At 48.0% G+C, this 115,343-nt stretch carries 97 protein-coding genes, 1 tRNA gene and 8 pseudogenes (1 of these 106 cut by a window edge); 43 read left to right on the top strand and 63 right to left on the bottom strand.

What is annotated here, in order from left to right:
* The 4 genes from OK023_RS01800 to OK023_RS01785 form a co-directional block, all read left to right on the top strand.
* On the top strand, window positions 1-236 hold the final stretch of the coding sequence (locus OK023_RS01800) for a hypothetical protein (RefSeq protein ID WP_317694493.1). Its footprint begins 370 nt before the window's first position; the window shows 236 of its 606 coding nt (coding positions 371-606); the start codon falls outside the window, past its left edge; its stop codon occupies window positions 234-236.
* Window positions 237-1,880 carry an OmpA family protein gene (locus OK023_RS01795; RefSeq protein WP_317694492.1) on the top strand — a complete coding sequence of 548 codons (1,644 nt, stop codon included), beginning with the start codon at window positions 237-239 and terminating at the stop codon, window positions 1,878-1,880.
* Window positions 1,877-2,356, top strand: coding sequence for a DcrB-related protein (locus OK023_RS01790; protein ID WP_317694491.1), 480 nt, complete (start codon window positions 1,877-1,879; stop codon window positions 2,354-2,356). The genes OK023_RS01795 and OK023_RS01790 overlap by 4 nt, the downstream gene beginning before the upstream one ends.
* A 455-nt stretch (window positions 2,357-2,811) precedes the next feature.
* Window positions 2,812-3,408: a helix-turn-helix transcriptional regulator gene (locus tag OK023_RS01785; RefSeq protein ID WP_317694490.1), complete on the top strand. Its 597-nt coding sequence runs from the start codon at window positions 2,812-2,814 to the stop codon at window positions 3,406-3,408.
* Window positions 3,409-4,946: 1,538 nt separating this feature from the next.
* Here the strand turns inward: OK023_RS01785 and OK023_RS01780 are convergent.
* From OK023_RS01780 to OK023_RS01695, 18 genes are all read right to left on the bottom strand, one after another.
* The gene (locus tag OK023_RS01780; RefSeq protein WP_317694489.1) at window positions 4,947-5,300 is read right to left on the bottom strand and encodes a DUF6277 family protein; all 354 of its coding nucleotides are present in this window, start codon (window positions 5,298-5,300) and stop codon (window positions 4,947-4,949) included.
* A 22-nt stretch (window positions 5,301-5,322) separates the two neighbouring features.
* Complete coding sequence (tssM, locus tag OK023_RS01775; protein WP_317694488.1) at window positions 5,323-8,784, bottom strand: type VI secretion system membrane subunit TssM; 3,462 nt, start codon at window positions 8,782-8,784, stop codon at window positions 5,323-5,325.
* An 8-nt stretch (window positions 8,785-8,792) separates the two neighbouring features.
* A complete protein-coding gene (icmH, locus tag OK023_RS01770) occupies window positions 8,793-10,298 on the bottom strand; it encodes a type IVB secretion system protein IcmH/DotU (protein WP_317694487.1) in 1,506 nt (501 codons plus the stop codon).
* Complete coding sequence (gene tssK, locus OK023_RS01765; RefSeq protein WP_317694486.1) at window positions 10,295-11,650, bottom strand: type VI secretion system baseplate subunit TssK; 1,356 nt, start codon at window positions 11,648-11,650, stop codon at window positions 10,295-10,297. Before tssK ends, icmH begins: the two co-directional genes overlap by 4 nt.
* 1 nt (window position 11,651) lies before the next feature.
* Window positions 11,652-12,164 carry a type VI secretion lipoprotein TssJ gene (locus OK023_RS01760; RefSeq protein ID WP_317694484.1) on the bottom strand — a complete coding sequence of 171 codons (513 nt, stop codon included), beginning with the start codon at window positions 12,162-12,164 and terminating at the stop codon, window positions 11,652-11,654.
* Window positions 12,157-12,522, bottom strand: coding sequence for a PAAR-like domain-containing protein (locus OK023_RS01755; RefSeq protein ID WP_317694483.1), 366 nt, complete (start codon window positions 12,520-12,522; stop codon window positions 12,157-12,159). Before OK023_RS01755 ends, OK023_RS01760 begins: the two co-directional genes overlap by 8 nt.
* Window positions 12,523-12,526: 4 nt before the next feature.
* On the bottom strand, window positions 12,527-13,144 hold the full coding sequence (locus tag OK023_RS01750) for a DUF3540 domain-containing protein (protein ID WP_317694482.1): 618 nt from the start codon (window positions 13,142-13,144) through the stop codon (window positions 12,527-12,529).
* Window positions 13,137-14,240 (bottom strand): pentapeptide repeat-containing protein, encoded by a 1,104-nt coding sequence (locus tag OK023_RS01745; protein WP_317694481.1) that lies wholly within the window; start codon window positions 14,238-14,240, stop codon window positions 13,137-13,139. Before OK023_RS01745 ends, OK023_RS01750 begins: the two co-directional genes overlap by 8 nt.
* Before the next feature lie 11 nt (window positions 14,241-14,251).
* Window positions 14,252-16,477, bottom strand: coding sequence for a DUF2169 domain-containing protein (locus OK023_RS01740; protein ID WP_317694479.1), 2,226 nt, complete (start codon window positions 16,475-16,477; stop codon window positions 14,252-14,254).
* Window positions 16,478-16,490: 13 nt separating this feature from the next.
* Window positions 16,491-18,860: a type VI secretion system tip protein VgrG gene (gene vgrG, locus OK023_RS01735; protein WP_317694477.1), complete on the bottom strand. Its 2,370-nt coding sequence runs from the start codon at window positions 18,858-18,860 to the stop codon at window positions 16,491-16,493.
* Between the two features lie 110 nt (window positions 18,861-18,970).
* The gene (tssH, locus tag OK023_RS01730; protein ID WP_317694476.1) at window positions 18,971-21,559 is read right to left on the bottom strand and encodes a type VI secretion system ATPase TssH; all 2,589 of its coding nucleotides are present in this window, start codon (window positions 21,557-21,559) and stop codon (window positions 18,971-18,973) included.
* Between the two features lie 17 nt (window positions 21,560-21,576).
* Entirely contained in the window at window positions 21,577-22,548 is a 972-nt protein-coding gene (tssG, locus tag OK023_RS01725; RefSeq protein WP_317694475.1) for a type VI secretion system baseplate subunit TssG, read from the bottom strand.
* Entirely contained in the window at window positions 22,541-24,385 is a 1,845-nt protein-coding gene (gene tssF, locus OK023_RS01720; protein ID WP_317694474.1) for a type VI secretion system baseplate subunit TssF, read from the bottom strand. Before tssF ends, tssG begins: the two co-directional genes overlap by 8 nt.
* A gap of 32 nt (window positions 24,386-24,417) precedes the next feature.
* Entirely contained in the window at window positions 24,418-24,861 is a 444-nt protein-coding gene (tssE, locus tag OK023_RS01715) for a type VI secretion system baseplate subunit TssE (RefSeq protein WP_317694473.1), read from the bottom strand.
* A gap of 64 nt (window positions 24,862-24,925) precedes the next feature.
* Window positions 24,926-25,444, bottom strand: a complete 519-nt coding sequence (locus tag OK023_RS01710; protein ID WP_317694472.1) for an Hcp family type VI secretion system effector — start codon at window positions 25,442-25,444, stop codon at window positions 24,926-24,928.
* Window positions 25,445-25,726: 282 nt separating this feature from the next.
* On the bottom strand, window positions 25,727-27,232 hold the full coding sequence (gene tssC / locus OK023_RS01705) for a type VI secretion system contractile sheath large subunit (RefSeq protein WP_317694471.1): 1,506 nt from the start codon (window positions 27,230-27,232) through the stop codon (window positions 25,727-25,729).
* A 9-nt stretch (window positions 27,233-27,241) separates the two neighbouring features.
* On the bottom strand, window positions 27,242-27,796 hold the full coding sequence (gene tssB, locus OK023_RS01700; RefSeq protein ID WP_317694470.1) for a type VI secretion system contractile sheath small subunit: 555 nt from the start codon (window positions 27,794-27,796) through the stop codon (window positions 27,242-27,244).
* A 30-nt stretch (window positions 27,797-27,826) separates the two neighbouring features.
* Window positions 27,827-28,795 carry an ImpA family type VI secretion system protein gene (locus OK023_RS01695; RefSeq protein ID WP_317694469.1) on the bottom strand — a complete coding sequence of 323 codons (969 nt, stop codon included), beginning with the start codon at window positions 28,793-28,795 and terminating at the stop codon, window positions 27,827-27,829.
* A gap of 394 nt (window positions 28,796-29,189) precedes the next feature.
* On the opposite strand from OK023_RS01695, the gene OK023_RS01690 reads away from it, so the two are divergent.
* The 3 genes from OK023_RS01690 (at window position 29,190) to OK023_RS01680 (ending at window position 35,060) form a co-directional block, all read left to right on the top strand.
* The gene (locus OK023_RS01690) at window positions 29,190-29,921 is read left to right on the top strand and encodes a DNA -binding domain-containing protein (protein ID WP_317694468.1); all 732 of its coding nucleotides are present in this window, start codon (window positions 29,190-29,192) and stop codon (window positions 29,919-29,921) included.
* A gap of 919 nt (window positions 29,922-30,840) precedes the next feature.
* Entirely contained in the window at window positions 30,841-31,977 is a 1,137-nt protein-coding gene (locus OK023_RS01685) for an efflux RND transporter periplasmic adaptor subunit (RefSeq protein WP_317694467.1), read from the top strand.
* Entirely contained in the window at window positions 31,974-35,060 is a 3,087-nt protein-coding gene (locus OK023_RS01680; RefSeq protein ID WP_317694465.1) for an efflux RND transporter permease subunit, read from the top strand. Before OK023_RS01685 ends, OK023_RS01680 begins: the two co-directional genes overlap by 4 nt.
* A 33-nt stretch (window positions 35,061-35,093) precedes the next feature.
* Here the strand turns inward: OK023_RS01680 and OK023_RS01675 are convergent.
* Window positions 35,094-35,255, bottom strand: a pseudogene (locus OK023_RS01675) (DUF945 domain-containing protein); the annotation flags it as partial.
* A gap of 262 nt (window positions 35,256-35,517) precedes the next feature.
* Window positions 35,518-37,704 carry a catalase/peroxidase HPI gene (gene katG / locus OK023_RS01670; RefSeq protein WP_317694464.1) on the bottom strand — a complete coding sequence of 729 codons (2,187 nt, stop codon included), beginning with the start codon at window positions 37,702-37,704 and terminating at the stop codon, window positions 35,518-35,520.
* 869 nt (window positions 37,705-38,573) lie between these two features.
* On the opposite strand from katG, the pseudogene OK023_RS01665 reads away from it, so the two are divergent.
* Window positions 38,574-38,708: pseudogene (locus OK023_RS01665) on the top strand (transposase); the annotation flags it as partial.
* 501 nt (window positions 38,709-39,209) lie between these two features.
* Here the strand turns inward: OK023_RS01665 and OK023_RS19110 are convergent.
* The 5 genes from OK023_RS19110 to pnuC form a co-directional block, all read right to left on the bottom strand.
* On the bottom strand, window positions 39,210-39,299 hold the full coding sequence (locus OK023_RS19110; RefSeq protein WP_411569379.1) for a hypothetical protein: 90 nt from the start codon (window positions 39,297-39,299) through the stop codon (window positions 39,210-39,212).
* Window positions 39,300-39,318: 19 nt separating this feature from the next.
* Window positions 39,319-39,483, bottom strand: coding sequence for a type II toxin-antitoxin system RelE/ParE family toxin (locus OK023_RS19105; RefSeq protein WP_411569378.1), 165 nt, complete (start codon window positions 39,481-39,483; stop codon window positions 39,319-39,321).
* On the bottom strand, window positions 39,483-39,752 hold the full coding sequence (locus OK023_RS01655; RefSeq protein ID WP_317694462.1) for a ribbon-helix-helix domain-containing protein: 270 nt from the start codon (window positions 39,750-39,752) through the stop codon (window positions 39,483-39,485). Before OK023_RS01655 ends, OK023_RS19105 begins: the two co-directional genes overlap by 1 nt.
* 97 nt (window positions 39,753-39,849) lie before the next feature.
* Complete coding sequence (locus tag OK023_RS01650) at window positions 39,850-40,950, bottom strand: AAA family ATPase (protein ID WP_317697445.1); 1,101 nt, start codon at window positions 40,948-40,950, stop codon at window positions 39,850-39,852.
* Window positions 40,947-41,504, bottom strand: a complete 558-nt coding sequence (gene pnuC / locus OK023_RS01645; RefSeq protein WP_317694461.1) for a nicotinamide riboside transporter PnuC — start codon at window positions 41,502-41,504, stop codon at window positions 40,947-40,949. Before pnuC ends, OK023_RS01650 begins: the two co-directional genes overlap by 4 nt.
* A 301-nt stretch (window positions 41,505-41,805) precedes the next feature.
* Between pnuC and OK023_RS01640 the strand changes: the two genes are divergently transcribed.
* Window positions 41,806-42,201: a hypothetical protein gene (locus tag OK023_RS01640; RefSeq protein ID WP_317694460.1), complete on the top strand. Its 396-nt coding sequence runs from the start codon at window positions 41,806-41,808 to the stop codon at window positions 42,199-42,201.
* Window positions 42,202-42,475: 274 nt separating this feature from the next.
* Here OK023_RS01640 and OK023_RS01635 read toward each other — a convergent pair whose 3' ends face one another.
* Window positions 42,476-43,342, bottom strand: a complete 867-nt coding sequence (locus tag OK023_RS01635; RefSeq protein WP_411569377.1) for a LysR family transcriptional regulator — start codon at window positions 43,340-43,342, stop codon at window positions 42,476-42,478.
* Window positions 43,343-43,694: 352 nt separating this feature from the next.
* Between OK023_RS01635 and OK023_RS01630 the strand changes: the two genes are divergently transcribed.
* The 7 genes and pseudogenes from OK023_RS01630 to OK023_RS01605 all read left to right on the top strand — a co-directional run.
* Entirely contained in the window at window positions 43,695-44,294 is a 600-nt protein-coding gene (locus OK023_RS01630) for a cysteine hydrolase (RefSeq protein ID WP_317694458.1), read from the top strand.
* 2 nt (window positions 44,295-44,296) lie between these two features.
* Window positions 44,297-45,358 (top strand): hydrogenase expression/formation protein HypE, encoded by a 1,062-nt coding sequence (hypE, locus tag OK023_RS01625; protein ID WP_317697443.1) that lies wholly within the window; start codon window positions 44,297-44,299, stop codon window positions 45,356-45,358.
* The gene (gene hypF, locus OK023_RS01620; RefSeq protein WP_317694457.1) at window positions 45,330-47,690 is read left to right on the top strand and encodes a carbamoyltransferase HypF; all 2,361 of its coding nucleotides are present in this window, start codon (window positions 45,330-45,332) and stop codon (window positions 47,688-47,690) included. Before hypE ends, hypF begins: the two co-directional genes overlap by 29 nt.
* Window positions 47,691-47,694: 4 nt before the next feature.
* Complete coding sequence (locus OK023_RS01615; protein WP_317694456.1) at window positions 47,695-48,414, top strand: HAD family phosphatase; 720 nt, start codon at window positions 47,695-47,697, stop codon at window positions 48,412-48,414.
* Window positions 48,414-49,562 carry an MFS transporter gene (locus tag OK023_RS01610; protein WP_317694455.1) on the top strand — a complete coding sequence of 383 codons (1,149 nt, stop codon included), beginning with the start codon at window positions 48,414-48,416 and terminating at the stop codon, window positions 49,560-49,562. Before OK023_RS01615 ends, OK023_RS01610 begins: the two co-directional genes overlap by 1 nt.
* Before the next feature lie 55 nt (window positions 49,563-49,617).
* Window positions 49,618-50,037 carry a PTS N-acetylgalactosamine transporter subunit IIA gene (locus tag OK023_RS19100; RefSeq protein ID WP_411569376.1) on the top strand — a complete coding sequence of 140 codons (420 nt, stop codon included), beginning with the start codon at window positions 49,618-49,620 and terminating at the stop codon, window positions 50,035-50,037.
* A pseudogene (locus OK023_RS01605) lies at window positions 49,994-50,182 on the top strand (recombinase XerD); the annotation flags it as partial. The gene OK023_RS19100 and the pseudogene OK023_RS01605, both read left to right, overlap by 44 nt.
* Window positions 50,183-50,203: 21 nt before the next feature.
* Here OK023_RS01605 and OK023_RS01600 read toward each other — a convergent pair.
* Both OK023_RS01600 and OK023_RS01595 read right to left on the bottom strand, forming a co-directional pair.
* Window positions 50,204-50,456 (bottom strand): annotated as a pseudogene (locus OK023_RS01600) (transposase); the annotation flags it as partial.
* Between the two features lie 149 nt (window positions 50,457-50,605).
* Window positions 50,606-51,601 (bottom strand): restriction endonuclease, encoded by a 996-nt coding sequence (locus OK023_RS01595; protein ID WP_317694454.1) that lies wholly within the window; start codon window positions 51,599-51,601, stop codon window positions 50,606-50,608.
* A 161-nt stretch (window positions 51,602-51,762) separates the two neighbouring features.
* On the opposite strand from OK023_RS01595, the gene OK023_RS01590 reads away from it, so the two are divergent.
* From OK023_RS01590 to OK023_RS01575, 4 genes are all read left to right on the top strand, one after another.
* A complete protein-coding gene (locus tag OK023_RS01590; protein ID WP_317694453.1) occupies window positions 51,763-52,635 on the top strand; it encodes a phosphorothioated DNA-binding restriction endonuclease in 873 nt (290 codons plus the stop codon).
* A 352-nt stretch (window positions 52,636-52,987) separates the two neighbouring features.
* The gene (locus OK023_RS01585; RefSeq protein WP_317694452.1) at window positions 52,988-55,579 is read left to right on the top strand and encodes a type I restriction-modification system subunit M; all 2,592 of its coding nucleotides are present in this window, start codon (window positions 52,988-52,990) and stop codon (window positions 55,577-55,579) included.
* Window position 55,580: 1 nt separating this feature from the next.
* A complete protein-coding gene (locus OK023_RS01580; RefSeq protein WP_317694451.1) occupies window positions 55,581-56,801 on the top strand; it encodes a restriction endonuclease subunit S in 1,221 nt (406 codons plus the stop codon).
* A gap of 9 nt (window positions 56,802-56,810) precedes the next feature.
* Window positions 56,811-60,041: a type I restriction endonuclease subunit R, EcoR124 family gene (locus OK023_RS01575; protein WP_317694450.1), complete on the top strand. Its 3,231-nt coding sequence runs from the start codon at window positions 56,811-56,813 to the stop codon at window positions 60,039-60,041.
* Between the two features lie 196 nt (window positions 60,042-60,237).
* Here the strand turns inward: OK023_RS01575 and OK023_RS01570 are convergent.
* From OK023_RS01570 to OK023_RS01540, 7 genes and pseudogenes are all read right to left on the bottom strand, one after another.
* Window positions 60,238-60,630 (bottom strand): annotated as a pseudogene (locus OK023_RS01570) (Arm DNA-binding domain-containing protein); the annotation flags it as partial.
* Between the two features lie 566 nt (window positions 60,631-61,196).
* Entirely contained in the window at window positions 61,197-63,530 is a 2,334-nt protein-coding gene (locus OK023_RS01565) for a primase-helicase zinc-binding domain-containing protein (RefSeq protein WP_317694449.1), read from the bottom strand.
* Between the two features lie 13 nt (window positions 63,531-63,543).
* Window positions 63,544-63,864: a DUF5375 family protein gene (locus OK023_RS01560; protein ID WP_317694448.1), complete on the bottom strand. Its 321-nt coding sequence runs from the start codon at window positions 63,862-63,864 to the stop codon at window positions 63,544-63,546.
* Complete coding sequence (locus OK023_RS01555; RefSeq protein ID WP_317694447.1) at window positions 63,861-64,088, bottom strand: hypothetical protein; 228 nt, start codon at window positions 64,086-64,088, stop codon at window positions 63,861-63,863. Before OK023_RS01555 ends, OK023_RS01560 begins: the two co-directional genes overlap by 4 nt.
* Complete coding sequence (locus OK023_RS01550; protein ID WP_317694446.1) at window positions 64,085-64,636, bottom strand: host cell division inhibitor Icd-like protein; 552 nt, start codon at window positions 64,634-64,636, stop codon at window positions 64,085-64,087. Before OK023_RS01550 ends, OK023_RS01555 begins: the two co-directional genes overlap by 4 nt.
* Window positions 64,633-64,899 (bottom strand): AlpA family transcriptional regulator, encoded by a 267-nt coding sequence (locus tag OK023_RS01545; RefSeq protein WP_317694445.1) that lies wholly within the window; start codon window positions 64,897-64,899, stop codon window positions 64,633-64,635. Before OK023_RS01545 ends, OK023_RS01550 begins: the two co-directional genes overlap by 4 nt.
* A 516-nt stretch (window positions 64,900-65,415) precedes the next feature.
* Window positions 65,416-65,631 (bottom strand): hypothetical protein, encoded by a 216-nt coding sequence (locus OK023_RS01540; protein ID WP_317694444.1) that lies wholly within the window; start codon window positions 65,629-65,631, stop codon window positions 65,416-65,418.
* A gap of 173 nt (window positions 65,632-65,804) precedes the next feature.
* Between OK023_RS01540 and OK023_RS01535 the strand changes: the two genes are divergently transcribed.
* From OK023_RS01535 to OK023_RS01520, 6 genes are all read left to right on the top strand, one after another.
* On the top strand, window positions 65,805-66,260 hold the full coding sequence (locus tag OK023_RS01535) for a hypothetical protein (protein WP_317694443.1): 456 nt from the start codon (window positions 65,805-65,807) through the stop codon (window positions 66,258-66,260).
* Window positions 66,261-66,394: 134 nt separating this feature from the next.
* The gene (locus OK023_RS01530) at window positions 66,395-66,682 is read left to right on the top strand and encodes a hypothetical protein (protein WP_317694442.1); all 288 of its coding nucleotides are present in this window, start codon (window positions 66,395-66,397) and stop codon (window positions 66,680-66,682) included.
* Window positions 66,679-66,858, top strand: coding sequence for an ogr/Delta-like zinc finger family protein (locus OK023_RS01525; RefSeq protein ID WP_317694441.1), 180 nt, complete (start codon window positions 66,679-66,681; stop codon window positions 66,856-66,858). Before OK023_RS01530 ends, OK023_RS01525 begins: the two co-directional genes overlap by 4 nt.
* A gap of 55 nt (window positions 66,859-66,913) precedes the next feature.
* Window positions 66,914-67,087: an ogr/Delta-like zinc finger family protein gene (locus OK023_RS19095; RefSeq protein ID WP_411569375.1), complete on the top strand. Its 174-nt coding sequence runs from the start codon at window positions 66,914-66,916 to the stop codon at window positions 67,085-67,087.
* The gene (locus OK023_RS19090) at window positions 67,084-67,344 is read left to right on the top strand and encodes an ogr/Delta-like zinc finger family protein (protein ID WP_411569374.1); all 261 of its coding nucleotides are present in this window, start codon (window positions 67,084-67,086) and stop codon (window positions 67,342-67,344) included. Before OK023_RS19095 ends, OK023_RS19090 begins: the two co-directional genes overlap by 4 nt.
* Before the next feature lie 24 nt (window positions 67,345-67,368).
* Window positions 67,369-67,956 (top strand): phage polarity suppression protein, encoded by a 588-nt coding sequence (locus tag OK023_RS01520; protein ID WP_317694440.1) that lies wholly within the window; start codon window positions 67,369-67,371, stop codon window positions 67,954-67,956.
* A gap of 198 nt (window positions 67,957-68,154) precedes the next feature.
* Here OK023_RS01520 and OK023_RS01515 read toward each other — a convergent pair whose 3' ends face one another.
* The 17 genes from OK023_RS01515 to OK023_RS01430 all read right to left on the bottom strand — a co-directional run bounded on the left by OK023_RS01515 (window position 68,155) and on the right by OK023_RS01430 (window position 81,738).
* Complete coding sequence (locus OK023_RS01515; RefSeq protein ID WP_317694439.1) at window positions 68,155-70,866, bottom strand: hypothetical protein; 2,712 nt, start codon at window positions 70,864-70,866, stop codon at window positions 68,155-68,157.
* Window positions 70,867-70,955: 89 nt separating this feature from the next.
* Entirely contained in the window at window positions 70,956-72,218 is a 1,263-nt protein-coding gene (locus tag OK023_RS01510) for a tyrosine-type recombinase/integrase (protein WP_317694438.1), read from the bottom strand.
* An 818-nt stretch (window positions 72,219-73,036) separates the two neighbouring features.
* Window positions 73,037-73,318: a ribbon-helix-helix domain-containing protein gene (locus OK023_RS01500; RefSeq protein ID WP_317694435.1), complete on the bottom strand. Its 282-nt coding sequence runs from the start codon at window positions 73,316-73,318 to the stop codon at window positions 73,037-73,039.
* Window positions 73,319-73,487: 169 nt separating this feature from the next.
* Window positions 73,488-73,790 carry a HigA family addiction module antitoxin gene (locus OK023_RS01495; protein ID WP_317694434.1) on the bottom strand — a complete coding sequence of 101 codons (303 nt, stop codon included), beginning with the start codon at window positions 73,788-73,790 and terminating at the stop codon, window positions 73,488-73,490.
* Complete coding sequence (locus tag OK023_RS01490) at window positions 73,790-74,068, bottom strand: type II toxin-antitoxin system RelE/ParE family toxin (protein WP_317694433.1); 279 nt, start codon at window positions 74,066-74,068, stop codon at window positions 73,790-73,792. The genes OK023_RS01495 and OK023_RS01490 overlap by 1 nt, the downstream gene beginning before the upstream one ends.
* 113 nt (window positions 74,069-74,181) lie before the next feature.
* Window positions 74,182-75,039, bottom strand: a complete 858-nt coding sequence (locus OK023_RS01485) for a DUF4942 domain-containing protein (protein WP_317694432.1) — start codon at window positions 75,037-75,039, stop codon at window positions 74,182-74,184.
* A gap of 76 nt (window positions 75,040-75,115) precedes the next feature.
* The gene (locus tag OK023_RS01480; protein ID WP_317694431.1) at window positions 75,116-75,484 is read right to left on the bottom strand and encodes a type IV toxin-antitoxin system YeeU family antitoxin; all 369 of its coding nucleotides are present in this window, start codon (window positions 75,482-75,484) and stop codon (window positions 75,116-75,118) included.
* Window positions 75,485-75,569: 85 nt separating this feature from the next.
* Window positions 75,570-75,905 carry a TA system toxin CbtA family protein gene (locus OK023_RS01475; protein WP_317694430.1) on the bottom strand — a complete coding sequence of 112 codons (336 nt, stop codon included), beginning with the start codon at window positions 75,903-75,905 and terminating at the stop codon, window positions 75,570-75,572.
* A 12-nt stretch (window positions 75,906-75,917) separates the two neighbouring features.
* The gene (locus tag OK023_RS01470; protein ID WP_317694429.1) at window positions 75,918-76,400 is read right to left on the bottom strand and encodes a hypothetical protein; all 483 of its coding nucleotides are present in this window, start codon (window positions 76,398-76,400) and stop codon (window positions 75,918-75,920) included.
* A gap of 59 nt (window positions 76,401-76,459) precedes the next feature.
* Window positions 76,460-76,780: a DUF5983 family protein gene (locus OK023_RS01465; protein ID WP_317694428.1), complete on the bottom strand. Its 321-nt coding sequence runs from the start codon at window positions 76,778-76,780 to the stop codon at window positions 76,460-76,462.
* Window positions 76,777-77,157, bottom strand: a complete 381-nt coding sequence (locus OK023_RS01460; RefSeq protein WP_317694427.1) for a hypothetical protein — start codon at window positions 77,155-77,157, stop codon at window positions 76,777-76,779. The genes OK023_RS01465 and OK023_RS01460 overlap by 4 nt, the downstream gene beginning before the upstream one ends.
* Window positions 77,158-77,205: 48 nt before the next feature.
* Entirely contained in the window at window positions 77,206-77,691 is a 486-nt protein-coding gene (gene radC / locus OK023_RS01455) for a RadC family protein (protein WP_317694426.1), read from the bottom strand.
* Between the two features lie 10 nt (window positions 77,692-77,701).
* Complete coding sequence (locus OK023_RS01450) at window positions 77,702-78,148, bottom strand: antirestriction protein (RefSeq protein ID WP_317694425.1); 447 nt, start codon at window positions 78,146-78,148, stop codon at window positions 77,702-77,704.
* Between the two features lie 109 nt (window positions 78,149-78,257).
* Window positions 78,258-78,521, bottom strand: coding sequence for a hypothetical protein (locus OK023_RS01445; protein ID WP_317694424.1), 264 nt, complete (start codon window positions 78,519-78,521; stop codon window positions 78,258-78,260).
* Window positions 78,521-79,342 (bottom strand): DUF932 domain-containing protein, encoded by an 822-nt coding sequence (locus OK023_RS01440; protein ID WP_317694423.1) that lies wholly within the window; start codon window positions 79,340-79,342, stop codon window positions 78,521-78,523. The genes OK023_RS01445 and OK023_RS01440 overlap by 1 nt, the downstream gene beginning before the upstream one ends.
* A 156-nt stretch (window positions 79,343-79,498) precedes the next feature.
* Window positions 79,499-80,746 (bottom strand): hypothetical protein, encoded by a 1,248-nt coding sequence (locus tag OK023_RS01435; RefSeq protein WP_317694422.1) that lies wholly within the window; start codon window positions 80,744-80,746, stop codon window positions 79,499-79,501.
* Window positions 80,747-80,844: 98 nt separating this feature from the next.
* Window positions 80,845-81,738 carry a GTPase family protein gene (locus OK023_RS01430; RefSeq protein ID WP_317694421.1) on the bottom strand — a complete coding sequence of 298 codons (894 nt, stop codon included), beginning with the start codon at window positions 81,736-81,738 and terminating at the stop codon, window positions 80,845-80,847.
* A gap of 405 nt (window positions 81,739-82,143) precedes the next feature.
* Here OK023_RS01430 and OK023_RS01425 point away from each other — a divergent pair, with 405 nt between their 5' ends.
* The 4 genes from OK023_RS01425 to OK023_RS19085 all read left to right on the top strand — a co-directional run bounded on the left by OK023_RS01425 (window position 82,144) and on the right by OK023_RS19085 (window position 86,489).
* Window positions 82,144-82,590 (top strand): hypothetical protein, encoded by a 447-nt coding sequence (locus OK023_RS01425; RefSeq protein ID WP_317694420.1) that lies wholly within the window; start codon window positions 82,144-82,146, stop codon window positions 82,588-82,590.
* Window positions 82,591-82,698: 108 nt separating this feature from the next.
* Complete coding sequence (locus OK023_RS01420; RefSeq protein WP_317694419.1) at window positions 82,699-83,127, top strand: IrmA family protein; 429 nt, start codon at window positions 82,699-82,701, stop codon at window positions 83,125-83,127.
* A 409-nt stretch (window positions 83,128-83,536) separates the two neighbouring features.
* Window positions 83,537-86,056: a hypothetical protein gene (locus tag OK023_RS01415; RefSeq protein WP_317694418.1), complete on the top strand. Its 2,520-nt coding sequence runs from the start codon at window positions 83,537-83,539 to the stop codon at window positions 86,054-86,056.
* A gap of 82 nt (window positions 86,057-86,138) precedes the next feature.
* Window positions 86,139-86,489 (top strand): outer membrane protein, encoded by a 351-nt coding sequence (locus OK023_RS19085; RefSeq protein ID WP_411569373.1) that lies wholly within the window; start codon window positions 86,139-86,141, stop codon window positions 86,487-86,489.
* On the opposite strand, the gene OK023_RS01410 is transcribed toward OK023_RS19085, so the two are convergent.
* Window positions 86,384-87,232, bottom strand: coding sequence for a hypothetical protein (locus tag OK023_RS01410; protein WP_317694417.1), 849 nt, complete (start codon window positions 87,230-87,232; stop codon window positions 86,384-86,386). The genes OK023_RS19085 and OK023_RS01410 overlap by 106 nt on opposite strands.
* Window positions 87,233-88,311: 1,079 nt before the next feature.
* Between OK023_RS01410 and OK023_RS01405 the strand changes: the two genes are divergently transcribed.
* On the top strand, window positions 88,312-88,896 hold the full coding sequence (locus tag OK023_RS01405) for an inovirus-type Gp2 protein (protein WP_317694415.1): 585 nt from the start codon (window positions 88,312-88,314) through the stop codon (window positions 88,894-88,896).
* A 121-nt stretch (window positions 88,897-89,017) separates the two neighbouring features.
* Window positions 89,018-89,224 (top strand): AlpA family transcriptional regulator, encoded by a 207-nt coding sequence (locus OK023_RS01400; RefSeq protein WP_317694414.1) that lies wholly within the window; start codon window positions 89,018-89,020, stop codon window positions 89,222-89,224.
* A gap of 181 nt (window positions 89,225-89,405) precedes the next feature.
* On the opposite strand, the pseudogene OK023_RS01395 reads toward OK023_RS01400, so the two are convergent.
* Window positions 89,406-90,571, bottom strand: a pseudogene (locus tag OK023_RS01395) (IS3 family transposase).
* Window positions 90,572-90,650: 79 nt separating this feature from the next.
* On the opposite strand from OK023_RS01395, the gene OK023_RS01390 reads away from it, so the two are divergent.
* The 6 genes and pseudogenes from OK023_RS01390 (at window position 90,651) to OK023_RS01365 (ending at window position 94,994) form a co-directional block, all read left to right on the top strand.
* Window positions 90,651-91,256, top strand: coding sequence for a hypothetical protein (locus OK023_RS01390; RefSeq protein ID WP_317697441.1), 606 nt, complete (start codon window positions 90,651-90,653; stop codon window positions 91,254-91,256).
* 221 nt (window positions 91,257-91,477) lie between these two features.
* Window positions 91,478-91,885, top strand: a complete 408-nt coding sequence (locus OK023_RS01385; protein ID WP_317694413.1) for a putative zinc ribbon protein — start codon at window positions 91,478-91,480, stop codon at window positions 91,883-91,885.
* A 199-nt stretch (window positions 91,886-92,084) separates the two neighbouring features.
* Window positions 92,085-92,525: pseudogene (locus OK023_RS01380) on the top strand (DNA-binding protein); the annotation flags it as partial.
* A 422-nt stretch (window positions 92,526-92,947) separates the two neighbouring features.
* A pseudogene (locus OK023_RS01375) lies at window positions 92,948-93,046 on the top strand (transposase domain-containing protein); the annotation flags it as partial.
* Window positions 93,047-93,269: 223 nt separating this feature from the next.
* Entirely contained in the window at window positions 93,270-93,686 is a 417-nt protein-coding gene (locus OK023_RS01370; RefSeq protein ID WP_317694411.1) for a hypothetical protein, read from the top strand.
* Complete coding sequence (locus OK023_RS01365) at window positions 93,687-94,994, top strand: DUF6575 domain-containing protein (RefSeq protein WP_317694410.1); 1,308 nt, start codon at window positions 93,687-93,689, stop codon at window positions 94,992-94,994. It begins immediately after the preceding gene.
* Window positions 94,995-95,034: 40 nt separating this feature from the next.
* On the opposite strand, the gene OK023_RS01360 is transcribed toward OK023_RS01365, so the two are convergent.
* The 9 genes from OK023_RS01360 to OK023_RS01320 all read right to left on the bottom strand — a co-directional run bounded on the left by OK023_RS01360 (window position 95,035) and on the right by OK023_RS01320 (window position 109,060).
* On the bottom strand, window positions 95,035-95,556 hold the full coding sequence (locus tag OK023_RS01360) for a hypothetical protein (RefSeq protein WP_317694408.1): 522 nt from the start codon (window positions 95,554-95,556) through the stop codon (window positions 95,035-95,037).
* A gap of 488 nt (window positions 95,557-96,044) precedes the next feature.
* The gene (locus OK023_RS01355) at window positions 96,045-96,914 is read right to left on the bottom strand and encodes a restriction endonuclease (protein WP_317694407.1); all 870 of its coding nucleotides are present in this window, start codon (window positions 96,912-96,914) and stop codon (window positions 96,045-96,047) included.
* Window positions 96,911-99,661: a phospholipase D-like domain-containing anti-phage protein gene (locus OK023_RS01350; RefSeq protein WP_317694406.1), complete on the bottom strand. Its 2,751-nt coding sequence runs from the start codon at window positions 99,659-99,661 to the stop codon at window positions 96,911-96,913. The genes OK023_RS01355 and OK023_RS01350 overlap by 4 nt, the downstream gene beginning before the upstream one ends.
* A 74-nt stretch (window positions 99,662-99,735) precedes the next feature.
* Window positions 99,736-102,750: an anti-phage-associated DUF1156 domain-containing protein gene (locus OK023_RS01345; RefSeq protein WP_317694405.1), complete on the bottom strand. Its 3,015-nt coding sequence runs from the start codon at window positions 102,748-102,750 to the stop codon at window positions 99,736-99,738.
* A gap of 114 nt (window positions 102,751-102,864) precedes the next feature.
* Complete coding sequence (locus OK023_RS01340; protein ID WP_317694404.1) at window positions 102,865-103,950, bottom strand: anti-phage-associated DUF3780 domain-containing protein; 1,086 nt, start codon at window positions 103,948-103,950, stop codon at window positions 102,865-102,867.
* Window positions 103,951-103,973: 23 nt separating this feature from the next.
* Window positions 103,974-107,099: an anti-phage-associated DUF499 domain-containing protein gene (locus OK023_RS01335; RefSeq protein ID WP_317694403.1), complete on the bottom strand. Its 3,126-nt coding sequence runs from the start codon at window positions 107,097-107,099 to the stop codon at window positions 103,974-103,976.
* Window positions 107,100-107,101: 2 nt separating this feature from the next.
* Window positions 107,102-107,293, bottom strand: coding sequence for a ribbon-helix-helix protein, CopG family (locus OK023_RS01330; RefSeq protein WP_317694402.1), 192 nt, complete (start codon window positions 107,291-107,293; stop codon window positions 107,102-107,104).
* 236 nt (window positions 107,294-107,529) lie between these two features.
* A complete protein-coding gene (locus OK023_RS01325; protein ID WP_317694401.1) occupies window positions 107,530-108,789 on the bottom strand; it encodes a tyrosine-type recombinase/integrase in 1,260 nt (419 codons plus the stop codon).
* Between the two features lie 186 nt (window positions 108,790-108,975).
* Window positions 108,976-109,060 (bottom strand) — tRNA-Leu (locus OK023_RS01320).
* A gap of 591 nt (window positions 109,061-109,651) precedes the next feature.
* On the opposite strand from OK023_RS01320, the gene OK023_RS01315 reads away from it, so the two are divergent.
* The 5 genes from OK023_RS01315 to OK023_RS01295 all read left to right on the top strand — a co-directional run bounded on the left by OK023_RS01315 (window position 109,652) and on the right by OK023_RS01295 (window position 114,742).
* On the top strand, window positions 109,652-110,449 hold the full coding sequence (locus OK023_RS01315; protein ID WP_317694400.1) for a DeoR/GlpR family DNA-binding transcription regulator: 798 nt from the start codon (window positions 109,652-109,654) through the stop codon (window positions 110,447-110,449).
* A gap of 5 nt (window positions 110,450-110,454) precedes the next feature.
* Window positions 110,455-111,417: a D-erythronate dehydrogenase gene (denD, locus tag OK023_RS01310; RefSeq protein ID WP_317694399.1), complete on the top strand. Its 963-nt coding sequence runs from the start codon at window positions 110,455-110,457 to the stop codon at window positions 111,415-111,417.
* Window positions 111,417-112,805, top strand: coding sequence for a gluconate:H+ symporter (locus tag OK023_RS01305; protein ID WP_317697439.1), 1,389 nt, complete (start codon window positions 111,417-111,419; stop codon window positions 112,803-112,805). Before denD ends, OK023_RS01305 begins: the two co-directional genes overlap by 1 nt.
* 617 nt (window positions 112,806-113,422) lie before the next feature.
* Entirely contained in the window at window positions 113,423-114,217 is a 795-nt protein-coding gene (locus OK023_RS01300; protein ID WP_317694398.1) for a transcriptional regulator, read from the top strand.
* Window positions 114,218-114,220: 3 nt separating this feature from the next.
* Window positions 114,221-114,742: a FidL-like protein gene (locus OK023_RS01295; protein WP_317694397.1), complete on the top strand. Its 522-nt coding sequence runs from the start codon at window positions 114,221-114,223 to the stop codon at window positions 114,740-114,742.
* Window positions 114,743-115,343 lie beyond the last annotated feature (601 nt).

Below are 115,343 nucleotides of genomic sequence, written 5' to 3'. Positions count from 1 at the left end.
TTTCCCCAGTACCACTTCCTGGTTCACAATTACGTCAGTCATTGGCTTTCCAGCTCCCTAACGTAAAACCGGTACCCACAATTGTACCTCCTAAGTTGGAGCCGATAGTAACGCCTGAAACAAGGCCAGCCCGACGAGATTTCTGGCCGTCGTTGCTTACCCAGTTGTTTGTGGTTGCGATACTACTGACTGTTTTGTGGTCTGTATGTCGGTATTTTCTTTTGGATGGGATGTAAATGAGTAAGTTTACCGTACGCCATGCGCTAATAGCGGCCACCACAGGCGTGCTGCTCGCCTTTATTGCCACTTTCATCCCAAAACTTGGGAATTCTGGTATCCCTTTGGTGATCATGCTAGTGCTAATAGTGCTGATGATCGTCTTACAGTGTCGCTATGAGTTGCGTGAACTTCCAGACTCTCCTCCCCCGAAACCGATACCGCCTAGTGCGCCTGAAAGGCCAGCGGTTCTGATCCTTGGTCCCTACGCGGCAAAATGGTTTAGTCAGTCAAACACGATTGAAAATGCGCGTTATGCCAGCAACGCTGCCTGGTTGCTGGTTTCAGAACCACAAGAGTTGAGCAGACGTTTGGAGTATATCCACCAACACTCTCCTAACGCGCAGGTGATGGCATTTTTTCCTATATTACCCGACGGGCACGAAACCAGCGAACTGATGGTTAGAAGCCTTATCAACTGGCAAAATCTTTTTTCAGGGTTGGCCGGTTCTTTCACCCTACCCTGCGTCATCGGACTTTATGCACGCCTGAGCAGTGAGCGTCGAAATAACAGCCCGCAAAATGCGACTTGGATCGGTGATGTGGATTTCAACCAGCAGAGTTCAACTGATTTTGTTACTTTGTTGGAAGGCCTTAAGCGCAATTTAATAACCGACTCACCGTTGGCTGAAAACCTGGTGCAACGGGCTGCAGTAGGGCAACATCTTATGGATTGGCTGCAAGAAAGCGGCGTTGCACAAGCAATGGAGAAGCTTTTCACTTACAGTCCGTTGCAGCCGACCAGCATGATACTGTGTGATCATGGTAATGGATTTACCCGCCACGGTGCTTGGTCTAATTGGCTGGAACAACGTTACGCAGTTTTACCGGCTCTGTCTTCAAGCGTCTCGAATCCGCCATTTCCAAAAGTGATCGCTCCGCCGCCGCCGCCGCCAGAACCACCGCTGCCGCCACCGCCACCGCCGCCAATGCCGAGAGTCTACTGGAGCATCGTGCTGGCATTATTGCTACTGGGCGCGCACATCATTAACAGTACATGGCTGACACGACAGCAGCTACAGCAATTTAACCAACAAATGCTGCCTATTGAGACATTAGAAGATCTGTCTATAAAAAGAATTCAGCAAGATATCATCGACCTGAAACAGTACCAGCAACACTGGACTGAATGTATACCTGCATTCTCACTAGCTCGCTGGGGGCTTTCGCCTTGCCGAATGCTGACCAAGCAGATCGATCAGGAGATCACCCAGTTGAAGGTGATGCCAGTAATAAGCAGCACAGGTGTTAACTCTATATTTAACTCCAACAGTGCAAAGTTACAGCCAGAAGCCAAAACTCAGCTGCAGAACATGTTGGCAATAGCTAACGCGAATCCGCAAAATAATCTGCTGTTAGTCGGGCATTCTGATAATACAGGCAATGAAGCCTATAACCTGCATCTGTCTGAGCAGAGAGCCTTTGCAATACGCAATTGGCTTATACAACATGATATTGCCCCTGAGCGGATAACCATTCGCGCTGTTGGTGCAGCAGAACCTATCGACAGTAACGATACAGATATTGGACGCCAGCGAAATCGCCGTGTCGAGATGCTGGTTTTACCATTAAAGGTCACAAATAAGGAGTTTACGGATAAATGAGTATGCAAAATATCAGCTATAATCTGTATGAAGGCACGTTTCTAACCCCCAAGCCGGCGCTAGATCGTAGTATCAATCTGCTGATGTTTCGCGATCCAGATGAAAATGAGTATCAGATCATTGTCAATCGCGCAACTCTTGCCGAAGATCAGGATCTGCAGGCGTGGTGTGAGATGGAAATGGATAACTTGCGTAACAAGTTACCTGGATTCCAGGTTGAAGGGAAAATGCTCAAACACGAGATTGGCCCTGCAAAACTGCCCGTAGTACAAGTTGCCAACCGTTACCTTCATGACGGAAATACGATTCACCAGGTTCAGTCAGTGGTCAAGCTACCCAAACACTCTGTCTACAACCGTCAAGGGCTAGATATCATGGTCTTTACCCTGAATGCATCGGCTGAGTTTAGCGATTTTCAGCGTAAGCATTACGTACAAGTGATTAATAGCTTCTCTCCGGAAATTGAGACAATCTAAAGTAGTCAGAGTTTCGATAGCCTGAACTATCTGAGTCGCGTGAAGGCGAAAAAAGCATGCACCCCAGTTGCTTGGTAAACAAGCAGCTGGGGTGCATAACAAATATGCTAAGGCGAAAGGTAAATCACAAGGATATGATTTATAATAGCTTTGAAAGCCGCTTACAACGGCATCAACGTTGCGGCACTACAGTCAACATCACGCAACTTGAAGTAATTTTGTACCCAATGGACACGGGCAACAGCAGTATATGTTACTGTCTCGCATGATTACCGTTCATACAATATTGTATTCAATGCATGGATAAATTTTACTTTTGTGTAAAATGTATGACAGCAATTAGTCTTGTCCATGGCCCACTTAATAAAAAAAAGCTTTTAAAAGCTTGGAAGTAGTAGCCGTCGCAATCACGCAACTAGCCAGTGATTTCATGGAACGAAAAGGAGTGCAACGTGATGTTGAGTATTACTGTTAGATCATATAACGAGTTTTATAAACTCGGCCTGTTGAGTATTTTAGAAAAAAACTTGCAAACTGAAGATATTGAACTCTATAAAATCGTTGAGAATCCAAACTCGGATATAACTGAGCATTCAAATATTATATTTACCGAGCAAACGGCGATTATCAATATCTTTGACCATGAAAAAATGGAAGACAAGGACAAAGTTGCTACACCTATCACAACAATTCATATAATATTAAATACTAGCTGGCTCTTCGCAGAAGAAGCATCTGCAGTTGTTACAAAGATCATCACTTTAGCAAAGTTAAATTATAAACAACTGCTCCAGAATGAATTCTATAGAAAAATGTTAGCACGAAATAGCTCACAGCTGTCAACCACAGAAAGCCGTGTTGTCATGCTGATAAGCCAAGGGTATGATATTCCTAAAATATCACAAACTCTTAATTGCTCAGCCAAAACCATTTATACGCATCGCCGTAATGCGATAAAAAAACTTGGTATGGTCAATCGCTTGGAGTTTTATAAATATATCATGCTAATCAAAGATTTTTACTGCAGGGAAAACATTTTCCTCAGCCTTTGAATGGTGGACATAACGCAGTATCCAATATGTCCCTTATTGTCTCTCCCCCAGCCTTTGCATGTTGATGGCCGATGCTGGTATCAGCTATCTCTTTTTATGCAAACAACGCACGTCATATGTCACTCTTTTTGAGCACAGTGTCTTTGCTTGGCAATGACGCGACAGCCATTTTTCTGATCCCTTAGATTCCTTAAGGCTGCGTCCCTTAATGGCAAGTAAAACGCCGCTAACGGTTATTTGGAGCAAAGGGTAAAGCATGAACTGCGTGATAAGGTGGGCAAAATAATCAGTAACAATAGGGAGCAGGTCAAAAGTAATAAATGAAGAGCTTCTTAACAGTGTTAACAAATTTTCAACAAGTAATTAGTGTGACAATAAAAAAAACCCTCATAGAGAGGGCCTAAAATACTTCAATACCCAATGGAACTCTTTCTTTTAGATACACAAATTAAGCACTTCAAAAAATCAACGTAATATACCAGGCTGTGCCCCTCAATTGCCCGTGATTCCCTCGCGGCACCTTCGAGCTGGGGCCATTTGCGTATATTGCTGCGTTATTCACCGCTTATTGGATCCAACAAACCTCGCGGCGCTCGCGTGCAATTGAAGGACACAGCCTAGTTCTAGTTGCCTTTCAAGTTGCAGTATAGTGATGGCTACAATTACTTTCCCTAGTTACATTGTGCTCTACGTTCTTGAGAAGCCTACTTGCTTGCTACCTGCAACTTGAATGCGCTTGGTTATATATGATAAGCAATGCTAGATTATATTCCTTAGCTTTTTGTGGTGCGTAACAGACCAGAATGGACTTTAGAGTACATCTAGAGGTCAGGTGCTATTTTGAGCATCTGGCTACGGTGGTGATATTCTATTTTATTGCCGCTATTTGTTTGAAGGGATAAAAATAAATGCCTGTATAAACTCCATTGATGAACTAAAAACTGTGCACAACAGAATAAATGCTTTGTATCTCAAGCTAAAAAACACGTTGTCATTAAGCTTGTCCCCTTAACTGCAAGCAAGCACCGCTGTCAGTGATCTGATCGTAGAGCAAGGCGTGAGCCGTGAGGTTTGTTGGATCAAATAAGCGGTGAATAACGCAGCAATACGCTCAAATAGCCCAAGCTCCACAGGACGCATCCCAAAACTCCGTCCGAGTCAAAGTCGGGGTTGAACAGAGACCTACTCCGCCCTTTCCCCTTAGCTTCGATGACGGACTTTCAGGTTTGCGACACCACTGCGCGTAATGAAGGAACATAGCATAGCAGCAGACTATCCCAGTCCAATGACCGGGATAGTTTTTTGCCTCATTGCAACATCAAATATTTTGGCTATCTAGCTATCTCTTTTTATGATGATACATCTGTCTATACTCCCCGTTCATTCACATTGCAGCTAGACAGCAACTGAATCACGGACCGATTTTAAGGGGGCAGGCTCATAAAATGAACTCATCAAGAATTATAATCCTCAATGCCAACCAATACCGCTACGGCTTGAATAACGACGGATATAAAAAGGAAGCTCGTTAAGCCATGCTAAATTTTAGGAAACTTGTCAAACATGCTCCTCATCTCTTCTGGAAATCCATTGGATAATGTCGTTCGCAAGTCATTCATAGCCTGTTCAAAATCCTTTGGTCGTTCTTCACCTTGCATTTTCTGGTGAGCATCCACGTTATCCTGTAAACCGCTCAATACCTTGTTCATGTCGTTCATCATGTTCTGACAAGACTGATTAACCGAATTCATGATATTGCGTGCAGCATCTGCCCCAGACATCTCCGTGTTTTGCATGCCTTCAACAAAAGGTTTCTGCAAATCACTTTGAGCTTGTTGGCCAAGTTTGCTACTCGACTGCATAACGTCCTTCATATTTTTCGGATCAAGCATTTGATATTTCCTTCTTTCATGGTTAGAGACTTTGTGGGCACGAAAATTGGCTAAGCGCCTGTGACCACAACGGGTAATCCCTCATGGTGGAACTCAGTTCTACTTTGAAAAACCCACTGATTGAACTCATGGCGATCGTCAACTCCCGGCTGTTACTGCTAAGTCTCACCGGATTAGTAGCGTCATACATATGGAAGATTGCCCAGGGGCCGTCGAAGCTGACCGTTTCAAGATTTCCAGACTGGGTTTTAAACGTCAGCCGGATATAAACCCCGCCTTTTGGACCTGGCCAATCGACACGCATGGGTTGGCTGTAACCGTGGCTATAAGTCAGGATCTGACCATCCACATCCAGTACGGCCTCCAGAATATTGGGCGATAGCGAAATAGGGCGAATAATCATAGACATAGCAAGATTACCCGAAGCATCAAAGAAAGTGTCGCGGATCAGTGAAGCATTCTCGAATGCTTGGAGCGTTTTTGCTGTCACTACGCCAGAACTCTCAGGTTTGACCTGCCAACGGCTGCCGTGAGTATCCACATAAGGCGCCAAGTTTTGCTCGAAGAAGGTTTGCATAGCACCGCCTTGGCTAAACATCCGGCTGAAGTCACCAATGCCGACTTCCTCTTTAGCTGAGCGGGTAAATGGATAACGCCCGCTGATGGTCTTATGGCATAGATCAGACGCAATAGAAGAAACGCCTTTACTGAGATTTTCCTTACTTTGTTGCAGGCTCTGTATCTGGGCTGTAGCCAATAGATCAACCATCACACTGCGTACCGGTTCAGGTTGCCTAGCCATATCAATTTGCAACCGATTAAACTCATTATTTTTAGGCAATACTTGTCCTGCGCGCAGAGAAGTTGACAATGTAATCAACTGGTTATAAATCTGTTCGAAAGCATTAGCGAGAGGATCGCTATTACTGGTTGTGGCCTTTTGCAACGAGAAACCCAGGCGCCTTAACAACTCGAAACGATCTTCCACCGTTTTCTCCGGCGTAAGCCGGAAACGGGAACGCTCTCCGGACATCTCATCAATCACAGTACGCCGCGCCTGTTGCAACTTATTGCGCTGAGTATTGAACCAACCGGTAACGTTACCTTGGTTATCAGCACTGAGTGTGGTTTCACGCGTTGCGAAGCGTACCAGGTTGGCCAGTGGGGAAGAGGGATCGGAAAACTGGCGTGCTAGCAGAGCAGCATCATCTAACCCGTTGATTGGACGCACACGAATATCGTTAAGGAAGTTCTCCCACTGGTTGGCATATTCCAAAAGATAATATTTACGCGCTTCATCAGACAATTTTTGCGCTGCGGCCAACAGATTCACTTGGCTTACCGAATCTTTACCGTCACTCAATACCCAGGTTTGCTCGTTGATCATTGCCTGAGAAGCCTCTTGGAGCTGAGCAAGGAAAACATCATGATAGCTAGCACGGGTATAAAAACCGGGGATCGCCACATCTGTCACCGTACTTGGGCTTTTCCGCCTCATCATCAGGGCAACACTGGGGCCAGCCATATCTGCCAGAGTGATGTTTTCAATACGGGCGGGCAGCGGTTTATCTTGAATACGCTGCACGACTCGGATATGAATCGGAAGCCTCATTGCCTTAATCCGTGCGGTACGGATCAAGTCTTCATCCAGTTTGGCCTGCAGTGCAGTGGCAGAGGCATCACTGAACAGTTCCCTCAGGTGATAGCTGAATAAGTTACGTTCATTGAGGGTATAACCTTGCGGCGCAAAGTCGTTCCAGCGTCCCATGAACCAGTTAACCAATTCGTCCGGCGAACGATGTTCTGGATGCCCAAGCATCAAATAAACTTTCAGTGTTTCATAACCATCGTCATTACCTGACAGGCTATTTTCCCGCAGCTCATGGGTGATGTAGTTCTCTACGGCAGGCCAGAATATTTTATTGAGGTGGCGATGGTAGGTTTGTAGCATTGCCCGGTTCAGCAACCGGTGCTCAAAATACGGTGTCAACAGAGGTGGAGAGCTTTCAAGGAACTGTGTGTTGACATACCCGAGCTGTTCAAATGCAGCCACCAGATCGTCATTGATTTGGTTGGTGAGAGGAATGTCTCGCACAATGCGTTTAGTTTCCTCAAAACGTGCCGAGGCATAGGCGATATAATCATATTCCCAGAAATAACGGGTACTAAGCATTAACAGGAGCAGGCTCAATACCAACGTCACCAGTACATAACGGCCAATCATCATGAGACGATTGCGCAAAGGTAACGGGCCAGAAGCGTGTAAAACCCCACGTTCGGTGATCGCATTACTGAGCGCGGGGTAGTAAACCGCACCCATCTGACGGCTTTCGAACATATCGTCCCAGCAAGAAAGCGTCAGAGTACTGCCCAACCAAAATTGTCGCAGAGAACCTGAATAACCGATCGGCGTAGCGGGAAATACCTGTTCGAACAGATTAAACAGCGGTTTTTGCAAAGCTCCCAGGCTTTCTGTGAATAACAGCAGTTGCTGGCGGACTTCCGTACTTGGCGCATCATGCAGAATTTCCAACACATAGCGGCTGACTTTGGCTTGGAACTCTTGGTAGCGTGCTTCGTCATCTGCGAAATTATTGTGGCCTTGCTGATTACAGGTCAGGCTAATGCCAAGTCCTTCGCTAAGAATGTCTTCACCTATCAGTGAAAGAAATGCCTCACCGCCAGGTAATTTATCAATACCGTTCAGCAGCAGATAGACAGCAATATCCGTATGGAAGCTGGCAGCGACTTCCTGGATCCGCACGCGTAGCGTATCAGCGAGCGATTTACGCTCAATCAAGGGGGCATTCAGCAGCATTTCTGCATCCAAACAAAGAATAACCGCATCAATCCCTGGATAACGTCGATGTTTGCGAATCATCGAGAACAGTTTTTGCTTGGCGATACCGGCCTCTTCACTCTGGCCGTGCAACAGTATCCACTCTCCTGCAGTGTCAATATAAACAGCACGCTCCGTTAGCCACAAATTACAATCTTGTGTCGGGCCCATATCGCTGGTTTGCGCCAAACCATACTGTTCTGACAGCAAAAAGTGTTCACCACTTTCATAAATCAGCGAGGTTTTCCCACATCCTGGTGGGCCTATCACTAAAAACCAGGGTTTCTCATCAATATATTGGCGTTTGCGGCTCTCGCGCCAACGTTGCCAACGGCTTTTCTTGCCTGCCAGGCTGACGTGTTGCAGGGTACGAAGAGCATCAAAAAATCGTGCAGAGACGCGATCCAACTGCACTGTTTTTTTCTTACGCTGTGGCAGCGGCGCGCGAGCATATCGGAAAACCCACCCCAGACAAACCGCCACAAAAGGCCACAATGCCCAACACAGGATCAGCGTGATAATGACTTTACGTACCCAAATATCACCCAGTGGAAAATAGGAACCGATAGCGATCAGCGGGCCTACCCACCAAACGGTATAGCAGAGCAGCAGTGCAATGATTAGAATAAAAAATCGACGTATCATGACGATCCCTATTGTTGTTTATTGGTATCCAAAAGTTCCGGGATATTGCTATCTACGAATGGTTTCATCGCCTGATCTGCATCGCGCTTGCCAATTTTCCAGAGAATGTCTACGCGCCGGTTACGGCGCCGCCCTTCTTCCGTATTGTTGTCTGAAAGCGGCTCGCTTTCACCACGTCCGATTGCCGTGATTTCACGCTGATGCGTTTGGTTGATGTTGGTAGACTCCCGCAGCTTGTCGGCAACCACCATGGCTCTGGCTTCTGAAAGTTTGAGATTAGAATTCCCAGAACTATTACGGAAAGGCTGGTTATCCGTATGGCCAATGACCTCAAGATCTCCGGGCCACGGCGCCAGCGCCTCGCCCAAACGTTCGATATTCCGCTTGTTGAGGAACTCTTCAGAAAGCTGTGCTTGCCCCGTGCGGAATGCACCATCTGAAGTAAATATCAGTAGCCAGCCACGCGGATCTTTACGTACTTCTAGCCACCCTTCATTCAAGATTTGTGACAATGGATTAGGCAGGGTTTCCATAATATTAATCTTGCGCGGTTCAGGGGGAACCCAAGCGAGAATATCGCTGCGGATCTTGCTCGACTGTTCATGCAGATACCAGATACTGACAACGTAAGCGCACAGGCATATCAGCAAGCCGTATAAAAATATCTTCAACGCCTTAACATCGGTTCGCCGTGGTCCACCTCTTGTCGTCTGGGCAATCGCCAATAACTCGGTTGCATTCTGTGCGTAGAGCAAGGTATGCAGGCGGTTACGCAGGTCCATCAACAAAACGGAACCATGTTCAAGCATCTGGAATTTGCCCTCAAATCCCAGAGAGAGGATCAGATCGTAAAATTCCAGAATGTGGCGGTTCTGTTTCGGTGACTGCAAATATTCCTGTAGATGCTCAAAACAGTCTTCACCGCCCCAGGCATCACGATGGAACTCCACCAGCAAGCTCTGACTAAATGAACCTGACGTTTGTAAGTTGGTAAAAATACCGTCGATATAGGTACAACACAGATAGGAAAGATGGCTGACTTCCTCTACTGGGCAGTTTTTTCGCTGCAGACCCTGCGTGAAATACTGTATTTCATGCACGATGGACGGCCTTATCTCAGCAATGTTGATTTCCGAACAACCGCGAAAGCGCTCCACCAGCAGCAATAATGGCATTGCGGCAGCAATATAAGGGTTATCCCAGGTGCCGAACAGAACACCAGGGCGCTCTTTTATCCGGCTGCTTTTTACCCTGGCTACCCTGTTTGCCGAAGGGTAAACGTTACTAGTAAGTGCTTGCTCGCTTGGCTGATTGCCAGGCTCAGTGCTGTGACCCTGTTCCTCGTCGATATGCGGTGAAATGGGCGAACCATTACTGCCGGGTAAAATCCCCCCTAATGACGCCATACTGCTTTTCGCTTGCCATATTGGCGTCGTCAGCGATTGCTCCGCATGCCGCGCCCCATTACGTGCTGCCGCTATCGCCTCGCGGATCTGGCGCTCAAAGTCATTCATCCGACCCTCCCTTTCCTTAGCCCCCAGGCTTCAAAACGCAATTCAGGGAAATCACCGACAATACTCAGTGCAATCGCGGAACCAGATATCATTTCCTGATACATCGGATCGGCGTGATCCACCTCGAAGTAGACACTGTTGGGATAATAAGGAATATGCCTGGGCGGGGAGCCCATCGGTATCATTCTCGCCCCAGGGAGTTGCAGATCAATCAACTGAACAATTTTTTCCACTGGCCCTAGCTTGGTCTGTGCAGGGAAGTAGGTACGGATGGTTTCGGCAGGCAGTTTGGCGCTGACGGTAAAGATCAGTTTCTCCAACCGCAGTTGGCTATCGTTCTGGCATAGATAGATGTTATCGCCACGCTCGACAAACGGCAGGGCAACCGCAGGGGCTTCAATCACCAGTGATAAGGCACGGCGCAAAGCAGCAAACAGCGAGAAAAAACCATTGTGAGGTTCGTTATGCGCATAGCACAAATCCTGCCGAGCCCAGGGTTTCTCCCCCCCTGGGATCGTGCTCAGCCGGCCTAGCAGCCCCAACAATAACTGGAACAGTGCTTCTGGGTGTACCTGACGTTGCGTCAGTAAATGCGAGATTTTTAAATTATATTCGCTGAGCGTTTGCAACAATAACAGCTCTAGCAACTCCGACAAACCACCAATGGATAGCAGTACATCAGGGCGGTAGACAGCCTCCAACCTTTGTACGATCAGACCCAGCAGTTCGGTAGTGGCATTTTCTAACCAACCGAATGCGCGAAAATCGAGCATCGGTGGCAAAAACTTATCATCGATGATCAGCCGACCATCCTGAGTGCGTTCTTTAATAAAAGCGATAGGCAAAAGAGATTCAGCATCACTGATCGCACTGCGCAGATTCAGCCGAGTTTGCAGTTGACCAAGCTGTAGCGTGGTGATCTGTGGTGTCCCTTCGGCGGCAATGCCATGGTTACGATCCTGAACTTCCGCATCCAGCGCACTAAAACGACTGCCCTGTTTGCCTCCAGTCAGGTCGATATAGGTATTACCGGCGATATCCATCAATACGGAAAGACAGATCACATTGCCTTGGCAATTCTCTCCAGGATCAAAAGGTAAAGGCAGCGGTTCGCTGTCTCCAACATGGAAAGGAGTACCGTCAGGGAACACACCACTGGCTTTGTTCAACGCGAACTTACCCTGATCCAGTAATCCTTGATTAATACTCAGCGTTTGGAACCCCCAGGCTAACGCGCCATGGCTGCGTGTGCGCATATCAATCAGGTGCTCCAAATAGCGCTCCTGCTGTTGGAAGTGCTGAGGTTCCATCATCATGCCTTCTACCCAGGCAACACGTTGTTTGGGAAACATATTATTCTTCCTTTGAAACATCCGAGGTCGTACTTATCAGCAGCGTCAGGGTACTGCCTTCCACACGTACCACAGGGTTGAAATCAGTACGTGCGCTGGATTTCAGCTGTATGAGATTTTGGCCTTGACCCATGTTTTGAAATTCAGCCGCAATAACTAGCCAGCGGTCCTGATCGAAAGGGACCTCGCGCGCGTATTGCAGAGTCTCCGAAGGTGCCAGCATGTATTGGCTCACGCTGAGTACCTTATCGCTGGTATGGATATCACTGCAGGGTGTTCCTCGGTACAAACCAGGTGGAGACCAGCCATCAAGATCGGTTTCAATGACGCAAATTTTCACCGGTTGTCCTTGGGAATTTCCCCCAGGGTTAATATGCTGTGAGGCAATCAGTCGCAGATCGATTTTTCGCACCAACGGCGGGGTTTCCGGTGTCGAGGAAAACCAGCTACAACCACTAAACAATGCCCATCCAACCAGGATGGGCAGACGGGAGACCCGCAACAAATTACGCATTGATAAAGTACTTGGTTTGGCTCGGCGTTATTTGAGACGACGAGGCGTTATAGTTATTGGTCATACTCATATCTCCCAAGCGAGTTGCCGGACTCCCGTGGATAAAATATTTACTTGACCCCTGCATAGGATCCATTTTGCCCGAGTGCGTACCTGAAGCTGCGCCGAGGGTCCACCCACTATCGGAGGTGGTAGATCTGATGGTATTCATGTTCTGTTCGTTGCCACCGCAGCAGAAATAGTTGCTGACGTTAGGAATACCATTAGAGTTTTGAGCGGTATTAGAACCTGGTATTGGGATCATCGGCGCACACCCGGTAAAACTCATGCCACCTGCTCGTGTATTAGCTGCTGTCATTTGGTTACCCCATATGAACCTGACCACCGTCAATTTTCAGGACGGCGGAGGCGTTTAAAGAGCCGATTCGGCTGTTAATGATTAAGCTTTGTTCTGCCTGTTGACTGATATGGCGTGCCTGCACTTCATCGGTATTTTCTACCTGCCGGTGAGCGTGTTTGGCACGGACAAATAAAGCATCGGCAACCTGATGCAAGGTTCTGGAAATCCACAATGAGGTCTTGGCCCGTAAAGAGAATCTGCTGGTGTGAATTTCTACCCGTTCAGAGCTATGGATCTCTAAAGCAGGAGTGCTGAGATGCATTGGTACTGTTCCACTACTCAGTACCAATGCGGCATCGCTATGTTGGCGTTGCAAAATAGCCGTGACAAAGATCTGGTGCTGATGCAACACGGCACAGACCAGATCACCGTTCTGCGGTTTCACAAGACAACTGGTTGCTATCATTAGCGGCAACGTCGCATGTGAGCTCAGGTAGTGACGCCCGTTATCATCTTCTGCAATATGGCCTGTTATCTGGGGTGACCGTTGGCGACTTTTTCGCACTGACGAACGAGCCTCGTGGCGTTTAGGTGGCCAAGATGCGTTGCGAGTGGCGAACACAGGGGTAAAATCAGACATAGCGGCTAGCTCCTGAAGGTTGTGCGGATAACGATGACTTATTTTGTGGACCGGGCTGATGCCGGCTGTACCAACTGTCGATCTGGCCAAGCAGCGGGTCTGGCAGCGAGAAATGGGTATCAAGCGGCTGTAACTTGGCACCATGCATGCGGGTTTTATGGATTTTGCTGGCCTGAAGTGATGAGGTGCGCAAATCGCAGCAGCGCAAATCTGCCTGACTGAGGTTTGCCTGCGTCAAATCACACTGACTCAAGTGAGCACGCAACAGGGATGCCTGTTGCAGATTGGCAGCATCGAAATGACAACCGACCAGTTTGGCATCGGTAAACTGTGCACCTTGCAGTTGCGCCTGAGTGAAATCGCAATGTTCCAGAGCGGCTTCACTGAACAGCGCGACACTGAGATCGCTCTTGTCCAAGCGACAATGCTTTAATTGAGCTTGATGAAAACTGGCATTAACCAATGGCAATTGGCGCAGATCGGTCTGCTCAAGCAGACACTGGCTCCATACCAGCGTATTACCTGTGATCGCCTGGTAACGGCAGTTATTCAGCACACAGTGCCCCATCACCTGACGCGTGATGGCCACGTTCTTCCAATTGGCTTGTTGTAGTGTGCAGGCGTGCCAATTGGCATCTTGCAAACTCCCACCTAACATCGTCAACGCCGTGATAGGGGTGTTTTCAGCCGTCCAGTAGGCGAGTTGAACATCTTGCCAATCAGCGTGTTGCATCTGGCAATTGATCAACAACCAACGTTCTAGCTGGCACTCTTTCAATGTGTTGCGTAACCATTCACTTTCTATGCAACAGGCATGATGCACAAACCAACCGCGAGCGGTAATGTCATGTAGAATGCCATAACGGATGGTACAATTTTCCAATTGCCCATCCTGCACAGTGATGTTGCTAAAACGACAGTGTTCAAATTGGCAATCACGAATAGTGCCGTTATTAATAACAATGTCTGAAAAACTGCAGTCGATAAAATGGATTTTCGACAGCAAAGTGCCATTGAGCTGATGCTGTTTAAAGTGCCTACCTCTGATCCTGCGCGGTTGCTCAGGTGGCATAACGGAATTGTCTATTGCGGTCATCTCTTTCTCCGTCAGTGATGGATAGGCATTGGGGCGATATAGCGCCGTGGAAGCCAGTGGGTCTTTTCAAGCAAACAGTTTTCAAAGCGTGTTGCCAGGTTTTGACTGACCATTGCCAAATTAGCCCCAGCCAGATTGCAACGAAGGAAATGGGTATCACGCAGATCGGCGTTGTAGAGCATGCTTTGTTGCAGACTGGTGCTTTGCCAATAACTGTGAGTCAGGTTGGCATCTTTGAAACGCAATGCGGCCATATCACAGGAGGTGATAGTGGCCTGTTGTAGATTGGCTTTATCGCAGCACCCTTCGAGGAGCGAACAATAGCTAAAAGTGCTGGCTTGCAGGTTGGCCTTACTGAACCCCACTTTGTTCATAGTGCACTGTTCAAAGTGACTTTCAGACAGATCGATTCCCAGGCCCGTAGTCACGCTGTTTATCTCACAGCGGTTGAAGTGTGCACCTTGCCAGTTACCGGCAATAAACGAATCTTTTGCCAAATTACAATCAGTAAACACGGCATTAACGCCGTTACACTTATCGAAAACACATGAAACTAGTTGGCTATCCTCATACCGTGTCTGATTGAGTAACGCATTGGAAAAGAAACTGCTGTTCAGCGTACATTGGACAAACTGGCTGTCGCTAAAATCACCTTGCATGACAATACAGTTATCCCACAGGCTATCGACAAAATGGCACTGGTTCAGCCGCGTGGACTCCAGCGTCACCTTCTCGTATTTACAGTGGGTGAATGTCACCTTATGCAGCTGACTCTTCTTGAGCATGCAACTGACCAAAGAGACGTTGTTCCAACAACCTTGAGTGAACTGACAATCAATAAATTGGCAGAATTCAAAGTGGCAATCGGCCAGCGCATTGTTCTGGAATTGACAGTGATTAAAGGTGCAATAGCGAAAGCGTTTGTTTTGCAGACCAAAAACAGAGAAATCTATACTCGCAAAAGTGATGTTCTCGGCGCTTTCTTCATTACGCTGTAGCCAACCTAATGCGACTGCACTACTTTCCGCTAGCGGCATAGACACATCAGGGGCGGGTTCCGGCTGCTTAAGCTGCTCCTGGCGCTCAATGGCGATACGCACACTCTGATAGAAACGCTCGCTCTCTTCTTCGGTCAACGGCGCAGCACGATAACGCAGTGAGTCTGGGTGATCGGCCAGATCGCGAATAACATTCAGGGATATCCCCTTTGGCATCAATTCAGGATCGTTGAGGAATTCAAAGGTTGGCGCACTTGGCTGACTGCGGCGCGCATAAACTTGCTGATAATGCGCTTCCTCCCGCCGTGCATACGCATCATCCAATGCCACCATCAACGTCTCTACCGGCTCGTCGAATAAATGTGTCAAAGGCACGCTACCGGTGAACACCAGCAGACCAAGATCATGATCGGGTAATAGCCACACCGTTTTGCGTTGTAGCGTGATCTCTTGCTGTTCAGATCCACCACGTTGATGAATAAACGCCCGTGCCTTTACAGGTAAAAAACTTCCGGTGATCACCTCACCATGAGGGCGAAAACCGCTCAGCTCGTAGGCTATTGTCTCCGGCCATTCCGCACTTTTCAGCCATTGCGAAGGAGGAGCCATTTGAAAATAACGATAATCAATCTGAGGGGGCAGCCCAGGGTAATAATTTTCCAGATAGTGCTTGTCGGTCATCGCTGACGCCACATTATCCAGATGTATTTTACGCACCTGAAAATCATGGGGGATCGGAGTGGGTGCAGCCAATGGAGAACGGGAAATAGCCGCGCCGTCAAAACCGATTGACATCAGGGTAGGATGGTTCCCATTACTGTAACCTTGGCCTAGAGGATTATCTTTGCATCCCTGCCCTCCCCAACTTTGCGGATGATCCATCGGTATACGGGTAAAAGGTTCCCCCTGCGTCGTTGCTTGATTACCGTCTCTTTCAATACGCCAACGTCTGACCAATGAACCTACGCGAGCCTGAACGTCCAGTGAATCACTTTCATTCCCCATCACGGCATGTCCGGCCAATAAATATTCGGCAAAGGGTTTGGGTTCCGCACTATCCAACATGTGAAACGACAGCGGAGCCGAACGCCAGGCCTGCCAGATTTGTGATTCGGTCACAAAGTGTTCCGGTTTTGACAGATAACAGCCGGCAATCACACTGATCCCCATATGGCTTTCCCGGCCTATCTGATAGCTGCCTTTCAATACCACCAGCTGCTGTGGGCGAATAATACGCATAGCGCCTCCTGATTCAGTTTTTGCTCTGCATGCCGACAGTTTTCAGATCGACACCTTTTTCCGAGTAAACAGCGCCGGTGTAACTGAGCGACAAGCCTGTCGTGCTGATGTCTATTCCTTTACTCCCTATGCTGCAGCCAGTGGCGCTGATGCTGCTGCCTGTGCTGCTAACGCTGCTCCCCGTACTACTGACGCTACTGCCCGTACTGCTGATGCTGCTGCCGACACAACTCACGCTGCTCCCGGTGCTGCTAACGCTGCTGCCGGTGGTACTGATGCTGCTACCGACTGTCGAGACACTGCTACCGGTGACGCTGGTGCTGGCCCCCGTAGTGCTGATGCTAATGCCCGTTTGACTGGTGCTTGAACCGACAGAACTGAAACTGGCACCGGTAAACGAGATGCTCTCACCCACCATGCCAAGACTTTTACCCGTTCTACTGCAACTGGCTCCTGTCATACTGCTGCTAAAACCCGTCAAACTGTGGCTGCTGTGGACCATAGAATTACTGGTACCGGTAAAGGAAGAGCTGCAACCGGTCATTGACGTACTCACGCCGGTTAAACTGGTGGTAAGACCGGTGAATGAGGTACCCACTCCGGTAAATGAGGTACTGAGACCGGTAAATGAAGTCCCGACACCGGTAAATGAGGTGTTGATTAGAGTCAGGCCGGTGTTTATTCCGGTTACGGAAGCATTGGCCCCCGTGGCGGAAACTGACAAGCCTTTAGCAGATACATCCATACCTGTGACAGAGAAACTCATGTCTTTATAAGATATATGGTTAGCCACCCAATCCGTTTTGGTACGCTCCACCGTTTCATACTTATCTTGGCCGATAGCGGTGGCCGAGTTGCGTTCAATGGTTTGTTGTAAATCACGCTCGGCGTGTAGCATCACTCGCTCATTGCCGCGTTTATCATCGAACGTTAGTTGGCTGGCATGTTGCGGTTGTCCCTGGTGGAGGGACCGGGAAACAAAACCCGAATAGTTGATATGATCCGGCAAGCGATAAGGCGGTGGGTTTTCTCCGTTGTAGACAATCCCGGTGACCATCGGACGATCCAGATCACCATCAACATAGTTGACCAACACTTCCTGGCCAACGCGCGGCATCGCCAGAACCCCCCAACCTTTACCCGCCCATGCCTGGACGACACGGATCCAGCATGAACTGTCCTCTTCGGTGGTTTTATAGCGATCCCAGTGAAAGTGAACTCGGATACGAGCAAACTTGTCGGTATGGACTTCAGATTCACGCGCACCGACTACGGTAGCACTCTGAACGCCTGGCACCTGTGGGCGCGGAGTGATACGCACCGGCCGGTAAATCACATCGTCATTCAGAGCCTGAAAACGGCAGACAACATTCCGCCCACGGCTGCCACTGTCAGGCCCATCCTGCAAAAAGCTGTAGCTACAGGCAATCAGCTTGAAAGCACGGTTGCGATTATTGTCTGGGTGCTGCAACAGCGAGAATGATTTACCCGCCACCAGGCCGACAGCATTACTTTCACCGGAGAGCAATTGGCCGTTGCTCTGCATCGCTTCTAACCGAAGGCGAGCAATATTTTCACCATGTTGGGTATTGGTATAACCTGCGGCATAGTCATACCACTCCAGCGGCACACCCTGCAGATGTTGTCGTGAACTTTCGATATGGGTTTGCAATGTGTTGCGTGGCTTAAGGAAGTCAAAATCACGTAACACAACTTCACTGGCATGGATCCGCTGTGAGCGCTGGATACGTTGCACGCCTTCACGTATGGCACGCATTTCCTCGCTATCCGGCAGAAAACTCAATTCGGCGTAGTGACCATCCTGGGTAGCAAACTGCTGTTGATCGGTGATAACCAGCGTGTGTTTTTCATCGCTATGTTCGAAGTAATACCACACGCCCTCATCTTCCATCAGCCGGTTGATGAAATCGAAGTCGGTTTCAGCAAACTGTACGCAATATTCACGCGCCTGATAACTTCCTGTAATATCAATACGATAGTCAGCAAAGTTGTAGCGAGTAAATACCTGCTCAATAATGCTGATAATGTTCATGTCCTGAAATATCCGGCAATTGCGGTTTTGCATCAGGAACCACAACCAAGTACTCAACTCCAGCCGGTAAATAAACTGATTCTGTCTCTGGCCTTCATCATTGCCCGCCACGACATAAGTGAAGAACGTCCGATAACCCGCAGAATCAGGCAGTTCTATCCTGACCTTGATCACTTCACCCAGCAGGCTGACCAAATCGATATCGGCTTCAGCGGCTTGAAACTCCATGCTGTAGACCGGGTTCCTTGAAAGCCGTTCTTCCGTCGTAAAGCTGAGAGGAAAAGCCTCAAAACCCGACAACAATTTATTCTCTATTTCGATTAAAGGCATAACGACCTCATCTTAAAATAATGTTTATCCCCGCCGCCTCTTGCATTGCAAAGATGTTGACGACGTTGGTTAACTCGTGTGTGGGTAGACTTGACAGCGACTGGCTGCGATCAGGCGAATTCCATACTCATGTTGGCATCTTCGACCATCAGCAAGATTTCTTTGAGTGGTGTTGCATCGTGCTGTCTTCGCAAGATTTCATTGCCTATCGCAGGCAACATCGTTTGCCGCAACAACTCTTCGACTGCGCGCCCTCGATTTGGGTGACTCAAAACACGTTCGGCGATCCATAAAGGAATATCGCCTTCGGTCAACAAAGTAATACCGAGATCGTCTGCCAATTGCAGTTGCAGACGAGAGAGATAATGTGCAGAGATTTGTGCCAAGGCATTTTGCTGCAACGGCAGATAAGGAATGATATTGACCCTGGCCAGCAACGCCGGTGCAAAACGCGGCAGCAGGGCATCGTAGACAATCGGTTTCAGGGTAGAAAGTTTGATGCTGCTGTCAGCCTGATAGGCTTGTTCAATCTCGTCGGCCCCCTGATTACAGGTCAGCAAAATGAAACACTGGCGAAAACTGACGATGCGACCTTCTGCATCTTCCATCCAACCTTTATCAAACACCTGATAGAAAGCGTCGTGAATATCTGGATGAGCTTTATCAAATTCATCCAGCAGGATCACCGAGTAAGGCTTACGTCTTACCGCTTCGGTCAGTTTGCCGCCTTTGCCATAGCCAACGTAGCCCGGAGGAGCACCTTTCAGTGTGGATAGGGTATGAGCTTCCTGAAATTCACTCATGTTGAAGGTAATGAGGTTATGCACCCCGCCATACAAGGTGTTTGCCAGCACGTGAGCAGTCTCTGTTTTACCCGTGCCTGTCGGCCCAGCCAGCAAGAAAATCCCTAGCGGCCGTTCCTGAGATTGAATTCCTGCCCGTGCAATGCGTACCGCTTGTGCGATCTCTTTGATCGCATTCTCTTGCCCGAAAATGCGATTACCTAAATGATGCTCAAGATCCAGCACACACTCGATATCGTCCTGCAACATCTTACCGCTGGGGATACCTGTCCAGTCAGACAGCACTTCGGCAATCGTCTGCTCATCCACCCACGGATAAACCAGAGGATCATTTTGCTGTAATTCGACCAATTCAGGCCAACGGCTATGTTCGGTCATCGCACTTATGGCATCGTCCTTTGGCAACAATGCCTGCACTAACTCCTGTTCGCTTTGGGTGCGTTCGCGTAAGGTGGTCAACTCCCCCTGAAGATGTGGGATCACAGCTTCAACCTTTGCCAGTCGTTCGTTAACCGCAGCCCCCAGCTGATGTTCCCTTTGCAGGTACTGGTATTCCGTATTCAATACCCCAAGCTGAGCCGATAGTTCAGCGATAATCTGGGGCTCAGCATGCTGACTGAGGGCAACCCTGGCACAGGCCGTATCTAACAGACTGATGGCTTTATCCGGCAACTGTCGTGAAGGAAGGTTACGCAATGACAAACGCACGGCAGCAAGGATCGCACTATCACGGATCATCACCCCGTGGTGCTTGGCAAAATGTGGGGCGATAGCACGCAGCATATCGACCGCAGTCGGCTCATTGGGTTCACTGATCAACACGCGTTGAAAACGACGGGTAAGGGCCGAGTCCGGTTCAATGAATTGTTTGTACTCAGACCACGTGGTGGCTGCGATCATGCGCAACGCCCCCCTGGCCAGCATCGGTTTCAATAGATTAACGGCATCACCGGTACCTGTTTGCCCTCCGGCCCCGACCAGCGTGTGTGCTTCGTCGCAAAACAGGATTACCTGCCGATCACACCGGCTGATACCGTCGATCAATGCCTTTAAGCGTGACTCAAACTCGCCACGCATACTTGCACCAGCCTGCATGCGTCCGAGATCAAGCGAAAGCAGACGAGCACCGCTCAACAACGGAGGGACATCACCGCTGGCGAGTTTCCTGGCCAGAGCCTCGACCACAGCGGTTTTACCCACACCCGCCTCGCCGACCAAAATAGGATTGTTCTGGCGACGGCGTGACAGGATATCGATCACCTGACGTAATTCAGCTTCACGACCAATGACCGGATCGATCTCACCGGCGATGGCTTGGGCAGTGAGATCAACACACCATTTATCCAGAACCGCATCACCTTCTGTCATCTGCTTGCTGGTGGATGAATTGGCCTGGATAGGCTCCTCTTGCTGTGCATCTTCATGCTCTATCGAATTGCGCAGTAGGCTCTCATACTCTTGTGCTATTTGTGGGATCGGCAATTTTTTGAATTCATCGCACAAACGATAAAGCCAGCGTTGATGTTGCATATCCTGTAACAGCCCTAGCAGAATATGCGCAGTACGGATCGAGCGCTGCACACCTATCACCTGGCTCATCAGTAAACCTAACTCCACCGCAGCTTCCAGGCGCGCGGAGAGATCCTGCCCGGCCCTGTGCGTGTTAGGCATATGCTGAATGATATTATCCAGCCGCGCGGAAATGACCGACTGGTTCAGTCCATAATGTGCCAACAACGCCGGGACATCTCCTTGCTGTTGATCCACCAATACTTTCAACCAATGCTCAAGCTCAACGTACTCGTGTCGGTAGCTACGGCAGAGCCGGGTTGCTTCAACGAAGGTTTTATAGGCGAAGGCGCCGAGCTGGTTAAAAAGACGTTCACGTTGGTACATCTTCATCGCTCCTGAAGTTAATTCACTGTTCTGTAAAGGTGGCGAACATGCAAAGCAGAACCGGGTTTCAACCAGCTCTGACGGCTAAGACTTCCTTTGCCAAGACGGCAAGCCATCTCGGGTGAGGTCTGAATAATCAAATTCACATCCAGCACCATCCGGTGTCGCACAAAGTCGTGACAGATGTGAATCAGTGTTTGTAAGCGTTCACTACCCCTTTGGTAATCATGGTAGTCAGGTTCAGATACCGGACCGATATTGACGACAAGGCAGTGTTGAACATCGAAAAAGCGCTTCCCCAGCCTTGTGGTGCCCAGCTTCCCCATCCGCTGGTTTTGTCCGTGTTTAGGATCATCAATCCACAGCCCTTTATGAGGTTCCAAGCGAATGGCGATAGAGAAATAATGTGTCAGGATCTCCTGTAGTTTCCGCAGAGAACCTCGCCCCGGAAGATAAGCACCAGGAAAGAGAGAACGAATGCGCGCAATGTGTGGGTTCAACTGCTGCTGGGGGTGGACACCCGCGATTTGGCATATATGACGTAAAAAAGGATTATCGGTGATCCGATCGTGGCCTACCGCGACGTTGAGCTGTGCCCATGAGCGGTAATGCAAAATTGCCATGCGTTGGCTGAGGATACTCGCAAAATCCTGAAAGGCCTGATTACGCTTAGCCAGTGACTCATTACGCGCGTGTTCTGTTATATGAATTGGCAGCGGCCCATAAGGGGCAAACAGCCCGAAGTGACGGCAATAAATCACCACCTGCGAACCCGTACCTTGGTCATTCAACCGCTGCCTGACATCGGCAACTTCACGCGGGGCAAAGGCCATATCCGCAGGCTGAATGATCTTCAATCGACGCTGACGTCCCACACCCGAACTCCCCAGACGGGGTTCATGGGGTGTTGCACGTTCAATACGGCGCAACAATTCGAAGAAATCCTGGCTGGCAGAGAGGCCAACGATCAAAGCCGGCATACTAGACATGGCTGATTGGCTCCCATTGTGCAAAGGTTTCACCATCAACCTTGAGATGCATACGCAGGTTTTGCCCCAGTTCACAATATTCTGATAGTGCGTGGTGCATCACCCTAGCAAACAGGAAAGCGCCCTTATCACTGTGATGGTGGCTACTTAAATCGATGGTCACTTCAACTCCGCGTCCCCAGGCAATAGGGCCCGGCACGGTATAACGTTCAAAAGTGTGGTTGATGCTGGCGTGGCTTAGGCTAGTGATCCGTTTATGCTGGCTGATTTCACCAGATTGGCAAAACAGCGATAGCCAGTCTTTCAGTAGCGCAGAGCAATCAGCCACTTCTGGTCGGGCGTAGCGAAGCGGGTTGTTGGCAAGCAGTTGCAACGCCTGCCAGGCTTGAGCGATATCGGGCACGCCTTGGGGCCTGGAAGGGGAACGCAACATCTCAATCGGGCCGATTGGCAGGGCAACATCCAGTTGAAATTGCAGTTGTTGCAACTGGCTCGGTATCAGATAGCGGTCACAAACCATCGCCTCGACCGACAAGGATTTGACACGATCAATATCAAGACCGGTGTTACCGGGGGATAGCGATATAAACAAGCTGTCATGTGGCATCGGTGATACTTTTTGACTGTTATTTTCTCTAAGCTCACGCCGCCGCCGGATGCTATATCCCCCCAGATTATCGTCATCACCAAAACGTCCATGCCCATGCAGAGCAGAAAAAGGGGCATTACTACCATCAGTGAGTAGCCCATTCACCTTCAGTATGTGATGAATTTCGTACAGCCGAGGGTTCACGTTATCAACAATGACCGGATATTCGATGTGTTGGTTATTAATCAGCACAGGGCTGCAACGACGCTTGTAAAGATTGATTATCGGGGTAGCAAACAGCCGGAAATCCTGTGAGGTGACTCGATCAATTAAATGCAGGGGCCGCAGATCCAACACGAACAGGATTTCGAAAGCATGTATCCGATCGCCCTGCTGTAAAAAATCGTTCAACCCATGTAATTCAAGGCTGAAGAAACGTGAGGGTGCTGCAAAATATTCGCGTAACAGGCGGCTACCCGGCAATTCGCTAATATGTGTTGGCAACAAGGCTTCATCGTCGTTTAAACCGCCTTGGCGCAGTTGCTCTTTATCAAGCACTTTTATCAACGGGCGATCGTCCGTTTTGGCCCAGACGACAATACGCAGGGTATTATTAAGTAATGTGGTCATCACCTGATTCGAATGCACAATATCCCCCGCCAGTGTCAGATTCAGTGGGGCAAGATCCAATTCAGATAACGAGGCAACGCCCTGAGTACCGAGGCGTAGCGCGAGATGTGCATGACCATCACGCAATTGATGGGCCACGGCATGAGGTAAATTTGCCGGTGGGGTATTGGTACACTCGACATGCTCAATAAGCACTGGCTGAATTTTTAGATCACGGCCCGTAGAGAAAATAGCTCGCTGGTTATTCAGAGAATGATCGCTCAAGGTGACACGGCTGCCCTTCGGCAAAGTGACGTGCGAATGCCACTGAGGAGAGGTCAAGTCTGGCACCATGGCAATAGTGGCAATCGAAGGTAACGGGGTGTACCACAAAGGTGCCAAACGGCCCAACATCTGTAGAGCAAACTCTGGGTGTTCATTATTCAGCCGTTCCTGAATACGGGAACTGAGGAACGCAGTGCCTTCGAGTAGACGTTCCACAAAAGGATCGAGCACGCCATCAACATGCAATCCCAGGTGCTGAGCAACCTGTGGATGCATTTGTGCGAATCGCTGCCCATCTTCACGTAGATAGCGCAATTCTTCGTTGTATAAAGCGAGAAAACGTTCGCTGAGCATGACTGCTGTTTCCTGTTATCTATCTGTGTTGTTCAGAGAACACGTACCATTCCATAGGAATAATCGAGCGCAATGCGCAGGTTCATCGGCTGTTCTTCACCGGGTAAATTACACTTGGCATGGATATCAAACAGGATGGCCAATACCCAGGTATGGTCCTTATCGATCAAAGGGACGACTTTGATCGAACGTGGATCAAGACGTGATTCAAACGTGGCAATAATGCGTTGTATATGGCGTGCCAGTTCCATCAGGTCGGTAGTAATCGGCACCTGCTGGCTCAGAGAAGGCAGGCCATAATTGATCACCGATGCTTCACAATAGGGGTGGCGACTCAATTTCAAGGCAGCACTGTGCGCCGAATCATTTAGCAAGCTTTCGATATCCCGTAACAGCACTTCACGCCAGTGCGGTAAGCGGGCATGTTCATGGCGCAGACTCAATTTGTCGAAAAGTATCGGGGCGGAAATGGTCATGGTTTACCTTTTCAAGTAGCGCTAAAAGACTGCCCCTGACTTCGGAGCAGCCCGATGAACAATGTTAAATTCGTGCGTTCAGTTTCAGGTCGTAACCCGATTTGATTACTGCGCCCATAGAGCCATCGTTCTTTTGCTCTTTGTATTCAATTTCAATACGCGCAAAGTTAAGGCTGATCAGATCGGTTGGCAGAACCGTATCACCCTCAATTCTTTCTCCGGCACCTAATGGCATATTGCCAACGGTTTTGAACGCCGAAACCAGACAGTTACTGAAAGTAACGATCATAAAATCCTGCTGGCCACTGCCAGATTTGCGGCAGACCAGTTTGGCTTGGGGTACGTGTTCGCCAGTCGCACACATCAGGAACAATTTCGGTGATGCTTTATTACTGACCATGCGGAATTCAAAATCTTTCATTTCGACTTTGCCAGAGCCACCACCGCTACCAAATCCCCAGCGGCCTGCGTTCTCTTCTGACCATTGCCAGGCTTGCAGTTGGATCCAGCCGGCATAATTCTGATCCGGTGATTCGCCTTCTACCCCTTCAATCTTTAGAAAATAATCCACTAACGCTGCCATTCTTTCACTCCTGAATTAATGTCATTAAAGTTGGGTTGTAAACTGTCCTTCATTTACTTATCGCGTTATTTAAAATGGTTTTATCTGTATTGTTACCCCCTTAATAGGTAAATATCCCCATGTAGATATCCCGCCAAATAATGACGGCTATATCCTCGTTATTTATTAAAGTAACCCGCGACCTAGGTGTAATTTAGATTAATACACAAAATAACTCGCGTTATTTGTAGGCAACAATCCGTGTATATAATAATTCCCTATAAGCTCGCGATAATTAAGTCACTACTTTTCTTTACTTTCTTTGCTAGATGGAAGTTTGGACACCAACCGTAGAGATACTGTCATACCTTCCAATTGATAATGAGGGCGCAGGTAGAAATGAGCCCGATAAAAACCCGGATCGTCTTCCACGTCTTCAACATGAACCTCAGCAGCGGCAAGTGGCCTTTTAGCTTTAGTGGCCTCAGTGGAAATAGAAGGATCACCATCAACGTAGTTCATCAACCAATCGTTCAGCCAGACCTGCATATCATCACGAGAACGGAACGAGCCAATCTTGTCGCGGACGATACATTTGAGGTAATGAGCGAAACGGCAGGTAGCGAAAATATAGGGCAAACGCGCAGAAAGTTTGGCGTTAGCGGTCGCATCTGGATCGTCGTAAGAAGTGGGCGAATGCAGAGTACATGAGCCAATAAATGCCGCAAAATCCGAATGCTTTCTGTATACCAAGGGTAAAAAACCCGCATTTGACAATTCGTTTTCACGACGGTCTGAGATCGCCAGTTCGGTTGGACAGGTAAGCTCGTAGCCTCCCTCATCCGACGGGAAAGAGTAAGCGGGTAATTCTTCAACCGAACCGCCAGACTCAATACCACGGATCCTCGAACACCAGCCATATTCATTGAACGCGCGATTGATATTGACGCCCATGGCATAGGCAGCATTAGCCCAGGTAAAATCCTCAGTTGCGTAAGGGCTGACCACTTCTTCAAAGGCAAAATCGTCAATCGGCAAACTTTTGGCACCATAAGGCAAACGTGCAAGAAAACGCGGCAAGGTTAATACCAGATAGCGGGAGTCATTGCTTTCACGCAACCGCCGCCAGGGTGCATATTCTGGTGTGGTGAAAATTTTACCGATATCGCGCGGGTTACCTAACTCCTGCCAACTATTCATCTGCATGATAGTAGGAGAGGCTGAAGCAATAAAAGGACAGTGCGCCGCAGCCGATATTTTTGCCAACTCGGTCAACAGAGCAACGCTTTGTGGACTGTGGTCAAACTCGTAGTCGCCGATCATGCAACCAAATGGCTCTCCCCCAAACTGACCATATTCATGCTCATAAATTTGTTTGAAGATAGGACTTTGATCCCAGGCAGAACCACGATAGCGGCGCAACGTTTTCGCCAACTCATCTTTGCTGATATTGAGCACGCGGATCTTAAGCGTGTCGTTGGATTCCGTATTATTCACCAGATAGCTTAAGCCACGCCAAGCCGACTCAAGTTTTTGAAACTCTTTCTGGTGCAGGATATGGTTCATCTGTTCCGAGAGTTTTTCGTCAATCTCGGCAACCAAAGATTCAATCGTCAGAACCACATCACGGCTCACCTTGACTTTGCCTTTGTTGGCATAAGCCGCAAGCGTACTGATTGCTCTGCGTACAGCAGATGATGCTTCGTCGGTGCGCGGACGGAAAGAACGCTTAAGAATTTCATCTAACTCGTTATCAGCAAAAGCGACATCAACATCGACTGCATTGCTGGTCTGAACTTGTTGTTGCATGTTCTCCACTTATTTGTCTCCCTCGATGTTTTCGTCATCCAGTGGCTGGTCGAAACCTGCAACGGTACTTTGGGCATCCACAGCCAGGTGCTGTAAGAAGTCAGGTTGTTCCAAAAGCTGTTTCACCACCTCTTCTGCACTCGCCTTACCATCCATGTAGGTGATCAGTTCTGCCAAATGTGTTCGGGCTTCAAGCAGCTTTGCCATTTGCGGTATACGGCGAGCCACAGCACCGGGAGAAAAGTCATCCATGGATTCGAATTCAAGTTCGATATCCAACAGCTCTTCCTCATCACTTAGGATGTTATCAACATAGAATTTGAGCCGTGGTTTAATGGCACGCATACGAGCATCAAAGTTATCCTGCCCAAAAGTCAGAAACTTTCGCTCTTCAACAGCGGCGAGTGGTTTATCTCGGTGACCAGAAAGATCGGCCATGACACCGGTCACAAAGGGAAGCTCCACTTTTTTATTGGCACCATAGATCTCAACGTCATACTCTATTTGCACTCGTGGCGCATTGTTCCTGCCAATGAATTTTTGTGAACTTGAATCTTTTGCCATCTCTATATCCTCATCAAATCGTTTGGGAAATTATTTCCCCGTAAACTGTTGTAACGCACCTAAAGAGTCTGGAAGTAGGTCTTCTACGATAGAAATAAAGTCCATACCTATCATCTGCTTTGTTCGGCGTATAAATATTGGTGCAGGATGGCTAGGTTCGTGGTGTTGGTAGTATTCTAAAATCCGATCAAGCATAAGGATGACTTCTTGACGTGAGTGGATACTTACATCATGACTACCGATTATTCTTTTTGAGGAAACCGAAGAATATGCCGTATCAGTATTTAAGGATAAATCTTCACTATGAATATTAGAGCTTGACTTTGAAATTAGGTCGATACATTTTTTCAGAAAGATATGCAATTGTTCACAATTCAGTTGATAACCTTCTGAATATTGATTGGCATAATCTTCAAATTTCTTTATGACATTATTTATAACAGTAAATTGCTCCAACAAATCAGGGAGCCCATTTTGTTGAAAATAGGTATTTACGGTTAACAACTGAGCTAATGGAATAGTCTGCGACTGGTCAGTTAAATTTGTGCCTGAATCCACATAAATTAACTCACTTACCGTATATGTGTGTTCTGTGGTTAACATTGCTGACTTCAATTCAGCAATACATTGTGCCGTTGATAGCCAGCCGAGTGCCGCTGCATGCCCACTGTTTATTGGCTCATCTTCGGATATTGGATACAGCTTAATTCGGTTTTCTGAAACCTGTTGCTCCAGTTCAACCAGTCCACGAAACAATGCAGAAATTCCTACGCGATGCATATTAGCCCTGATTAGCCATAACGCCACACGTAAGTCATAACACTGCTCAAGTAGTTTACCTGATTGTTCTGCAATTAATCGCCAGTTTATCTTTGGCGGTTCGTCAGGCAGAGAAAGTGGATCGGCAGATTCATCCTGCTGCGCAAGAGTCGCCTCTATTTCAGTGTATAATGGATCGAATTCAACGCCGAATAAATTTTGGGAAAAAACATCGTCCATGTTGCCACCCACTCCTTTTTATCAGCCTTAGTTTTTCTTGCAGTATCAGAATAATCTTTAAAAAGGTTATTTTGATGAATTTAGATAGGTACAATTAATAGAACATATTAACATCATTGCACAGGGATAAATATATTAGCTCCTATTTTCACCCTTTTAATGATTGCTTATCACTTCATTAATAGGATGCTCTTGATGTAGATATTGTGGTGTCAGATGATTCTACAGAATGAAGATATGAGTGAACAACAAACACTAAAAAATTGATGATGTTACAAACAATAAATTGTAGCAAAGTGATCATAAACACCTATAAAACGAGTGTTTATTATTCAATTTTTGAACATGCTTTGTTTAAAAAATGTTCTTTATCTTTCTATCTAAGGATATTATCATGAGTAGGAAAGTGTATACAGATTTTGCTTGGGAGTGTTTGAGAAGGAATCCGCTATACATCAGTGATTGGAAAATAGCGAAAGAGAAAGAAGCCGACTCTAAAAATGAAATATCTGATGAAACCTTAATAACGCAAAACATTTTAGACCTGAATGCTGAGAGAAAATGGGGGTTGATGAAGTATGTTGAACCTGATATTTCAGATCCGATTGATGTTTTTTGGTCTCCTAGACTGAGCAAACGATCTATCCGGTTAGCATTAAGCACTTCAGGTAATTTCACTTGGGGTAATATCGCGAACAAACCGGGAGTACACCAAAATAAGCTAAGGCTGATGGATCACACATTATGTGTTAAAATTTTCAATAAAAATAACTATTTTCAGTTCTTTTCCGACAGTAATTTAATACTTAATGACAACATGAGTCTATTCCTATATATTCCATTTACTCTGCAAGCCGATAGCATCAATAAGAGCATAGACATTATAAACAGCATCATTAGTAACCAATATGAAACTGATGAAAAAGAAAAGCGTCACTTTGACTTGCTTAAAATAATTGACAACAGAAAACAAGGCCTTACTCATAGAGATATTGCCTCTGAACTCTTTGGTGAAGAACGCGTAAAAAGTGAATGGTCATCTGATAGTTGGCTACGCGCTAATATTCGCTACAGACTAAAAAAAGCGAATAATTTAATTAATAATGGCTACCTTGACTACATCTAACATAAACATATATTTAAATACAAAATACCTATTACCCCCCTACTAATAAACAGAGTCACGATGAAATTATGCCAAATTTTAAATATCGTCATTTGCCTAAAAATTTATTTGATGGTGGTGAGGTAGAAGCTTGCCGAACCATCAGGCTATTACAGTGATAGAGAGCAACTGAAAGAGCGTGGCGCTGATGTAACCCACTAAAATTCTAATAGTTCATTATGCGCCACGCTTTGAATAATCTTGCAGAAAAAGAGTAATACACCAGTAACTTTTTCATGCAATTCAACAGAGCGTGTGAAACCGATGGTTTTAGTTTTAAGAGCCAAATACTTGTACTTCAATAACGCCTATCCATACACATCGGCAACCACAACAGCGGAAACGAGCCTAAATAGGTGTTCTTAATACCGCTATACCCTTCATTCTTCAAGTTGCATGGGTGTTGGCTTCGTCAGTTCGCACCCGTAACATAGTGAGCTATGCTCCTGGCACTCTCAGACTTGTCGCCCACATGCAACTCAAATTATTTTGGGTATACACATCAAGCTTCTGGCAGGTAGGTATGATGAGGAACGCCGACACACCGTGACCCACTCCCTAGGGGCTAGTATCGCGCATCCCTCCGCCTTGATAATGGGCTTTTGGGTCTGCGACGGCACCACGGACACAGCCTAATGCAGGTGTTTAATTCTCTCGTCATATAGAATAGTTCCTGAGCATCTACACTGATTAAATGCACTTAGAGTACGATTTTTCCCTATCAGATATTGTTCTATAGTAGGAACGTGTTAAGTCTATCCAAGTGTAATTTTGGGATGTTCCTTAATTGTTGTAGCGATTGATTCCTCAGACTATGTGACATAGCATGCTGATGAATTAAATGGAATTTTTAATCATCTCCTCTGGGTTGAGAATTAAAATGACGTGGTACAAAAATAAAATTTTTCTCGGTGCTGTTGCCCTCATAATCGGTATCAGCATTTATTTTATCTTTACAATAAGTGCAAACAAGCCAGCCCATAGTGATACTCCTGCAGAGAAACAGGCTGCACTTACCGTTAATGTCGAAGTGCCCCAACAACAGAATTTACCACGCCAAATCAACGCCAATGGTAATATTGCCGCCTGGCAGGAAGCGATCGTCAGTAGTGAGGCAGATGGGTTACGCTTAGCTGAAATTTACGTCAATGTGGGCGACCGCGTTGGTAAAGACCAACTTCTTGCACGTTTTGATCCCGAAACCGTCGCCGCTGACCTTGCCCAAGCAGAGGCGGCTTTAGCAGAAGCTCTGGCGAATAAAGACGAAGCCAGCACTAATGCACAACGCGCACGCCAGCTGAAGAATACCGGTGCACTCAGCGAATTGCAGATCGACCAATATCTCGCCGCCGATAAAACAGCCCGTGCCCGCGTCCAACAAGCTAAAGCGCAAGTTCAATACCAGCGGTTGCGCATGGAAAAAACGCGCGTGCTGTCCCCCGACGACGGTATTATCTCATCGCGAAGCGCAACCGTTGGTCACGTCGCCAACCGTGGCAACGAGTTATTCCGGCTGATCCGTCAAGAGCGCCTGGAATGGCGCGCAGAACTGACAGCAGCAGAATTAACCTACCTCAAACCTGGAATGAGTGCCGTATTGCGCACCACAGCAGGAACCGAGCTCACTGGCCGCATCCGCGCCCTTGCCCCTGCACTCGATCTGCAAACACGCAACGCCATCGTCTATGTCGATATCACCCCAACGCAGCAACAACAGCTCGGGGTTAAAGCGGGTATGTTTGCCCAAGGGGCGTTCCACGTCGGTGATATATCGGCGCTCACCGTTTCACAATCCGCTCTCGTCTCACGCGAAGGATTTCACTACCTTTTTGCGGTTAATGAAGCGGGTAATGTTAGCGAAATTAAAGTCGAAATTGGTCAGTTACATCAAGGGCGGTTTGAGATCCTCAGCGGCCTGCGGCCTGATATGCGCATCGTTACCCGCGGTGCCAGTTTCCTCAATCATGGCGAAAGAGTGCGCGTTAACCCCCTCCCTACCGGGGAAGCCGCAAAATGAATCTCTCTACCTGGTCTATACGTAATCCCATTCCCGCAGCTATGTTGTTTGTGCTACTCACCGTCGCTGGGATCATCAGTTTCAGTAGTATGAAGATCCAACAGTTTCCAGATATCGAGTTACCGATGATCACCGTCAGCGCCGCCTTGCCGGGCGCTTCGCCGGAACAGTTGGAAAACGATGTGGCGCGAAAACTGGAGGACTCCGTTGCTTCCCTACAAGGGCTAAAACACATCTATACCAAGATCTCCGAAGGCAGCGTTGTTATGACGCTAGAATTTCAACTGGAGAAACCTGTCCAGGAAGCCGTAGATGATACTCGTTCGGCTGTACAGGGTGTGCGCTCTGATCTACCCAGTGATGTCCGTGATCCTGTTGTACAACGCGTCAATCTGGCCGGAACGCCTGTGCTGGTTTATGCGGTACGCTCAGAACATTTGGATGAAGAAGCACTGTCGTGGTTTGTAGATAACACGCTGGTACGTAGCTTGCAGGCGATACGCGGCGTCGGAGCAGTCAAACGAGTCGGGGGCGTCAATCGTCAGGTCCAGGTCTTACTCGATCCGTTAAAGCTACAAAGCCTGGGTCTGAGCGCGGCACAAGTCTCGCAGCAATTGCGTTTAGTGCAGCAGGATGCCCCCAGTGGACGAGGCGAGTTCGGCAACAGCGAACAGACTATCCGCACCCTAGGAGGGCAGCACTCCGCCCAAGAGATCGCTGCACTACAGATCCCGCTTATCGATGGGCGTTACGTTAGCCTCGATCAACTCGCTACTGTCACAGACACTGTGGCTGAAGTTCGCGCTTCTGCCTTTGTTGATGGTAAGCCAGTTGTTGGATTTGAAATCGTACGTAGCCGCGGGGAAAGCGAGGTAGAAGTTGGCGATGCCGTGGAAAAAACTTTGGAAAAAATTAAGGCAAAATACCCGCATCTGATTTTTACCCAAGCATTTGACTTCGTCAGCCCAGTCAAAGCGGAGTACAACTCATCACTCAATCTGCTGTATGAAGGCGCATTGTTGGCGGTGTTGGTCGTCTGGTTTTTCCTGCGCGAATGGCGGGCTACTTTTATTTCGGCAGTGGCGCTGCCCATGTCAGTGATCCCGGCTTTTTTTGGTATGGCCTTGATGGGGTTTTCTATCAATGTGATCAGTCTGCTGGCACTATCGTTGGTGATTGGGGTTTTGGTTGATGACGCAATTGTCGAGATCGAAAACATCGTGCGCCACTTGCGCAGTGGTAAAACCCCCTATGAAGCAGCGATGGAAGCCGCTGATGAGATTGGCTTAGCGGTGATTGCAACCACTTTTACACTGATCGCCGTTTTCCTTCCTACGGCATTTATGAGCGGTATTGCAGGCAAATTTTTCAAAGAGTTTGGTTGGACAGCGTCGATCGCAGTTTTTGCTTCGCTGGCCGTCGCGCGCATTCTTACGCCAATGATGGCCGCCTATATGCTCAAGCCCATAGTGGCAAGCGATCGCGATCCGGCCTGGCTTACCCGCTATTTACGCATCGTCAACTGGTGTACTCATCATAAGGTCAAAACGCTGCTTTCTGTCGGGCTATTCTTTATTGCATCGCTGATGTTGATCCCCCTGCTACCCTCTGGATTTATGCCGCCGGATGATAACTCGCAAACTCAAGTGTCTGTTGAGCTACCGCCAGGATCGACGTTAACCCAGACTGAAGCGATAGCTGAACAGGCTCGTCAGTTGCTCCGTCAGGTACCTGAAATACGCAGCATCTATACCACTATTGGCGCCGGAAGTGCGGGAAGCGACCCCTTCTCCTCCGCCCTAGTGGAGCCGCGTAATGCCACCTTGACCATCCAACTCATTGCGCGCAATGAGAGGGAGCGTAAACAACATATTGAAGCACGTATCCGTAATCTATTGGCACAGTTGCCCGGAGTGCGTACCAAAGTGGGCCTGGGTGCATCTGGAGAGAAATACGTTCTGGTGCTGAGTGGCGAAGAACCCCTCAGTCTGATGTCTGCCCAACAGGCGGTGCTGCGCGATTTGCGCACGATCCCAGGGTTGGGAAATATCGCTTCTACCGCCAGCCTCGTCCGACCGGAAGTGGTCATTCGTCCTGACTTTGTCCGCGCAGCCGATCTGGGGGTCAGCAGTGCCGCTATCGGAGAAACGCTGCGGGTCGCCACGTTGGGGGACTATGATATGTCGTTGCCAAAGCTGAATTTGCCCCAAAGGCAACTGGACATCGTGGTGAAACTGGATGATGCAGCACGGCAAGATATCGAAACATTAAAACGTCTTATTATCCCCGGAACTAAAGGCCCGGTGATGCTCAGCCAGGTTGCAGACATCGCGATCGCAAGCGGGCCTGCGGTGATCAACCGTTACGATCGCTCACGCAATATCAATCTGGAGATCGAACTTTCCAATGTTCCATTAGGTACCGTGGTAAATGAGGTAAAAAAACTTCCCTCAATACAGAATTTGCCTGCCGGAGTGAGTGTGGTAGAAGTGGGCGATGCTGAAACCATGAGCGAACTCTTTGCCAGCTTTGGGTTGGCCATGCTGATCGGTATCCTCTGTATTTACATCGTATTGGTGCTGCTGTTCAAACATTTCCTACACCCAGTGACCATCCTTGCCGCACTGCCTTTCTCTTTAGGTGGTGCCTTCGTCGGGCTGTTAGTCACTGGGCAAAGCTTGTCAATGCCTTCGCTGATTGGCCTGATTATGTTGATGGGGATTGCCACAAAGAACTCTATTTTACTGGTGGAGTACGCTATTGTGGCGCGGCGTGGTAATGATGGCAGCGACGGGCGGCCAGTCGTGGCGGCCAAGCCACGCCAAGAGGCACTGATGGATGCCTGCCATAAACGTGCACGCCCTATCATCATGACCACTGTTGCCATGGGAGCAGGTATGTTGCCAATTGCAATAGGGCTAGGCAATGCCGACCCCAGCTTCCGTTCACCAATGGCAATTGCCGTGATTGGCGGCTTGTTGACCTCAACCGTGCTAAGCCTGCTGGTGATCCCGGCGATATTTTTATACGTTGATGACTTTAGCCAGTGGTGTTACCGAAAATTCATTAAAAAGCCGTCTTAGCCAAGGATGAAAGCGGGGCGTTAAATGCATGACCAATAAAGAGATGGTGGGAATATAGATGTAGTGAGCACTACGGGAAGCGTGTTTCTCTTCAGAAAATACGCTGGGAACATGGCGGGCCAATTCATCATTGGTTAACGGGGGGTCACGGCGAATAGTCTTCGCCGCACCAAAGCAGGAGACCAAACAGGTCATAATTCATATCCTTCAGTGAGTTATCTGGCAACTACGAGATCCAATCATGTGCGTAACTAAAGCAGCTTACTGTGGTAACTCCGGGTAAAATCCCGAAGATACTTACTATGGGCGAAAGCTTCGTGCTACCTACTCGTCGGCAGCGGCATTATCCAAGAACGGTAAAAAAAGAAGCTGCAACGTTATCCGCTGCAGCCTTGTTAAAAAGCTTAACTGACAAGGATTAAGCTTTATACTGGCGCTTTTTCAAGTGCTGACTTCTCTATTTCAGGTCAAAGCGATCATTGTTCATTACTTTGCACCAAGCTTTAACGAAGTCACGGATAAACTTCTCTTTGCCATCTTGTTGAGCATAGACCTCGGCGTAAGCACGCAACACCGAGTTTGAACCAAACACCAGATCGACACGGGTGGCAGTCCACTTTACAGCTCCACTCTGGCGTTCCACGATCTGGTAAGCATTGCGACCGATCGGTTTCCAGCTGTAATTCATATCGGTCAGGTTGATAAAGAAGTCGTTACTCAGTACCCCAACCTTGTCGGTAAAGACACCGTGGGAGGAGCCACCATGGTTGGCGCCAAGTACCCGGATGCCGCCGACGAGGACGGTCATTTCACGTGCTGTGAGTCCTAACAACTGGGCACGATCGAGCAGCATTTCCTCCGGTTGTACTTTGTAGTGGCCCTTCTGCCAATTGCGAAAACCATCGTGCAGTGGTTCAAGGAAGGCAAACGACTCGGAGTCAGTCTGCTCGGCGCTTGCATCTCCTCGTCCTGGTGAAAAGGGAACGACGATCTCGACACCAGCTAGCCGAGCGGCCTGTTCCACTGCTGCGCTACCACCCAGTACTATCAGGTCAGCCAAGCTGACAGGCTTGGCCAGTGTGGACTGCAAAGCGTTCAAGGCATTGAGCACTTTTTCAAGGCGGGCCGGTTCGTTGCCTTCCCAATTCTTCATCGGTGCGAGACGAATACGCGCACCATTGGCCCCACCGCGAAAATCGGAGGCTCGGAACGTACGGGCGCTGTCCCATGCCGTTGCGATCAGATCAGCAGGAGCGATACCGCAAGCCAGTAGCTTACCTTTGAGCTCCTGGATCTCCTCGGAGGAGAGTTGATAATTTACAGTTGGCACCGGATCCTGCCATACCAGCACTTCACTCGGCACTTCTGGGCCGAGATAACGGCTGCGTGGCCCCATGTCCCTGTGAGTCAGTTTGAACCAGGCACGGGCAAAAGCATCGGAAAAGAGCGCCTGATCTGCGGCGAAACGCTCTGAGATTTCCCGGTATATGGGGTCAAAGCGTAGGGCCATGTCTGCGTCGGTCATGATGGGGTTGCAGCGGATGGAAGGGTCCTCCACATCTACCGGACGATCCTCTTCTTTGATCGTAACCGGTTCCCATTGCCAGGCACCGGCCGGACTCTTCTTGAGCCACCAATCATGGCCCAGTAACATCTTGAAGTAACCATTATCCCAGCGGGTCGGATGGCTGGTCCACGCTCCCTCGATACCGCTAGTCACAGTATCGCGACCGATGCCGCGAGTTTCATTGTTTATCCAGCCAAGCCCTTGCTCGTGTACATCGGCACCCTCGGGGGCTGGCCCCAGACGAGCGGCACTCCCGTTACCATGAGCTTTACCGACAGTGTGACCACCGGCGGTCAGGGCAACGGTCTCTTCATCGTTCATACCCATACGGGCAAAAGTGACACGCATGTCATGCGCAGTTTTGATAGGGTCTGGGGTGCCATCGACGCCTTCAGGGTTTACATAGATGAGACCCATCATCACCGCAGCCAGCGGATTCTCAAGGTCTCTTTCACCGCTGTAACGGCTACCTTCGCTACCGCTTGGTGCCAGCCACTCTTTTTCTGCTCCCCAGTAAATATCCTTCTCAGGATGCCAGATATCCTCACGACCACCGGCAAAGCCGAAGGTTTTAAGCCCCATAGACTCGTAGGCTACGTTACCTGCCAGAATCATCAGGTCAGCCCAGGAGATCTTGTTGCCGTATTTCTGTTTGATGGGCCACAGTAAGCGACGAGCCTTATCCAGGTTAACGTTATCAGGCCAACTATTGAGGGGAGCGAAGCGCTGGTTGCCTGTGTTAGCTCCCCCGCGTCCGTCTGTAGCACGGTAAGTACCCGCGGAGTGCCATGCCATGCGGATCATCAGACCACCATAGTGACCCCAGTCGGCTGGCCACCAAGGTTGGCTGTCGGTCATCAGAGCATGGAGGTCGGCTTTGAGTGCAGCGTAGTCGAGACTGTTGAAGGCTTCGACATAATCGAAAGACTCATCCATTGGATTAGTCTTGGTGTCATGCTGGTGGAGGATGTCAAGATTGAGAGCGTTGGGCCACCAGACTTGATGCTCCTGGCCGGCGGAAGTATTGGCACCGGAAGCAAAGGGACATTGACCGACCCCGCTAGAGTTTTTTTCCATTTTTGATCCTTTTCTTTTATATGACGACATTGAGATGTTTTGCTTCGATAGTATTTTCAGTCAGCTAACGAGCATTATTTATTGCAAACAGCGATATAAAGTTAGGCAAACTCTCCATCGAGATTTCGGCTCATACCTCCCACAAGTTTAGTTCTTCTTATCATGAAGTGCGGCTCTTGGCTTATCACATTGTGCAGAAGCATCAAGTGAGGCACTTAGTGAGATGCTGCTGCATTAAAAGCAATACTTACGTTCAATGTTTGTGGTACGAGTGGCTTAAAGCTATGTCCTTGCATGCTGGGTTGAACTTGTTGGCAAGGCAAATGGTGTTTTGATTTTTAGTCGCACAAAGTGATGAAACAGAACCAGAGAAACCGCTAACAAAGCCACATCCTTTAATAGGAGTTAGCAAGGTATTGCACAAATTGCTGTCCCCGGCACTCTGCTCTATCTCCTAACGTGCTTATAAAAGTCATTGTTATTAGTTAAGTAGCAACAGACGTCAGTTCACCTAGCACTGACAACGTTAGGTAAAAGACACCAAGCTCAGGGCTATGGTGGGCGAAAGTTCGATGATACCTGTCGAGTCGTCTAGCCTTACCCATGTCCACAGTGTCGTATGCGTCGGCAACCTGTTTTTATATTGTAAAAAAGTAAGAGAAAACGACTATTGGCCCTTAATTACTCAGAAACGGACACCGTTCGGTTACAAACGCAAAAGCCACTGTCGGGTTGGGTGATATAGACTATTTGTCTGAAACGAGAACATTCTACGTGGCATTACACTTATTTGTAATCTAACGACTGCTATCGAATTAATAGACAAAACAGATTGCTGAGAGAGCAACAGCAGGCTTGGCAACCGCCACATCAAACAGACCAAACGCCGTTTTTCTCCTGAATTCAAACTGGAAGCTATTGAGCAGGTCGTTAAGTATCAGCGGTCAACCATCGAGGTTGCACGTGCTCTGGAGCTGGGCACCAGCCAATTGCGTAAATGGATACCGAAAGGGCAAAACCGTAAGGTTCTGCTCAAATGCTCCCACAGGCACAGATAGACAAAAAATGAATGTAAACCTAATTATAAAAGTAAAAATTATGACTTAAAAATAATCTCACATCAGCCAATAACGTGTGCTTAGTATCGATTTGCATGCTGTTCTTTGGTCTAGATATCCGTTGCCATTCAAACTGCAGCAGTTTTGGCTTCGCTTGCTATGCTCTTGGCGTTTGTCGTCTATCTGTAATTTGAATGAACTTAGGTATACAACTAATCACAAAAGAAAGAAATTATGAGTTGGAACAGAGAAGTTGCAGTATCACATTTAAGAACCAGAGCTGCCCGGTAAGTGTCAATGAAGTTGTCACGGCAGGCAGTTTTTCAAGAACCTTTTACAACACCCAGGTAATAGTAGCACTGAATAAAATCAATCAGCCATTTATGTAGATCGCTGTGTTCGATTCTTTATTTCTATTTGGCATCGAGTCTAATGCAGGGTGCTATCTTACCGGTTTTCCCGCGTATGCCAAACACGTAAGATGTAGAGCACGTTAACTCTGAGTTCGTAGTGCATTTCATAGTTACCGACGATCATACGACGCACTTCCCGTGGTTCATACCTTGCCAGTGCAGGCCCCATCCGTGAATGCGAGCAGGTTAACGGGGGCAAGCACCAGTGATTGAAGCACCTGTGTTGCTGCTTCTGGATTGACGTTGGCAATAAACTCGCGCAACCGCTCTAAATCCTGCAACGCATGATCTGACCAAACAACCTGCATTACTTTTTCCCTGACTGCGGTACAGGAAGTGGCGTGTCACAGTTCAAGCTATTTACCCATTTTAAGACATCGGCCTGTTCCACCACTCTGCCCGCCAGGCCTTCCAAGATCATTTGATGGCGGTTCTCTTCCTGCTCAATGATCGCGGCCAAAGCCTGTTTGACGATCCAGCCACGAGAACGATCATAGTTAGCAGCCAGTTCGTCGATCTTCTCTGCCATTTCAACAGGAACATGGGCAGTGATAACGCGTGTTGGTGATTGTCCCATGAGTATCTACCTTGCGATTAAAATCAAATCATAGTCAATCAGAGATTCACTGATCGTACAAGTGCCGGTAAATTCCGGCCAACATCCGTTGCATGACTTATCTATCTGTAATACTTAAAGTTATCTGTTTTTTTGCTTTGAGCTGTGTAGTATGAATCATACTGTTATATTTAAGATGCACAGAATCTGTTGGAAGTGGAATCAAGTTTGCCAGTATTGTGTTTAACCGTTGCTCCACACTTCCGGTAACGTATAAAAAGGGAATATTGCGCGCGGTTAACTCATCGATATACCACTTTTGTTGCCGTTGGCGGAAGGAGTCATCCTGACGCGTACCGTCCTGGTGAAAAGGGAAATCGTCAGCACAAAGCACAACGGTGTCATAATGTTGACAGGCTAACTCTTTCAAACTGGGTTCCGCTCTGCCAAACATGGACAGTGAATAAAATAATGTGGTGAGTGGCGAAGTATCACAAACCAAATAGCGATGGGGGCGTGCAGTTGTTTCCCGCAAGAGCTGGGTTTGTGCAATTTCTAGCATGTCATCAAAAATTAAATGTCCTTTCCGCTCTTCCCAACGCTCGCGGCCATATTCACTGATAGATTCTGTGCCCAGCGCAGCGGCCAATGCGACGCTCAGGGTACTCTTACCCGTGGACACCCCACCCAGTATACAGATGCGGTGTACAAAATGAGCGTACACTTCAGGAGCAACGAGATGTCTATATTTATGAATATCAGACCGAATTAAGGTTCCTGATACAGCCTCAGGCCCTGATTCACGCTGCAGCCGCACATGAGAGACTTGCTGATGAAAATGCATACTGAGAACCTGGGCGAATCCATCGCCATAGTCCTCCGCGGTGAATACTGCCTCGGGCATAATGTTCAATTTCTGTAGGCACAATAAGGCAACGAAATGGCGGTGGGAATCGTCGTCATGCTCATTATGGGGCATAGGGCCGATGCCCCATAATGAAGCCTCTTCGGAGGAGAATACAAGAACTTGTGCCTGTGGGAAACGTGCCTGAAGATAGCACCGTCGTTTATCGGGCGAGAAGCCAGGAAGTTCCGGTGACGAATAGCTGACAATCACCAGCTTCTCGCATGCGTCAAGAGCAGCATTAATAAGTATTTCATGACCACAATGCAAAAGGGCAAATTTCCCTACGATCAGCCCAGTAGTAAAACGCTTCATAAGGTTTTCATCTCCCGACGCCATTGATAGAGTCCGTACCAGGCATTACACCAAAAAATGAGATAGAGACCTGCGGTAAGATATAATTCTCGAGAAGCGTAAAGAGGAATGGCTATAGTATTTACCAGCAACCAGACATACCAGTTCTCAAGCCTCCGCCCCATAAGCATAAACTGTGCCATGATGCTAAACGTCATGACTAATGAATCGACCCAAGGGGACCAGGCGTCAGTAAAAGTGTGTAGTAAGTAGGCATAACAAGATGATACGCACAAGGCGGCGAGAGCAAAAGCGGCAATAACCCATATTGGCGTTTTACGGACATGTATAGCCTTACCCTTATTTCCGCTTAACCAATTCACCCAACCTACAATACTGCTGACAATAAAAAATAGTTGAAGTGTCACATCGGCATATAGCTGAACAGAAAAAAATACCCATCCATAGAGCAAACAGCCAATGATACCTATCCACCAGGTATGTACATTGTTACGCGCGGCCATCCATACTGAAGTGGCATAAGTTGAGCTCGCCGCTATTTCAATTAAAGACATTGATGTTCATTCCTTTAAACGTCATGAGTTTTCGCACCATCCAATTTAACATGCCAAGTGGGTTGCTGGATAACATGAAATTCCGCTTTGGAAATGGAAACAGTGACTGCAATGTGTGTAGAGAACAGGTGCCTTTTTGCAGCTATTGTTATACACTGCATTATGATACTATTTTCAAGTTTAATAGCAAAATAAAAAATTGACTACATAATTATATTGAAATTATTGATGAATGATAAGTTATTACCTAATGATTTAAAAAATAACAAATAACGCGACTTATATAGCTACATATTTCATAATGGCTTTATTATTGCTATATCTGCTTGGCATAATCGCTCAAAAAATTATGTTTAAATTAAATCCATATAAAGAATCATTGTTCTCATTTAACCTCCATTGGTATTATGAATTAAAAGGTAAAGTAGAGAAAAGTAAAAATGCTGATTTTATAAAAATGACATTTATGGTCGAAGTTAATGGTAGTGCGTACTTGTATAGCGGAATATTAGAGAATTCCCATCTTAATCCAGATGGCATCCTAGAGAGAATTGTCATTTCTGATGTAACAAGAGTAATGTTACACAAAAATTATCATAAAAGTAGAACAGCACGCATTAATCTTGATAGAATGATAATGCGATATTCAGAAATAAAAAGTATTACTATCGAATACCTTGTTGTAGTCGCTGATTAATTCAACAAGAGTATTGTTGAGCAAATGGAAGTTATTCAGGATTAATTAATGAGATACCAGCCAGTTACCAAATTGACACAAACAACCATAACCACTTGATTGTTATATGGTTGTACAACAAGTGCATAATGCCGATAATTTATCTGCTTCCGTTGTTAGAAAGAACATATCAAAAAGAGGCAATTACGCAATCTCTTTTACAGTATCTTAAATTTAAGCATCACTATTTCACTTGATTTAGGCTACTAGCGTAATTCGTCAAACCTAAGTTACCTCATGTCTCACCTATAACTATCTGTAAAAATTTATCCCGCAGAATATCCTTTATCTCTGGGTTCCAGGCTACCCCAATCTGCCATCCATTATGCTTTCCCTCGGGCTGCGCAAGCGTCACACCAGTAGGCAAAAAATGACTGACACCAGAAGGCAACAATGCCACACCGTTTCCTGCCGCGATTAATGCTAGCAAGGTATGAATATCATCAGCAACCGATGCAAATCTGGCGTTGAGATTATTATTTTTGAGAAAACAGGCTGTTTGGTGGGCTAACCCACGCCCACGGTCTGGATTGATTTGCAATAGTTGATGTATAGCTAATACAGGTTGGATATTCGCGGGATCCACTCGAACACCGGAACGGGCGGCTAGGACCAGTTTCTCTTCAAACAGCACTTCGACATGGAGTGGCTCAGGTACCGGCAGACGGATAAATCCAACCTGAATTTTCCCCTCTAGTAACATTCGACACTGCACGTTGGAAGGAATGTCGTTCAGAGATACTTCAACATCTGGGAACTGTGCACGAAAAGTACTCACCCATGCAGGGGCGACTTGAAATGTCGATATGCCAAACCCAAGAGCTAGTTTACCTACATTCCCTTTTTCTAATTTACGCACATACTCCAGAAATTCATAGTTATGTTTTAGTAATTCGGAGGTCTTGGAATAAAGCAATCCCCCAGTGACTGTTAGTTTCGCACCAAAACGCCCTCGTTTAAAAAGAGTCACTCCGATCAGATGCTCCAGCATCTGGATCTGCTTGGTTAATGCAGATTGCGTCAAGCACAGGATATCCGCAGCAGAGTGATAACTCCCTTCCTCAGCTAATGTAACAAATGCCTTTAACAATTTTATATTCACTATCATTACATCCATTCATGCAATTTAACAAATAAGAATCGTGCCCACATTCATTCCTACTACTTATCAAATTTGGATAAATTGGAATTATACACATTAACTCTTTGTTGGTTTAATTGTCATCAGATTCGAAGTAAATAAGAAATGTTCTGAGAGAGAAATGAAAAAAAGACAGTTACTCCCATGAAGTCCGTCAGCGGGCCATCTGTATAGGCTAAAGCCTCAAGAATAGTACACCTTGCACTGGGCAATATTTGTTTAATTACCTAAATATAGGCTGTACCTAGAAAAATTTCTCGCCTACAGAAATGATAGTAACCAATTGAAATAGTTGATATCAAGGAATATTAACATGCCAAACGTTGCCGTTCTCACCAATGACTTGCAGTATGAATTCACCTACAAGATAACCACCGACCCGCAGGAGTTAGCTCGTAAACTCAATAAATTCAATACGTTCCTAGACGGCATTAGGGCAATCGATCAGGCCGTCATTCACTTGCAACTCATCCATGATCCCGAGGATCCATCTGTTCAACGCCGCTATCGTCATCGTGCGGCGGGCATACCGGCGATCGCTGGCACCCCAGGTAACCAGCTCATCAAAGACATCTACCATCCGTCAGATCTAGTGGTTATAAAAGGACGAGACAGCGGTTTTTACGAGACCACATTGGATGAAACTCTCCAGAAGCTTGGCGTCAAAACAGTTGTAGTCACCGGGCTGCAAACTCATGTTTGTGTGCAGACCACAGCTGCTGATGCATTCTTTCGAGGTTACAATGTTTGGGTCCCCGATGACTGTGTCTTCTCACCAACATCAGAGGATACAGACCGTGCACTAGAGTGGCTAGCTGGCTACTGCGCGACCGTAGCGCCTTCTGCAGAAATCCTGTCGTGGCTGAGCAAGAGTGATGATCTTCCTGAACGTGGCGAAAGGAGGTCAGCGTGAGTATGGCGTACACACAGGCAGGCATCAACGGTTCGTTCACAGAATCACATGACCCTTCGGTTGAAACCGTGGTTCTTGACCATGGTACTGGAGCTAAGTTAAGCCGGGAACTTGTGGAGCGCATATCTGAGACTTTGGGAGACACCTATCTCGGTATCATGGAGGACAGCGCTTTGTTGGAACTTCCCACCAACCGTATCGCATTCACTACAGACTCTTTCGTGGTAACCCCGCTCATTTTTGGCAATGGTGACATCGGCAAAATTGCAGTGTGCGGTACTGTGAATGATTTGGCAGTGAGTGGCGCACGTCCACTCTATATCACGCTCAGTCTCATCATCGAAGAGGGCATGCCGATATCAGAATTGCTGGTGATAATTGAGTCTGTACGTGACACTGCCCGCTCGGCGGGTGTCAAGATCGTTGCCGGTGATACCAAAGTAGTAGGCAAGGGAGAAGCTGACAGGCTCTTCATCAACACCGCTGGCGTCGGTGTCATGGAACGCCCTCCGATCAGCGTCCGCAATGTCCGTCCTGGGCAAAAAATCATCCTCAGTGGCTACATCGGAAATCACTCCATCCATCTACTTTCAATCCGCGAAGGTCTGGGCTTCGAGCGTAACGTATTGAGCGACTGTGCTCCACTCAATCACATGATTGATACGGTACTGAATAATGTGCCGACCGGCAAAGTTGCCTCCATGCGTGATGTTACCCGCGGCGGTCTGTCGGCTGTGCTACACGAGCATGCACGTGCCGCCAATTGCGTGATCCGCTTCGACAAACAAGCGCTACCGGTGCTTCCAGAAGCAGCCATGGCCGCCGATATGCTGGGCGTTAACGTTATCAACCTTGCCAACGAGGGGTGCTTATGCCTATTCGTCGAACCAGATGTAGCGGATCAGGTTCTCGCATTGCTGCGTGAAGCCCCTTGTGGTAAGGAGGCTGTTATTATCGGCGAGGTTGAAGCAATTCCCCTACCCGAGGTACACATGCTGGAATCAGATGGTACCCTAACAATTATCGAGGAACTCTATGGTGCGGAACTCCCTAGACTCTGTTGAGGTGCTCGAAACACGTCGTTTTCGGGTTTGCGGGATCGTACAAGGTGTCGGCTTCCGGCCCTTTGTCCATCGCCTGGCACGCAACCATAAGGCAAACGGATGGGTGCTCAACGACTCGGAAGGTGTTTTGCTTGAGCTGCAGGCGTCGGTGAAGGCTATCGAAAACTTCATCGACGAGTTGGTGTCTAGCCCACCGCCTCTTGCCAAAATCATTGATGTTCGCGAAGTGTTTCTTGACGAGACTGCACCGCGCTACCAGAGCTTCGATATCCGTAAGAGCCGCGACTTAGCTAGCATGGACACCATCATTCCTCCAGACTCAAACGTTTGCGAAGACTGTCTGCAGGAGATGCGTAATCCAGACAACCGCCGTTACCGGTATGCTTTCATTAACTGCACTAACTGCGGTCCACGCTATTCGATTATCCTTGGCATGCCATACGACCGTTCGCAGAGCACCATGCGTGCATTCACTATGTGTCCACAATGTCATCAAGAGTACCTCGACATTGAAGATCGCCGCTACCACGCCCAACCGAATGCCTGCCAGACTTGCGGACCACGTCTGCAGTTCACCGACCGATGCGGCATCCCGATCGAAACAGATGATGTGGTGCGCTGCGCCATCGCCAGGTTGCGCGAGGGTGCTATCGTCGCTATCAAAAGCCTCGGGGGATTCCACTTGGCGGTCGATGCCAGCAATGAGGGGGCAGTGCGGGAGTTGCGACGACGCAAGCAGCGCGATGCAAAACCCTTCGCTGTGATGGTTGCCGACGCCGAGAACGCCACTCGGTGGGCCTTTACTAACAAGCACGATGAGCTACTTCTCAATAGTGTACAGCGACCCATCGTACTACTGCGTAAGCGTTCGGAGACCCTGCCGGAGGAGGTCGCGCCCCGCAACCCCAACCTAGGTGTCATGCTCCCATCAACACCGCTGCAGCACCTGCTCCTTGAGGATCCAGCCCTCCCTGTACTGGTCATGACCAGCGGTAACCTTTCTGGTCATCCTATCGTGTTCGAAAACCATACGGCAATTGAGCAATTAGGGGAAATCGCGGACTACTTCATTCTGAACGACCGAGACATCCGTACGCGCGTGGACGATTCGGTCGTGCGGGGGATCGTACGCGAGGGTAAGGATGAGCCTCAGATATTCTTCATGCGTCGCTCGCGAGGCTACGCTCCGTACCCTATTCATCTACCCTACTCAGTAGGTTCAGTGGTGGCACTCGGGGCCGAGTTGAAGACCACCGTCAGCATCAGTAAGGGCAAGCAGGTCTTCATCAGCCAGCACATCGGTGACCTAAAGAACGACACCACCTTCAAATCCCACATCGATTGCGCCAGGCATATGCAAGAACTGCTGGCAGTACAGGCCGACACGCTAGCCTGTGACCTGCACCCAGCCTTCCGCTCAACTCGGAACGCCATCGAGCAATCAGAGATACGTGTCGTTCAGGTTCAGCACCACCACGCACACATGGTTTCGTGCATGGCGGAAAATGGACTTTCGGGTAAAACCATCGGAGTGGTTTTTGACGGTACTGGCTACGGTACTGACGGTACCATATGGGGCGGTGAATTCCTTCTCGGTGATTTCGAGGGGTTCGAACGCGTCGGGCATTTGCGCCCAATGCTGCTTCTGGGAGGAGATAAGGCAGTGAAAGAGCCGATCCGCATCGCCATGTCACTGTTGGTCGATACCTTTGGTGAGCGCCTTACCGAGGTCGACGTTCCGGCACTCAGTGACCTACCCGAACAGAGGCGTGAAGTCTTTACCAAAATGGCCATCCAGAAAATCAATGCCCCCTCCACCTCAAGCATGGGGCGTCTTTTCGATGGTATATCGGCGTTGATGGGCATCTGCGCAAAAGTTGAATACGAGGCGCAGGCGGCAATCGAAATGGAAGCGCTATTGCAGCGAGACTTCAGCATGGCCAAGCCATTTGAGTATGACATAAAGGAGCGAGATGGTTGCCTAGAAGTGGACTATCGCCCCTTGGTCGGCGAACTGGTACGACTGCTACGTGAACCGGTTGGCGACGTTGCCGAACTCAGCCGACGCTTCCACTCAACGATTGTTGACATGATCGGCGAGGTTTGCTGTCGCCTTGTTGAGCGTTTTGGGGTTGAGCAGATTGTGTTGAGCGGCGGCGTTTTTTGTAATGAGTTCATTCTGATTAATGCGCTGAATTGCCTTGAGGACCGTGGATTCAAACCGCATTGCCATCAATTGGTGCCAACCAATGATGGCGGTATTTCTCTGGGTCAGGTGGTCGTCGCCGCCGCCCGTATTAAGCGCGAAGCGCTATTGTGTGATGGGGAATAAAGAGATGGTAGAGTCTGTAGAGAGGGTAGCAGCAGTTCTGTTTGACATGGATGGTGTTCTTATTGATTCCAAGGCCGTCATTGAACAAGGGTGGCGAGAGGCAGCTCAGATATATGGGCGCCAGATCACTGATGATGACATTCTTAAACACATACACGGCCAGCCAGGACCGCATACCATTCGTGCCCTATTCCATGATCTACCGCTTTCTGACCAAGAGAAGGTTCAAGCACACATCATACATGTCGAAAATACCGCCGACTGTGAACCTATTCCGGGTGTGGCGCAGCTCATCGCTTCCCTCGATGCTGCTGGGATCACGATCGGCATTGTGACCAGCGGTTGGCGCTACAAGATTGACCGTGTCATAGCGTTGCTCCAGGCGCAATCATGCATCTCGGTGATCGTCGAAAGGGACGACGTGGCTCGCGGCAAACCTTACCCTGACCCCTATCTGCTTGCAGCTGAGCGTCTTGGCATCCCCGCCAGTAAAACTATCGTTTTCGAAGACTCCAAGAGTGGGGTGACTTCCGCTGTTGCTGCTGGAGCGTATTGCGTTGGCATTGGCGAGGAAGACCTGATGCCCTGCGGTGCAAAGCTCATCATCCCTGACTTCCGGGGCGTGGAATTGATGACCTCCGGAGCGGACGGCTCACTCCTCTCGTTCCGACCAGGGCATAAAGTATTCGTGGAACGGTTAACTGCGCTACGAGATCATCCCTGATGAATCAGGCACAAAAGGGGCGGTGGGCTGTTGCTGTGCTGTTTTTCGTCAACGGTTTTGTGACTGGCGGCTGGGCTGTGCAGATTGCGCAGTTCGTCCCGCGTTTCGGGGTGACTGACAGAGTAATCGGTCATCTTATCTTAACGTTTGGGCTAGGCGCGCTCATCATGATGCCGGTATCTGGCATCTTGATGGCAAAATTCGGTTCGCAGTGCATAGTGCGGATTTTTGCTGTCGCAACTTCTGTAGCACTATTACCGCTTGGGCTTGCCCCAAACATTCCGCTTTTGGTTATTGCCTTGTTTGCCCTCGGTGCCATGATCGGTTCGATGAATGTCGCCATGAACTCCAACGCAGTGGCTGTGGAAAAATCCCTGTCCCGAGCAGTGTTATCCTTCTCACATTGCTCTTGGAGCATCGGCCTGTTCGTTGCCGGTTCGATCGGAGGCTACACCGTCAAGCATTTCGGATTTCTCGCGCATATTATCCTTGTGAGCGTGACCGCAGCAGTGTTCATCGCCGTCACCTGTCCGTTCGTTATCAAGGATGATCCTGCGCCGAAAACGAAAATCAAACAGCCAATGCGCCTGCCACGTTCGTCCACAGTTTACCTTATTGGCCTCATAGCACTGTTCGGTATGATTCCGGAGTGCGCCGTTGTCGACTGGTCTTCGCGTTATATGTTAAAGGACCTGGATGCAAAAATTGAGACAGCCAGTCTCGCCTTTGCATTCTTCGCCGGAACAATGGCTGTGCTTAGGTTCATGGGCGACTCCGTGCGTAACCGTTTCGGCGCTGTAAGAACTCTACGCGTTTCAAGCCTGTTAGCAGCGGCAGGTATTCTGATCGCAGCATTAGCGACCGACCCGTGGCAAGCGATTATCGCCTTCGCTTTAGCTGGGATCGGAATCGCTAATATTGTCCCGATCGCTTTTTCAGCCGCAGGTAACCAGCCGGGTATCGCAACCAGCACCGGTATGAGCATCGCCACAACCATAGGTTATTTAGGCACATTGATGGCGCCAGCGCCTATTGGTTTCTTTGCCCAACTCACTGGGTTTTCCAATGTATACATAGTGATGGCGCTAATGCTGGGAGTGATCTTCCTGCTTGCGCCATTGGTTCGCAGCGCTGAAATTCAAGCGTAATGACTAAGTGTACGGGGATTAATTTTAATGCTGCATCTGAAGTAACGGGGGAGATATGAGAGGAGCCACTGTCGTCGCATCTAATGGTTTGATTGCGAAAGAATTGTTACAGGTTGCTGAATACACAGTTGGTACTGTCAGTAACGTGTCATCAATTAGGTTTTCTGAAGGGGATTGTCTCGAAACGTTGTTCGAACGCTATAGAACAACGCTCAACAATCTCAATGTTCAGCATGGTGTTCTTTTCCTCATTGAAAGCAGGAGCAGTGCCCATCAATTAGTTGCAAGCCATTTAGCACTTCAGTATCCCGGAAGTAAAATAGTCACAGGTATAAACCTTCCAATGCTGGTTTCATTATTTACTTCAGAAAATCATGAGACCAGTCCGTATATATTGGCAGACAGAGCACAAGAATATGGAAGATTAGCTAATGGCCTATCGCAGACCCCGCGCCGATGCGCTGCTGACCGTTGATGAAGTCTACCGTAAGCTCGTTGGCCCGGCGCATGACCCGAAAAGCCTGTATGCACTGCTGTTGCGGTTCGTGACATGGCGGCGGGAGCGCAACTGGTCGGAAACGACGCTGAAGACACAAACCCATCATCAATACCGCTTTATCCATCCCGGTAATAAGGGTCTAGTTTTTATTCACCAGTTGCGGTTCAAAAGTGGCTTCGCGATCGCAGGGAGTGCGCAGCTCCAGCGTGCCATCAACAGTGGTTACGGTCTTTGTCGAGTAGCCGTTGCGGGTGTTGGAGCCTGATTTTTACGTCGCCCGGATGGTGGGACATTTCGGCATTGAGAGCTGCCTCGACGCTGATTTTCTTCAGCAGGCGAACAAACTGGTTAAGATCCTCAGGGGTTTTGAGATTTTTGGCCAGTTCGTTAGCCAGAGTCTATAACAGTTTTCCGTCCATAACCTGCTTTCGATGTTGGATTGAACATATCAAAATCAGGCAATTACACAAATTTATGTACAGGCTCTTCCTTTACTTTTCGAGGCCATTAGCCAGCTTCTGCTGACTCGTAATCCTTCTCAAACTCAGACGGGTAAATGAACACGCTTCAATGGGACGAGTAGCTTGGTTTCAATATCAACCTGATCATAATTTTCTACCAGGGCACGGACCAGATCGTCCAATGTCCATAATGTTAATGGAATGGTAGAGCGATCGGCTTCATAGCGCGCATCTTTACTGAAACCGCCAGTGCTCACATACAAGCCCCTATCGTCTTTATGGCGTCCACCGATAAAGCTACGAATATGCTGGCTCGTCATCTGCTCCTTTCGGTGCTTCACTTCGACAATAATCCGTGGATTTTCAAAACCAAAACCGTCCGGTGAAGCAATGATGTCTTTGCCACGATCTGCTCCAACGGGAGATACCTGAGTTTTATAGTTCATGCTGCGTAGAACACCAGCAACCAGATTTTGCATTTCATCCCAATCAAGGGAGTTGATTTTGTCTTTGATACGTTCAAATGCCAGAACTTCCATGCCTAATAGGGGATCTTCATCTGCATCTTTGACATCATCAGTTACCGCAACAACAATCGCCTGTTTTTTCTCCTTGAGGAGTTCAGCTACGGCATAATCTGGCAACTGAAATACCGTCAATGTAGAACCCAGCGTGTTTTTGCTGGCAGTACTCAGCGTATCACGATCAACTTCTTGCGTGTTCCACTTGACCCTACGCACCAATCCCATCCCCTCTTCCGACCATTCAGGATGATATTGAAAATCAGACACCACCTTACCAACCAAGTAAGTACGATTCGCCGGGGAATAAGTGATCACCCAGTCGCCCTGTTTTACTTCATTGATAAAACGCCAGACTTGAGAAGCACCAGACCGAGCTGTACCTAACTTGGTTTGTGGCTCCAACTCGAGATAACGTTCGATAAGCTGTGCCCGTGTCAGACCCGGTTTCGCATAGGGTGCCAGTTGCGACCAACCAATAGCGACAACTTCACGCTCGCGGAAATCGTCGTATAATTTCCCACTATCACCACGGATCATCCACATTTTATTCTGCATGCTTCCCTACTTATCATTCAGTTGGCGTTATCGATAAGCTTGAATAATAGCGCTCTTACTGACCACTTACTATTTCAATGGCTTGTGATGCAAGGGAATATTGAATCTCGTCACTTTTGCAAGCATGATCGCAACAATCTATTTCTCACCGGGATAACTGCATGATCACCAGCAAGGCACTGCAAACAGCGATTTCCAACCTGACTGTTTGGCGCAAAGGCGATCAGCGTGCACCACATAAGCCATTGTTACTGTTGTATGTGCTTGCGCAGTATCAAAAGGGCCATGAGAGAATGTTCAATTATGGTGAAGAAATTCATCAGCCACTGCTGGAACTGCTCCATAGTTTTGGCCCACAGCGGCGCGAACATTACCCCACCATGCCGTTCTGGCGCTTACGCAGTGACGGTTTCTGGGAATTACGGAACGCTGAATTTTGCAGCCCACAGAAAGGTAATAAAGAACCACCGAAGCGTGAAATCATCGAACATGGTGTGATGGGTGGTTTCGATGAAGAAAGCTACCAGTTATTACGCAGTAAACCCACGCTGCTAAACAAACTCGCACAGCAAATCCTGAGTGAACACTTCCCCGATAGCCTACAAGAGTTGCTCGCTAACCGTTTAGACTTGCAGCTTAGTGATACACGCAAAATGCGTGATCCGGTGTTCCGCCAAACCATCCTGCGTGCTTACAATTATCAATGCGCTGTTTGTGGTTATAACCTGCGACACGACAGCACGCCAGTTGGTCTTGAAGCTGCACATATCAAGTGGAAGCAATACGGCGGCCCTTGTACCGTAACCAACGGCCTGGCTTTATGCTCATTGCACCATTCGGCCTTCGACATGGGTGTAATTGGGCTTGATGACAGCATGAAACTATTGGTTTCAGAAGGCGTAAACGGCAGTCAAATGGTTGAACGGCTGTTCTGGGATTTCGCAGGACGGGGGATTTTACTGCCAAAAAGTGCAGAACATTATCCACTTGAGCAGTTTGTGGAGTGGCACCGGGGGCAGGTGTTTAAAGCCTGAATCAAATGATACTCACAAAGATATTAATGTAGGAGAAGTCAGATTGATGTCGGTTGACCGAAAAGCGAGAAGAGCCTTACAGTGACTGATTTCCTGACTTGTTGCCAGTAGATTAGTTCACCATAGCAATTCAGTGTCAATACCGCTCGAATTGTTGCCCACCCTGCCAAAGTAAAACTGCCCCCCTGATTGTGGTTACTCAGAAACGTCTGCTTGCGCCTGCTTCTTCAGTTGGCCACTTTTAACTGCATATGGCCGAAGCCTTGCCGCTAGCAAGAAGCTCTTATCAAACGTACAATCAAAACCCTAAAATAGCCCTTTTCGAAAAAGAATTGTTTTAACAGGACTCATAGTGAATAAACAGCAACTTGCGGCAAAAATCTGGGAATCTGCCAACCAGATGCGTTCTAAAATTGAAGCCAACGAATACAAAGATTACATACTCGGCTTTATCTTCTACAAGTACCTCAGCGACCAGCTGGTGCAGTTTGTCACCAAACAGGGTATGACGCCCCAAGACATCAAAGCCCTCAACGAAGAAGACGCTGACATCGTTGAGTACGTGCAAAGCAACTTGGGCTACTTTATTGCCTACGACAATCTGTTTTCTACCTGGATTGATCCAGAATCCGAATTTGATGAATCTAACGTGCGTGATGCGCTCTCAGCCTTTAGCCGTTTGATTTCGCCCACTTACAAAAAACTGTTTGAAGGCATTTTTACCACCTTAGAAACAGGTTTAAGCAAACTGGGTGAAAGTGCTGGCAAACGTACCAAAGCCATCAGCGACTTACTCCACCTGATCAAAAGCATCCCGATGAATAGCAATCAAGGGTATGACGTACTGGGCTACATATACGAATACCTGATTGAAAAATTTGCCGCCAATGCGGGTAAAAAAGCCGGTGAGTTTTACACGCCTCATGAAGTCTCGGTACTGATGTCACACATCATCGCCCATGAGTTAAAACACAAAGATACTATCAAGATTTACGACCCTACCTCCGGCTCCGGTTCGTTGCTGATCAATATCGGTGAGGCGGTTGAGAAATACGCTAAAAACAAAGACAGCATCACCTATTACGCCCAAGAGTTAAAAGCCAACACCTACAACCTCACCCGTATGAACCTCATCATGCGCGGTATCAAAGCCAGTAACATTAAAACCCGTAATGGCGATACCCTGGAAGACGATTGGCCGTATTTTGATGATAGCGATCCTCAAGGCTCATACTACGCCCTGCATGTCGATGCCGTGGTGTCCAACCCGCCTTACTCACAAAACTGGGACCCAAGTTTTAAAGACAGCGACCCACGCTATTCACGTTTTGGCCTAGCACCTAAAACCAAAGCCGATTTTGCTTTTTTGCTGCACGACCTCTATCACCTTAAGCCCGATGGCATTATGGCCATTGTTCTACCCCATGGTGTCTTGTTCCGTGGCGGTGAAGAGGGTCAAATTCGCCAGCAACTCATTGAGCAGAATCATATTGATACTATTATCGGTTTACCGGCCAATATCTTTTTTGGCACCGGCATTCCCACGGTGATTTTGGTACTCAAGCAAAAACGCCAAAACACCGATGTATTGGTGGTCGATGCCTCCAAGCACTTTATGAAAGAAGGCAAAAACAACAAACTGCAAGCCAGTGATATCAAGCGCATTACTGATGCGGTGATTAACCGCGAAAGTATCGACAAGTTCTCGCAGCTGGTGAGCAAACAAACTCTGCGCGACAACGGTTACAACCTCAACATACCGCGCTATGTGGATTCCTCTGCGGCGACACCAAGCTGGGATTTACACGCCACTATGCTCGGTGGCATCCCCAACGGCGAAATTGCCGAGTTAGACAATTTTTGGCAAGCTTTCCCGCAATTGCACGGCACTCTGTTTACGCCTAAATCCTCCGCTTACAGTGAGCTGGCTATTGCCAAACAAGACGTCAACGCCAGTATTAGTGTGCACCCGCAAGTGTTAGCGTTTATCAGCGCCTACAACCAAGCCTTTAATGGCTTTGATGACCAGCTAAATACCCAGTTAATACAAAACTGGCAAAGCGTAAAGCGTAACCAACAAGAGGCGCTATTAAGTACCGAGCTATTTACCCGCTTAGCCCCCATTGCCTTAATAGATAAATACCAAGCTTACCAATTTCTGAACAACCAATGGCAAATCATCAGCGCCGATTTAGAAATGATGCAAACTGAAGGTTTTGCCGCCACCAAACAGGTTGACCCTAACATAGTCACCAAGAAGAAAGACGGCAAAGACACCGAAGTGCAAGAGGGTTGGAAAGGCCACATCCTGCCGTTTGATTTAGTGCAACAAACTTACTTAAGTGATGAGTTACACGCTCTGGCAGCGCAAGAAACTCGCTTGGCAGAAATCGCCAGCACGCTTGAAGAAATTTTAGAATCCCTAAGCGAAGAAGAAAAAGAACAAGATACGGTCAAAGAAAGCAGAGACGGCTTTGCCAATGCCGAAGTAGGCAAGGCCGCCAAGGCCTTGTTGAAAGAACAAAAAGAAAGCAAAGTTAAATTCGCAGAAGAAAGCTATGAAGCTAAAATCATTGCGGCGAGTAAACTTATTGATGAAGAAAAAAACCTGAAAAAAACGGTCAAAGATGCCGCTACAGCCCTGCACTTAACCACCAAAACCACTATCGAAGGGTTAACTGAGAGCCAAGTGAACCACCTGCTGCACCTTAAATGGATTGCGCCATTAAGCAGCGAACTGGCTGCCATGCCAAACGCGGTAATTAGCCAACTCACCACTCAAGTGCAAGCCCTGGCGGATAAATATGCCGTCACCTATTCGCAAGTGGCCAATGAGATAAAAACCACCGAGCAACAACTGGCGCAGATGATGGGCGAACTCACCGGTAATGAGTTTGATTTACGGGGCTTGGCAGAGCTCACCAGCTTATTGAAGGGCGAATAAGATGAGTGTGGATAATAAGGTGCCAGAAATTCGGTTTAAGGGGTTTAGTGGGGAGTGGGTTGAAAATGATCTAGGTGGGCTAATTGATATTAGGTCTGCCGCGCGAGTTCATAAAGAACAATGGACTGAAGCAGGCGTGCCATTTTTTAGAACAAGCGATGTTGTATCTATTTATAAAGGAAAAGAAAACACTAAAGCCTATATCTCTCACGAGGTTTACCAAAGTCTATCTGAGAAAATTGGCACGCTGACAACAGGGGATATACTTATCACGGGTGGTGGCTCGATCGGTATTCCTTACCTAGTGCCGAACGATAACCCTTTATATTTTAAGGATGCTGATTTGCTTTGGCTAAAGAACAATAAAAAGTTCGATGGCTATTTTCTATACGCATTTTTCTTTAGCAAACCTTTCAAAAAACATATTAAAAGTATTTCTCATACAGGAACGATTGCGCATTATACAATTGAACAAGCGAAAGCAACACCGATAAATACGTGCGGCGACGAAGAACAGACCCATATCGGCAACTACTTCCAAAAACTCGACACGCTAATCAACCAGCACCAACAAAAGCATGACAAGCTCATCAACATCAAAAAAGCCATGCTGGAAAAGATGTTCCCCAAACAAGGCGAAACCATACCAGAAATCCGCTTTAAAGGGTTTAGTGGGGATTGGAAAAAATTAACTTTGGGTGATCTTGGTTCTGTCGCCATGAATAAAAGAATTTTTAAGCATCAAACGACCATAGTCGGTGAGATTCCATTCTTTAAAATAGGTACTTTTGGAAAAAAAGCTGATGCTTTTATTAGTAAAGCTTTATTTTATGAATATAAAGAAAAATACCCATACCCAGTTGCGGGAGACCTCCTACTGTCGGCTTCTGGAAGTATTGGTCGCGTTGTTGAATACAAAGGGGAAGAGCAATACTTTCAGGACTCAAATATTATTTGGCTAAAACATGATGGAAAGATAGACAATGCTTTCTTAAAGGTTTTTTATTCTATAGTTAAATGGAGTGGGCTAGAAGGCAGTACTATCAAACGACTTTACAACAAAAACATCTTAGACACCGAAATTAGCACACCTGACAGACAAGAACAAACTGCCATCGGCAACTATTTCCAAAAGCTCGATAGCCTAATCAACCAACACCAACAACAAATCGCCAAACTTAATAACATCAAACTGGCCTGCTTAAGTAAAATGTTTATATAGGGAGTGTTCATGACCACCTTTAAAACCGAAGCGCAATTTGAGCAGGCTTTTATTGAGGTACTCACCAACAAAGGTTGGGAGCCAGAGATACTCAAAAAAAAAACCGAAGCAGATTTACTGCAAAATTGGGCTTCCATTTTGTTTGAAAATAATCGCCAGCGGGATCGCTTAAACGATGTCCCGCTAACCGATACGGAAATGCAGCAAATTATTGAGCAAATCAAAGAGCTTAAAACCCCGCTCAAGCTCAACGGCTTAATTAACGGTAAAACCGTGGCCATTAAGCGTGATAATCCTGCCGATACCTTGCATGTGGGCAAAGAAGTCAGCTTAAAAATATACGATCGCCAAGAAATCGCCGCCGGCCAAAGCCGTTACCAAATTGTGCAACAGCCTAAGTTTGAACGTGGCAGCCCCTTGCGTAACGACAGACGCGGCGATGTGCTATTACTGATCAACGGTATGCCGGTGATCCATGTAGAGCTAAAGCGCAGCGGCATTCCAGTTAGCCAAGCGGTGAACCAAATTGAAAAGTACAGCAAAGAGGGCGTATTTAGCGGCCTGTTTTCGCTCATCCAAGTGTTTGTGGCCATGGAGCCAAACGAGGCCAAATACTTTGCCAACCCTGAGCTAGACGGCAAGTTTAACCGAGACTATCAATTTAACTGGGCCGATTTTAATAATGAACCCATGAACCACTGGAAAGACATCGCCTCTACCCTGCTTTCCATCCCTATGGCACACCAGTTGATTGGTTTTTATACCGTTGCCGACGATACCGACGGCGTGCTTAAGGTCATGCGCAGTTATCAGTATTACGCCGCCAATGCGATATCTGACAAAGTGGCCAAAACCAATTGGCAACAACTGGGTAGCGCTGCCAATAACCCCGATCGCCTCGGTGGCTATGTGTGGCATACCACGGGTTCGGGTAAAACCATGACCAGCTTTAAATCGGCGCAGTTGATCGCACAATCCAAAGATGCCGATAAAGTGATTTTTTTAATGGATCGCATCGAGCTGGGCACCCAGTCGCTCACGGAGTACCGCAATTTTGCTGGCGATGGCGAAGACGTTCAAGCCACCGAAAATACTCATGTACTCATTACCAAATTAAAAAGCAGTGCACCTTCCGATACGTTAATTGTTAGCTCGATTCAAAAAATGAGTAATATTTTTGAAACGGTAGACGATGAAGGCGCGGCCACAAACTCTGCCGATATTGAGAAAATTCGTGCCAAGCGTTTGGTGTTTATTGTCGATGAAGCCCACCGTTCAACCATGAGCAGCGGCAAAGATAACAAGGACGGAATGTTAATTACGGTCAAAAAGACCTTTCCTGCCGCGTTGTTTTTTGGTTTTACCGGTACACCTATCCATGATGAAAACCATGTCAACAATAACACGACCGCCGATGTTTTTGGCAATGAGTTGCATCGCTACAGCATTGCCGATGGTATTCGCGACGGCAATGTTTTGGGCTTTGACCCTTACAAAGTCTGTACCTTTAAAGATAAAGATCTACGCCAGGCCGTCGCCCTTGCACAGGCTAAGGCCGATTCGGTTGCAGATGCAATGTGTACGGCTGCCAAAAAGAAAAAATTTAATTATTTTATGAATGATGTGCCAATGGCTGGCCATAAAGATGCAACAGGTAAGTATATCAAAGGCATAGAGGATTATGTGCCAAAAGAGCAATATCTCACTGAAACCCATCAAGAAAAGGTAGTAGAAGATATTCTGGCTGAGTGGGATGTGCTAAGCCAAGCCAATAAGTTTCACGCTATCTTTGCCACTAGCAGCATTGCCGAGGCTATTGATTATTACCGCCGTTTAAAAGCCGCCAAACCTGAACTTAAAGTATCGGCCCTATTTGACCCGCACATTGATAACGACGGCAGTGGCGACCGAGGCCCCACCTTTAAAGGCGATGGCCTGGACGAAATTATGGCCGACTATAACGCGCGTTATGGCCAGGATTTTGACTTTGCCCGCCACGCGGCCTTTAAAAAAGATTTAGCGGCACGCCTTGCCCATAAAAAACCCTACGAGCGCATTCATACCGAGCCTTCGAAGCAATTAGATTTACTGATTGTAGTGGATCAAATGCTTACTGGCTTTGACTCTAAATGGCTCAATACCTTGTATTTAGACAAGGTGATTAAATACCAAAACATTATTCAAGCGTTCTCGCGCACCAATCGCTTGTTTGGCCCCGACAAACCCCACGGCATTATCCGTTATTACCGCTACCCGCACACCATGGAGCAGCACATTAACGCTGCGGTAAAACTCTATTCCGGCGACAGGCCTATCGGTTTATTTGTTGATAGATTACCCAGCAATATTGCAGCCATGAATGAATTAGTGGCAGACATGACCGAGCTGTTTGTTAGCGCTGGGGTGGATAATTTTGAAAAACTGCCAGACGATATAGAAGCCTGTGCCCAATTCGCCAAATTATTTAACACCTTTAGCCAACACTTGGAAGCGGCTAAAGTGCAAGGTTTGCATTGGGAACAGTCAGTCTATTCCACTACTGAAAATGATGTAGAACATGAAGTAACGCTGGCCATAGACCAACAAACTTACCTGAGCCTGGCCTTGCGCTATAAAGAGTTGGCCGCTAAAGGTGAAGGCGGTGGTGCTGGTGGTGGCGATGTGCCTTTTGATATCAGTGGTTATTTAACTGAAATAGACACCGGCAAAATCGATGCCGACTATATGAACAGCCGCTTTGATAAATATTTAAAAGAGCTGAACAAACACCAAGACTCTGCGAGCATCGAAACCACATTAAATGAGCTGCACAAGTCGTTTGCATCTCTCACCCAAAGCGAGCAAAAGTACGCCAAGCTCTTCTTGCACGACTTGCAGCGCGGCGATGCGCAGTTAGTTGAAGGCCATACTTTTAGAGACTACATCAACACCTACAAAGATAACGCTGAAAATGCGCAATTAAACGCAGTTGTTAATGCTCTTGGTTTAGATAAAGAACTACTCATGGCATTAATGGCCGATAGTGTTAATGATCAAAATATCAACGACTTTGGTCGCTTCGACGCATTAAAAGAAACGGTAGATAAAGCGAAAGCCAAGGCCTATTTTGAAAAGCAAGACGGCGTAACCATACCGCTATTTAAGCTGAATATTCGCATTGATCAGTTTTTAAAGCAGTTTATTTTTGCACAAACGGATGATTTCTTAAGTGACAAAGATGTTGTTGGTGTAGTGATGTAATGGACGTCCCTCAGCGTAAGTCCTGCCGCACTTATGCTGAGTGTTCTTTTTTCAAAGGTACTGCATCATGAACTCGATAAAAAACCAACAGCACCAGCATCACTGCTGACACTGTCGATCTCCTTCAAAAAAACACTCTCAGCTAAGCACGACGCCCAAACTCCCCATGCACCACATTTCCGTCAAACTCTAGGCTAGCGGGGAAGAGATTATCTTCCAGGCTTTTCAGTACGCGCTTGCTGTGCTCTTCCGACCACTTCTTATTGGTAGCGTGCCATTCGATAGCGATCTCTTCAAAAGTACGAGCCTCATTCTGCTCGACCTTATCGGTTTTCTTTTTATCGCTAGGATCGATGCCGTTCGCTATCTGCTTGCGAGCTTCATCACGGCGTGCCCTGGCATCCGCAAGGGAGACATCTGGATAGACACCTAAAGCCAGCATCTTTTGCTTCCCGCCAAAGCGGTACTGCAGACGCCAGTACTTAGAGCCATTCGGGTGAACAAGAAGATGCATGCCATTGCCATCGGTCAGCTTGTACTGCTTCTCCTCAGGCTTGGATGTCCTGACTTTAATATCTGTTAATGCCATGATTATCCCCTCCCCGTTGGTACACGCATTATCGAACCATATCTACCATCATCTGTACCAACATCTGTTGGTAGATGTGGGTTGATGCCGGTTGACACTGAGAGAGCTAATATAGCGGGAAAGGTAGGTAACTACTGGATTTCAGGCATAAAAAAAGACCTCAGTTGAGGTCTATTTACATACTGTTGGTGCGAAGGCCGGACTCAAATCTCAATTTAAAATAATGAAAAATAACAAGTATTAATTAATGTAAATTTATTATGCCCCACTTTATGCCCCCACCATCATTTAATTTGATCTTTTCGCACTCAATTCATTGTTTATAAAGTAAAAAAATAAAATTCGCAGCCTCCGGTTAGGTTCCGTGTATCGGAACCTAACCGGAACATCACTAGCGTCATAAAAAACTTTTTTTACGGAAAACTGTTCATACTGTTCACTGAGTGGTTTTATCTATTTTATTCATGCAGTTACGTCGTGAAGGGTCTGTGAACAGTGAACACTTTACTGTTCATTTTTGATGATTAGCAGATAAAAAAAGACCGGCAAGCGCCGGTCTCGGTAGGTTAGTTCGCGGTGGGGGCATCACATTTTGGCAACCAGTCGGCGTTGCTTTCCTCTTTGAGTGCGAGATTGGTCTGCATCCCCTGATTCGTCCGTCGCTTCTCGTAATTCAGCCCGTACTCTTTCAGCATGGCCGACAGCCCCTTACCGAACATGGTCAGGCTGAGGGTGTTTTTATAGCCGTGGGCCTCCATATAGACCAGATAGGCGTGATACAGGTAGAGCCGTGGCTGACGCGGGATAATGTTGCCGTTCCCCATGTACATCCCATCCGGTTCCGGCAGTGCCTCCAGATAGCCGCAAAAATCAAAGGCCGGGTCAGCATCACGCTTGATGCAAAGCGCCTCATCAGAGTTCTGTTGCGACTGAAGCAGCGTGCGGGCGCTCATCGGGTCGCTGAACCGCTGCATTAACTGGCGCACAATCACGGCCAACTCGCGGGCGATTTTGTCCTTAAGCTGCGGGTCGCGCTCCTCCGGAGCTATCTGCTCGGGGAAATGCAGGATAACCCGGCGACGGGAAACGCCACCACTGCGGTCAGTAAAGCGCATCGGGTTGTTGTTCACCGCCAGAATGACCGCCGGAATGTGTGTGGAATAGGCGTCACGGTATTTTGGGTCAACGGAGACCGCATCCCCGCCAGTGATAGCCTTAAGCCCTGCACCGTCACCGCTCCATTTCTCCTGGTCGGGCAGGCGTATCAGCGAGAAACCAATCAGCGCAGCCCGCTCACGGGGCGACTCCAGCGTTTCAATGCTGGCCGACGTGGCGTTATCTTCCCCAGCCAGCAGGGTCGCAATTTCAGCCAGAATACTTTTCCCGCTGCCGCCGGGGCCGGTCACCTCCAGAAAGAGCTGCCAGTCGTAACGGTTCGCCAGCACCATAAACAGCGCCGCGAGTATCACATCGCGCTTTTCAGCCCGGCCACCGGCGGCACGGTCGAGCCAGCGCCAGAAATTCGGCGCATGGGTTTCTAGCGTTTCGCCTTCCACCGGCGGGGTAAAATCCACATCGCACAGGGTACGCAGCCAGTGCGATTTATGATGTGGGCTGAATATGCCACTGACCGTATCGAGCACACCGTTACGAAAACCAATCAGACGCCGTGCTGGGCTGTCTTGCTGCGGAATAATCAGCTTTAACGTCTCTACCACTGAGGCAATTTTACCGGACGAGAACGGGGCGCGCAGGCGTTGAAAAAGCCCGGCCACATCGCGGGCAAAATCTGAGGGGGGAATAATCTTCCATATTCCCGCCTCATAGCGGGAAAGGAGCTGGCCGTTGGCATCGACGGCCAACGCTTCGCCGTAATGCTCATGCACCCGCATCGCCTTTTCGCTGGCGCTCATGGCGGTGAATTCGGCCTCGCTCATGGTGTCGAACGGGCTGGCGGCGGGTGTCTTGATGGCCTCATGCAACGCCGCGCGGGTAGCCTCCTCACCGTGTTGCATAAAGGCGTCATTCCAGTCACCGAACACTGGCGGCAGCGCGATAATCCCGTTACACGCTTCTGCGGCTGCTATGGCTTTGGTCTGGCCGTTGCCATTGAGGTCACGGTCGGCGGCCAGCACAATCTGACAGCCCGGATACTGACTGCGGGCAAGGCTTGCCAGAGAAAGGAGGTTCACGGAGGAGAGCGCCACCCTTACGGTTTCGCCGGTCAGGTGATGCACGGTGAGCGCCGTGGCATAGCCTTCCGCTATCCACAGACGTTTTCCCGCCTGTTTCTGCCCCTCAATAAGGCGATAGGCGCTTTTGACTTGGCCGCCCTTCAGGGTGCGCTTAAGCCCTTCCGCGTTGATAAGCTGAAGGTTAACCAAAACGTTTTTATCATCATACAACGGTACGACCATATCACCGGCGCAGTAGGTCACGCCGCCGGTTTTGTGTGTGGCCGTCAGCGTCAGGCATTCCCGAGTGGGGAAGCCTTTGCGGGTCAGGTAAGCGTTGCCGGTGGCCGTGCGGGTTTTTGCCATCAGTTTGACCGCCAGTGCGGCGGCGGCTTTCCGGTTGGCCTCGGTTTCTGCCTCGGTCGCGGTCAGCGTTTCCGGTGCGACTGGCGGCAAATGACCGGTGACGGTATTCACCTTGCTGGCGGCCTCTGTCGGGGTCACGCCGAACACCTTCTCAACCAGCTTCAGCCCGTCTCCCGCGCCGCACTGGTTACAGAACCACGTGCCGCGCCCCTCTTTGTCGTCAAAACGAAAACGGTCGGAGCCGCCACACACCGGGCACGCCTGATGACGGTTTTTTACTACCTTGACGCCCAACGCCGGGAGGATCTGCGGCCAATGGCCGCACGCCTGTTTTACGGTTTCTGTTACGTTCATTCTCATTCTGGTTTCTCCCTCAGTGCAGTACCGGCGTTTTAAGGTGGCGGGCGCATAACTCATTCATCACGGCTAGCCCCAGCAACGACAGCGACGGTATGGCCTGAAGGGGGCCAGCTTCGATTAAATCTTCCAGCAAGGCGCAGGCAATCTGGCGGCCTTTCTCCTCGCCATGCTGGCGCAGATAGAAACCTTCCAGTTCACCGGCGATGGCATTTTCCAGCGTGTCGAGGGTGAGTTGTGGGTAGCGGTGCTGGTGAGCGCAGAGGGTCAACCAGGCACAGGCAACGGCGCGGCGATAGAGTGCCACGCGCAGAGCGGCGGGGAGAGACGGTTTCATACGTTGCCCTCCCCGGTGAGCCACTGCTGATTGCAGCGTTCGACCACGCCGTCGAGCTGGGCGGTCATCAGGTAAATCACGGAGGCAAGCTGTAACCGCTGCGCCGGGTTGCGGTGAAGGGTGTTGCTGTCTTGCAACGTCGTCAACTCACTCACAACCTGACCGACATTGCGCAGGTGCTCCAGGCATTCGAGGTCTTTAAGGGTGATGGAGGGCTGTTTCATGGGCGCACCTCCACAACAGGCAAACGCGCGGCAAGGGAGAGGATGTAATCACCGGCAAGGGAGCGGCGTGCATGGCGCTCATTATCAGCCACGGTGCGGAGCATACAGATACGGGGAGTACGTTCGATGCGACGAATGGCCGCAAAGACAAAAATAAACTGCGGGCGAGACAGGGTGAGGGTCGTAGCCATAAGGGCAACCTCCATTGAGTAGCGGTTAATGCCACCACCGGAGTTCCTACGCTCATGGGTGGTGACCCGAACGGGGGTAGGAATACCGGCCTCAATGGATACCGGCCAGCCCGAAGGCTGCCCCGCCCGGGCCACCATTATTTGAACTGGGTTATGGTGAATACACCACAGCCCGAAAAATGGGTGTGCCGGAGCTACGACGTAAAAAAAGACGCATGGCGCGTCTGGTGTCGCCATTGAGTAACACGGGTTCCTACGCCCGGCTGCCGATTTTGCGACAGCGGGAAAACTATAGCCGCAAATCACGAAAGGACGCAAGCCAGAAAAAGGGGCTTTTGGCGAAATGGCGAGTTTCATGCATCGTATCTCCGACCACGTTCAGCGACGCGGTCGGCTATCCATGCCGTGATCTCTGACTGAAGCCATGCCACATTTTTCCCCCCGAGGTTGACCTGAGCCGGGAACGCATCATCTTTGATAAGTTGATAAATCGTGGAGCGTGAAAGTCCACACTGGTGAATGACTTCGGGCAGTCGTAAAAAACGCTCATGGGCAGCGCCAGAAACGGGCATGAGTGGTGCGGCAGGGGCAGAAGGGGAAACAGAAAAATTAGTGTTCATCGGGCTACCTCATCAAGTCCATACAGTACCGGGCGTATCCGTCCGGCTTCGGGTAGCTTTCTATTTTGTGAATATTTTGAGGCAGTGCAACAAGTCATTTTACATCAGCCCACCACCCAACAGGCTATTTTTTGCACAACACACACATTCATTAATCCTCAATAATATTCGACAGTCATTGATAAAGCCGACCAAACTTTTAGTTATATTTTTAATTTTTAATATGAAAAATTAATCTTAAAAAGGCATCAATGAGAAATGAATAATAAATAGACGGTGTGAACAGTAGTGAACAGTAGGTGAATACTTTATTCTCAACTGTTCACTCTTTAACTTACTGTATTACTTATTCTTTTATCTTAAGTGAAGAGTAGTGAATAGTTATCAATAGAAAAACAATCAGAGAAAGGGTTTCCTGAGACCTTTCTCTGGCCAGCCGCTTTTCTAAAAAAGAGAGAATGGGAAAATTGTGGGTAAGAAAGCCTTCCTTGGCCGGATGCGGTCAACAGCACGGTGTTAGCAATTTGTCAGTATGGGATGGCCTGTAGAGAATTGGTTCGCCGCCGGTGTTGCCGAGGCAACGCCAACCGACAATTCCAACTGTCCAAGGCGGAAAACGTCTTTTTCTGCGTCTTGGGGGTTGCGCAGCGCCACCACTATCCCCTCGGCCAACAGGCAGGCGTCACGCTTGCTCAGGGTGATATGTTCGTTATTGAGTTTTAATGTCAGCACGGTATGTCCTCGTTTTGTTTGGAATGGGTCTTAAACAACCCCCTCAGATTACCTGACTGAAAAAGAGATGTTAGGCGCTGCCGTTGTGCCTTATCCCAGACTTCCGCCCCCAATGGTGTTGTTGTTTGACGCGTCACATAATTTATTCACTCCAACACAGCGAGATTGATGAGATGAATAACACCGTGAATACCAATAACGCTTTTCACAGCATTACGCAGTACATGAAAAACACCGCACCCGAGCAGATAGATGCCGAGTCATTGATTGCCTTGGTGGTCAACGCGATGAGCATCGGTACAAAACGAAAACCAGACCCGACGCAGGATAAAACGCTGTCTGACGCTATTCAGGTCTTCTTGGCGGCCAAGGCAAAACACCTGTCGGATAGCGAAGAAATGGAAAGCATTCTTGCGGCCATTGAAAACTGCCAGCAACAGAAGCAGGCTGCACAGGAAGAAGGCCAGAAAGCCGAGGGGGATTGGCGTTCCCGCTTCCGCCAGCTTCGCGGTGCCATCACCGACGACATGAAACAGCAGCATATCCAGCGTATCGCCCAACGTGAGTTGGCCGTAGAGCTTGACGGGCTGCTGCTGAGCTGGCACTTCATAAAGACCGCAAAGAGCTAGAATGTTCCACCTCTGCCAATAAGTTACGCCTTGCGCATAAAGATGCTCTGGTTATTTATGCCCAATGCGAGTTTATCCGCGCACTGCCATCATTACTGGGTTTTGCTCGTGCGTTTAAATTAAAACGTCATGCGTTGGAGCTGGAGCAATATTTCTCTACGCAAAATGGGCTATTCAGTGAATACGAAAGGGACATAGAGAAAGATATTTTTAAAGAGGTGAATGACTACCTTAAGCAATTTGCAGATGCTTATCCCATGAGTGCTGATAACGCCCCTGAACTGGCTGAAATAGGGATTAATACCCCCTCATTAAACTATGTCAATGAACGATTCCTGTCTTCACCCGCCGCACGCAATAATAAATTTAACGAGCTGAAAGCACGAGAAGAGACATTAAAACAGCAAGGGGTTTTGTCATGATTAATTGTCCATTATGTCACAGCACGGCGCAAACCCGCGCCACACGCTACCTGACCGATGGCAGCAAGGAGATGGATATTCAATGCCAGAATATCGAATGCTCCGCGACCTACCGGACAAAAGAGACCGTTTGTCGGGTTATTCGTGAACCGATTCCCCCACAGATGCAGCACTAACGACCCGGAACGGGAGGGCCACCTCCCGCACCTGCACACACCCAAGGGGAGCCCCATGTTTATTTGCCCTTCCTGTAAAAGCAACGTGAATATTAAAACCAGCCGGACGCTGACGGAGAATATCAAAGAGAAATATTATTATTGCCATAATAAATCTTGCTCAATGGGATTTAAAACGTTTGAAGGGCTGGAGACCTTTATTCGTATCCCTGAGAGAAAAGCATCATGAAAATCATGTATCCCTGCCCGGCCTGTCATCATAAAGTGAAAACCCGCTCCTCACGTATTTTGTCAGACTATGTGAAAGAGCGATATTATCGCTGTCATAATACAGCCTGCTTATGCGCATTCAAAACCTATGAATGTTTTGAGCATTTCATTACGAAAACCGTAGACCCGCATATTAAGCCTGTTGCAGATATTCAGGGGCCTGTAAAACCACAATCCACACAGTCAACGCAACGTTATTCGATGCGTCTGGAATAACCCCTATTTAACGGAGCTGAAATAATGTCATCCTCTCAACTACAAAGTGCTTACGATAAATACCGCACCACGGAAACCGCCTGGAAACACAGAAAAGAACAGCGCGAGGAAGCACAGAACCAACTGGCGCAGCAGCTTGAAAACGGCCCACCCTATGACGAGGCACAGCTCCGCTACCTGCGTGAGTTTATCGACGTCAATCAATGGGAGATTACCCTCTCTGCTGGCAGCGTCTTGCGTGCTCATGACAGCGTTCAACGCATCAGTGTAAGGAAACAGCTTAATACGTTTATGCAACAGAATGGGGAGGCGCTGACAAGTGCATTAGCCCCGGTACTGATGAAACTCGGGCACAGTTCTGGCGAAAAGCGTCACGAGGTGATGCGTGACGCATTGGGATATATTCAGGAAGCGTTATTGGTCTATCTGGTGGCGCATCCAGAAATCCACTACGTGGCCGAGGACAGCGACATTCTGACCGCTATCGGGCTGTATCCAGATACCTCCGCGATGAATGATACCCGACGATTTTACACCCCTGCGCAGTCCCATACTTATGCACAAAGAAAAGCGGCTCTGGAACGTGAAAAACCGGCATTAAATCCGCAATAAATTCACCATAATTAACGCAATAAAACCGTGCATGAACGTGCATGATTTTGCCTGTTTATTATGACTATTTTTTCTTCCCGCCGTGTCAGTGCTGGCGCGGCGTTGGTGTCTTCATGCACCTGCATTAAAAGCGGCCTATGAAGCGGGCAGGCGTGGCGGGGATAGCATTGCGCGCCAATAGGTTTAATACGAAATAAATTATTCAGGTGGATAGCGCCAGAAATCATCAAAATAATCATCCTCCTCAACTGTGTAACCTTCAAGTTTCTCTGTTCGTTCATATTGCAATATTAATGAAAGAAGGTTAGAACGAGCCCTAATCGGCCTATGAGACACCATCTCTTTGAAAATCTTCAGTGCAGTGTTTACTTCCCCATAATATCTATAATAATCTTCAACGAGACCGCTAAAGTCACAAGCCTGAGCATACAAACATAATGTACCACTCCACCAATCTTTATTAAGCAGTGGTAATATGTCTCTCCCGCGATTTTCTTTTAGTTCTAATGCAGCGAGATGTTCCTGGAAACGTAAATGACCAAATGAGTAATGTTTAGTTAAAGGATCTAAATGTAGAATATTACACGGATTAATCAACTCCTCTACTAACAATAAACATACATCCTCAGGATATCCGAATGTTGTGTCATATGCCAAATATGTGACCATTGATTCAATACTATCAGAACGTTTATTTCTACTGTGCAAGTGATAAGCTAGTTTCATAGCCGCCTTTTCAAGTTGCATACTGTCCGAGCGACTACGCTTAATGGTTTTGTAATTATCATACTCCCCGCACAGAAGCTTAAGCCTTCTAGTAAATATCTCCATCTCTGTTGAGGGTGTATCAATACCTCTTTTTTTCAATATACAAAGAAGGGTAGCTAACAATGGAGTTTTAACTATTTCCTTCAAATCACCACAATCAATATCAATAATAAGCCCTTGGGCTTCTTCGACATCCTCGGCAAACCATGACCTAATAAAATAATACAATTGCTCAGTAGTGAATGGCAATAATGTCACACCTAAGAAATTTATTTTCGAAATGAAGCTAACGCAGTCTCGACTGGAGACAATCAATTGGATTGAGGGATATTTCCCTTTGAATTCATTTATGGAATCCAAAATGAACGGGACTTTATTATATGCTTCATCCAACCCATCAATAACCAACCTCAAAGAATTTGCATCACGAAGCGCAATTTCAAGATCATTCATACTTTCTTCAGTATCATCGATATTCTTCGAAAGCAAAATTAACGACAAGACCTGTTTGTAACTAAATGCAGATTCTGCTTCAACCGAAAAATAAACACTTTTTTTATTTATTAGCCTGTTTAATGGAAGATATATTACGTTATTTAATCCCTTATTTATTATGTCTTCGACATACATTTGAAGTGTTGTTGTTTTTCCCGCTCCAGCCCCACCATAGACTGCTATGTCATGGCCAGTATCAAAAAGCGTAAAAGGAGAAATTGAAATTCCGTCTTTCATAGCTATTGTTGATGAAGTGAAATTAACAATACTATTAGTTTCAACTGAAAGCTCCTGAAGTATTTCTAGTACAATAAGAACTTTTTGGGTGCTCGCTAAGAAAGCTTTTAAATATTCCTTGTTTTCTTCAAATCTACCATCATTAATTTTACGCACACCTTCAGCATAAAAATCACAGTGAGACCTCAACCAGTTTTCAATACCAACAGTATTAAACTGATACTCATAAAGTGGATACGAAATGTATTGAGACTCTAATTCTTTATAAGAATAGACTTGGGAAGATAGTGATGCAAGTGTTGATAAATAATCCGTGAAGTTTATTTTATACCCAACTGGCAATTTTTTATTACTGGAGTATGATTTCAACACATCGTTATAATCATTATATATATTTAAATAGTCTTGTGTTTTACTCGCATCACCAATTATAGGCCACCAAATATTCATTACATTCCTGATAACTCCGTCATCTTCGAAATTATCACTCTGATTTTTGAAGGTGTTAAATTCTGACCTAATACTTGCAAGAGTATTTTCAAGTAACGATATTTCAAGTCTTGCTGCGATGATCTTCTCGTAATGTTTTTTGTTATTTTCTTCGAGATGACTCTTCAGCTGTGTCTCGAACTGCATTTCGACATACTGAATTTCATTAAGCAATGGAGTAAATCCGAGGTGACGCTCCAAATCAACTAAATATTTTTTCTTAAGAACTTCCCAACCCTCACGATTGAGAGACATTTTAGATGACGATATTTTTATATTTGACTTTAAGAGATGATGACTATCTATACTCCCCATAAAAAAAGCCAAATCATTATAACAATTTATTTTCTCTATTGAATAATCCATGTTTAACGCTTTCATTAATTCAAGATTTTGCAATTGAAAAGTATCCTGAACCAATATTTTTCGTTCCAACCCCATAATTGAGTTTAATAGAGAAGGATTATTATCCTTTATTAACTCTAATAAATATGGGCCATCAAGCAACTTAACTTCATTTTTCATCCCCGTCAAATGAGAATGAATTTCCCCTAATAATCTTGACCCTACTTTATATGGTGTAGCTAAAATTACGCTATCAGGCTTTTTACTTTTCCCATTGTGTAATGGTATTTCTTTGAGGTAACACTGTTGCAATTGAAATATCAAATTCCCGATAATATTTTTATCACCCGTAGCTTTTCCATTACCTATTTTCTTAGTTTGCACAACACTAATATGATCACCTAAAGGGGCTTTTGTATAAGCAATAATATCCTTACCACCTTCATATGCCCCGCCGTGAAAATCAACGCGATAACAGCCCATTGATTCGAATAGAGGTTTGATTACTCGCTGTGATAGATCATCTTCCTTCAAAGATTGCAAAGCATGCAAATAAACATCATTGTTAGTATCCATTACATTGTCCTTGAATATATGGAAAACGCGATTTTTTAGAGTATTAAAGATTAATGAAACACAATAACAGAAAAACAAGCTCTATACATTCAAACCTTATACCTTCTAGCAAATTCGAAAGGTGTTAGATGGCACGTATTATTATAAGATAAATAATCTGCCCACCATTGCACCATTAATCTTCTTTCCTCTAAATGTTCAGAGGTATGGATATACGCTGCCCTGACATTGTTTCTTTCAGAATGACTCAATTGACGCTCTATCGCATCATCGCTCCATAATCCTGACTCACCTAAAGCACCACGCGCCATAGTTCTAAATCCATGCCCGCAGACTTCGGTTTTTGTATCATATCCCATTGTACGTAAAGCACTATTTATCGTGTTTTCACTCATGACCTTAGTGGCGTCGTGATCCCCCGGAAAGAGTAATTCTTTATCACCACTTATCTGCTTTAATTGTTCAAGCAAAGCCACTGCCTGACGGCTGAGCGGGACGATATGCTCTTCTTTCATCTTCATGCCACGGTACGAGTAACGCACGCCTTTTATTTCTTCTCGCTTTGCAGGTATACACCACTGAGACTTATCGAAGTCGAATTCATCCCAGCGTGCAAAACGCAACTCACTAGAACGAACAAAGGTAAGCAATGAAAGTTCAACCGCAATTCGCGTCATCATCCGACCGCGAAAAGCCAAAAGCCGCGCGAGAAATTCAGGGAAACGGCTGGGGGGCAATGCCGGATAGTGTCGCGCTTTGGTTGATGATAACGCTCCCGCCATATCACTGGCTGGATTTGAATCGATGTAATCGTTCTGAACGGCATAACGCATTATAGCCGTCACGCGCTGTTGCAGGCGCTGCGCGACATCATGCTTACCGCTGGCATCAACTTTTTTAATCGGGGCTAAAAGGTGGCTGGTTTTGAGCTGGCGAATATCAGACGAGCCGAGATGAGGAAAGATATAAAGCTCAAGATAACGGAGAACGCGCGATCGATGGTCTTCACTCCATCGCTTGTTGCTGGCATGCCATTCGCGAGCGATGGTTTCGAAAGTATATGATCCAGCATTCTCGGCCTGAGCTTCCTTCTTGTCGACTTTTGGGTCGATACCCTGCACTAACAGCTTTTTGGCTTCATCCCGTTTCGCCCTTGCTTCTGCAAGCGTCACGGTCGGCCAGACACCAAATGCTAGCCGATCCTCTTTTTTATCGGAGGGACGTCTGTATTTCATTCGCCAATATTTAAAGCCTTTTGCAGAAACCTCGAGATACAAACCGCCACCATCGGCCAATTTGTAGGTTTTGTCTTTAGGCTTGGCGGTCTCGACCTGTCTGGCGTTGAGCTTCATTTGGGGGCACATTTCTAATCGAAGTTGAATGCCCCTAATTATGCCCCCAGTGGTAACCGGATTGCAACGGATGTGCTCGGACTCTTTAGGACAAAAAAAGCCTTTCGGCTTTCTTTTTAGTAACCTATGGACTGTTACGGACGTTCTCGAACTACTTAATGGTGCGAAGGCCGGACTCGCACGTATGAAATAAACCTATGATTTATATTAAGTAAAATTTAAAAAAATTACATTATACCAACACCGATACCAACACGCGCAATCATTGGATTTTTGGGACTCGAAGCGGGACAGAGTTGGCGGTTAAGATACCCATAACTGACCATCGCATCCACATCTAGACTTCAAGCGCGTTTAATGCCGTTTGCGGAAACAAGCATAAGCCTCTTCCCTCGAAACGTGGATTTTACTGAACACCACTGGCGTAACGTACTGCCGATAACTCTTCTTATAAACGGGATTACTCACTCAACGATGTAATGATCTTTCTCTACAATTGCGACAAACTCGATCCCAAGCTAGTAAACAACGTCAGGGAATAACTTCACCGATTGTCTAGCGTATGCCAAACACGTAAGATGTAGAGCACGTTCACTCTGAGTTCGTAGTGCATTTCATGATTACCGACGATCAATCGACGCACTTCCCGTAATTAATACCTTGCCAGTGCTGGTCCCATCCGTGAATGCGTCAGCAGGTTAACGGGGCAAGCACCAGTGATTAAAGCACCTGTGCTGCTGCTTCTGGATTGACGTTGGCAATAAATTCGCGCAACCACTCTAAATCCTGCAACGCATGATCTGACCAAACAACCTGCATTACTTTTGCCATGACTGCGGTACAGGAAGCAGCATGCTAATGTTCAGGCTATTCACCCATCTCAATACATCGGCCTGTTCCACCACTCTGCCCGCATCCACATCTGCCAGGCCTTCCAGGATCATTTGGTGACGCTTCTCTTCCTGTTCAATGAACGCAGCCAAGGCTTGTTTGACGATCCAGCCACAGGAGCGCTCATAATTTGCAGCCAGTTCATCGAGCTTTTCTGCCATTTCAACAGGAACATGGACAGTGATAATGCGTGTGGGTGATTGTCCCATGAGCACCTCCTAGTGATTAAAACTAAATCACAATCAATCAGTAAGAGACAATGCTGACATCAGGAAATCTCTGCCAACTTCCCAAACCTTCTTAGTTCATGTTTGGCTACGATCGCATTGAACCAGTCAATCAATGCCGTTTTTCTGAATACGATATGTGGGCATCCGTCTAGATGTGCGATAACTGAACAGGTTTGAATAGTGGTGTCAGTTTGGAAACATCTACATTCTTTTCGGCTTTATCTAGGCTATAGGCCTCTTGCAGCTTGAGCCACAGTCGTGGAGAACTGCCCAGCACTGCCGAAAGTTTGACAGCCATTTCCGGGCTCACTGCTGCCTTACACGAAACTAGCCGTTGTGCCGTAGAGGGGGCAACATTGAGTGCCCGAGCAAGCTCGCGGATACCCAGATTGAGTTCATCCAGAGCATCTGCAATGATCTCACCTGGGTGAGGGGGATTGTGCATCTTCATCAGTGATAGTCCTCATAATTGACAATATACGCGTCACCTTCAATAAATTCGAAGGTAACACGCCAGTTTCCTGACACCGTAATGGCCCATTGTCCTTGCCTATCTCCCGTTAAGGGATGTAACCGGTATCCTGGAAGATTCATTTCACCAATGTCTTCAGCTTCATTAAGAACAGCAAGACGTTGACGAAGTTTGTTAACATGTTGGGTATTGATCCCAGATTGAATGCCTTTTTCAAAAAATTGACGCAATCCCTTGTGCTTGAAACTTTTAATCATGATCTTTTGTTCCTTGTTGCGCCACAAGAAACAGTATAGTGAGGTACTCCCTGTTGCGCAACAGTATTATCTCCCTAAATATCCTCGAGCATCTTCCGACTTCATAACCTTACTTATACCCGTTCCGGCAATACGTCTGGGTAATGCTTGGCGATGATATCGTTCATCTTGTCCATCAACTTAGGCTTTCTAAATGTCAGATGTGCTGACCCCTTCATGAAATACTTGATTGAAAAATACTCATCCTCATAAACCTCCGCCTTAAGCCGATGGGCACTGATATGATCATACAGCCGAGCGGTGAGATCGCTACGGTTATCCGGTATCGCCTTACCCTCCAGCAGGAACAACATCCTTTCCAGATCCGCCAACTGATCCCGCCTATAGTTGTGGTTCAACGTAAATCCCCATTGGTTGTAACTCACCAGACCGTTGACGATCACCTTCTTGCCAAATTTGCAGGGATGGTTGCTTTTGTAATCCCATGAGAGCGACTTGAAGACGTTGATCACCCCTCGCTCGAAAACCTCATTTTTGCTCTGATGCAGTTGCTCAAAGGTACTGAGTATGTTGGCTTCGCTGACAGCAGGAATAGTCTCTCCCTCCAGGTTTCTGTACCACTGGTCACGAGCCTGAGCGTCCATCAAGCTCAGCATACCGGAGCGCTTCATCAGATCCCGCCATATGTCGCGATCAAGATTGCGGGTGATCACCGGCATGGCCGTTTCTGCTTTCTCCATCAGCCAGCAGCCACAGCGAAAGTCTTGCTTCATTGCCCAGTCTCTTGCCACTCCGCCGCCAATACTGCTGGTGATGGCCGAGATATCCTCGAGCTGGTGGATAATGGCTTCAATCTGCGCCAGCACGGCATTACGACCAGTAACGATACGTTCAATGCTGGTGGAACAAATCACTTCGGTGTGATCGGTTAAAACTTCAGGTTCAATGACAGTATTCAATGTGGTTGGCATCGCTGAGTTCCTTAGAAAAAAATGCCCGCGTTATCGCAGGCAGGGTTAAAGGTTGGGGAGTGTGAGTGCTTACGGCTTATGCCGGGTTGGGCGGTGTTGTCTGATAAACAGCGATATAGAGATGGCCAAAGCTACCTAACGTATTGGCATCGCAGGTAAAACCGGCGTGCTGCACGGTGACGCAATGCTGACGGCGTTGATCGAGTTCGCCAGACCGCAGACAGGCCTCCAACTGTTCGATCAACACCGGGAAAGCGGCATCCAGCCTTTTAAGAGCATCAGGGGAGAACGTACCGACAAAACCGGCACGGTCGGCCAGAAAATGCAGGTGATTACCCTGCTGGACCAACCGGGCTCCCAGGCGGGGCGTGATATCTCGTTGCAATCCCCAGACAGGCGACGGAGTGCTGTCGTTGCTGGTAGCATTGGATTGGGTTTCCTTCATCGTCAAAATTCCTTGAACTTGAAAAAGTAAAACGCCAGCAGTGAGGCTGGCGTGTTGTTGGATCACTGAGGTAAGTGAAAGGCTGTCAGGCGAGGCGGCGAATGACGGGACTGCGCAAGCCCAGCGCACTGCGGGCGCGTAACATATCGCCGCTGCTTAAGGTGGGATCTTGTGCCATCAAGCTGAAACCGGGGCGATCAATGCGTACCAGGTCAAATTTCTCCACCAGTTCATTGACGGTTTCCCTTACCGTGATGCCATGGTCAATCTGTTGTGCTATGGCTTGTTCGTCGTGATACGGCGTATCGTTGAGTTCCAAGCCGTAACAGTGAGCCAGCAACCAGGTCAGCAGTTGCTGGTACTCTGCCAAAGCTTGACGGGCGTTGGGCGTGATGCAGGGTATTTTGTCGAGAGTCTTCATGCAGGTAGCTCCTTAACACAGCGGGGAAACTGGGAGTTGGCAATGGTGGGTGAGCCAATGGGCTACCTTGCGCCATTGCTTCAGCGGTACGTCAGATTCCATCGTCCAGGTGTTCGGGCATTGCGTGTTCGCCAAGAGCAGTACAGCCATGACCAGCCGGTAGTACGGATAGCCTCTAGTATCACAGCGGATCAGAGCATAGGGTGTCTGCCGTTGGTAGAGAATGAACGGATCGCCTGCCTGATGGGTAATCCGCTCACCGTTAAAACCGATCATGCCCAATCCCATCAGGTTGTTGTCGAACCGGTATTGGCGGTTGCCGGTGTGTTCACAGATAACCGGTGCGGTGGTGAATCCCAGCTTGTCTGGGTGTTGACACAGTTCCTGGTAAGCGGTGGTGATCGCCTGGCATAAGGCTTTCCAGTCCTGCGATGTCACGTTGCCATGTTGCAGAAAATGAAAGACGCCAGGCATGGGTGATGCGCTCGTGTTCATGAGCCATATCCTTGTAAAATATATTGATAATGCGAAGGTGGAACGTTGGGTGGGGCGTATTACCAATCGAACGTGGTAAAGTCGGGCAAGACCTCACCCAGGGCGTCTATGTGCAGGTAGCTAAGTTGGTGGCGTTTCATCAGAGTGGTGACCAGACGGCGGCAGGTTTTGGACAGCCCCAGCCGTTTGAGTTGCAACACCGGGTGGGTCCACGCATCCAATCTCAGCAGATAGCCGGTGCCCGAGAAAGAGATCCACTCACCGTCGCTGAACTCATCCTGACAGTGGGAGATCCGGTACAGCACCGCATTATCGTCTTCACTGATATATACCGAACTGCATTGCAGACCGAAACGCAAAAGAGGGGTTGTTGCGATCATCTGTAGTTTCCTTCCTTTATTGCGCCCCGTTGCGGGTAGCGGCGTTGGTGATGCGCCAAGACCTTTTCACGCCATGCCGGGCTGATGACCGGGGCCATCGCCAGATAGCGTTTTGGGCAGGAGTAATAACAAGGCTGTACCGACTCATCCATCGCCTTGTAGCCCCAACTGCCGCCGGAACCCTGCATCAGGATGCAATGAATGACTGTTTGGGCGGCTTTGGAGGGATCTTTCGGTGTGCTCTGGACAACTGACCACAGGACATTACCTCGCAGAGCATGCGCCAGCGTAACGTGTTGATAGTATTTGGTGTCTTCAGTTTGGATCAGTGCCGCGATCAGCTCACGGCGAGAGCGGTGTGAAAATAACCAGCCCATTGGGATACTCCTGGAAAAATGAGATTGGGGAAATGAGAGAGATGACTGTCAGCCAGGCAACCAGCCGCGCTCGGTGAAGGAGACGATATCAAGACCACCTACAATCAGATGGTCCAATACCTTCACATCAACCAGTGCCAGTGCGTTGACCAGCCTTTCGGTGATCTGCCGATCAGCCTGGCTGGGCTCAGCCTCCCCGGAGGGGTGATTGTGCGCCAGAATAACGGCGGCTGCGTTGTGACGAAGTACCGCCTTTACGACTTCACGGGGATGGACTTCCGTGCTTCTGATACTGCCGGTGAACAAGGTTTCGCTCGCCAGCAACCGGTGCTGATTGTCGAGATACAATACGATAAACACTTCACGCTCCTGCCCGGCGAGTTGTAACCGTAACCAGTCGCGTGCGGTGCTGGTGGAGGTGAACAATGCTCCTGGTTCACGCAGGTGTTTTTCCAGCAACGACAGGGCGCGTTTGACCGTGCGCTGCGCCGTTAACGGCAGTGCGGTTGACGCCAATGATGTTGAGGAATTCATGTCGGTGTCCTCAGTCAATCAGGGCGAAAATGGCGCGGCTGTCGGGGTGGTGCAGCGCGTATTCCCGCAGGCGGTAGAAATGGTCGGTCATGGCTTCGTTCTCGGTGCGGCAGGCGTGGTGACTATAGGCCATCAGGCAGGCAGTAATACCTGCAGCCTCAGCACTCATGTCGGCACCGTTACCATTCATACCGTTAAACAGTGACCACCGCTCACCGCCTTCTGGAGCCATAAAGGCCCCGCCGTTACTGAGCGTATAAAAATCCCATTGCCCACCGTGGTAATCCGCACACAGGCGATCCAGCCAGCCAAAGACATGAGCCTCCAGAATGAGCCATTGCGGTATGCTGCCGAAGTGCTGCGGCCAGAAACGAGAGCGCTGGTTGCCAGGCACCAAAGTGGCACTCAACGTTGCTGACTGAGAAGGGGGCGCAGACAGTTCAAAATGCGTATTCATGTAAATATCCTTATTGATGAGATAAATAACAAAACAGGCCCCACCGGAAAAACCGGGAGCCTGTCTGGTAGGTGTGGGGTAAAGGTCAGTGAGTGCTTACCGGGGCTGTTCACCTGAGGTCTGGCGAGTGTGGAAAAGTGAAGATCAGGCGCAGTTCGGTGCAGGATTGGGCATAGCCATCAGCGTCAAAACAAGCAGGCCAGTCACCCTCTTCTTCAACGAACTGGCAAAGGCTGACTTCACCTGGTCGATAGTAAAGATGGCGGCACCAGGCGCATAAATCATCATCAGATATCGAACGACAACCAGATTGGTTGTCCAGTGGCAGCGGATACGGGGTTGCCTGCTGTGCGTCAGCGGGAACATGCTGCATCAAGTCACCGCCAGCTTAAGTTGCTCTGCCATCACCCATAACGCCCGGTTGAGCTTGATATCACCATCAATGCCATTGACTGCGCGGGTCTGTGCCCGTTTGCCGGTGGCACTGCGACCCGATAATCCTCCTTTGCTCAGATTTTCTTGCAGCCTTTGAAACGTTGTCCACAGGTCATCTTTTTTATCTTCCCAACGTCGAGGCATCAGGATTTGGCTTTCGGTCACCGGATGGTGTTCTTCGCCGTAACGGTAGGTCAATGCGGCGTGCGCCAGCGCATGCTGATGTTCCGGTGCCAGTGTTAACGCCAGCATGCTTTCACGACTTTCTTCTATCCGGTCAAATATCCCCAGGACTTCGTAGGCTCCCTCAATGACTTGCCCCGCTATATCGCCTTTATGTGGCACGCGAATTTCGCCAAAACTTTGGCCACACACCAGGCCATTACTGCAAATTTGTCGGAACCAGCCAGGGATCATCTGGTAACTGCTGGAGCCGTCGTGACTGTTGAGTAACACGATTTCCTGGACTTCTTTCTGGGTTATCTGCCCTGAGCGGCGCAGTCGTAACATGTGCTTGGTATGTTCACGCTTGCCTGGATCGCGAACACGGGTCTGGCAGGCGAAAAACGGCTCAAAGCCTTCTTCACGCAGGCGGTCTAGCAAGGTGATTGTCGGGATATAGGTATATTTTTCGCTGCGGGAAGCATGTTTGTCATCACCCAGTACGCTGGGCACATACTGGGCCAGTTCATCAACGGTTAACGGGCGGTCACGGCGAACGGAGTTCACCCGACCAAAGCGGGAGGTTAAACGGGTCATACGCATATCCTTCTGTTATTTCTGGCTAAATAATAAAAAGGCTCCACCGGAAAACCGGGGAGCCTGTGCAGGGGGTAGGTAAAACATCTGTAGGTGCTGATTGGGGCAATTGAGTGGCGAGTAAGTGGATAACCGGGGCTGATTATCACCTCGTCGTTATTGGAAGCACTCCCATCCCCCTTCGCGAGTGGTGGTACACACCTGGGTGTAATCATCGATATTCTTGACGCCACGCACGAAGGCGGTGAATATCTTATGGAAACTCAGGTCGCTGGTGTGCGTTTGATCATCAGCATCGGTTTCAATCAGTAACGACTCTTCCATCGAGAAGCGTTGGGTCTGGGGGTTATAAAGCCAGATGATGACTTCTTCCCCTTTCTTCATGTGTGAGTTGGCGTAAGCCTGCCGGGCTTCGATGGCCTCATGCTCTGCGGAGCGCTTCATTTGAGCATCGGTTTCCGGGCTGTTCAACGTGGCGATTTTCTCTTCCGTTTCCCGAATGTTATCCTGACTTTTCGCTATTTTCTCCCCGGCTTCAGCGGTGAGGGTCGACGCCATGTCATTTTTAACCATCTCTAACCAGTTGCGTGCGCTTTGCAGCCCTTTCTGATAGTTGAATTCGCACCCGGCGATATCACTGTCGAGAGCCTGGGCTTGGCGGTTATTTTCACGGTACTCGGCCTGACGGCGGGCACACACGTCAATGTAGCGGGCTTTCTGTTCCATCAGCCTTTTTATCACCGGGTTGGCCGGGTCGCTGGCGTTTTCCGCCGTGCCGACAAACAACTCAGATTGGCGCAAATATTCCAGCGGCCCCCGTGTATCCGCCCGTGAAAACACCCAGGTCATCTCGGGTTCACTGTCAAGCCGCCACGGGAAATCATCAATGAATCGACCGCTGATGATGCCGAGTATCAGTACCTTGTCTACGGCGCGGAAAATCAGGGTTTCAACATCGGGATTACGGTTCACGTTGTCAGCCAGAAAGCGCCAGTCCAGCCGCCCTTCGCCCATAAAATCCTGCAGGTTTTTCAGGCGGGTTTTCTCCGCCAGCACCCTCTGCTGATATTCCTCCAGCTTTCCCTGTCTTTCGGCCTGGTAACTGGCCATCTTTTCGTCATACATGGCGGTATGGCGATTTTTGGCTTCTTGCTCCGAGTAGGCGTACTTCTCTTTACCCGGCTTCAGCACGCAGTGGTAGATGACCCTGATGATGTCTTCATCATCGTCATTCTGGATTTTTTCCCAGGTGGTTTCCTGGCACATCTCGCGGTGATTCAACACCTGACCGTAGGTATATTGGGCGTTTCGCGGAACCCTAGTGTTCTCCAGCTTGTTGACCAGGTTGTCACCGCATCCTGTCAGCAGGAGAGACAGCAACAGGGGAAAACTGATTTTTGGCATGGTAATGACTTCCTTTGAGGTTTTTATGATGTAATAACAATGGGTTGTATTGCACTTCTACTGCGGTGCTCCTGAGAACACCTTGGGGGCAGAGGCTGTCAAAAGAGGAGCCCCCAGACGGCACGGGCGATGGACATCACGGTATTTCTGACGCGGGCAATCAGGGTGTGCACCCCCGTAGGCACGCCAGCGGCATCCGCCAGACGGTCGAACACTTCTCCCACGCTGTCACCAAAATCCTGACGGGCACGGTCTAGCACAGCATCGGTTTTATAACGGTGCGTTAACTGGCGGGCGACCGCGCTGCTGGCTTGCCTGGGCAGATGTTGTACCAGTGCCTCGGCCAAGGCAGCCAGGTTGTACCCTTCCTGGGCCGAGACTGGGATAACCGGATGAACGGGAGACAGACGGCTTGCCACGGCCCGGCATTTTTCCTGCAGGTGGGCCCATTGGGTGGGGGAAGGTTGACAGTGGTGTCGGTCCCATTCCCGGCAAGGGTCGATTTTATCGGCCTGGTTGAGCACAAACAGCAGGCGGGCCGGGTTGAATCCCCCTTGCTGAGTAATGTCCTGATAGACAGTTTCATCGGCGGTATGCGCGCGGTCATCGGCTTTCAGCACCCAGAGAATAAAATCGAGTTCAGGCAGCAGTTGCTGGTAAAGCGCGTGGTACTCTTCGTCCCGTTCGACACTTTCCCCAACACCCGGCAGGTCGACCAGCGTCAGGGCATGCTGACCCAGGCTCAAGGTCAGACGTTGCGGCTCACGCGTACAACCGGAGACCGCGCTGACGGCGGTGACCTTGCCTCGGAACAGTGCATTGCACAGGGACGACTTCCCCACGCCGGTTTTACCCATGATGCCAATCACCGGTGTGTAATCGATAAGGTGGCCAATATGCCGCAGTATCGTGTCAGAGACCGACGAAGGCAGCGTCGTCAGAGACTGGCTGATGGCCTGTATACCGTCTTGTTTATTCATACAACTCCCCAAAACAGAAAATGAAACGACGGCGGTGAACCGGTTGATTCGCCACCGTTGCTGTGGTTGTCAGGGGGATAATATCTGTCTGAAATTATTTTCATTCGTACCGGCGTCCTGCATTCAACCACGTCAATCCGCCTCCCCTCAGCCCCTCAAGAGCGATGAATCGAGAAGGCCCAGGCACCGTCCCTTTCCATCCTGTTTTTCACCTGTCGTTGCTATCCATATTGCCTGGCATAACGGTTCAATGGTAGATTTATGATCGATATAAACGATCGATAATGCAATATCGATCGATTTATTCTATTAAGTAATTTATTGTCCACACCAGGGGAAATAGAGAAATTATCCTTACGTCATAACGTGTTATCGGCATTGTGATGCTCAGGGTAATCCGTTTAACGAGGCATTTTCATGACTCAACAAGAGGGGTGTTTTATGGGATTGGGCGATTTTATCGGTGATGTGTTTGAGGGGGCGCTGGATGTGGCTTTCGGGACAGCGGCAGCGGTCTGTGATGCTGCCGTGGCGGTGAAAGACGCGGTGGTGGAAAACCCCGGCAAAAGTGCACTGATTGCTGTGGCCACCGTCGCCACGGGTGGGGCGGCACTGGCTGCTGCGCCTACCATCGGTGCCGCCGTCAGTGCGGCGGGATTCGGTGTGGCGGGCGGAACCTTATCGGGGGCAGCAGCCAGTTCAGCAGGGCTGGCGGCGTTGGGTGGCGGCAGTCTGGCTGCCGGTGGGGCCGGGATGGCAGGGGGAACGGCGGTGGTTACCGCAGCAGGGGTTGTGGCAGGCGGCACCGCTGCCGGTATCGCGACCTCGGTCACGCCGTCCGAGAAAGAAAAAGACGAGGCCTGAACCTGGGCAAGCTGTTCAGAGCAATAACGACGTGAAAATAATCAGGGGGACGCGCGTTCCCCTTTATCACTGCTGACAGAGATAGAGACAATGATAAGAAAAGCGTTGATGAAAACGGCCCTGCTGGTGGGGTTGTCTGCCCTGTCGCTGCCATCCTGGGCAGTGATTGAACTGTGGCATTCCGATACGGTCTGGGCCAATCAGGGGATGTGCGCAGCAACCTTTACCCTGGATGGGGGCGGGAGTGACGGCAGTGGGCGGGGCATTGGCCGTCTGGAGATTGCCATCGATGTGTTGGATAAATCGGGGAAACGGCTGGACAGCGATACCCTTGAGGTTGAGCCGTTCAGTGACTCGGAAGCCACGCGCTACCAGACCGCGCAGCTTATTGGTGAGGACTACTGTAAAGACAACCTGATTATCAACGTCACCCGCGTGACCGAGGCCGTGAACGGTAAAATGCGGGTACTCCCCCTTAGCGCACTGGGCTCTCGCGACTTCAAGCCCTTTACCGTCAATATCGCTGGAAAGGAATAGGCAACATCCCCAGCGTCGCCGCACCGGTAGCACTTCCCACTGTGGAATGAAAGCCGGTGTGGCGTAGACAAGGGGCGTAATCCCCCCTAATGCATTAGCCATTGCTAAAAAATCTGGACGGTAAAGTTTGTAAGGTTATACAGCCAAGGAGGGAAGGATTTTACTCGTCGGTTGAATGACCTTGAGCCGCAGGCACTTAAGCGTATTTTGTCAGAATTCGCGGTATTGGGCGAACTGACAGCGACGGCCTGCAATGTGGAAAATAACCGACAGTTACTGAGAGAATGCATTACGCTGGCATACGCATACGGAATAGATAACGGCAACATCATCAAAAATGCGGACGTTCTGGACACTCTTATGATGATGCCATATTGGGATGGCACAAACAGGGCAAGGATAAAAAATAATGCTACAGATAATTAGTGCATTGATTCTTCTAGTAATAGGGTTTGTTGTTCTTAAAGCGTTGTTTCGGGCATCACTCAATATTCTGGGCGTGGTATTCGCCCTCGGTGCATTGATCGTGGCAGGCCCACCGTTATTAGCTGGTTATATTGTTGAACGCGTAACCTTTGCGCTTCGTCTGCGTTGGTTGCTGGGTGTTCCACTGGCCATTGCGGGCATGATAATGAGCTTTATGTGGGGGCTTGACGGCAAACACATCGCCTACGAAGCATACTCCTTTGACTCAATTAAGTTTATTTTGACTGCTGCGTTTGCAGGAGGCCTGCTGGCGGTGCCTGTGCAAACCAACGCGATCCTGAGAAATGGACTCACCCCCGCCGATATCGCTGGCAACCTTAAAGCGTATTATTGCTGTTTTTACACGTCTTATTTTCTTATGGCCAGCTCGGCGGCAACGCCGTTTATTGCGTGGCAATACGATATCTCCTCTTCGCTGATGTGGTGGGCTGGGTTGCTTTACTGGATTGCGGCCTTATTGACGCAGTGCTATGCGGCCAGCCAGATCCAGGAACTGAAGAAGCTGACGATTACCATCAACGAAGGGCTGAAGAAACAAAAAGCGATCAATAGCCGAAACTGGCTGGCGGAGCTAAAGAAAGAAAACCACCTCTCTGCAGAATTAGTCGAGCGTGTTTATCTGACGCTGGTATCGCAACATATTCTGCAGGGCGAGACACGTGAGCAAGAACTGGCGGGCGATGACTGGTTATTGAATGATGCTTGGTATGAAGGAAAAATGGTGGAATTCAACGCGCGGTTAAACAGCAAGCTAACGCACTCTTCAGATGAGCTAAAAAACCTCTTCAACAATCGACTGAACCTACCTGCCCCCGCAAATGATGATCTTCTGAATCGCTATCTCGATTGTGGACGTTATTATTCATTTTCAGACGGGCGAAAATTTGTCTCGTTCCACTATGTTGATGAACTCTGTACCTGCGCATCATGCGGTTTGAGTGAGATTAAAGGCGTGAAAGGTGCCGAGATCGGAAACCATGAGTGGTATTGCTCTGATATCTGCCAGGAAACTGAAAAACTTTGTCTGGAAATCCATAAGAGGCCGCAGGCTGAATTTATTTCCAGTGCAGCAACAAATGGTCTGATCCTCATGACTCTCCCAGAGGCCTGGAATACTAACGAAAAAATGTTTGCGGTGGGGGGGCAAGGGCATGGTTTTGCAGCCGAACGGGGAAATCATCTTACTGACAAAGTCCAACTAAAAGATGCGCATATTCTCGGTGACGACAATGCGAAAAATGGTGCAGACAGGCTGGTTAACGGCTCAGAAATTCAGACCAAATACTGTGCAACCGCAGCACGCAGTGTAGGTGCCGGTTTTGACGGGCAAAATGGCCATTATCGTTACTACGACCGTCACGGCGCACCGATGCAACTGGAAGTGCCAAAAGACCAGTACGCAAAAGCGCTTGAGACTATGGAGAACAAAATTCGTGATGGCAAAGTGCCCGGCGTTAACGATCCTGCCGAAGCAACAAAACTGGTGCGGCAAGGTCATCTTACCTACACCCAGGCGCAGAATATCACTAAATTTGGCACCTTCGAATCTCTCACTTACGACCTTGCAGAAGGGGCTATTGTCAGCCTTGCCGCAGGCGGGATCAGTTTCTGTCTGACGGCGTCCATTTTCTATCTTAATACCGGCGATCGTAAGGCTGCGCTGCACACTGCAATGATACAAGCTGGGAAAACCTTTACTCGCACGCTGGCAGTTTATGTCACGGTTCAGCAATTACACCGCATCAGCGCCATTCAGGGGATGCTTAAAAATATTGATTTCGCAGCGGCCAGCCCGACGGTACGTAATGCGCTTCAACGGGGTGTCGGTGCCAATAATCTCAATTCTCTGAATAAGATGATGCGTGGCACACTGGTGACCTCATTCGCGTTGGTTGCAGTCACCACGGGGCCGGATATGATCAAAATGCTACGTGGTCGTATTTCAGGTGCTCAGTTTATCAAAAACCTGGCGGTGGCCTCTTCTGGCGTTGCTGGGGGAGCCATTGGCTCTATCGCTGGTGGTGTGATGCTTAGTCCACTGGGGCCGCTTGGCGCTTTAGCTGGACGTGCAGCAGGTGGTTTATTGGGGGGCATGATTACGGCAACTATTTCCAGAAAAATTGCGGGCGCACTGGTTGAAGACGATCAGCTCAAGGTGTTGACGTTAATTCAGGAACAGGTGACATGGCTTGCGACAAGTTTCCTGCTTACAGAAAATGAGTTGGAAAACCTTAACGCAAATCTGGCTAGTGTACTCACCCCCAAAACGCTGGAGATCATCTTTGCCGCTAATCAACAGGGCCGTGCAGCAGCCAATATGTTGATCAAGCCGCTTGTGGTGAGTGTGGTTAAACAACGGCCTGTTCTGACCTACGGGCAAGCACAGATCAGCGAGATGGTTGATCAAATGGAGGCGGCTTCTCGGGTTTCAGTTGCGGCATAACGAAAGTGACGTTGTGAACTCACACTGACGTAGATAACCCGTTCTGCATGACAGAGTACCGGTTTAGTCTGGGAACGGGGACGTGCTAGGTTCACCTGCTGTTCTTCCGTTTTACCGTAGCGTTTTTTCCAGTAATTTTGCCTGGGCGGTGGGTGTCGGGGTAAACTGGGCGCTGACGGACAATGTGAGTCTGAATCTCAGTTACCGCTATGTGGATGCGGGGAAGGTGGAAGCGGATTACACCACCCGCCGGGGCAGCAGTGAAACGGCGAAGGTGTCGGTGACGTCGAACGATTGCTGCTCACCTACGCATGCGATTGCCCTGACTTACTGTGGCCTGACGATAATAATCTTGTTTTTCTTCATCTCCATAATCTCTTTTTTCTGTCCATTCTTTCTCCTGGCTCCGATGAGGAGCACTTTATTTTGGTAAACATAAATCGGGAGCCAGTAAGCATAAGAAATAGGCAATTTTCCCTGTTCATTTTTTAGCATGTTTTTTATTGGATTTTCATATAAGTCACAAAAATCAACAAGCCTGATGGAATGGTAATCAAAGTAAAGATGTTCTTTATCATTGGTGTTTTTATCAAGGTTAACCAGAGTGACCGCATAACGAAGATTAAAAACAGGAACGTTTCCCGCCCCTTTTTCTTTGAGTTCTTGGCACTTAACCCTGACAGCGAGGATTTTAATATTCTCATTCTTCCTGACATTTCTGAGTACCTTTGAAAGCACACTCCCTCTGTGGTTTTTTTCGTACAGCTCGGAATACATCCTCCAGAGTTCACCTTGAAGACTTTCCATTTCGGTGCGATCCCCATCGTCGAGCCATAACCCGACAAAGTCTATAATCCTCCAGTGGTCACCCAGGTGTAGATACTGTTGGAAATCGTGCATATACAGAGAACTGTGCCATTTGATATACAGACTTTCTGGCGCTAGGGCTACATTACTGCCCTGCTTGAGCTCGTCGTCCTCTTCAGTAGGGGTAAGTTTGTTAAACTCCAGGTGACGGGCAACGATGTCAGAGACAACTTTTGATTTTGATTTTTTTTTGAGCAGTGACTTGTTAAGCGCTGATGTATGATTTTTAATCGCTTCGATCAGATCACTGGCCATACTTATAGAGATGTTTTTGACTTTTCCTGTCTTTGGCTTGGCACTTTTCATCATAAATCTGCTGGTTGTGACGGCATTACACTGATGAATCTACTGCGCGAGAGTTCTGGCATTTCTCTTGTGATTGCAGCCCAGAAAATCTAACGGAAGATCCGAGGTTGAATCCGTCAAGTTAGGTAAATCTCATAATAGGTCGGTTTCTCTCCTCGGGCTTCATCGGCCTCCATTTTTTACACCGTGACTCACGGTACCCTTCAGGTTCTTCTTTCTGGTTTATGCACCTCCCATCTTAGATGATGACTTTTGTTTAGGTACAAAAAACTCGCCGATAACTGCCTTTGGACCACTTGAGCGACGATAATTTATGCCACACGCTCTTGCATACAGACAACAAAAAACGGTGAGTTTTTCTTCAGACATGGCTGCAGTAGTCAGTTCTTTTTATGGTGTTCGTCATCTGTAGCATTCAGCCTCCTGTTAGCATTTTGCCCCTTTTTACTGTGGGTTAAAAATACGCAATAGCGTCGATTTCATACTTTTTACGCACCCACTAGGAACAACGTCATTCCTCCCTTTTGCATGCCCAATCGTGATATTGCCAGGCACCTTATTATCGGTTCTCCCCCCTTCTTTTTAAAGTTAATAACTGTGTAATAAAATACTTATATATCAATTGCTTTGTCCGCGATTGTTAGTTGGGATCGGTCTCCCGCTTCGCCCCCCCGTCACTGTTGTTTACCCCCCCCCCGCTCTTGGCCCTGGCAGTCACGAATAAGACGGTAGCGGAAGATGAAAGTGCGAGTTGATCCACGGCATTTGAACATTTGGGTTTTTAGTATAATTAAGGGGGAACCCATCATGTTCAACTTGCAGTATTCAGCCTGTTCAGTGATTAACTTGCAGTGGAACCAGCAGTGATCTCTCCCCCCGATCTCCAGAAGCAAGACCTGGATCTGCTCCTCTCTCCCCAGGCGTAAGATCACACCTCCCCGCTGAAGAATAAGCCAGAGCGTCTACGCCCTCGAACCTGCATGCTTTCCGATCCGATGCACCTCAACGTCAGTGCCAGCGGTCCGTTAACTAAAAAAAACATGTTGTCCCCTTCCTTTGTACACACAACAGAGGATAACCCAATGCACATTCCCTACCCCTTCAACCCCGGCTACACAATGAACTGGTTCCTGCTCTCCCTGATCAACCACCACCTGGATCAACTCTTGGCACGCTACGCGCGCTTGCAGGTGCTGAGAGTCGATCTGTTCTACAAAACAGGCTCATGGCGTTTTAGCAACCATTCCTGGCACGATACACAGCGAGAAGTCCGTGCCCTGATAGAAAAGGTCATGTTGCTATCAGATACCGTCGGTTACTTCTGGGTACTGGAATCAACGCGTAAGCACGGGTGCCACGCACATATCGTGTTTTACCTGAATGGTCACACCAACCAGGCAACGTACCCCGTTGCTGAACGCGTGTGCGCGGTCTGGCAGGACATCACTGAGCATCAAGGTTATTACAATCGGTGTGAGTACAAACCCTCTTATGTCGCAGCTATCGATATCGGTGAACCCGTTAATTATAACGACGAAGCAGGGGTCAACGGACTGCGTTACATCATCAGCTATCTGGCCAAGGAGGAACAAAAGAGCGGTCAGTACATTTGGGGGTATAACGAAATCCCTCCGCCAAGTGGTCTGGGCAGACCCCGCCGTCAATAGCCGTTCAGCCTGCACTTATTTTTTACAACAACCCCGGTTGGTATAGCGGAGTCAGCAGGGTAAGCACGTAGCCCTACCTGCCCGACGCCGGTTTCCCTTGGACCAACCGGAGAGCACCACCATGACCGTATTACCCGACCTGACCAACGACCATCTGGTGACGATGGCCTTCATCACCGAGCTCACCGGCTTGAGTGACAAATGGTTTTATAAACTCATCAGCGAAGGGGCGTTCCCCAAACCGATCAAACTGGGACGCAGTTCCCGCTGGCTGCACAGCGAGGTGCAAACCTGGCTACAAGCCCGCATAGACGCGTCTCGCCAGTAAGCTCTACTCCCCCCGTTACCCCATTCCAGGCCGTATTTCCACTGTCCGCCCGACGCGGAGGGTTGCGGCTACCTGAAATCTGACAAGGACCCAACATGCAAAACACATCCCCCTTGCTCCACCACTATCAGACCTGGCTTGATGACTTCACCCGCGTCAGCCTTTGTAGTGGATCACAAAATCAGGACACCTTCGTAGCCTTTTTCCACTGCTCTTCGTATTCACAGGGCGGTAATCCACCATTGTGCCGATGGGGGCGTACTGTGTTGTAATAACTTTGTTTCCATTCACCGATATCTCGTACCGCATGATGGATATCCATATAACCCCCTACAGGCAGCCATTCACTTTTCAGGCTTCGGAACACTCTTTCCATTGGTGAGTTATCCAGGCAGTTACCCCTGCGACTCATACTCTGCATCACTCCGTTCCTCCACAGTAACTGCCTGTATTTCTTACTCCTGTACTGCCCTCCCTGATCCGAATGAAACAGCAGCCTCTTTTCCCTTGGTCGCGTCTCCAGTGCATTACGCAGGGCTCGACACACCAGCTCGGCATCCGGGGATGACGATATGGCACTGCCCACTATCCGACGGGAGTAAAGGTCAATCACCAGTGCCAGGTAGCACCAGCCACCATTGACTTTGATATAGCTGATATCTCCACTCCACACACGATTGGGCTCCGACGGCTTAAACTGCCTTTTCAGTAAGTCTGGCGATGCCAGTGACGTCTCCCGTTCACCACGGTAACGAGGCTTGCCGGGTTGGCGACTCGCCAGACCACATTCCTGCATCAGCCTGCGGGCCAGCCAGCGCCCCACGTTATAACCCGATTGACGCATCAGCAGACTCAGTGTTCTGCTGCCGGCTGCTCCCCGGCTCTGTTGATGCAATTTCCGCACCTGAGCACGCAGTTGCAGACGTTTTACATCAACCCGCGAATTCAGCGAGGCATAGTAAACACTGCGCGTTACTTTGAGCAGGCGGCACAATTCGACCACCGACCATTTTGTTTTCAGCCGTGTGATTAACGCAAAGATTTGATGGGGAGCTCGCTCATCAACACGGCTGCCTGCTTTAGTATTTCTTTTTCCATCTCCAGCCGTTTAATCTGCGCTCTGAGCGACTGGATTTCACGTTGCTCTGGTGTCAGTGCAGGATTGTCCGGCGTCACCCCGCTGACTTCTTATTTGTACTGGCGTATCCATTTACGCAATTGGCTGGGGTCCAACACCAGAGCGCGTGCAACCTCGATGGTTGACCGCTGATACTTAACGACCTGCTCAATAGCTTCCAGTTTGAATTCAGGAGAAAAACGGCGTTTGGTCTGTTTAGGTTGAGTCATTATCAATTACCTCAATTGGCTATCATTAAATTAACAGGCTATTGAGGTGTCCGGTATTACTGATCCACTACAGAGCAAAATGAAAAGCCGCCATGACGACCTGCTGGGGTACTACCAGACCTGGCTGACCGATTTCACCAAACTCCTGGTTCGCCAAGGCATGTGCCACCCGCAGATTTACACCTACCACCGACTGGTGGTGTCCAGCCTGCGTTTTCCCGACCGTGCCGAGGTGGCGATTGTCCCCGAATTTCTTTACCAGCTGGTTCTCCCCAGTGAGCTGTTGGTCGACGACCGGACATGCAGTCTGGAGATGGACAGGTATTCGCTGCTGCACCACCCGATGCTGGAAGGAGTCTTGTTAAGTGAATGCCTTCGCCTCAAGCAATATTCACTGGCGAACCGGCTCGGTTCGTTGTTTCGTCACTTTGGCAACAGTGAAATCAAACACAAACTGGTGATGCTGAGTTGGTACGACCTGTTGGTTAGCTACCCGGCGCTCGACGGGATAGAGGAACTGAAATTTAAAGCGTCTTCCGACCTCAACGACTGGATTAACCAGCGGCAGGCAGAAAACACCGCACTGACGCTCATGATGGATGAATACGTCGTGTTAAATTGCCCCAGTTGCCTAAAGTCGTTTCACGGTGGCGTCAGCGCCCCCACACGGCAGCAGACTGAGTGAGCCACTACCCGTATAAACGCCGCCATGCCACCGCGTTATCGTAGTTAACCCGCCCGTTGCCTCACATCGCTTTGCTCATCTCTGGGTCCGAAAAGCCGACGGGCTCTGTGCCCGTTGCCACACCGAATACCACGGAGAACGCGGCCCTACCGGCGAGCACAGTGCCGACGTTCTGGCTGATTAAACACTGTGGCGATCATCTCCCTACCAGGAGCTACACCATGCAATTTAAAAAACTACGCGAAGCTTGCACTCTCAGCGGAGAACGGGTCCACGTTGACACGCTGTTGCCCGACCACACGGTCGACTATTACTGTGGCGATTGCCATAACAGGTTGACGTTACACGTCACGCACACCAAGGGGCGATACTTTGAACATGACCTGGAACAGGTAGATATCAAGACGGCCCAGGATTGCTGCTACCGTCTGACACAACGTGAACCCCACACGTCCCCCAACATTGAGTGGCAGTTTGTGCTCGCGTTGGGTTACCCAGCGTCTCAACCTTACTTTTGTGCGCTGTGCGACAAGGAGTACGAAGGGCTGAAAACCTGCCCTGATTGCAAAAGTCATATCTACACCACTGAAGTCAGCTTGCGAGATTGCAGTGGGGGAGTGCTGAAATGAATACGGTAGTACCGCTGAACAAAAAAGTGACGCTATGGGAGAGTGTCGGCTAGCGGGGTATCCCTGTCATGGTGCCATTACCGACCACGAATTGATGCGGTTAGAATGAACATCGGTCATGACCTTCTTTAGCAGAACCGCTTCCTTTGAGCATAGCCCGTTGATAAAGTCGTCGATGGGTATGCGAAGGAAAACCAGCATGGTCGAACGTATTGATTACCAGATTGAAAAATACAGCTTCGCGGAAATCAACGAAACGCCGCGAATCTCACGTCAATGGGCTGAAATTATCGAAGAGTGTCGTCAGGTTAGGGCTGGAAGCGCCGAGCGTCTGCGTATCGCCTTGCTGAATGTGGATTATGTCACCAGCTTTGAACTGCCTTTTCGCTTGCTGCTGGTGCGTGCCCCGCAACTGATTGCTGGGCTGCGTAACGAACTGCCACTCAGTCAAAAAAATGTCGTGTTTAACGGTAAGCGTTTTGGCTGTGTTTACAGCGTGAAATCTGATTTGAGTCAGGTGCCGGAAGCATTTCACTACCGTCTGACAACCCGTATCCGTCGGAAAGAGGCGTCAAGCGAGACCGCTGCGCCTTATCGAGAGATTGTCAGGGAAGTAAAAATGCCGCGTGAGCGGCTTAAGTGAGCGCTGGCGAACGGATTGTCGGTGACGGCGCTGGATGGTCTGTTCTGGGTGCGACAAGAAGTCGCTTAATATATTGTTTTAACATGATTTATGTATAAAACCCGTTATCCCATCAGCGGTAGCCTACTGAGGCAGGTGATACCGGTAACAGTGTGGTCTGAAGCCCTCAGGACAACGTAACTCTGGGAGATATCCGATCTGAATCCGTGAGGATAGAGGGTTATCTGCAAGCATCGTGCGGATGGAGTGCAAGGCTGAGCGATAAGGTTAGCTTATGTGAACTGCTGATAAACATCGTTAGACCTGACAAGCCAAAGATGCTGACAGGCTTGAACCAAAAGGGACTATCACGTACGCTTCTGGGAGAAACTGAGGGGTGAAATTCCCTTAGGTTGACTCGACTCTTGAGCTTATTGGCGGCAGGTCAACGAGCAGCCAACATCAAAAGCCTGCTGGAAACCGCACGGCTGAAAGGTCTGGAGCCGTATGCCTGGTTAAAATCGGTGTTGATGCAACTCACGATTCATCGTCTGGAATAAAGCCCTATTGAGATCGGCTATAAGTCAAAAAATTTTTAGATTGTGAAAGAATAGAATTTTCTGTTATCTAAAAATCCGTCTACAATGGAGGTTCGTTGAGGCAACGTAGCGCCTCCTAGCATCTATCTGATTTTATGACTTTTTCAGGCTTTACCGAAGTGGAAACTGCATATTTCTGGGACTGAAGAGAGAAAGAAACCAAGTGAAGAAAGACGAATATAAGGATAGTTGGCCGGATTTCTACCCTTCCGATCTGGTACTTCCTCCCAAGGATGCTATAGATGCAAATGCAGATGAAATGTTATACCGACTGGTAAAATCGATTCCGCCAACAGAGATGTGCTTTCTAACCACTCATCAGGAGCAGCCCAACAGGCATAAACAATGCTCTACACTGGAGCAAAAACAGGCTGTTTACGGTACCAGTGTGTGGAATAGTATGGAGTTGCTGGTTGAGGCTATGGCCTCCTTGCCCGAGGCGTTGAAACAACGCAAGCTCGCTTGTGGTAAGTTAAATGCCGGTATGGGTAAGATGCGCAAAACGCTTGTTGCGGGACATTTCACACTGTGGCTTAAAAAGAATAGCCACGTTCACCTGAATTTTAATGAGGTGAAATAAATGAATATATTCGCCAGTTACCCACCATTAGGTCAGCTCAGAATAGTTAATGTCTATCTTGAGTTCGAGGGACCAAAAATTTTCTATGCCGAAAACGAAAGTGGTTCGACTTTCTTCGTTTATTGGGTAGGCGATGATTCAAATTACGAACATTGGTATGTCTTACCGTGTTCTAAAGCCAGACTCATTGCTTATGAGAAAGCAAAAATCAGCCTGCGGGATATGCTTGAATACCAAGAGCAGGAGCATTTCTGCGCTCTCTCTCTTCCATTTTTAGCGGAATTTAAGTTAATCGCAGAGTTCAAACATAAAAATAAAATAGCGGAAATTAAGCTCCCAGCTCCGGGTATTTTTGTGAAGAGAGTCGTAGCCTATGCTCCTAGCTTACTGAATAACAATCTTATTCCCACGCATGAGATTATCGTCTCAAAAACAAGTAAGCAGGCGAAGAAAAACGTTTCTCTTGAACACATGAGCCAAGTATGTGATCGCTTTAGTGAGTTGGTTTTAGGATTCAATAAAGCGCGAGGTGTAAAAGGGGGCATGCAGGCTCTAAATGCACGCTATGGCTCTTTTGCCATTTCACTCCATGCGGAGGAACTCACAAAATTTGAAGCATTCCTAGGCCAAGTCTCAGCTCTCATGGTGAATAAAAAGGATATTCTTCCCGTATTAGAGCAAAATGACATTGATATTAAAGTTTTTCTTAACTTTCTGAAAATAATAGACTTGTCAAAAATAGACTTTGAGTTTCGTTCGTCTGCTTTACCAGAGCAAACTATTAAGATCTACAGACTTGATGCATTATTATATTTATCCAAACTTAAAATACGTGCCTTAACCTATATTTCATCTATAAAAGTACCCCAAGGAAATGATATTGAAAAGGTATTTCAGTATGTGGAACTAAAATGGAAACATGAGCCAGTTACCGCTGAAAATATGAAGGTACAATCTCGCTTAGTGGAGTATTATCGTTATGCTGCACTTATTTTAGGATTCCTAGAATATAATGGTGAATTGACCCCTCAAGGCGAGCGCTTGGCGCTATCTGATGAAGCAACTCGTTATCGGATTACAGCATATGCCTTTGAGGCTAGCGAGTGCGCTTGGGCTTGGATGAATTATTGTGATATCACAAGCCTTGCAGATATTGATGCTAGTACAGCAGTAGACTTTTTAACCCAATGCTGTCCATCTCTTTCTGGGGATACGATTTCCCGGCGGGCCAATACCCTAAAATCTTGGTACAAACAGCTTAAGCCCCATTATATTAACCTGGGTTCAGGTACGCAGGAAAAAAGCTGAAATCTATAGTACTATAGAGTAAAGAGAGTTATGGCTCTCTTTACTCGTTAGCGACATGCTTTGACAACTTTTGTAGTTTAATCACGAATACATCCCAGTTATAAGAACAAATTGCCCCCAGAGAAAGGTACCCAATCCTGACACTAGACAGTTCGGAATTAATACTAGTTCCGCCGTTCAAGACCATCAATCCGCTATATAGCATGCAGAAGATAAGTAAACCAATAACGACAGATAGTACCGGTGCCATAAGATAGCCCCACAAATGATCTACGTCCAATGTTTTGGTCACCGCTGAATATTTATGTAGAGAGGTTATACTTAGAGTTGATCCCCCAAGCAAAGCTCCAGCAATGGTGAATATAGCTAACCTGATTTCATCACTGGCCACAAACTCGCCCGTAGGCTGAAGTAACAGGCGCAAAAAGGTATAATCTCCCGACCATACAAGAAAAAGATACCTGAGGGTGATCAAAGTACAAACCATGATCCAGATAAAGAGAAGTAAAGATAGAAAAAGCCGCCATCCGTTTACACCGATTTCTTTCAGTTCATCGCTCACGTTGAGTCCTTTGCAGTCTGTAAAGATAACAATCACTGACAGTGAAACGTCATTTTCTACGAAATGAGCATTACGCCCTTACGTTTTGATTCACTGTCTTTGCTGAAGGTAATTATTTATGTATATGATATCAGAGATACCTAGTGCACCGCAGGTAATTCCAATATAAAGGCTATTCTCTGCCTGTTTTTTCTCATAAACCTCGAAATCTTGATGATGACAGTAATGTTACTCTTAATAATTCAAATCTAAAAATTGCTACAAGCAGAAATTATCACCATTTCTTCCCCAGAAAATATTTTGAGAAGAATTGCCTTCGATGGAACCTAACCTAGTCGCTAACATAGCCCGATTGATGGAGCTTCAAACAAAAAAATTATAGCGAGGGCCCCGAACCTCTATATCAACCCGTTAGAGGTATTCGGTTACTTCCCTCGTAACGACTCCCTAAGCAGATGAAAAAAGAGTATGCGTATCACTTGCGATTCCTAGAGATTTAAAAACCAATCCGGCTCGACGTTTACTTTCTCAACAAACTCTGTTTTCACACCTAAACTTAACTCCTTGAGTTTATCTGCCAACTGATCACCATCAACTAAATCTATCGGAGCCGCACCATCACGATTTGCTTCTTCAATTGCAGCTTTCGTGAAACTTCCTGTTGTAATAAACATACCTCTATCGGCACGTCCAATAGTTGCACCGCGGAAATTTCGTATCTCTGGTGCCCCAACAGAACCTTTGTATTTTTTACACTGAAAGGCAATGTGAAAACTCATTAAACCATTAATACGGGCGATACCTTTACCATCTATGCCACCATCACCAGTTCGCCCGGTAACTTCAACGTGAATAAATCCTGATTCTCGTAGGAGTCTTTGCGTTAATCTTTCAAACGCGCCAGGACTCATTTCTTCGACCAATACATGGTGTAACTTTTCGCGCCAAGCAAGTACTTCTTCCGGCGAATCATCAATTGCTAACTCAAGTTTACTAGGATCTGTAATTGGTTGACTAGATTTTCGATCTAATGCTCGGACAAAATTTACAATCTCACGACAATCAAATTCTGGCACTTGCTTAGCTTTATCTGTCAGTGTCCATACACCACGTGATGAATTTTCAAGATAACCAGCTTTTTTTAAATAAGTACGAGCCCAAGCTAAACGATATCCAATTTCTGTCTGACTGCTTTTTTCAGGATTGTGTAAAATATCCAATGTGTCTTCGTCAAACTGTTCTATTTCTACAACGGTATCATAGATTTCATCAATGCTACCCGACCCCCCCAAATTAACGAGTGCCCTCATTAATGGTAGCATGAGCTGATCGTAGGTAACCATTTTTCCAGAACTCATTTATTTTCACCCCAACCAGACATCATTAACTCAGTAAAATCGCGGCGTGAGAGTACATTTGAGCAATCGCGCCAATCCTTATCAGATAGTGACATGGTCTCTGTATAGCGAAGATCAAAACCATTAGCCTGTTTCTGAGCGTTAATGTATCCATCCATTTTTTCACCAATAGTTTCAATATCTTCAATCCATTCATCACGAATGGTGTCGGGCAAAGAGCCAAACAGGTTATAGCGGTCCCGCATTCGTTCTGACAGCTTTTCATAAACCTTTTCATCTACGGTTTGCTCGTTGACTAGGTTAAGCATATCGACTTTCTCACGAACCTGGCCAAAACGCTTGATGCGACCAATACGTTGCTCTAAGCGAGTCGGGTTCCATGGAAGATCGATATTGATCAGCGTACCTAATGTCTGTAGGTTCAGGCCTTCACACGCAGCATCGGTAGCAACCATGATCTGAAGTTGGTGCTCAGCAACCATACGTTTGAGTGTTTCCCTTTCAATATTGACGCTTTCCCCTTTTTGATACAGGCGACTACGACCTGCGCCAGCATAAAGACCCACAACTTGGTCGGGGTAACGCACGGCAAGGGAATCAGCAATCCATTTTGCTGTGTCGTAATACTGGCTGAAAATAATGACGCCAAGTTCTAGCCATTTTTCCTTTTCGAGATAATGGATGACAGCACTTAGCTTTGGGTCTTCTTTGATGTATTCAAGCCTGACGATCATCCGTTTCAGGACAGCGACTTCATCTGGGCTTTCGGCTTTAACCTCAATCAGTTGCTCATCAGCTTCCTCGAGAACAGTCCGACCTTCCAGTAACATTCGAGCCGTATTCAATCCTGCAGCAATACTCGAGCAAATCCGTTGCTCCATCATGTTTTTCATGAAGCCACTACCTTTACCACTTTGAGCAAGAGCCTTGCCAAAATGTCGAGCCTCTGAGTAGGCTTGCCGGAAGTCCTCGCTTGTTCTCAGAGCCTTACCCTCGAACAAACTGTTAAATTGATCAACTTCTCTCGCCAACTCCCGATCAGGATGGACATCCACACCGATGCGGGGCAATAAACCGGCATTTTCAAGCGTTACTCGCTTGCGTAAAACGATGTGGCGGATTAATGGGTTTTCGCGTTGAAAAAAACTGGCACCAGCTATATCTCTATCCAGCTCATCTTCTAGATATTCCAGAGACTCTTCTGTCAGGTCAGAAAGAGTATTCTTTATGTCCCACTTGTCATTCTGATTAATTAATCCAAAATCCTGACGAAGAGAGCTGAATAAGCGGCGAGCATATTGCTCGCTGGTTGAATCTACGACTGGCAGTGGTGAACGAAGCAATTCCCAGGCAAAACTGGGTTCAGTAATGCGCTGTTCACCTGATAATATAGGTAACACTTCTAGCGGGCGGTGCCATTTGGCAAAATCGTTGCCGAGCACAAAGTTACCGCTTCCTTGGTGCAGGATGCCAATCAAGTCCCACAAGTCTTCCGTGCGGGTTTGAATGGGGGTCGCCGTCCCCAAAATGACATGGTCAGAACGTGCAGCGATTTCTCTCATGAAGGTGAGTAATTCGTTATGCGAGCCTGCATCTTTGCCGAAGCCTTGTCTGCTCCGTGCTTTATGCGCTTCATCCAGTATGGCCACGCCAAAACGTAAACCCAACAGATGCTGCCTCTCTGATGAGTCGCGCATCATCAGGCCCGTGGATACAATCCCCACCCGAAGCGGGCACTTTGCAATATGCTCTTGCCCAACTGGCGAGATGATTCGCCCTTCAGGATCCAACCAGGCTTTCTTTTGAGTTTGCCACCTGGCACAAGGGATCCCCAGCTTATCGATCATCTCAACTTGCCATTGCTCACAGAGTGTGGCTGGGGTAAAAATAATGACAGGCTTGCGCTTCTTGTTCTCGCGATCGCTAAGTAAGCACAATGAAAGTGCGGCAGTAGCCATTGACAGGGTTTTTCCCAGTCCCACTTCGTCAGCAATCAATAAGCGTACAATGCCATGGTTTCGGTAATGGCGAATGCACTCACTGACAAACCCTTGTTGCCAAGGCTGTAAGGAAAACCCTTGGCGATAAAGCGGAGATTCGATCAGCGCTGCTGGAGCGATATCATCGTCCTCGACGATATCGTCAAACAGCACTTCTCTTCGATAGCCTCGGCGTTTAACTTCACGAATAACTGCTTCAGGTAGTGGACGTGCAGCGTTCCATAAATATTCAAATTCCTGCTCAATCCATTGCACGCCTTCTGGTGATTCGTCTTCCCAGAGGATTTCATAATGACGCTGCCAGCCACTGCTGGTTTCATTCATTGATCCAATGAAGCCAATTTTCCTCCCATCGGCTAGCTCGATAACACCCGCCTTACCATGCAGAAAACCACAGATGCTATCAGGGGCAACGCGAATTACCTGGCCATGCTTAGCAAGGAAACTGTCCAGACGGCGATAACGGTCACGGTTGAGCAAGCTTTCAGCTTCTATGTCCCGCTCATTCCATCGGCCTATCATTTTGGACGCGCGTAATTGAGCCACTTTCAGATCGGCAGGATGGATATCTACATTGCAGACGATCCTTACATCTGGTACAGATTCAATCAGCTCGTTGGCCACTTCAAATAGCGAGCTCGTAAAGTAACCAGCTATGCGTTTATAACTGCGAGCAACTTTGAGGTGCTCAAGTAGGAAGCTATTGTCGAGCCTATGCGTTCGTGAAGAAAATCGCCGAATGCTCATTGGTTTAAAATCCCTATCCTTGTTGTTATTAAATTTTTTTATTCATTATGTTAACATTATCACTGCCACTTTTATCACTGACCAAGTGCACGCATATTCCTCAAGCGCGCGCCCAAAACTTCTGCTGCATCGCGGGTGGTTTTCTCGGGTGCTTTCATTTCGATAAATGTTAGCAAATCGATCAAGATCGGACGCACTTCCATAAAGTCTGGCAAGTCTGCTTGCAACTGACCGATTACGACTTGAGGATCTTTTTCATTGAGTATCTGTTGTAAACCGATGATCAAGTGGCCAAGCCAGCTTGCTCCAATTTCGGTACTTTCCGTTAGATCACGTGAAGCAAACTCGGGTATCCGTTTCAACTGAGCCTTACTGGCGGTCATGTTACCCATTACCCTACTGTAGTCTTCAACCCGGAAGGCTTTGGCAAAATTTTGATAGTTGTCAAGCTTGGAGGCGCCAGTAGTTTCAATATCAATCATGCGCAAATAAAAGCGCTGAATGCCGTTTATTTTTTGCCAGGTGTCAGGGGACAAACCTTCCGGTACCAGCAAGCTATTTGCAGCTTCAGCCGCTTGTTGCACTATTTCATCTACAACTGTAACTTCACCCTTAGTGCGTGGCCTCAAAGCAAAGTTGGTGACGTCCTCACCACCAATATGAGTATAAGATGTAAGCACTTTCAGCGCAGCTGCGTAACCAGCCATTTGCAGGTCAGAATCGTTGAATACAGGCTCTCCCAGTTTATCTTGAATCTCATCATTCAGGTGCATCATAGTTTCGATTTGGCGCTTTACTTCTGCCCTGACAGCAGGTAACAAGCGCTGCTTAAAACCTGCGTTTTCTCCAACTGGCCGCTTACGTAACATCAAAATGACGGTACCTTGTACATAGCCGCCTTTTTTAAGCTCGGAAGTGGTTTCTGTTGCGATATACCATGCGCCAACAACCTGCAATCCCGAGGCCCAGAAAATACCGATCATGTCTGACCAAACGCCGGTATCCTGATGGGTAAACATCACGCATTGCATGCCATTATCTGGCATATGCTCAGCCATCGCCTTATAGGCGCTGGCCATTCCTTTGCGAAAGTCATCCCCTGACCCCTTGATAGCTAAGGCACGGCGCGAGTCCCATGTCCATTCATCGAATGGCTTCGGTGGATTTTTGCGCAGCCATGCGATAAAGTATTCGGTGATTTCATGATAATTAACTGCATCTGCGTATGGAGGGTCTGTAATATATATATCATTCAATGCTGATATTTCATTGCTTGCCAAAGATCGCAGCTCAGCATTATGAGGTAACGGAATCGATTGATAGTTTTGTACAAATTCACAATCAAAAAATGATCTGTTAGCCCAGTTGTAAAGTGTGTTCAGGGCTTGATTAGAGAATACATTAGAGGTGAAGTCGCTTCCGCCTCCCGATGAATATCTTACAATCCAACGAGATAGTTTTGAGCAAAAATCAAGCGTCCCACAGAACTCTGGTATTAGTTCTGGGCTGTTTATTTCTTGTTTCAGAAAGGCTAGATTCAGCAAATCTCTTGGCGTAAATAATTGGTGCCAATATTTCCACCCTCGCGTCCTAATGAGCTCATCTGTTTTATCACCTGATTCTATTTCCATATCAGGGATTATTCCCCTTGACTGCCAGTCCTGAATTTTTTCAGAAATAATTTTATCGATTAATTTTTCGCGAGTGACATCTTCTTCTCTAAGTCCTGTAAAAAATGTTATTTTTCTAGACTCGTTTATAGTGTCTTTCGTTATCCACTGTATTGCATACAGCCTCTCTTGGAAAATGTCATCTTTTCTTGGCTTAAAATCAAGCTTTTCCCATAATCTCAATTGGTTTTTTGTTTTTCCATCTTTATCCTTAAAATCACCCCGTAGCGTTTTGATTGGGGTACGGTACACTTTACCATCTAGTTCGTAGACCATTTTCCCATCTTGAATGGTACCAACCTTGGCTGCTTCTACCTCACTAACCCTCACATTGCTGACCACCTCAATATCAAACGACTTAAGTCTATGATTGGGGATAAGTTTTGCAATAGTATTCTGTCTTGGTGAAATGACCCAAGTGGAAGACAATGGAACCATCCATCCTGTTTCGGGGCAACGCGCCTCAATACAATATAAGAAAGCCTTTGCTCTATTACCTTCGGAATCATGTTCGATTCCCAGATCAGCTATTTTTTTTTCTACCTTAATTTTGACCTGTAGTTGCTTTTCTATTATCGAGTTATGAGAATCGGTTTGAGCACCAATGATATTAAATGTTCCCCAAGTCAACATACATGCGATTGGGTTTAAGTCAGAGGCGTATACGTCACAACCTAATCTTGCTGCTTCAAATGGTATTGAACCGCCACCACTGAAGGTGTCAGCCACCTTTGGACAATGGCCGTAGCGAAGCTGTCCAAGTTGATCTATGAGCTCTTGGTGGGATTTTGCGTTAACACCAAGATTTTTATAATGCCGATTAACCTTTGCCCAAATGTGTGCGTAGAGCCACTCCTGATCAATTTCCTCTGGCCTTTTGCAAAGACTGGCCTTTGCCTCATACCCATGAATGGTTTCCAGATACTGGAGGTAAATAGCCAGCTTTTCGCTTTCTTTTACATCACGACGCCAGCGCAACTTAATGCCAAGAGAATTACTGTTGATTGGAAACTGTAACGCATTTACCTCGCTATAATTTGCATCTGAGGCTTTAACGTTGTGACTAAAATAATCCCAAGGATTGTGTAGCTGTATACGAGCGGCTATCTCGGCTGGCTTGATGTCATTTTGAATTAACGCGCGCTTTGCTAGACTTTCGGTGTCAAAACCCATCAGCATTTCAAAAATTTCTAAATCCTTCTCGGTGTCTTCGGTTTGGGGCAAGATTGTTCCCAACACTACCGAGCGAACAAGGATCAACGGTTTTCTCCCCTTCCAATAAGAACCCAGTGAGGTCAAAGTTTGACCTGGCCCCGCCTTTCGTTCTTTTTGGGCTTCAAATGAAATTTTTTGTGCTGGATATACAGCCTCGATCAGAGCTGAGGCATTCTTAAGCGCGAAGGGGGTTAGTTGTGTCATTTAATCTTTATCTCCAAACAGACTGCGCAAGGACAAGTTGCCTTGCGCAGTCTATATCTATTCAGTGCATTTTTTAGACCACATGGTTTTTTCTGCCTGAGTCCAAACCATTAGTTAGCCCTTTTTACCGTATCCTAGCTCTTTCAGGCTACGGCTTTGCAGGTCCCGCCAAGCATCCATACCACTGCGCGGATTGCCGGCTATCACACAAGCCGCCGTACTAGGGCTTTTAAACTGATATTCATGTACAAAGGAATAAACATCTCCTTGTTTCACGAGCACACCATCATCTAACAGCTTCTGACGCAGCTCTCGAACGGCTGGACGTAGCGACTTGGCCAGAACAATGTTTGCCGTTGATCCCTTTTTGACTAAAAACTCGGGACTACTCATTTCACCAATAGGGTGCCCGATAGCCTTAGCCAGCTTTGCTTCAAACAAGAACAGGGATCCCTCAGCATTTGAGTTTCCTTGAGCAAGCTCATTGGATGCTGGAGCATTGTCGCCATCGAGTAATAATAAATCGTTATTACTACTATCTTGAGGCAACAAGCTGGTATCACCAGATGGCTTCAAGTCTCCATAACTCGCTGACGGTGATTTTATTTCGTGGGACTTTGGTACATGACCACTGTAAGAAACGCTGCTGTCCTGAGTGAGTTCAATCTGTTCTGTTTGTACAATATCGCCAAGAGCGTGACGCAAGGCAATACGCCAACCGACATCACGATCTTCAACACCTCCAGTGCTCTTCGCAGTCATGCCAAATAACCACCAACGCTCCTCTGGACGAAGTGCTAACCAATTGCGGACTGCAAGAGGGATATTGTCAATTTCCATACCCTCTATTGCCCAAGCGAGTACACAAAGCTCTTTGCCCAACAAACGGTCAAGCATGTTCTCACCTACTTGCCAAGAACTGGTTTTTAAACCGTAGCTTTTCAAGCGAGCGTTAAACGCACGCTGCACTTCCGCGCGTATAGCTGTCCAACGAGTGCGATCTAGCAACACGCGATCAACTACGGAAGATTCCTTATTCTGCGCTTGTAAACCAAGGTACTCACTGATTTGCACTTTGCCGTTACTTGTCTTTGGAATAATTACTTTAAAGTGGTGAGGATCGCTGCTAGCAGGCACGCCGAAACCCAGCGTCGGATGTTTAACACCTGCCGTGGTTATGTTTGATTGTGCCTTTACCATATTTCTAGTCTCTTTTTTGACGCTCATTCGTCTTGGGCTATATCGCCAGGTTTCAACTCAATGCCAACTAACTTGGCAAACTCTTTGGCTTCAAAGCCATTTTCAAAATCAATGCCGTCTCTGACAGCAATCGACACATTAGCATCGGCTTCATTCAATACATCTCGTAGGCTATTTACCGTCGCCTCGATCATCGCAGCGGTGATTTGGCGTTCGCCGAAACGAATACCTACAGTGTTCTCACCTTCGCCGATCTCAATGCGGACACCTTTAAAACGTGTGTTTGCCTGGTCTTTGAAGCGGTTTATCACCGTGAAGACTTTTTCTGTGGTATCGAGTGGAACACGCTTACCACTATTTAAGCGTGCTGGCTTGGTGTAATCGATCTGAACAGTTTTGTCGGCGCTATGCGGAATCTGAAAATCGGCCGTTTTTGTCGCTTCACCCGATTTGGCATAAACCAGTAAACGGGCAGCTTCGGAGCCTACCTCGAATGGAGTTGTGTAAGGCTGACCATCTTTCGGATTCGAACCGTCCAATGTGTAGTACATTTCGGCGTTAGGTGTACAATGTAAAGTAATCTTTCGCTTGTCTGCAGAAGGTTCGATTTGATGTCTGACTTTTAGGTCGGCAACCCATCGTGTAGCTGGGCCGCTTTCGTATTTTCCAGTAGGATCAACGACCTTAAAGTAAAGAGTGCCTTCAGTCGTACAGAAATTTTCCAGGTCATAAATTTTAGGTGCTGTTTCCAGAACTTCCGGTTTTGTCGAATAATAGATAACCGGACTTTCGCCAGCGTTTCTCGGTGTCAAGCTGAGCTGCGATTCCCCGGTGTCAGGATTTGCCCCCAAAAATGATACATTGACACTGGTTTTTTCTTTCGGGAAGGGGCCTTTCTCTATGTAGCCGTCCTCACCTAAGCGCCAGCGTCCCTGTTTCAGAGCCTCGGTTCGCAATGTATCCATACCACTACTGCCGGGCATCCAAGGCCAGCCGGGATAGCATTTGGCGCGATTGATGACATCCTTCCACGGAGTGCGGCGGCTGTTGGTACCAGAAGGCCAAAGCTCCGACTCTGCCAAAGCAAAATACTGCACGAAACCATCTTTCAAATCTGAAGCTAATTTGTAGTTAGCTCTTGGGTCTGCCATCAGTTTTTCAATTTGAGCTTCGGCAGATTGCTCGCCTTCACCTACTTTCAATCCATGATCAATTGTGACTTTGAGCAAACGCTCAGAGCCATCCACCTCATCAATGCCGGGAAATAGTACGGTATTATAAGCTGCAGACAAAGCTTTGATGAATCTCCCCTCAGCTTCCTCCAATCTATCACGCGCTTCTTCAAATAACGTATCACCGGCCTTTAGGCGTTTTCCAATTTGTTCGATGGCATACAGCTCACGTAGACGATCTTCGACAGCATCAGCCATGATGCTGTCTTGCCCGGTAAGCACTAGTAGGTTGTTCTTTTCCTGCTGAAACTCAAAGAAGTTGGTGAGTTCGCTCGGCGGTATTTTTCCATCTGGTTTAATCACGATAAGGACTCGAGGTCCACTTAGTCTGAGTTCGTCCATGCGCGGAAGAATTTGCACCTCCTGATAGGTATTACGGCGGTTGGGCTGAAGGATTCCCTTGAGCCGGTTAATCAAGGCCTGATCAATTTTTGGTAGCGGTATATCCTTAGCAGTACGCTCGATCTGGCGCGAAAGGTTTTCAGTTTCTTTAATGAAGAAGCGTTGGTCTTCACGGTGCAAGTACCAAGCGTGCTCACGTAAGTTTTGGAGTGCATCAAGGAATTCATCTGCCTTGCGATTGGGCGCAGTTAAGAATTCAATCAATTCACTTTCCGACAAACCAATGCGTCCACCTACGGCTCGAGACAATGACGATGCCAAGAGTAAAGTCATTAATTGGCTGGCTGCATCGTTGTTGATTTCGCTGTCTATTTTTTCAGCAACTGAATCACCTTTGTCTGCAATATCTCGTGTAACGGCAGGGGTTAGTTTCGGAGAAATTCGTTCAATTTCATCTTTAACTTGTTCGTCATTTAGGTCAAGGTGTTGCGTGCCTACGAGGAAGACATCATCAGTTTTGCGTTGCTCCACGCTTTTGAGCAGGCGAGCAGTAAACTGCATTAAACCGCGAGTCTGTCTGAAACCCTCGTTCTCTTTAAATAGAGCCACCAAGTGTTTGAATGATGGATGGAACGGATAGGTCTCTCTTACCTGTTCTGCGATTTGTTCAATGCTTGAAGCAATAATGTATCCGCCATCTTCTGCTTTTTTGATTTGCTGAGCGTATTCCTCAGCAACATCACTGATAGTTTGCTCGTCAGGCAACTCATCAATCAGTCGCTTTTTAAGGATTTCATAGATTTCATTACCCGAGAGTTGTACCGGTGTAATAGTCATCGACTGCCTGCGGGTTTCTTGCTGCAGGTTCGAAATAGCTTCTTTCAGGGTTTTGGTTTGGGCACTATAGCTCCCAGACAGATTGGCAATGACAATACAGCAGTTTGGTAGTTCTAATGCCGCACTCATCAGAGTACTTAGACTATACACTACCATGTTGGCGAGTGTACCGGAGCCGAAGACCTGAGTACTCGCGTTATCCAGATAAGGGGGGAGTTCGTCGATCATAATCAACGTGGGAGTGTCGCCGATGATCTCTTTCCACTTCTTTTGGTCAACGGATTTAGGTCCGTTGATCCAGTGCTGTTTAATTTTATCTGACTCACCGAGTTGGGTAGCAATCTCACCCCATATGTAATTATCAGGATTGTTGCGACCATTAAACGCTGCGATTCGCGCATTCCCAAAGCTCAAGCGTTCATTTAAATCTGCAGGTAGCATCTCAGGACGTAAATGTGCGTGTTTCGCAAGCAAACCTAGCGCAATCATCATGTGGGTTTTACCACCACCCATTGCCTGAGTGAGCTCGAATACCGCTTGATCTGATTTTCCAGATAGACGAAGCATGCCTTCTCTGAAAAGCTGCTCCATACCGTGGGTAACGTAGTTACGTGAGAAAAACTCTTTGCCGTCACCTGCGTCGTTGATGAGATCAGCTAGGTTCTCAATTCCTTGGCTCATTCTGTAATCCTGGATAATAGGATTAAAACGACACGCCTGTTTAACAGTCTTGATCATGCTTAACGTTCCCCACATTGATCCAATTTCTTGGGCTTCTCGATAGCTATTCCATGTTTCTCACAGTGCTCGCGGATCAGCACCTCTATCATGTTGGCGATAGACCTGTGTTCCACTTGTGCAACAGCTCGCAGTGCTTCCTTTAAGCCGGGATCGACTCGGATGGTAAGCGTCGCAGTTTTGGTTGTAGCCATCTCATTCTCCCAGATAAAGCCTGCAAATGTACTGCACTATACAGTGTTGTATTTTGCTCGACAATCGACTCAGCCGCACAACTGCGACGCAGATATTTGGCACACTAGGTTACCCCTATGCAATCAACACAGCATCATGTGGGCCATAATCAAGAAAAAGACATCCAGCCATATTTATGGGCAGATGTCTCTTTCTTGCAGCTGTTCCTATACTGATAAACAATGGCCAGATAGTATTATTTCAACGTGTGCTGCTTGGCAAAATCAAACGGACTAATCGCCTTCTCCCTATTAGCATCCAAGAAGTCAGCCCACCACTGCAGCATTAGCTTGCGTTCATCCAGATGCTCAGCCTTATGGATATAAGCTGCTCGTACAGAGTTGCGTTCCATATGGCTCATCTGCCGTTCAACCGCATCCCTCGACCATAACCCTGACTCAATCAACGAACTGCACGCCATTGTCCTGAATCCATGACCGCAGACTTCAACCTGTGTGTCATATCCCATCACTCGCAAAGATTTGTTAACCGTGTTTTCACTCATCGGTTTGCGAGGGTTATGATCACCAATAAAGATCAGTTCATGATCGCCACTGAAAGTCTTTATCTGTTCGAGAATCGCCAGAGCCTGACGGGAAAGCGGCACCAGATGTGGAGTTCGCATTTTAGAGCCACGGTGAGAGTGTTTTACCCCTTCGATTGGTTCACGTTCGGGAGGAATGGTCCACATGGCGGTTTCAAAATCGATCTCTGACCAACGGGCAAATCGCAGTTCACTGGAGCGGATAAAAATCAATAGCGTCAACTCAACCGCCAGCCGTGTTAACGGCCTGCCGGTGTAGCTATCAATTCGTTGAAGCAGTTCTGGAGTACGCTTTAACTCCAAGGCGCGACGATGCTGCCGGTTGCTAGATGCAACGGCACCAGCCATTTCCTGAGCCGGGTTGTAGTCAATTAACCCACTCTGCACGGCGTAACGCATTATCGCGGTCGAACGTTGTTGAAGGCGTGATGCCACCTCAAGACGCCCGGATTGTTCTACAACTTTGATCGGGGCTAACAGGTCACGGGTTTTAAGCTCGCCAATATTACGTTTGCCAATCGCGGGGAAGAGATTATCTTCCAGGCTTTTCAGCACGCGCTTGCTGTGATCTTCCGACCACTTCTTATTGGTAGCATGCCATTCGATAGCGACCTCCTCAAAAGTACGAGCCTCATTCTGCTCAACTTTATCGGTTTTCTTTTTATCGCTTGGATCGATGCCGTTCGCTATCTGCTTGCGGGCTTCATCACGGCGTGCCCTGGCATCCGCAAGGGAGACATCTGGATAGACACCTAAAGCCAACATCTTTTGCTTCCCACAAAAGCGGTACTGCAAACGCCAGTACTTAGAGCCATTCGGGTGAACAAGAAGATGCATGCCATTGCCGTCGGTCAGCTTGTACTGCTTCTCTTCAGGCTTGGATGTCCTGACTTTAATATCTGTTAACGCCATGATTATCCCCTCCCCGTTGGTACACGCACTATCGAACCAGAAATACCATCATCTGTACCAACATCTGTTGGTAGATGTGGGTTGATGTCGGTTGACACTGAGAGAGTTAATATAGCGGGAAAGGTAGGTAAATACTGGATTTTAGACATAAAAAAAGACCTCAGTTGAGGTCTATTTACATACTGTTGGTGCCGAAGGCCGGACTCGAACCGGCACACCTTGCGGCGGTTGATTTTGAATCAACTGCGTCTACCGATTTCGCCACTTCGGCACTGAAGTAGTATGCGGAAAACGTGGGCATTATACCTGCCCGCTTCCCTCGTGCAACACTTATCACGCATTCAATGAATTGAATGTCGAAAAAAACGTCACTCGCCTATTTCCCCAACAGAGATAGTCCAATTCTTACCCTATTACTCTTCCACAACGTCATCAAAAAACTGGGAAACAGATGATATTGGCAAAAAATCTGCTTGTGCCCCAAGCATAGCGCTTCATCTGTATTGAAATACGTTTAAGGCCTGTACCAGGCTATGTTTTAATTGCACACCAGCGCCGCTGCCGGTCATTTGCAGCCTAGCGACCTCTTCCCCCACCGAGATCTTCGGCAAACTGCTTGTTTTTGTTATGTGTCACATTATTCATCACATCCTGCTGTTATCTACCCAGCTTCAAAAAATTCATTTAACTCAATAATTATCAATGAATTTTTGAAGTCGCCACTCGTACCCCGCATCTGCACTTCTGTGATACCCATCGTTTATTTGTTAACTCAGATGATTAAACATTAACTTCTATAACAAAAAATAACAGCTACTGAGTGGCACTCTCGCCACCAGCCCGCCACTGCCCAGGAGAAAGCATGATCCCATCGGAACGGCGCGATTTTATCTATCGCTACGTACATGAATATCAACTGGTCACCATCGTTGCTTTGGCCGAGTTGATGAGCGTTTCACACATGACTGTCAGGCGCGACATTCATCAGTTGGAAGAAGAAGGTAAAGTAATCAGCGTCAGCGGCGGCGTTCGCCTTAGCGACGCGCTGCGTCAGGAACTGGCTTACAAAGAAAAAGCCCAGCTCCATCACCGGCAGAAACGCGCCATCGGCAAATATGCAGCAGCCATGGTGGAAGATGGCCAGGTGGTTTATCTGGATGCTGGCACCACCAGCTTCGAGATCGCCCGCCATCTGGCAGAACGTTTCAATCTGACCATCGTCACCAACGATTTTTCCATTATCCAGCACTTGATGAATCGCCCTCAGCTCAATCTGTTTCACACGGGGGGACGTGTAGATCAACGTAATTTTTCCTGCGTGGGTAGCAGCGCCGCGACGCTGTTACGCACCCTAAATATCGATGTGGCCTTTATCAGCACCAGTTCTTGGGATCTAGCTCATGGCCTTTCCACACCGCACGAAGAAAAAGTCCTGGTTAAACAGGCACTGCTGGAGATCGCCAAGCGAAAAGTGCTGGTTTCCGATAGCAGTAAATACGGCAAGTACGGCATGTTCCGCGTCTGCCCCTTAACGGCACTCGACGACATCGTATGCGATGACGCACTGCCGCCTGATGTGCTGCAACAGCTCAAAGAGCGTGGTTTTCGGCTGCATAACATCAGCCTAATCGCAACAGCATCCCATAAAGGGAAAGGATAATAATCATGAAGATCATCATTACCGGTGGAGCAGGTTTTTTAGGGCAACGTTTAGCCGCTGCATTATTGCGGGAGAGTTCGTTGCCCTTCAGTGAATTGATTCTGGCTGATATTCAGCAGCCCCCCACGCCGATGGAAGATCCACGTGTGCACTGCCTGGCGCTTGATCTCACACGGCCCGGTGCCGCCAGTCAGCTGATTGATCGGGACTGTGGCGTACTATTTCATCTGGCGGCCATCGTGAGCAGCCATGCGGAGAGTGATTTTGATCTCGGTATGCAGGTGAACTTCGATGCCACTCGCCAGCTACTGGAGGCCGCTCGGCATAATGCCCCGGCAATGAAGTTTGTCTTTACCAGTTCGCTCGCCGTGTTTGGCGGCAAACTTCCTTCAATCGTCACAGATGAATGCGCCGTGCTGCCGCAATCCTCCTATGGCGCGCAGAAAGCCTTGTGTGAGTTGCTGATCAATGACTATACGCGTAAGGGGTTTGTCGACGGGCGGGTATTGCGTTTACCCACTATCAGTGTGCGCCCTGGTAAACCGAACAAAGCGGCCTCTTCTTTCGCCAGCGGCATTATACGCGAACCACTGCACGGTGATCCTTCGGTCTGCCCGGTTTCCCCCGATCTGGCCTTATGGCTATCCAGCCCTGGTACGGTGGTGCATAACTTTATTCATGCTGCCACGCTGCCTGCCGCGCAGTTCGGCTCGTCTCGCACCGTCAACCTCCCCGGCATCAGTGTTACCATCCAACAGATGTTGCAGGCGCTGGAGGCCGTTGCCGGTAAACAGGTTCGTGAACGGGTCCGCTTTGTACCGGACGAAACCATCAACCGGATCGTGGCCAGTTGGCCGGGTAACTTTGATATTAGCCGCGCGCTGGCGTTAGGGTTCTCTGTTGATGAAAACTTCCAGCAAATCATCCGTGCCTTTATGCATGATGAAATGCTGCGGGCTGGGGGCTGATTATGGCGCTTTATACCCCCATTATTGGTCTGGCCGTCGCCGTCTTCGTGCTGGTGTTTCTGGTGTTGCGCACCCGCGTTCACGCTCTGATTGCCATGCTGATAGCCGCCTCGATCGCCGGTATTTCCGGCGGGTTAACGGCAGTACAGACTGTCGATGTCATTACTAAAGGATTTGGCAGTACCCTCGGCAGCATTGGGATTGTTATCGGGTTGGGCGTGATGATGGGCCGCGTGCTGGAGGTTTCCGGTGCAGCGGAACAAATCGCCTACAGCTTCATCAAGTGGCTGGGCAATAAGCGTGAAGAGTGGGCGCTGGCAATCACCGGTTATATCGTCAGTATCCCGATTTTCGTCGATTCGGCTTTTGTCATTCTTTATCCGTTGGTCAAGGCTCTGGCTAAAAAAGGCAAACGCAATCTGCTGACGCTGGGAGTTGCCTTGGCTGGCGGTTTGATCCTCACCCATCACGCAGTGCCCCCCACCCCTGGCCCACTTGGGGTGGCCGCTATCTTCGGCGTCGATATCGGTGCCATGATGATGGCAGGCCTAGTATTGGCGATCCCTTGTGTGATCGGCGTCGTTATCTATGCTCGCTGGCTTGGCGCCCGGTATCCCGATTTTGAGCCGGAAAACAGTGAAGACGAAGCGGAAGATCTACACGCTACTCATCAACGTTATCTGGCAGAGAAGGAAAGTAAATCGCTACCGAGTTTAGCGTTATCGCTGCTGCCAATCGTTGCGCCTATCGTGCTGATTTTTATCAACGCGGTTAACAACATGCTGGCAAAAGCCGAAGGCATGACAGGGTTGGGGGAAAGTCTTTGGGGGCAAATGTTTGCCTTCCTTGGCTCCCCCATCATTGCGTTAGCCATCAGTGTGTTGCTGGCGGTCTACACTCTGATGCCAAAGATCAACAAGCACGAAACGCTGGAGCGCTTGGAAGAAGGGTTGCAAACCGCAGGGATTATTCTGCTGGTCACCGGCGCAGGTGGTGCGTTAGGAGCCGTACTGCGTGAGAGTGGTACCGGCACTTTACTGGCTCAGCATGTTGCCAACCTGCCGCTAACGCCAGTACTGATCCCCTTTTTCATCGCAACACTGGTCAGGTTGATACAGGGTTCTGGCACGGTCGCCATGATCACCGCGGCATCCATCTCAGCCCCGATTGTCAGCCAGTTGCCAGGGGTTAACATGCTTGCTGCCGCTCAGGCCGCAACCATGGGTGCCCTGTTCTTCAGCTACTTTAACGACAGTATGTTCTGGGTGGTGAACCGTATGATGGGGATCAAGGACGTTAAGCTACAGATGATGGTGTGGTCGGTGCCTACCACCATAGCTTGGGCAATCAGCCTGTGCGGTATTCTGGTACTGGATTGGTTATTGTAATCCCTCCTCCCCCGCACCGGAGTGCGGGGCTAAATAACCGCGCTTAATACCGCTTCACTGTAAGCTTCAGGTAGGTGGGAATCATACGGAACGCCGACACGCAGTGACCCTCTCCCTGGGGCTTGTATCGCGCATCCCTGCGCTCAACGGTCGGCTAACCTGCATCACTCCCACCTGTAGCACTATTAGACGCAGCCTAGTACAGCGTTTATAGAAACTCATTTCCTCTTGTGGCCTTAATCCTCCCTTTTCCAGTCAGTAAAGATTTTCTAATGAATAGTTTGAACTGGTAGACATTATTCCAGATTGGTCAGACCTATACGGGACAGGGCTTGACCTTGATCAAAATTAATACCCCCACTGGTCGGTATGATCCACCGAATAAACATCTACATCCATAGAGGAAAGCCCCGGAAAGCTGTAACAACCGTTGCTCAAAAACAGCCAGCATTATGCAGCTAAAGGCCGGAACGCCGCGTTTTCCGTAAATGTCGTTGTCAATCAGGCCGGTGTTAATAAAGAAGGATTACCGCATCGTTTCTCCGGCTGACGTTGATAATACAATTGGCGGCAATGACCTGCTGGGAGTATTAGGCTGTTAGCACGCGGGGGCGATAATGAAATTTAAAATTAATGCCTTTCTTATTTATGATGCCACCGAGGGTTCACTCAAGCTCGACGACGACGGCAAGTCCGATACACAACTCACCATCACGGCCAATGCACTGCTGTTCTTTATGATCCAGAACCCTGGTGTGATCAGCCGCGATATGGTGATGCAGCGGGTCTGGGATGACAAAGGACTGGTGTCATCCAATAGTAACCTAAACCAATACCTGAGTATGCTGCGCAAAGCCTTCCGCAGTTATGGTATTGAGAATATTATCGTCACCGTAGCGCGTGGTCGGCTGGAACTGAATCCAGATCTAACAATAGAAGTGATCGATGACACCTTACCCCATTCGGTGATAGATGCCGGTGAAGGCGAACGGCCAGAGCAAATAGTGCCTCCTCCCGCCCCAAGACCTTCTGCCGTTAACAGCCCCGATCGCTATTGGGGTTATGCGGGTGTAGCGATATCACTGCTGGCAGTCGCCCTGCTCGGCTGGTCCTGGGCCAATAGCGGCAGCATGAAACCTATCACTCTCACCCCCATCGCGCAGGAACCTGTTGAGGTATTTTCCACTGACATGATGATTAACCCCAGAATGCGTGAAAACTACCTGAACAACTTCATTGCTGTAAAAGAAAAAAAGAAAATACCGTACAACAAGGACGAAAGATTTCTTTTCTTTTACGGTGATAAGCTGCAATCCAATGGTTTAGGCCGCACATTTCTCGCTCACTGTGCCAAACATCAAGATAATTCATTCAGTTACTGCGATAATTATTTTTATTATTCATGGAAGTAAATTATGAAAAAATGGGCTTTGGGACGAGCTTTATTTATCTTCTCTATTATACTTTTGCTGATTGCGACATTTATCATCATCAGGCACACTCCATTAAACCATAACGGTATTTTAAATTGCTCAACCAAAGCCATCATGCATTTCGAAGATACCATTACCGAGTCTGTTAATGTCAATATTCACTTCAATTTTAACGATAAAGGTAAAGGTTCAATTGTGGTCGAAGGATATTCAGACTCAAGCGCTGGATGGCTTTATTTTCAACGTTATGTTCAGTTTGACTACACCAGCAAACGCGTTTCCCCCAGCTCTCGTTATTATCAAATCAACCACTGGGTGGCCAGCAAGTCTTCTATCGACCAATCTCCCGACGTTATTTTTGACTACTTTATGCGCGAAATGTCAGACAGCCACGACGGCCTGTCACTGACTATGGAGAAAATTAACCCCGATACAGTGTTACTCAGTTCGATCAACTCACCGCTGTACATTTGTACTCTAAAGCCTGGCAGCCTAACGATTTAATCACACAATTAAGTGAACCAAGCCAACTTGAACTGATTGTGGCGCATAATCCATGAGTACCATAGTCCATAATTATCAATGCTGTTCAACATAGCGATTATTGAAAAGCCATACCATTTTTATGAATACTATCAGCCCAATTTACAAACAAAAAAATGACCTGAAAAAATACCGCGCTAATAGGAGCACCTATTAGGTATATACCCAAAATAATTCGAGTTGCTTGTAGTCGGCAACTGAGCGAAGCCCCAGGAGCTTACTCAGGTAAGTGACTGGGGTGAGCGAAGGCAGTCAGTCAACACCCAAGCAACTTGAAGTATGACGAGTATACCGAGCCATCCCCTGCAAACACAATGTAAAAACCTGCACTACTTCACATTCTAGGCTCCATCATGTTAGCGAAACCATCCATGTAATAACCATAAAATTAACGATCTGATTAAACAGTGAGTAAAATCCGCACACAGCAATTTTTAGTCAGACAATGAGGCTATTACTGGAACGATTACCAGAATAGAAACATAAATAAACAATAAATATAGCGTTAATCATAGAGTAAAAAACCAAATATATAGCAATCAGCGAATTTATATTTTGAATA

The sequence above is a fragment of the Serratia sp. UGAL515B_01 genome, from assembly GCF_033095805.1.
In the GTDB taxonomy this organism is placed as follows: domain Bacteria; phylum Pseudomonadota; class Gammaproteobacteria; order Enterobacterales; family Enterobacteriaceae; genus Chania.
The sequence above is the reverse complement of the archived record's forward strand: the minus strand, read 5'-3'. Positions and strand labels throughout refer to the sequence as shown.

What these genes read in the sequence shown, in the direction of transcription:
- OK023_RS01795 (WP_317694492.1), top strand. Translation starts at nt 237, where the DNA reads ATGAGTAAGTTTACCGTACGCCATGCGCTAATAGCGGCCACCACAGGC.
- OK023_RS01790 (WP_317694491.1), top strand. Translation starts at nt 1,877, where the DNA reads ATGAGTATGCAAAATATCAGCTATAATCTGTATGAAGGCACGTTTCTA.
- OK023_RS01785 (WP_317694490.1), top strand. Translation starts at nt 2,812, where the DNA reads ATGTTGAGTATTACTGTTAGATCATATAACGAGTTTTATAAACTCGGC.
- OK023_RS01780 (WP_317694489.1), bottom strand. Translation starts at nt 5,300, where the DNA reads ATGCTTGATCCGAAAAATATGAAGGACGTTATGCAGTCGAGTAGCAAA.
- tssM (WP_317694488.1), bottom strand. Translation starts at nt 8,784, where the DNA reads ATGATACGTCGATTTTTTATTCTAATCATTGCACTGCTGCTCTGCTAT.
- icmH (WP_317694487.1), bottom strand. Translation starts at nt 10,298, where the DNA reads ATGAATGACTTTGAGCGCCAGATCCGCGAGGCGATAGCGGCAGCACGT.
- tssK (WP_317694486.1), bottom strand. Translation starts at nt 11,650, where the DNA reads ATGTTTCCCAAACAACGTGTTGCCTGGGTAGAAGGCATGATGATGGAA.
- OK023_RS01760 (WP_317694484.1), bottom strand. Translation starts at nt 12,164, where the DNA reads ATGCGTAATTTGTTGCGGGTCTCCCGTCTGCCCATCCTGGTTGGATGG.
- OK023_RS01755 (WP_317694483.1), bottom strand. Translation starts at nt 12,522, where the DNA reads ATGACAGCAGCTAATACACGAGCAGGTGGCATGAGTTTTACCGGGTGT.
- OK023_RS01750 (WP_317694482.1), bottom strand. Translation starts at nt 13,144, where the DNA reads ATGTCTGATTTTACCCCTGTGTTCGCCACTCGCAACGCATCTTGGCCA.
- OK023_RS01745 (WP_317694481.1), bottom strand. Translation starts at nt 14,240, where the DNA reads ATGACCGCAATAGACAATTCCGTTATGCCACCTGAGCAACCGCGCAGG.
- OK023_RS01740 (WP_317694479.1), bottom strand. Translation starts at nt 16,477, where the DNA reads ATGCGTATTATTCGCCCACAGCAGCTGGTGGTATTGAAAGGCAGCTAT.
- vgrG (WP_317694477.1), bottom strand. Translation starts at nt 18,860, where the DNA reads ATGCCTTTAATCGAAATAGAGAATAAATTGTTGTCGGGTTTTGAGGCT.
- tssH (WP_317694476.1), bottom strand. Translation starts at nt 21,559, where the DNA reads ATGTACCAACGTGAACGTCTTTTTAACCAGCTCGGCGCCTTCGCCTAT.
- tssG (WP_317694475.1), bottom strand. Translation starts at nt 22,548, where the DNA reads ATGTCTAGTATGCCGGCTTTGATCGTTGGCCTCTCTGCCAGCCAGGAT.
- tssF (WP_317694474.1), bottom strand. Translation starts at nt 24,385, where the DNA reads ATGCTCAGCGAACGTTTTCTCGCTTTATACAACGAAGAATTGCGCTAT.
- tssE (WP_317694473.1), bottom strand. Translation starts at nt 24,861, where the DNA reads ATGACCATTTCCGCCCCGATACTTTTCGACAAATTGAGTCTGCGCCAT.
- OK023_RS01710 (WP_317694472.1), bottom strand. Translation starts at nt 25,444, where the DNA reads ATGGCAGCGTTAGTGGATTATTTTCTAAAGATTGAAGGGGTAGAAGGC.
- tssC (WP_317694471.1), bottom strand. Translation starts at nt 27,232, where the DNA reads ATGCAACAACAAGTTCAGACCAGCAATGCAGTCGATGTTGATGTCGCT.
- tssB (WP_317694470.1), bottom strand. Translation starts at nt 27,796, where the DNA reads ATGGCAAAAGATTCAAGTTCACAAAAATTCATTGGCAGGAACAATGCG.
- OK023_RS01695 (WP_317694469.1), bottom strand. Translation starts at nt 28,795, where the DNA reads ATGGACGATGTTTTTTCCCAAAATTTATTCGGCGTTGAATTCGATCCA.
- OK023_RS01690 (WP_317694468.1), top strand. Translation starts at nt 29,190, where the DNA reads ATGAGTAGGAAAGTGTATACAGATTTTGCTTGGGAGTGTTTGAGAAGG.
- OK023_RS01685 (WP_317694467.1), top strand. Translation starts at nt 30,841, where the DNA reads ATGACGTGGTACAAAAATAAAATTTTTCTCGGTGCTGTTGCCCTCATA.
- OK023_RS01680 (WP_317694465.1), top strand. Translation starts at nt 31,974, where the DNA reads ATGAATCTCTCTACCTGGTCTATACGTAATCCCATTCCCGCAGCTATG.
- katG (WP_317694464.1), bottom strand. Translation starts at nt 37,704, where the DNA reads ATGGAAAAAAACTCTAGCGGGGTCGGTCAATGTCCCTTTGCTTCCGGT.
- OK023_RS19110 (WP_411569379.1), bottom strand. Translation starts at nt 39,299, where the DNA reads ATGATCGTCGGTAACTATGAAATGCACTACGAACTCAGAGTTAACGTG.
- OK023_RS19105 (WP_411569378.1), bottom strand. Translation starts at nt 39,483, where the DNA reads ATGCAGGTTGTTTGGTCAGATCATGCGTTGCAGGATTTAGAGCGGTTG.
- OK023_RS01655 (WP_317694462.1), bottom strand. Translation starts at nt 39,752, where the DNA reads ATGGGACAATCACCAACACGCGTTATCACTGCCCATGTTCCTGTTGAA.
- OK023_RS01650 (WP_317697445.1), bottom strand. Translation starts at nt 40,950, where the DNA reads ATGAAGCGTTTTACTACTGGGCTGATCGTAGGGAAATTTGCCCTTTTG.
- pnuC (WP_317694461.1), bottom strand. Translation starts at nt 41,504, where the DNA reads ATGTCTTTAATTGAAATAGCGGCGAGCTCAACTTATGCCACTTCAGTA.
- OK023_RS01640 (WP_317694460.1), top strand. Translation starts at nt 41,806, where the DNA reads ATGGCTTTATTATTGCTATATCTGCTTGGCATAATCGCTCAAAAAATT.
- OK023_RS01630 (WP_317694458.1), top strand. Translation starts at nt 43,695, where the DNA reads ATGCCAAACGTTGCCGTTCTCACCAATGACTTGCAGTATGAATTCACC.
- hypE (WP_317697443.1), top strand. Translation starts at nt 44,297, where the DNA reads ATGGCGTACACACAGGCAGGCATCAACGGTTCGTTCACAGAATCACAT.
- hypF (WP_317694457.1), top strand. Translation starts at nt 45,330, where the DNA reads ATGGTGCGGAACTCCCTAGACTCTGTTGAGGTGCTCGAAACACGTCGT.
- OK023_RS01615 (WP_317694456.1), top strand. Translation starts at nt 47,695, where the DNA reads ATGGTAGAGTCTGTAGAGAGGGTAGCAGCAGTTCTGTTTGACATGGAT.
- OK023_RS01610 (WP_317694455.1), top strand. Translation starts at nt 48,414, where the DNA reads ATGAATCAGGCACAAAAGGGGCGGTGGGCTGTTGCTGTGCTGTTTTTC.
- OK023_RS19100 (WP_411569376.1), top strand. Translation starts at nt 49,618, where the DNA reads ATGAGAGGAGCCACTGTCGTCGCATCTAATGGTTTGATTGCGAAAGAA.
- OK023_RS01595 (WP_317694454.1), bottom strand. Translation starts at nt 51,601, where the DNA reads ATGCAGAATAAAATGTGGATGATCCGTGGTGATAGTGGGAAATTATAC.
- OK023_RS01590 (WP_317694453.1), top strand. Translation starts at nt 51,763, where the DNA reads ATGATCACCAGCAAGGCACTGCAAACAGCGATTTCCAACCTGACTGTT.
- OK023_RS01580 (WP_317694451.1), top strand. Translation starts at nt 55,581, where the DNA reads ATGAGTGTGGATAATAAGGTGCCAGAAATTCGGTTTAAGGGGTTTAGT.
- OK023_RS01575 (WP_317694450.1), top strand. Translation starts at nt 56,811, where the DNA reads ATGACCACCTTTAAAACCGAAGCGCAATTTGAGCAGGCTTTTATTGAG.
- OK023_RS01565 (WP_317694449.1), bottom strand. Translation starts at nt 63,530, where the DNA reads ATGAGAATGAACGTAACAGAAACCGTAAAACAGGCGTGCGGCCATTGG.
- OK023_RS01560 (WP_317694448.1), bottom strand. Translation starts at nt 63,864, where the DNA reads ATGAAACCGTCTCTCCCCGCCGCTCTGCGCGTGGCACTCTATCGCCGC.
- OK023_RS01555 (WP_317694447.1), bottom strand. Translation starts at nt 64,088, where the DNA reads ATGAAACAGCCCTCCATCACCCTTAAAGACCTCGAATGCCTGGAGCAC.
- OK023_RS01550 (WP_317694446.1), bottom strand. Translation starts at nt 64,636, where the DNA reads ATGAAACTCGCCATTTCGCCAAAAGCCCCTTTTTCTGGCTTGCGTCCT.
- OK023_RS01545 (WP_317694445.1), bottom strand. Translation starts at nt 64,899, where the DNA reads ATGAACACTAATTTTTCTGTTTCCCCTTCTGCCCCTGCCGCACCACTC.
- OK023_RS01535 (WP_317694443.1), top strand. Translation starts at nt 65,805, where the DNA reads ATGAATAACACCGTGAATACCAATAACGCTTTTCACAGCATTACGCAG.
- OK023_RS01525 (WP_317694441.1), top strand. Translation starts at nt 66,679, where the DNA reads ATGATTAATTGTCCATTATGTCACAGCACGGCGCAAACCCGCGCCACA.
- OK023_RS19095 (WP_411569375.1), top strand. Translation starts at nt 66,914, where the DNA reads ATGTTTATTTGCCCTTCCTGTAAAAGCAACGTGAATATTAAAACCAGC.
- OK023_RS19090 (WP_411569374.1), top strand. Translation starts at nt 67,084, where the DNA reads ATGAAAATCATGTATCCCTGCCCGGCCTGTCATCATAAAGTGAAAACC.
- OK023_RS01520 (WP_317694440.1), top strand. Translation starts at nt 67,369, where the DNA reads ATGTCATCCTCTCAACTACAAAGTGCTTACGATAAATACCGCACCACG.
- OK023_RS01515 (WP_317694439.1), bottom strand. Translation starts at nt 70,866, where the DNA reads ATGGATACTAACAATGATGTTTATTTGCATGCTTTGCAATCTTTGAAG.
- OK023_RS01510 (WP_317694438.1), bottom strand. Translation starts at nt 72,218, where the DNA reads ATGAAGCTCAACGCCAGACAGGTCGAGACCGCCAAGCCTAAAGACAAA.
- OK023_RS01500 (WP_317694435.1), bottom strand. Translation starts at nt 73,318, where the DNA reads ATGGGACAATCACCCACACGCATTATCACTGTCCATGTTCCTGTTGAA.
- OK023_RS01495 (WP_317694434.1), bottom strand. Translation starts at nt 73,790, where the DNA reads ATGAAGATGCACAATCCCCCTCACCCAGGTGAGATCATTGCAGATGCT.
- OK023_RS01490 (WP_317694433.1), bottom strand. Translation starts at nt 74,068, where the DNA reads ATGATTAAAAGTTTCAAGCACAAGGGATTGCGTCAATTTTTTGAAAAA.
- OK023_RS01485 (WP_317694432.1), bottom strand. Translation starts at nt 75,039, where the DNA reads ATGCCAACCACATTGAATACTGTCATTGAACCTGAAGTTTTAACCGAT.
- OK023_RS01480 (WP_317694431.1), bottom strand. Translation starts at nt 75,484, where the DNA reads ATGAAGGAAACCCAATCCAATGCTACCAGCAACGACAGCACTCCGTCG.
- OK023_RS01475 (WP_317694430.1), bottom strand. Translation starts at nt 75,905, where the DNA reads ATGAAGACTCTCGACAAAATACCCTGCATCACGCCCAACGCCCGTCAA.
- OK023_RS01470 (WP_317694429.1), bottom strand. Translation starts at nt 76,400, where the DNA reads ATGAACACGAGCGCATCACCCATGCCTGGCGTCTTTCATTTTCTGCAA.
- OK023_RS01465 (WP_317694428.1), bottom strand. Translation starts at nt 76,780, where the DNA reads ATGATCGCAACAACCCCTCTTTTGCGTTTCGGTCTGCAATGCAGTTCG.
- OK023_RS01460 (WP_317694427.1), bottom strand. Translation starts at nt 77,157, where the DNA reads ATGGGCTGGTTATTTTCACACCGCTCTCGCCGTGAGCTGATCGCGGCA.
- radC (WP_317694426.1), bottom strand. Translation starts at nt 77,691, where the DNA reads ATGAATTCCTCAACATCATTGGCGTCAACCGCACTGCCGTTAACGGCG.
- OK023_RS01450 (WP_317694425.1), bottom strand. Translation starts at nt 78,148, where the DNA reads ATGAATACGCATTTTGAACTGTCTGCGCCCCCTTCTCAGTCAGCAACG.
- OK023_RS01445 (WP_317694424.1), bottom strand. Translation starts at nt 78,521, where the DNA reads ATGCAGCATGTTCCCGCTGACGCACAGCAGGCAACCCCGTATCCGCTG.
- OK023_RS01440 (WP_317694423.1), bottom strand. Translation starts at nt 79,342, where the DNA reads ATGACCCGTTTAACCTCCCGCTTTGGTCGGGTGAACTCCGTTCGCCGT.
- OK023_RS01435 (WP_317694422.1), bottom strand. Translation starts at nt 80,746, where the DNA reads ATGCCAAAAATCAGTTTTCCCCTGTTGCTGTCTCTCCTGCTGACAGGA.
- OK023_RS01425 (WP_317694420.1), top strand. Translation starts at nt 82,144, where the DNA reads ATGACTCAACAAGAGGGGTGTTTTATGGGATTGGGCGATTTTATCGGT.
- OK023_RS01420 (WP_317694419.1), top strand. Translation starts at nt 82,699, where the DNA reads ATGAAAACGGCCCTGCTGGTGGGGTTGTCTGCCCTGTCGCTGCCATCC.
- OK023_RS01415 (WP_317694418.1), top strand. Translation starts at nt 83,537, where the DNA reads ATGCTACAGATAATTAGTGCATTGATTCTTCTAGTAATAGGGTTTGTT.
- OK023_RS01410 (WP_317694417.1), bottom strand. Translation starts at nt 87,232, where the DNA reads ATGATGAAAAGTGCCAAGCCAAAGACAGGAAAAGTCAAAAACATCTCT.
- OK023_RS01405 (WP_317694415.1), top strand. Translation starts at nt 88,312, where the DNA reads ATGCACATTCCCTACCCCTTCAACCCCGGCTACACAATGAACTGGTTC.
- OK023_RS01400 (WP_317694414.1), top strand. Translation starts at nt 89,018, where the DNA reads ATGACCGTATTACCCGACCTGACCAACGACCATCTGGTGACGATGGCC.
- OK023_RS01390 (WP_317697441.1), top strand. Translation starts at nt 90,651, where the DNA reads ATGAAAAGCCGCCATGACGACCTGCTGGGGTACTACCAGACCTGGCTG.
- OK023_RS01385 (WP_317694413.1), top strand. Translation starts at nt 91,478, where the DNA reads ATGCAATTTAAAAAACTACGCGAAGCTTGCACTCTCAGCGGAGAACGG.
- OK023_RS01365 (WP_317694410.1), top strand. Translation starts at nt 93,687, where the DNA reads ATGAATATATTCGCCAGTTACCCACCATTAGGTCAGCTCAGAATAGTT.
- OK023_RS01355 (WP_317694407.1), bottom strand. Translation starts at nt 96,914, where the DNA reads ATGAGTTCTGGAAAAATGGTTACCTACGATCAGCTCATGCTACCATTA.
- OK023_RS01350 (WP_317694406.1), bottom strand. Translation starts at nt 99,661, where the DNA reads ATGAGCATTCGGCGATTTTCTTCACGAACGCATAGGCTCGACAATAGC.
- OK023_RS01345 (WP_317694405.1), bottom strand. Translation starts at nt 102,750, where the DNA reads ATGACACAACTAACCCCCTTCGCGCTTAAGAATGCCTCAGCTCTGATC.
- OK023_RS01340 (WP_317694404.1), bottom strand. Translation starts at nt 103,950, where the DNA reads ATGGTAAAGGCACAATCAAACATAACCACGGCAGGTGTTAAACATCCG.
- OK023_RS01335 (WP_317694403.1), bottom strand. Translation starts at nt 107,099, where the DNA reads ATGATCAAGACTGTTAAACAGGCGTGTCGTTTTAATCCTATTATCCAG.
- OK023_RS01330 (WP_317694402.1), bottom strand. Translation starts at nt 107,293, where the DNA reads ATGGCTACAACCAAAACTGCGACGCTTACCATCCGAGTCGATCCCGGC.
- OK023_RS01325 (WP_317694401.1), bottom strand. Translation starts at nt 108,789, where the DNA reads ATGGCGTTAACAGATATTAAAGTCAGGACATCCAAGCCTGAAGAGAAG.
- OK023_RS01315 (WP_317694400.1), top strand. Translation starts at nt 109,652, where the DNA reads ATGATCCCATCGGAACGGCGCGATTTTATCTATCGCTACGTACATGAA.
- denD (WP_317694399.1), top strand. Translation starts at nt 110,455, where the DNA reads ATGAAGATCATCATTACCGGTGGAGCAGGTTTTTTAGGGCAACGTTTA.
- OK023_RS01300 (WP_317694398.1), top strand. Translation starts at nt 113,423, where the DNA reads ATGAAATTTAAAATTAATGCCTTTCTTATTTATGATGCCACCGAGGGT.
- OK023_RS01295 (WP_317694397.1), top strand. Translation starts at nt 114,221, where the DNA reads ATGAAAAAATGGGCTTTGGGACGAGCTTTATTTATCTTCTCTATTATA.